At 37.2% G+C, this 115343-nt stretch carries 97 protein-coding genes and 1 rRNA gene (1 of these 98 running past the window's edge); 52 read left to right on the top strand and 46 right to left on the bottom strand.

Annotation, left to right across the window (positions count from 1 at the left end):
• The 3 genes in view from NDQ75_RS12310 to NDQ75_RS12300 are tightly spaced (at most 54 nt apart) and all read right to left on the bottom strand, a layout consistent with a single transcriptional unit that may run on beyond the window.
• On the bottom strand, window positions 1–1139 hold the 5' portion of the coding sequence (locus tag NDQ75_RS12310) for a (Fe-S)-binding protein (protein WP_202029565.1). It extends 193 nt beyond the left edge of the window; the window shows 1139 of its 1332 coding nt (coding positions 1–1139); its start codon is at window positions 1137–1139; its stop codon lies off the left edge, out of view.
• 2 nt (window positions 1140–1141) lie between these two features.
• On the bottom strand, window positions 1142–2104 hold the full coding sequence (locus NDQ75_RS12305; RefSeq protein ID WP_202029566.1) for an MlaD family protein: 963 nt from the start codon (window positions 2102–2104) through the stop codon (window positions 1142–1144).
• 54 nt (window positions 2105–2158) lie between these two features.
• Window positions 2159–3286 carry an N-acetylmuramoyl-L-alanine amidase gene (locus NDQ75_RS12300; protein ID WP_202029567.1) on the bottom strand — a complete coding sequence of 376 codons (1128 nt, stop codon included), beginning with the start codon at window positions 3284–3286 and terminating at the stop codon, window positions 2159–2161.
• Between the two features lie 42 nt (window positions 3287–3328).
• On the opposite strand from NDQ75_RS12300, the gene NDQ75_RS12295 reads away from it, so the two are divergent.
• Together NDQ75_RS12295 and NDQ75_RS12290 are read left to right on the top strand one after the other, a co-directional pair.
• Window positions 3329–6127, top strand: a complete 2799-nt coding sequence (locus NDQ75_RS12295) for a putative LPS assembly protein LptD (protein ID WP_202029568.1) — start codon at window positions 3329–3331, stop codon at window positions 6125–6127.
• 21 nt (window positions 6128–6148) lie between these two features.
• Window positions 6149–6529 (top strand): Rid family detoxifying hydrolase, encoded by a 381-nt coding sequence (locus tag NDQ75_RS12290; protein WP_202029569.1) that lies wholly within the window; start codon window positions 6149–6151, stop codon window positions 6527–6529.
• Between the two features lie 30 nt (window positions 6530–6559).
• Here NDQ75_RS12290 and NDQ75_RS12285 read toward each other — a convergent pair whose 3' ends face one another.
• Window positions 6560–7309: a DeoR/GlpR family DNA-binding transcription regulator gene (locus tag NDQ75_RS12285; protein ID WP_202029570.1), complete on the bottom strand. Its 750-nt coding sequence runs from the start codon at window positions 7307–7309 to the stop codon at window positions 6560–6562.
• A gap of 233 nt (window positions 7310–7542) precedes the next feature.
• Here NDQ75_RS12285 and NDQ75_RS12280 point away from each other — a divergent pair, with 233 nt between their 5' ends.
• The 4 genes from NDQ75_RS12280 to NDQ75_RS12265 all read left to right on the top strand — a co-directional run bounded on the left by NDQ75_RS12280 (window position 7543) and on the right by NDQ75_RS12265 (window position 15163).
• The gene (locus NDQ75_RS12280) at window positions 7543–10770 is read left to right on the top strand and encodes a SusC/RagA family TonB-linked outer membrane protein (RefSeq protein WP_202029571.1); all 3228 of its coding nucleotides are present in this window, start codon (window positions 7543–7545) and stop codon (window positions 10768–10770) included.
• A 15-nt stretch (window positions 10771–10785) separates the two neighbouring features.
• On the top strand, window positions 10786–12498 hold the full coding sequence (locus tag NDQ75_RS12275) for a RagB/SusD family nutrient uptake outer membrane protein (RefSeq protein ID WP_242513722.1): 1713 nt from the start codon (window positions 10786–10788) through the stop codon (window positions 12496–12498).
• An 84-nt stretch (window positions 12499–12582) separates the two neighbouring features.
• Entirely contained in the window at window positions 12583–14127 is a 1545-nt protein-coding gene (locus NDQ75_RS12270) for a glycoside hydrolase family 10 protein (RefSeq protein WP_202029572.1), read from the top strand.
• Window positions 14128–14155: 28 nt separating this feature from the next.
• Window positions 14156–15163, top strand: coding sequence for a TlpA disulfide reductase family protein (locus NDQ75_RS12265; RefSeq protein ID WP_202029573.1), 1008 nt, complete (start codon window positions 14156–14158; stop codon window positions 15161–15163).
• Window positions 15164–15251: 88 nt separating this feature from the next.
• Here NDQ75_RS12265 and NDQ75_RS12260 read toward each other — a convergent pair whose 3' ends face one another.
• The 4 genes from NDQ75_RS12260 to NDQ75_RS12245 form a co-directional block, all read right to left on the bottom strand.
• A complete protein-coding gene (locus tag NDQ75_RS12260; protein ID WP_202029574.1) occupies window positions 15252–16109 on the bottom strand; it encodes an N-acetylglucosamine kinase in 858 nt (285 codons plus the stop codon).
• A gap of 174 nt (window positions 16110–16283) precedes the next feature.
• Entirely contained in the window at window positions 16284–17285 is a 1002-nt protein-coding gene (gap, locus tag NDQ75_RS12255; RefSeq protein ID WP_202029575.1) for a type I glyceraldehyde-3-phosphate dehydrogenase, read from the bottom strand.
• Between the two features lie 92 nt (window positions 17286–17377).
• Complete coding sequence (pfkA, locus tag NDQ75_RS12250) at window positions 17378–18364, bottom strand: 6-phosphofructokinase (RefSeq protein ID WP_202029576.1); 987 nt, start codon at window positions 18362–18364, stop codon at window positions 17378–17380.
• A gap of 279 nt (window positions 18365–18643) precedes the next feature.
• Window positions 18644–23056, bottom strand: a complete 4413-nt coding sequence (locus NDQ75_RS12245; RefSeq protein WP_251762027.1) for a translocation/assembly module TamB domain-containing protein — start codon at window positions 23054–23056, stop codon at window positions 18644–18646.
• Between the two features lie 106 nt (window positions 23057–23162).
• Between NDQ75_RS12245 and tsaD the strand changes: the two genes are divergently transcribed.
• The 4 genes from tsaD to cobC all read left to right on the top strand — a co-directional run bounded on the left by tsaD (window position 23163) and on the right by cobC (window position 26596).
• Complete coding sequence (tsaD, locus tag NDQ75_RS12240) at window positions 23163–24185, top strand: tRNA (adenosine(37)-N6)-threonylcarbamoyltransferase complex transferase subunit TsaD (RefSeq protein WP_202029662.1); 1023 nt, start codon at window positions 23163–23165, stop codon at window positions 24183–24185.
• Between the two features lie 61 nt (window positions 24186–24246).
• A complete protein-coding gene (cobT, locus tag NDQ75_RS12235) occupies window positions 24247–25269 on the top strand; it encodes a nicotinate-nucleotide--dimethylbenzimidazole phosphoribosyltransferase (RefSeq protein ID WP_202029577.1) in 1023 nt (340 codons plus the stop codon).
• Window positions 25266–26048: an adenosylcobinamide-GDP ribazoletransferase gene (locus NDQ75_RS12230; RefSeq protein ID WP_202029578.1), complete on the top strand. Its 783-nt coding sequence runs from the start codon at window positions 25266–25268 to the stop codon at window positions 26046–26048. The genes cobT and NDQ75_RS12230 overlap by 4 nt, the downstream gene beginning before the upstream one ends.
• Window positions 26033–26596, top strand: a complete 564-nt coding sequence (cobC, locus tag NDQ75_RS12225) for an alpha-ribazole phosphatase (protein ID WP_202029579.1) — start codon at window positions 26033–26035, stop codon at window positions 26594–26596. The genes NDQ75_RS12230 and cobC overlap by 16 nt, the downstream gene beginning before the upstream one ends.
• Window positions 26597–26798: 202 nt before the next feature.
• Here the strand turns inward: cobC and NDQ75_RS12220 are convergent, their stop codons facing one another.
• The gene (locus NDQ75_RS12220) at window positions 26799–27341 is read right to left on the bottom strand and encodes a pyridoxamine 5'-phosphate oxidase family protein (RefSeq protein ID WP_202029580.1); all 543 of its coding nucleotides are present in this window, start codon (window positions 27339–27341) and stop codon (window positions 26799–26801) included.
• 303 nt (window positions 27342–27644) lie between these two features.
• Here NDQ75_RS12220 and NDQ75_RS12215 point away from each other — a divergent pair, with 303 nt between their 5' ends.
• The 4 genes from NDQ75_RS12215 to NDQ75_RS12200 all read left to right on the top strand — a co-directional run bounded on the left by NDQ75_RS12215 (window position 27645) and on the right by NDQ75_RS12200 (window position 31171).
• Window positions 27645–28280 carry a phosphoribosyl-AMP cyclohydrolase gene (locus tag NDQ75_RS12215; RefSeq protein WP_202029581.1) on the top strand — a complete coding sequence of 212 codons (636 nt, stop codon included), beginning with the start codon at window positions 27645–27647 and terminating at the stop codon, window positions 28278–28280.
• Window positions 28281–28394: 114 nt separating this feature from the next.
• The gene (locus tag NDQ75_RS12210; RefSeq protein ID WP_202029582.1) at window positions 28395–29090 is read left to right on the top strand and encodes a DUF2490 domain-containing protein; all 696 of its coding nucleotides are present in this window, start codon (window positions 28395–28397) and stop codon (window positions 29088–29090) included.
• A 571-nt stretch (window positions 29091–29661) separates the two neighbouring features.
• Window positions 29662–30246 (top strand): hypothetical protein, encoded by a 585-nt coding sequence (locus NDQ75_RS12205; protein WP_202029583.1) that lies wholly within the window; start codon window positions 29662–29664, stop codon window positions 30244–30246.
• Window positions 30247–30466: 220 nt separating this feature from the next.
• A complete protein-coding gene (locus NDQ75_RS12200) occupies window positions 30467–31171 on the top strand; it encodes a 16S rRNA (uracil(1498)-N(3))-methyltransferase (RefSeq protein WP_202029584.1) in 705 nt (234 codons plus the stop codon).
• A gap of 323 nt (window positions 31172–31494) precedes the next feature.
• Here the strand turns inward: NDQ75_RS12200 and NDQ75_RS12195 are convergent, their stop codons facing one another.
• The 5 genes from NDQ75_RS12195 to NDQ75_RS12175 all read right to left on the bottom strand — a co-directional run bounded on the left by NDQ75_RS12195 (window position 31495) and on the right by NDQ75_RS12175 (window position 39082).
• Entirely contained in the window at window positions 31495–32229 is a 735-nt protein-coding gene (locus tag NDQ75_RS12195) for a M15 family metallopeptidase (RefSeq protein ID WP_202029585.1), read from the bottom strand.
• Between the two features lie 34 nt (window positions 32230–32263).
• Window positions 32264–32869 carry a hypothetical protein gene (locus tag NDQ75_RS12190; protein ID WP_202029586.1) on the bottom strand — a complete coding sequence of 202 codons (606 nt, stop codon included), beginning with the start codon at window positions 32867–32869 and terminating at the stop codon, window positions 32264–32266.
• A 6-nt stretch (window positions 32870–32875) separates the two neighbouring features.
• Window positions 32876–34513 (bottom strand): amidohydrolase, encoded by a 1638-nt coding sequence (locus NDQ75_RS12185; RefSeq protein ID WP_202029587.1) that lies wholly within the window; start codon window positions 34511–34513, stop codon window positions 32876–32878.
• A 172-nt stretch (window positions 34514–34685) separates the two neighbouring features.
• Complete coding sequence (locus tag NDQ75_RS12180; protein WP_242513723.1) at window positions 34686–36401, bottom strand: serine hydrolase domain-containing protein; 1716 nt, start codon at window positions 36399–36401, stop codon at window positions 34686–34688.
• A gap of 488 nt (window positions 36402–36889) precedes the next feature.
• A complete protein-coding gene (locus NDQ75_RS12175) occupies window positions 36890–39082 on the bottom strand; it encodes an ATP-dependent DNA helicase RecQ (protein WP_251762026.1) in 2193 nt (730 codons plus the stop codon).
• Window positions 39083–39168: 86 nt separating this feature from the next.
• Between NDQ75_RS12175 and NDQ75_RS12170 the strand changes: the two genes are divergently transcribed.
• The 5 genes from NDQ75_RS12170 (at window position 39169) to NDQ75_RS12150 (ending at window position 42985) form a co-directional block, all read left to right on the top strand.
• On the top strand, window positions 39169–40134 hold the full coding sequence (locus NDQ75_RS12170; RefSeq protein ID WP_202029590.1) for a KpsF/GutQ family sugar-phosphate isomerase: 966 nt from the start codon (window positions 39169–39171) through the stop codon (window positions 40132–40134).
• Complete coding sequence (gene tatC, locus NDQ75_RS12165) at window positions 40134–40979, top strand: twin-arginine translocase subunit TatC (RefSeq protein ID WP_202029591.1); 846 nt, start codon at window positions 40134–40136, stop codon at window positions 40977–40979. The genes NDQ75_RS12170 and tatC overlap by 1 nt, the downstream gene beginning before the upstream one ends.
• Window positions 40972–41322 carry a carboxymuconolactone decarboxylase family protein gene (locus NDQ75_RS12160; RefSeq protein WP_202029592.1) on the top strand — a complete coding sequence of 117 codons (351 nt, stop codon included), beginning with the start codon at window positions 40972–40974 and terminating at the stop codon, window positions 41320–41322. The genes tatC and NDQ75_RS12160 overlap by 8 nt, the downstream gene beginning before the upstream one ends.
• Before the next feature lie 88 nt (window positions 41323–41410).
• Window positions 41411–42157 (top strand): LPS export ABC transporter ATP-binding protein, encoded by a 747-nt coding sequence (gene lptB, locus NDQ75_RS12155; RefSeq protein ID WP_202029593.1) that lies wholly within the window; start codon window positions 41411–41413, stop codon window positions 42155–42157.
• A gap of 12 nt (window positions 42158–42169) precedes the next feature.
• Window positions 42170–42985: a copper resistance protein NlpE N-terminal domain-containing protein gene (locus NDQ75_RS12150; protein WP_202029594.1), complete on the top strand. Its 816-nt coding sequence runs from the start codon at window positions 42170–42172 to the stop codon at window positions 42983–42985.
• A 97-nt stretch (window positions 42986–43082) separates the two neighbouring features.
• Here NDQ75_RS12150 and NDQ75_RS12145 read toward each other — a convergent pair whose 3' ends face one another.
• Window positions 43083–43829: a CDP-alcohol phosphatidyltransferase family protein gene (locus tag NDQ75_RS12145; RefSeq protein ID WP_202029595.1), complete on the bottom strand. Its 747-nt coding sequence runs from the start codon at window positions 43827–43829 to the stop codon at window positions 43083–43085.
• 101 nt (window positions 43830–43930) lie between these two features.
• On the opposite strand from NDQ75_RS12145, the gene NDQ75_RS12140 reads away from it, so the two are divergent.
• On the top strand, window positions 43931–44083 hold the full coding sequence (locus tag NDQ75_RS12140) for an SsrA-binding protein (protein ID WP_202029596.1): 153 nt from the start codon (window positions 43931–43933) through the stop codon (window positions 44081–44083).
• Here the strand turns inward: NDQ75_RS12140 and NDQ75_RS12135 are convergent.
• Entirely contained in the window at window positions 44080–44592 is a 513-nt protein-coding gene (locus NDQ75_RS12135; RefSeq protein ID WP_202029597.1) for an adenine phosphoribosyltransferase, read from the bottom strand. The genes NDQ75_RS12140 and NDQ75_RS12135 overlap by 4 nt on opposite strands.
• 301 nt (window positions 44593–44893) lie before the next feature.
• On the opposite strand from NDQ75_RS12135, the gene aqpZ reads away from it, so the two are divergent.
• The 4 genes from aqpZ to NDQ75_RS12115 all read left to right on the top strand — a co-directional run bounded on the left by aqpZ (window position 44894) and on the right by NDQ75_RS12115 (window position 48211).
• Complete coding sequence (aqpZ, locus tag NDQ75_RS12130) at window positions 44894–45604, top strand: aquaporin Z (RefSeq protein WP_202029598.1); 711 nt, start codon at window positions 44894–44896, stop codon at window positions 45602–45604.
• Between the two features lie 281 nt (window positions 45605–45885).
• Window positions 45886–46608, top strand: a complete 723-nt coding sequence (locus tag NDQ75_RS12125) for a DUF2092 domain-containing protein (protein ID WP_202029599.1) — start codon at window positions 45886–45888, stop codon at window positions 46606–46608.
• A 32-nt stretch (window positions 46609–46640) separates the two neighbouring features.
• A complete protein-coding gene (locus NDQ75_RS12120) occupies window positions 46641–47660 on the top strand; it encodes a DUF6515 family protein (RefSeq protein ID WP_202029600.1) in 1020 nt (339 codons plus the stop codon).
• A 260-nt stretch (window positions 47661–47920) separates the two neighbouring features.
• A complete protein-coding gene (locus NDQ75_RS12115) occupies window positions 47921–48211 on the top strand; it encodes a Dabb family protein (RefSeq protein ID WP_242513724.1) in 291 nt (96 codons plus the stop codon).
• Window positions 48212–48352: 141 nt separating this feature from the next.
• Here NDQ75_RS12115 and rimO read toward each other — a convergent pair whose 3' ends face one another.
• The 15 genes from rimO to NDQ75_RS12040 form a co-directional block, all read right to left on the bottom strand.
• Window positions 48353–49657, bottom strand: coding sequence for a 30S ribosomal protein S12 methylthiotransferase RimO (gene rimO / locus NDQ75_RS12110; RefSeq protein ID WP_202029602.1), 1305 nt, complete (start codon window positions 49655–49657; stop codon window positions 48353–48355).
• A gap of 126 nt (window positions 49658–49783) precedes the next feature.
• Entirely contained in the window at window positions 49784–50068 is a 285-nt protein-coding gene (locus NDQ75_RS12105; protein WP_202029603.1) for an SRPBCC family protein, read from the bottom strand.
• Window positions 50061–51716, bottom strand: coding sequence for an amidase family protein (locus NDQ75_RS12100; protein WP_202029604.1), 1656 nt, complete (start codon window positions 51714–51716; stop codon window positions 50061–50063). The genes NDQ75_RS12105 and NDQ75_RS12100 overlap by 8 nt, the downstream gene beginning before the upstream one ends.
• 99 nt (window positions 51717–51815) lie before the next feature.
• A complete protein-coding gene (gene ftsY, locus NDQ75_RS12095; protein ID WP_202029605.1) occupies window positions 51816–52769 on the bottom strand; it encodes a signal recognition particle-docking protein FtsY in 954 nt (317 codons plus the stop codon).
• Window positions 52770–52910: 141 nt separating this feature from the next.
• Window positions 52911–53063: a DUF4295 domain-containing protein gene (locus tag NDQ75_RS12090; protein ID WP_202029606.1), complete on the bottom strand. Its 153-nt coding sequence runs from the start codon at window positions 53061–53063 to the stop codon at window positions 52911–52913.
• A gap of 6 nt (window positions 53064–53069) precedes the next feature.
• On the bottom strand, window positions 53070–53252 hold the full coding sequence (gene rpmG / locus NDQ75_RS12085; RefSeq protein WP_202029607.1) for a 50S ribosomal protein L33: 183 nt from the start codon (window positions 53250–53252) through the stop codon (window positions 53070–53072).
• 29 nt (window positions 53253–53281) lie between these two features.
• On the bottom strand, window positions 53282–53518 hold the full coding sequence (gene rpmB, locus NDQ75_RS12080; protein WP_202029608.1) for a 50S ribosomal protein L28: 237 nt from the start codon (window positions 53516–53518) through the stop codon (window positions 53282–53284).
• A 76-nt stretch (window positions 53519–53594) separates the two neighbouring features.
• A complete protein-coding gene (locus NDQ75_RS12075) occupies window positions 53595–54842 on the bottom strand; it encodes a competence/damage-inducible protein A (RefSeq protein ID WP_202029609.1) in 1248 nt (415 codons plus the stop codon).
• A 1-nt stretch (window position 54843) separates the two neighbouring features.
• Window positions 54844–55179: an Hpt domain-containing protein gene (locus NDQ75_RS12070; protein WP_202029610.1), complete on the bottom strand. Its 336-nt coding sequence runs from the start codon at window positions 55177–55179 to the stop codon at window positions 54844–54846.
• A gap of 89 nt (window positions 55180–55268) precedes the next feature.
• Window positions 55269–55880, bottom strand: coding sequence for a fumarylacetoacetate hydrolase family protein (locus NDQ75_RS12065; protein WP_202029611.1), 612 nt, complete (start codon window positions 55878–55880; stop codon window positions 55269–55271).
• 12 nt (window positions 55881–55892) lie between these two features.
• Window positions 55893–56669, bottom strand: coding sequence for a 3'-5' exonuclease (locus NDQ75_RS12060; RefSeq protein WP_202029612.1), 777 nt, complete (start codon window positions 56667–56669; stop codon window positions 55893–55895).
• A gap of 91 nt (window positions 56670–56760) precedes the next feature.
• A complete protein-coding gene (locus NDQ75_RS12055; RefSeq protein WP_202029613.1) occupies window positions 56761–58143 on the bottom strand; it encodes a dihydrolipoamide acetyltransferase family protein in 1383 nt (460 codons plus the stop codon).
• Window positions 58144–58242: 99 nt separating this feature from the next.
• A complete protein-coding gene (gene recR, locus NDQ75_RS12050) occupies window positions 58243–58863 on the bottom strand; it encodes a recombination mediator RecR (RefSeq protein ID WP_202029614.1) in 621 nt (206 codons plus the stop codon).
• A 150-nt stretch (window positions 58864–59013) separates the two neighbouring features.
• The gene (locus NDQ75_RS12045) at window positions 59014–61197 is read right to left on the bottom strand and encodes a TonB-dependent receptor (RefSeq protein ID WP_202029615.1); all 2184 of its coding nucleotides are present in this window, start codon (window positions 61195–61197) and stop codon (window positions 59014–59016) included.
• A gap of 45 nt (window positions 61198–61242) precedes the next feature.
• Window positions 61243–61560 (bottom strand): DUF6660 family protein, encoded by a 318-nt coding sequence (locus NDQ75_RS12040; RefSeq protein ID WP_202029616.1) that lies wholly within the window; start codon window positions 61558–61560, stop codon window positions 61243–61245.
• 124 nt (window positions 61561–61684) lie between these two features.
• Here NDQ75_RS12040 and NDQ75_RS12035 point away from each other — a divergent pair, with 124 nt between their 5' ends.
• Complete coding sequence (locus NDQ75_RS12035; RefSeq protein WP_202029617.1) at window positions 61685–63163, top strand: sodium:solute symporter; 1479 nt, start codon at window positions 61685–61687, stop codon at window positions 63161–63163.
• Window positions 63164–63214: 51 nt separating this feature from the next.
• Here the strand turns inward: NDQ75_RS12035 and NDQ75_RS12030 are convergent, their stop codons facing one another.
• The gene (locus NDQ75_RS12030; protein ID WP_202029618.1) at window positions 63215–63574 is read right to left on the bottom strand and encodes a CoA-binding protein; all 360 of its coding nucleotides are present in this window, start codon (window positions 63572–63574) and stop codon (window positions 63215–63217) included.
• Window positions 63575–63694: 120 nt separating this feature from the next.
• On the opposite strand from NDQ75_RS12030, the gene NDQ75_RS12025 reads away from it, so the two are divergent.
• Window positions 63695–66160: a TonB-dependent receptor domain-containing protein gene (locus NDQ75_RS12025; protein WP_202029619.1), complete on the top strand. Its 2466-nt coding sequence runs from the start codon at window positions 63695–63697 to the stop codon at window positions 66158–66160.
• Between the two features lie 650 nt (window positions 66161–66810).
• On the opposite strand, the gene NDQ75_RS12020 is transcribed toward NDQ75_RS12025, so the two are convergent.
• A complete protein-coding gene (locus NDQ75_RS12020) occupies window positions 66811–67725 on the bottom strand; it encodes an FKBP-type peptidyl-prolyl cis-trans isomerase (protein WP_202029620.1) in 915 nt (304 codons plus the stop codon).
• 110 nt (window positions 67726–67835) lie between these two features.
• Between NDQ75_RS12020 and NDQ75_RS12015 the strand changes: the two genes are divergently transcribed.
• The gene (locus tag NDQ75_RS12015) at window positions 67836–68201 is read left to right on the top strand and encodes an RNA-binding S4 domain-containing protein (RefSeq protein WP_202029621.1); all 366 of its coding nucleotides are present in this window, start codon (window positions 67836–67838) and stop codon (window positions 68199–68201) included.
• Window positions 68202–68240: 39 nt separating this feature from the next.
• On the opposite strand, the gene NDQ75_RS12010 is transcribed toward NDQ75_RS12015, so the two are convergent.
• Window positions 68241–70991, bottom strand: a complete 2751-nt coding sequence (locus NDQ75_RS12010) for an outer membrane beta-barrel protein (RefSeq protein WP_202029622.1) — start codon at window positions 70989–70991, stop codon at window positions 68241–68243.
• A gap of 83 nt (window positions 70992–71074) precedes the next feature.
• Window positions 71075–72379 carry a ribosome biogenesis GTPase Der gene (gene der, locus NDQ75_RS12005; protein ID WP_202029623.1) on the bottom strand — a complete coding sequence of 435 codons (1305 nt, stop codon included), beginning with the start codon at window positions 72377–72379 and terminating at the stop codon, window positions 71075–71077.
• Window positions 72380–72997: 618 nt separating this feature from the next.
• On the opposite strand from der, the gene NDQ75_RS12000 reads away from it, so the two are divergent.
• The 16 genes from NDQ75_RS12000 to NDQ75_RS11925 all read left to right on the top strand — a co-directional run bounded on the left by NDQ75_RS12000 (window position 72998) and on the right by NDQ75_RS11925 (window position 100229).
• Window positions 72998–74203, top strand: coding sequence for an LETM1-related biofilm-associated protein (locus tag NDQ75_RS12000; RefSeq protein ID WP_202029624.1), 1206 nt, complete (start codon window positions 72998–73000; stop codon window positions 74201–74203).
• Between the two features lie 299 nt (window positions 74204–74502).
• On the top strand, window positions 74503–76326 hold the full coding sequence (locus tag NDQ75_RS11995) for a sodium:solute symporter family protein (protein ID WP_202029625.1): 1824 nt from the start codon (window positions 74503–74505) through the stop codon (window positions 76324–76326).
• A 61-nt stretch (window positions 76327–76387) separates the two neighbouring features.
• Complete coding sequence (locus tag NDQ75_RS11990; RefSeq protein WP_202029626.1) at window positions 76388–77527, top strand: glycoside hydrolase family 130 protein; 1140 nt, start codon at window positions 76388–76390, stop codon at window positions 77525–77527.
• Between the two features lie 393 nt (window positions 77528–77920).
• Complete coding sequence (locus tag NDQ75_RS11985; protein ID WP_202029627.1) at window positions 77921–78799, top strand: helix-turn-helix transcriptional regulator; 879 nt, start codon at window positions 77921–77923, stop codon at window positions 78797–78799.
• 299 nt (window positions 78800–79098) lie between these two features.
• Window positions 79099–82179, top strand: a complete 3081-nt coding sequence (locus NDQ75_RS11980) for a SusC/RagA family TonB-linked outer membrane protein (RefSeq protein WP_202029628.1) — start codon at window positions 79099–79101, stop codon at window positions 82177–82179.
• 22 nt (window positions 82180–82201) lie between these two features.
• The gene (locus tag NDQ75_RS11975; protein WP_202029629.1) at window positions 82202–83740 is read left to right on the top strand and encodes a RagB/SusD family nutrient uptake outer membrane protein; all 1539 of its coding nucleotides are present in this window, start codon (window positions 82202–82204) and stop codon (window positions 83738–83740) included.
• A gap of 355 nt (window positions 83741–84095) precedes the next feature.
• A complete protein-coding gene (locus NDQ75_RS11970; RefSeq protein WP_202029630.1) occupies window positions 84096–84689 on the top strand; it encodes a porin family protein in 594 nt (197 codons plus the stop codon).
• A 238-nt stretch (window positions 84690–84927) separates the two neighbouring features.
• Window positions 84928–87438: a nitrite reductase large subunit NirB gene (gene nirB, locus NDQ75_RS11965; RefSeq protein WP_202029631.1), complete on the top strand. Its 2511-nt coding sequence runs from the start codon at window positions 84928–84930 to the stop codon at window positions 87436–87438.
• Window positions 87439–87622: 184 nt separating this feature from the next.
• Complete coding sequence (gene nirD / locus NDQ75_RS11960) at window positions 87623–88000, top strand: nitrite reductase small subunit NirD (protein ID WP_202029632.1); 378 nt, start codon at window positions 87623–87625, stop codon at window positions 87998–88000.
• A gap of 12 nt (window positions 88001–88012) precedes the next feature.
• Window positions 88013–88597 carry a DUF4202 domain-containing protein gene (locus NDQ75_RS11955; protein ID WP_202029633.1) on the top strand — a complete coding sequence of 195 codons (585 nt, stop codon included), beginning with the start codon at window positions 88013–88015 and terminating at the stop codon, window positions 88595–88597.
• A gap of 7 nt (window positions 88598–88604) precedes the next feature.
• Window positions 88605–90410: a sensor histidine kinase gene (locus tag NDQ75_RS11950; protein ID WP_202029634.1), complete on the top strand. Its 1806-nt coding sequence runs from the start codon at window positions 88605–88607 to the stop codon at window positions 90408–90410.
• A gap of 60 nt (window positions 90411–90470) precedes the next feature.
• On the top strand, window positions 90471–92516 hold the full coding sequence (locus NDQ75_RS11945; protein ID WP_202029635.1) for a lipocalin family protein: 2046 nt from the start codon (window positions 90471–90473) through the stop codon (window positions 92514–92516).
• A gap of 76 nt (window positions 92517–92592) precedes the next feature.
• Window positions 92593–93252, top strand: coding sequence for a response regulator (locus NDQ75_RS11940; protein WP_202029636.1), 660 nt, complete (start codon window positions 92593–92595; stop codon window positions 93250–93252).
• Between the two features lie 413 nt (window positions 93253–93665).
• Window positions 93666–95090 carry an MFS transporter gene (locus NDQ75_RS11935; protein ID WP_202029637.1) on the top strand — a complete coding sequence of 475 codons (1425 nt, stop codon included), beginning with the start codon at window positions 93666–93668 and terminating at the stop codon, window positions 95088–95090.
• Window positions 95091–95250: 160 nt separating this feature from the next.
• The gene (locus NDQ75_RS11930) at window positions 95251–98772 is read left to right on the top strand and encodes a nitrate reductase (RefSeq protein WP_202029638.1); all 3522 of its coding nucleotides are present in this window, start codon (window positions 95251–95253) and stop codon (window positions 98770–98772) included.
• Between the two features lie 11 nt (window positions 98773–98783).
• Window positions 98784–100229, top strand: a complete 1446-nt coding sequence (locus NDQ75_RS11925; RefSeq protein ID WP_202029639.1) for a rubredoxin — start codon at window positions 98784–98786, stop codon at window positions 100227–100229.
• A 137-nt stretch (window positions 100230–100366) separates the two neighbouring features.
• Here the strand turns inward: NDQ75_RS11925 and NDQ75_RS11920 are convergent, their stop codons facing one another.
• Together NDQ75_RS11920 and kynU are read right to left on the bottom strand one after the other, a co-directional pair.
• Window positions 100367–101155, bottom strand: coding sequence for a hypothetical protein (locus NDQ75_RS11920; protein WP_202029640.1), 789 nt, complete (start codon window positions 101153–101155; stop codon window positions 100367–100369).
• Between the two features lie 68 nt (window positions 101156–101223).
• Window positions 101224–102501: a kynureninase gene (kynU, locus tag NDQ75_RS11915; protein WP_202029641.1), complete on the bottom strand. Its 1278-nt coding sequence runs from the start codon at window positions 102499–102501 to the stop codon at window positions 101224–101226.
• A gap of 149 nt (window positions 102502–102650) precedes the next feature.
• On the opposite strand from kynU, the gene NDQ75_RS11910 reads away from it, so the two are divergent.
• Both NDQ75_RS11910 and NDQ75_RS11905 read left to right on the top strand, forming a co-directional pair.
• Complete coding sequence (locus tag NDQ75_RS11910) at window positions 102651–103376, top strand: M15 family metallopeptidase (RefSeq protein WP_202029642.1); 726 nt, start codon at window positions 102651–102653, stop codon at window positions 103374–103376.
• Window positions 103377–103577: 201 nt separating this feature from the next.
• The gene (locus NDQ75_RS11905) at window positions 103578–103745 is read left to right on the top strand and encodes a DUF6747 family protein (RefSeq protein ID WP_202029643.1); all 168 of its coding nucleotides are present in this window, start codon (window positions 103578–103580) and stop codon (window positions 103743–103745) included.
• Window positions 103746–103849: 104 nt separating this feature from the next.
• Here NDQ75_RS11905 and NDQ75_RS11900 read toward each other — a convergent pair whose 3' ends face one another.
• The gene (locus tag NDQ75_RS11900; RefSeq protein WP_202029644.1) at window positions 103850–104242 is read right to left on the bottom strand and encodes an ankyrin repeat domain-containing protein; all 393 of its coding nucleotides are present in this window, start codon (window positions 104240–104242) and stop codon (window positions 103850–103852) included.
• 305 nt (window positions 104243–104547) lie between these two features.
• Here NDQ75_RS11900 and gpmI point away from each other — a divergent pair, with 305 nt between their 5' ends.
• The 4 genes from gpmI to NDQ75_RS11880 all read left to right on the top strand — a co-directional run bounded on the left by gpmI (window position 104548) and on the right by NDQ75_RS11880 (window position 107688).
• Window positions 104548–106065 (top strand): 2,3-bisphosphoglycerate-independent phosphoglycerate mutase, encoded by a 1518-nt coding sequence (gene gpmI / locus NDQ75_RS11895; protein WP_202029645.1) that lies wholly within the window; start codon window positions 104548–104550, stop codon window positions 106063–106065.
• Between the two features lie 84 nt (window positions 106066–106149).
• The gene (locus NDQ75_RS11890) at window positions 106150–106734 is read left to right on the top strand and encodes a TlpA family protein disulfide reductase (RefSeq protein ID WP_202029646.1); all 585 of its coding nucleotides are present in this window, start codon (window positions 106150–106152) and stop codon (window positions 106732–106734) included.
• 97 nt (window positions 106735–106831) lie between these two features.
• A complete protein-coding gene (locus tag NDQ75_RS11885) occupies window positions 106832–107104 on the top strand; it encodes a Sec-independent protein translocase subunit TatA/TatB (protein ID WP_178949387.1) in 273 nt (90 codons plus the stop codon).
• Window positions 107104–107688: a phosphatase PAP2 family protein gene (locus NDQ75_RS11880; RefSeq protein WP_202029647.1), complete on the top strand. Its 585-nt coding sequence runs from the start codon at window positions 107104–107106 to the stop codon at window positions 107686–107688. The genes NDQ75_RS11885 and NDQ75_RS11880 overlap by 1 nt, the downstream gene beginning before the upstream one ends.
• Here NDQ75_RS11880 and NDQ75_RS11875 read toward each other — a convergent pair.
• From NDQ75_RS11875 to NDQ75_RS11845, 7 genes are all read right to left on the bottom strand, one after another.
• Window positions 107647–108288: an O-methyltransferase gene (locus NDQ75_RS11875; protein ID WP_202029648.1), complete on the bottom strand. Its 642-nt coding sequence runs from the start codon at window positions 108286–108288 to the stop codon at window positions 107647–107649. The genes NDQ75_RS11880 and NDQ75_RS11875 overlap by 42 nt on opposite strands.
• 624 nt (window positions 108289–108912) lie before the next feature.
• Window positions 108913–109140 (bottom strand): hypothetical protein, encoded by a 228-nt coding sequence (locus NDQ75_RS11870; protein ID WP_202029649.1) that lies wholly within the window; start codon window positions 109138–109140, stop codon window positions 108913–108915.
• A gap of 39 nt (window positions 109141–109179) precedes the next feature.
• Complete coding sequence (locus tag NDQ75_RS11865) at window positions 109180–109638, bottom strand: hypothetical protein (RefSeq protein ID WP_202029650.1); 459 nt, start codon at window positions 109636–109638, stop codon at window positions 109180–109182.
• Window positions 109639–109758: 120 nt separating this feature from the next.
• Entirely contained in the window at window positions 109759–110514 is a 756-nt protein-coding gene (locus NDQ75_RS11860; protein WP_202029651.1) for a LytR/AlgR family response regulator transcription factor, read from the bottom strand.
• 6 nt (window positions 110515–110520) lie between these two features.
• Complete coding sequence (locus NDQ75_RS11855; protein ID WP_202029652.1) at window positions 110521–110841, bottom strand: 2TM domain-containing protein; 321 nt, start codon at window positions 110839–110841, stop codon at window positions 110521–110523.
• A gap of 11 nt (window positions 110842–110852) precedes the next feature.
• Entirely contained in the window at window positions 110853–111164 is a 312-nt protein-coding gene (locus NDQ75_RS11850) for a 2TM domain-containing protein (protein WP_202029653.1), read from the bottom strand.
• 11 nt (window positions 111165–111175) lie between these two features.
• On the bottom strand, window positions 111176–112504 hold the full coding sequence (locus NDQ75_RS11845) for a 2TM domain-containing protein (RefSeq protein WP_202029654.1): 1329 nt from the start codon (window positions 112502–112504) through the stop codon (window positions 111176–111178).
• A gap of 405 nt (window positions 112505–112909) precedes the next feature.
• Between NDQ75_RS11845 and NDQ75_RS11840 the strand changes: the two genes are divergently transcribed.
• The 3 genes from NDQ75_RS11840 to NDQ75_RS11830 are packed head-to-tail and all read left to right on the top strand — an operon-like array spanning window position 112910 to window position 114913.
• Complete coding sequence (locus NDQ75_RS11840) at window positions 112910–113968, top strand: S66 peptidase family protein (RefSeq protein ID WP_202029656.1); 1059 nt, start codon at window positions 112910–112912, stop codon at window positions 113966–113968.
• A 37-nt stretch (window positions 113969–114005) separates the two neighbouring features.
• Window positions 114006–114506, top strand: a complete 501-nt coding sequence (locus NDQ75_RS11835) for a GNAT family N-acetyltransferase (protein WP_202029657.1) — start codon at window positions 114006–114008, stop codon at window positions 114504–114506.
• Window positions 114507–114514: 8 nt separating this feature from the next.
• On the top strand, window positions 114515–114913 hold the full coding sequence (locus tag NDQ75_RS11830) for a gamma-glutamylcyclotransferase family protein (RefSeq protein ID WP_202029658.1): 399 nt from the start codon (window positions 114515–114517) through the stop codon (window positions 114911–114913).
• 308 nt (window positions 114914–115221) lie between these two features.
• Here NDQ75_RS11830 and rrf read toward each other — a convergent pair.
• A 5S ribosomal RNA gene (gene rrf, locus NDQ75_RS11825) occupies window positions 115222–115331 on the bottom strand.
• Window positions 115332–115343: the final 12 nt, after the last annotated feature.

Below are 115343 nucleotides of genomic sequence, written 5' to 3'. Positions count from 1 at the left end.
GTAGTACACGCCCAAAGCTCTTCTCGGGTGATATAATCGTCTAGCAATTGCTTACCGTCGTCTTCGAATTTCCCGTTTTTATCAATGTTTTTACCTACTTCCTCCAAACGATCTCTGGTATCCATCATAATTTTACGCGGAGAAAGCTTTTTACCAGTCTGGCTAGCGGGACACTCACTGGTGCAACGGCCACATTCGGTACAAGTGTATGCATTCAATAACTGAACTTGATTTAGATCCATTACATCAGAAGCACCAAATTTCTCTGGTTCTTCTTCCATTTCCCCTTCCGCAGGAGCGGCAAAAGGATCGGCATCGGGATCCATCATCAATTTAACTTCTTTCGTTACCGATTCTAAATTTTCAAACTGTCCTTTTGGTTCCAAATTGGCAAACCAAGTATTTGGGAAAGCCAATAAAATATGAAGGTGCTTGGAAAAATATAAATAATTCAAAAACACTAAAATTCCGATAATATGAAGCCACCAAGCTGTTCGCTCGATAATTATAAGTGTTCCTTCGTTTAATCCTTCAAACAATGGCACCAAGAACTGGCTTACAGGAAAAGCTCCAGCTTGTACATAGTGGTCTGCTCCCATTTGTTGCAACGTAAAATCGGCACCGTTCATGGTTAAAAACAAAATCATCAATACCATTTCGAAGTAAAGGATAATGTTACCATCATTTTTTGGCCATCCTTTCATTTCAGGATAGAAAAAGCGCTTCAGCTTAATAATATTTCTACGTAACCAAAATACAATTACTGAAACCAGCACTAAAAATGCTAAAATTTCGAATGAACCGATTAAAATATCGTAAGCAGCACCAAGACCTAGCGTTGCAAAAACGCGGTGCGTACCAAAAAGACCGTCTATTATTATTTCCAATACTTCAATATTGATAATAATAAACCCAACATAAACTATGATGTGCAGGAAACCGGCGATAGGCCTTACCACCATTTTTTGCTGACCTAAAGCAATGCGCGCCATATTTGCCCATCGTTCTCCCTTTTTATCGGTACGGTCTACTTTTTTCCCAAGTTTAATATTACGGACAAGTTTATTGATGTTTTTTGCGAAATAACCAATCCCCAGTAGTAGGACTATCGCAAAAAGTATTTGAGGTATATAATTCATTGCTATTCGTTCGTTTCTTCTGTTTCTTCTTCGGGAGCCTCATAAGGTTTTGCCTTTTTTCCGAAAAGGGAAAAATGCACATACCGTTTGGGATTCAATCTTAAATCTTCCAAAAGTAATTCCAGTTCCAAGGATGACTGCGTTAAATTGGCGTATAATTCCTCATCATTAAGCAATTTCCCTACAGAACCATCTCCAGATTCAATCTTGGTCATAATATTATCAAGCTTCGCCATACTACTTTGCAAATCTGCCAATGCAGCGCCAATATCGGCTTTTGCCAAGCTATCACTAACGTTGGATAAGTTAGCTGATAAATTATCGATATTTGTAAATGACCTATCTAGTTTCTCCTGATTATCTTGAAGAAGCTCCTTAAGCGTTCCCGAAGCTCCTGCGAAATTTGCAATTACTTTATCCAAATTCTCTATACTGGACTTGATATTTTTTCGGCTTTCATCGTCTAAAATATCATCTACCCCCACCATCACCGAATCGGCATTCTTCAGAAGGTTATCTATTCCTTTTTGCAGCGGATTTAGTTTTTCTGTAACCAAATCGGTCAAACCAGGTTCAACATGGCTCCTTAGTGTATCGCCAGATTGGGATTGCGGACTTCCATCATAAACAGGAACTACCCGTAAACTCTTTCCACCGATAATTCCAGTATCAAATATTTCAGCTACGCTATTTTTAGAGAACTGAAACTCACTATCTACCGTAAAAGTAATGAGCAAATTACCCTTGCCATTTATAAATTGAATATCGTTAACATTACCTACCTGCAAACCATTGATGCTCACACCAGTTCCAGTAGAAATTCCGTCTACACTATCGTACACTGCATAGTAGGTACGGCTTTCATTGAAAAGGTCGTTTCCCTTTAGAAAAGTAAAGCCCAGAATAAACAAGACAATACCGCCTATTACAATGATTCCTGTTTTAAGTTCTTTGGATAATTTCAAATGTTCTGTGTTTTGGTAAGCAACAAAATTAGAAATAATTTCTTAAGATTGGTTCTAATTTGACGCGGAATTGACTACTGAACTCACTTTTACTTTTTCACCATTTTTAAAGGCTACAACGAAACTGCTTGAATACCCCTTGGCGATGGCCTTTTTCTGCATCTCTTTCACTGCTTCGTAACTGGAAGTTTCTCCATAGTAATATCTATAAACAGCACCCTCTTTTTCTCTACTGATTGGCGAAAGCCCTTTAAAATTATATGATTTAGTTTCAATCGCATTGGATCCTGCAGCTATCTGCACTCTAAAAGTAACCCCTGCTGAAGTTTCAACGGAAGAATTTTCATTTGCAGTTGAAGGCAACGAATGATCTTTTACTTCATAAGAAAAATCGCCGCCCACATTCTCATCAACCTGCGCCTTATACTTTAAGATTGCACTAGCGATAGATGTTGCCATATCTGATTTTCCCTTGCTTGAATTTAAATAGGCTCCCTCTGGCTTGTATGTTAGAAACCCCGTTTCCACAAGCACACTAGGCATAAAAGTTTGGTGCAAAACGATAAATCCAGCTTGCTTTACCCCTCGATTCACTCTTTTTAATTGTCCAGTAAATTGATCTTGGATGGATTTTGCCAATGAAATACTTTGATCTAAAAACTCCTCCTGCATGATAGTCAACCCAATAAAAGATTCTGGAGAATTGATATCGTACCCGGCATAATTCACTTCGTAATCATCTTCTAAATAAATTACGGAGTTCTCTTTTTTGGCTACATCAAAATTACGCTCGTTAGCATGCAGCCCTAAAACAAACGTCTCTGTTCCATGAGCACTGGAACTATGTGAATTACAATGCACGGAAACAAACAGGTCTGCTTTTGCTTCGTTTGCTATTTTTCCCCGAACATAAAGATCTACAAAACTATCGTCCTTTCTAGTATAGATTACATTGATGTCTGAATTTTTTTCTAATATCCGGCCGACTTGGAGCACTATTTGAAGTGCTATGTCCTTCTCTTTATATCCATTACCCATGTTTCCGGGATCGTGCCCACCATGACCAGCATCCAAAACAACCGTAAACTTATCATTTTTGGACTGATCTTTGTGGAACGAAAACACACAGTGCGTTGCCCCCAGGCTAACCAATAAAATAAATGCACTAAAAAATCTATTCATAAAATAATAACGGTTTATAGCTGTTATTTATTTGGTTAAAATTTGATATTCTATAACAAACAGACCAAAAAATATACGTATGTTTGGCACGTCAAAAACCGAGCCATTCTTTTTACAAAAATAGGATTAAAAGCTTTGCAAGCAAAGAAACAACACATACTTTTAACGCTGTTTTCCCTGTTTATCAGTGGGCTTTTTTATGCCCAAGAAAGACCCAAAGTTGAAACGATAAACATTCCCGCTACCGAAGAGGTTCCAATTCAAGATACGCTTAATATTTCGGCAATGGATATTTTAACCAACACTGCTGAAATTGACACCACCGCAACGGATTCCATCGCTCAAGATACTACCAAACAACAAGGTTTTCTAAAAGGAAAAATAAAATACAAGGCAAAAGATTATATGAAGATGAGTCGTAGGGAAAAGAAAATCTACCTCTACAATGAAGCCGAAGTATATTACCAGGATTATGAGTTAAAATCGGGGATTATAGTTATTGATTATACCACCAACGAAGTATATGCCGGTAGGATCAAGGACTCTACCGGAGCACTTATTCAGCCCCCCTATTTCAAACAAGGAAATAGCGTTATTGAACCTGATTCCATCCGCTTTAATTTTGACACCAAAAAAGCATTGATTTTCAATTCCCGTACAGAACAATCCATGGGAGAATCCATGAATGTTTTTGCTGAAATTGTAAAAAAAGAAAACGATTCTGTTTATTTCTTGAAGGAAGGAAAACTAACCACTTCTGACGACATAGACGATCCCGATTACTACATCCGTGTGCGAAAAGGGAAATTTGTACCTAACAAGAAAATCATTGCCGGGTTTAGTAACATGTACATTGCTGATGTACCCACGCCCATCGCTATACCGTTTGCTTATTTTCCAATGTCTCGGGAAAGTCGGAATTCAGGAATTATAATGCCTACGCCCGGGCAAACCAATCAAAGAGGGTATTCGTTGCAAAACGGGGGGTACTATTTTGCCATTAGTGATTATTTCGATCTTGCTTTGCTAGGAGATTATTACACCAATGGTAGTTACGGATTTAGAACGGAAACCAATTACGCAAAAAGATATAAATTTAGGGGCGCTTTGCGTTTTCGATATGAGAACAATATTAACAGTCAACGTGGTTTCCCCGATTATTCCCGTAGCACGATTTACAACATCCAATGGAACCATAGTCAAGACGCAAAGGCGAGTCCGAATTCCAGACTTTCTGCGTCTGTGAACTTTGGTAGTAGTCAGTATTACCAGGACTCGTTTAATCAGTTAAACACACCCAACTTTCTTAATAACACTTTACAATCATCGGTTTCGTATAACAAAACCTTTCCAGGTTCACCGATGGTTAACCTAAATGCCACGACTTCCATTCAGCAAAATACAAGGGACCAATCAGTAAATATGACGCTTCCAACATTGCAGGCCAGTATGGAGCGTATTTTTCCGTTTGCATCCAAAGATGGCGCAAAACGTGGGATTATTCAGAATATAAACTTTCAATATAATTTTAGGGCCGAGAATCAAATTCGAACCATTGACACCCTTCTTTTTAAATCGGAGATGTTTGATGATGCTAGGGTCGGATTCCAACACACTATCCCGATCAGCACCAACTTTAAAATTTTTAAATTCTTTAGTACTTCTGTAGGAGCCAACTACAATGAGGTTTGGCAGTTGAAAACATTACGCTATAACGACTACGACCCTATTCTGGATGACACTCCGATAGATACGCTTAGCGGCTTTGATCGCTTCGGAACATACAATTTTAACGCTAGTATTGGTACTACCGTATACGGTACTTTTAATTTTGGCCAAGATAAAAAAATACAAGCGATACGACATACGGTTAGGCCTTCGGTAAGTTATGGCTACACCCCCGCTTTTGATCAGTATTATGACCAATACCTCGATGAGAACGGTGAAATGCAAAATTACACCCCATTTGAAAATGGTCTTTACGGGACACCAAGCTTGAACAATTCCAATAATATTGGGATGTCGCTTAGTAACGTTGTAGAGGCCAAAGTGAGGGACAAAGACACTACAGCCACAGAACCCAAAAAAATAATGCTGCTGAACAACTTAAACTTCAGTACTTCCTATAACATTGTGGCCGACTCATTGCCTTGGAGTCCGGTGAGAATAAGTGGAGGAACACAGTTCTTTGAAAATAAAATGAACGTTAACTTTGGCGCTACTTTAGATCCTTACGCAATTGACAACAGCGGAACGAGGATAGATGTCTTCAATTACGAAAATGGCGGAAGTTTGTTTAGAATGACCAGTGCCAACATGAACGTGAGTTACTCCATTAATAGTAAGTTTTTTGAAGGCGAAGATGACAAAGGGCAAACCGACAACACCCAAAGTGGTGGCCGGGATGATGATTTATTCGGGCGATCACAGGACTTTAGTGACAGCCGGACTTTCGCCAATGATGACAACGAGCCAAAAGAGGACACCCCTACGGAAGCCTATCGCGCTAAGCTACCATGGGATTTACGATTGGCATATTCTCTGACCTACTCCAACTCCAATAGGCAAAATGAGATCACCAATAATTCGGTTATGTTTTCTGGAAACATCGATTTAACACCCCAATGGAAAGTAGGTGTATCTTCGGGATACGATTTTAAACAAAGAGGATTCACCTATACTCAGTTACGTTTTGCGAGGGACCTAAAAAGTTTTAGGCTTAATTTTAACTGGGTACCTTTTAGCAGTCGCGCTTCTTGGTTTTTCTTTATCGGAATTAAATCTTCTATGTTGAGCGATCTTAAATGGGAGAAAAGAAGTGAACCGGACAGACAACTTTAATTTAAAACCAACTTTTTTATCATGAAAAAAATTATCAACACCAACGACGCACCAGCACCTTTAGGCCCATATAATCAAGCTGTTTTAGCTAATGGCACTTTATATATTTCAGGGCAAATCGCCATAGATCCAACCACCAATGAATTAATCACTTCTGGCGTAGAAGACGAGGCCAAACAAGTAATGAAAAACCTAGAAGCTGTTCTAAAAGCAGCTGGTTTCACTTTCGAAAATGTGGTAAAAAGCTCAATTTTTCTAAGCGACATGGATAATTTTGCTAAAATCAATACTATCTACGGCGCACATTTCAATGAAGAAACCGCCCCAGCAAGAGAAACCGTTGCTGTAAAAACACTTCCAAAAAACGTAAACGTAGAGATATCTATGATTGCAGTGGGGTAGGTAAAAAAAATCATCCTTCTTACACTATAATCATAAAATTAAAATGCTCTTTTCTTGAAAAGCTAGCAGTTTACTATTGTTAGGAGATAATTCGGTTATTAAAATATCTACCTCTTCCATTTGGCATATTTTGTAACGTTGAACCGTATTTAATTTTTCAGAAATAACTGGAGCTACCACCTTTTTGGAAGCTTTTATCATGGCTTTTTTCAGTTGAACAATATCCCAATCAAATTCAGTCAAACCATCATCTGGGTCTATTGAATTGGTTCCAAGGAAACAAATATCAGCCTTAATATCTGCTAAAAGATTTAAGGCCTCTCCTCCTGTTGTTATTTGAGAACTTTTGGAGATTTTACCACCGATGAAAATGATTTCAACATTATGTTTATTAAGCAATAAATTGGCCACTGGCAAACTTGGTGTAAAACAAGTGATGTTCAACTCAGGAGGCAAAAGCCTAGCCAACTCCATATTTGTTGTACCCCCTGTAAGTAAAATTACTTGACCGTTTTTCACTAAACTAAGTGCTTTTTGCGCTATATGGGATTTTTGTTCCAAAGAATAGATATCATCTCTCTTGATACTATAATTATCAAAACCAAGCGAAATAGCACCTCCGTGAACCTTTTTCAATTTGTTCTCTTTATGAAGTTCCGTGACATCCCTTCTTACAGTATCAATAGAGACCTTTAAAATCTCTGCTATATCAGTTAACAAAATTCTGTTGTGAATTCGAACTTCATTTAAAATAATCTGTTTTCGCTCCGCTTTTAACATATCCTTAATAAAAATTACAAAAACAATAAATATGGTATTTATCTACCAATCCTGCAAGTTTAATCACAAAAAACAGCAATAAAAAGACTAAAACAGCAAAATATTGCAGTTTTTTATTTTTTATGCTTACATTTATAGCACCTTTAAATTCAATTTAATTAGAATCTTAACTTGATTCTAACATTTAAATGCAAAATGAATAAGTGTTAAACTAACTTAAAAGCATTCCAACTATGAGTAAAAAACTGAAAAACTTATTACTGTTTTCTGCTTTCATCTCCACCCTAGCGCTGTGGGGACAAAGCAAAGAAATAACAGGTACTGTTTATGATCCTGACGGTGTTCCTATTCCTGGTGTAAGTGTTGTGGAAAAAGGCACTCAAAACGGGGTAAGTACTGATTTTGATGGTAATTATACGATACAACTGTCTACGGATAATAATCCAGTGCTCGTATTTTCATCTATTGGATACGTTACGAATGAAATGCCCGTAAAAAACCAGACCGTTATTAGCGTAGAGTTAAAACTAGACGTAACTGGATTAGACGAAGTCGTAGTAGTAGGTTATGGAACCCAGAAAAAGAAAAATCTTACTGGGGCCGTTGCAACTATAGACAGTGAAGTGCTGGACTCCCGCCCAATAACGGATGTCGCTCGAGGACTTCAAGGTATATCACCTGGTTTAACCATTACAACTCCCAGTGGTCAGATCGGACAAGATCCTGTAATTAGATTGAGAGGTTCAGTAGGTTCACTCGGCACCGGCGGTGGTGCTCAACCACTTATTTTGGTAGATAATGTGGAAGTACCAAGCCTACAAGCTGTAAATCCAGAGGACGTAAAAGATATTTCAGTATTAAAAGATGCAGCTTCTACCTCAATCTACGGAGCTAGAGGAGCTTGGGGTGTGATTTTAATAACCACTAAAAACGGTAATCGTGAAAGAGCTCCGACAATAAGCTACTCCAATAACTTCTCATGGGCCACACCAACAAATACACCCACGGTTGCACCTGCTGCAGATGGAGCCGAGATGGCTTTCGCAGCTGTTAACAGAAGGATCCCTTCTCTTGATGCCTTTGGTTTAGTAGGAATGTACATAGATCAAGAAGCCATTCAAAAAATGAGAGAATGGGAAAATCTATATAGTGGTCAGGATTTAGGAATGGAAATGGTAGAAGGACGAGATTATGAAATAAGGGATGGACGATTGTTTTTTTATAGACCTTGGGACCCTCAAGAATTATTTGTTAAGGAGTGGGCTTTACAGCAGAAACACGATATCAATGTATCTGGAGGAAGTGAGCACACCAATTACTATTTAGGTCTTGGATACTTAAACCAGGGTGGAGTTTACAAAACCAATCCTGACAAATACGAACGCTACAACATCAACCTGAGTATCAACACCAGCGTTACCGATTGGATGGACATAAATGCCAAGGTTTTAAATACAAATTCTTTAACTACTGAACCTTTTAATTTTGGTTCCTCCACTTACGATGCCTGGTATTATACCACTAGATGGCCTGCCTATTACCCTTATGGAACTGTGGACGGAAAGCCTTTTAGAAATCATATTTCCGAAGTAGAGCAGGCTAAAATGAATGAAAACACTTATTCACTATCTCGTTTCAATGTTGGAACCGTAATTAAACCCGCAAAAGATTTATCTATCAATTTTAATTATACTCACGATAGAGAAGAAGAACATGAACATCAGACGGGAGGTACGTTGTACGCCTACAATTTCTGGGCGCAGGGAGCCGATTTTTCGTACGTACCCTACAGCAGCCCCGCCTTCGACCGCGCTCAGTATAATTCCGAGTGGAGCCGAAGAAACACGGCGAAACTCTTTGCTAACTACAAAACTTCCTTTAATGAAGTGCATGAATTCAATTTCACCGCTGGAGGAGATTTGGAAGAATATGAAGATTGGTTTCACGCTTCGCAAAGAAGAGGACTCTTAAATCCGGATCAAGGAGAACTTAATTTGGCAACAGGAGATCAATTTGTGGCAGGAGATCGAGATAAATGGACAACACTAGGTTTCTTTGCCAGAGCGAACTATAGCTATAAAAACAAAATTTTACTTGAGGTGAATGCACGATATGATGGTTCTTCACGACTCTCTAGCGACAAAAAGTGGGGGTATTTTCCATCGTTTTCTGCTGGATACGTAATTACAGAAGAAAAATTCATGGAAAGCCTAAAGCCTACTTTATCCTTCTTTAAATTTAGAGGTTCATACGGTTCTGTTGGTAATCAAAACACCTATCTTTCTAACATATACCGAATTATGTCTTCTTACAATTCAGGATGGCTCATTGGCGAACAAAACCAAGTAGCTGTGGGCACTCCAGGCTCGATTCCATCCTCCTTAACTTGGGAAACGGTTACGACCTTGGATTTCGGTTTTGATGCCAAATTGTTTAATGATAAACTAGGAATTATATTCGACTGGTATGAGCGAAAAGTAACCGATATGCACAGCCCTGGGGTTACACTACCAAACACCTTTGGAACCTTTTCACCCACTAGAAATTATGGAGAAATGAAAACAACTGGATGGGAACTCGCAATAAATTTCAGACATCAATTCAGAAATGGTTTAAGTATTAATGCTACGGCTACTGTAAGTGATTTTAAAGAAGAAATCACTAGGTATGCTAATACTACTCAAGGAATCTATACCAACTATGAAGGCAAACAACTTGGAGAAATATGGGGTTATGAAACCGACAGATTTTTTACAGAAGCCGATTTTAATGCTGACGGAAGTTATGCAGATGGCGTTCCAAGTCAAGAACGATATGAAACCAATGGCTGGTTTCAATATGGCCCAGGAGATATAAAATATAAAGATTTAAATGGAGATGGTGTTATTGACTTCGGTTCTGCTACGGTAGGTGACAGCGGCGACATGAAAGTTATTGGTAACTCCACGCCTCGCTACCAGTACGGTTTTCAATTTGGAGCTGACTGGAAAGGATTCGACCTTAGCTTTTTCATGCAAGGGGTCGGAAAACGCGATTTTTGGGCAAACGGACCTGTTTTTATCCCAGGATATCGTTACGGCGAAGCTTGGTACGAACACCAATTGGATTATTGGACGCCTGAAAATCCAAACGCCTATTATCCAAGACCTAATGACCAACAACAATCAAATGGTTCTATGAACTTTTTGCCACAGACCAAATATTTATTGGATTTGTCATATTTAAGAATGAAAAACCTAACATTTGGTTACACCTTGCCTCAAACATGGTCTTCTAAAATTGGTCTTGAAAGGTTTAGAGCTTATTTTAGTGGAGAAAATCTATTTGAATTCACTGGAGCACAAATCCCAGTAGATCCTGAAGTAGACTACACAGATACTGGTATAAATGACACTTCTACTTACGGAAGGGTTTACCCCTACCGAAGATCGTTATCATTCGGACTTCAACTAACATTCTAATTTAAAAGACGAAAAATGATGAAAAAACAATATATAAAAACAATATTATTTATCTGTATTATAAGTCTTGTAGGGTGCGAAGAATACTTAGACCAACCACCGCAAGATCAACTTACAGACGAGACCTATTGGACCAATGAAGGTAATGTAAGAACGTTCGCATTTGGTTTCTATACTCCATATTTTAGAGGTTATGGTTCTGGGTTCAGCTTTGGGAGCTATTTTACAGGGCAATCATTAAATGATGATTTCGCCCCTTCAAACCCGCCACAATTTCAACAACAGGTACCGCCTTCTGGAGGAGGCTGGTCTTTTGGTTATGTTCGTAAGGCTAATATTTTTATTGATCGCGTACAAACTGTCCCTATGGAACAAGAAGCCATTGATCATTGGACAGGTATTGGACGATTTTTTAGAGCTTTGGAATACCACGATCTTGTAAGCAGATTTGGAGATGTACCTTATTATGACCAAGAACTCTCTGAAGAAGATACAGAGTTACTGTACAAGGAAAGGGACGACCGCACCTTTGTAATGGATAAGGTATTGGAAGATTTTCAGTTTGCAGCTTCCGTTGTGAGAAGTGAAGTAGAAAATCCCGGACAAGAAGTAAACCGAGACGTTGTACTAGCATATATGTCTCGTATTTTTCTATTTGAAGGTACATGGCAAAAATACCATGAAGGCAACAGCTCTAAAGCCGCCCAGTATTTAGAAGCAGCAAAATGGGCAGCGGAACAAATTATTGATGGAGGAAACTACTCTTTAGGAAACTATAGAAGTGTATTTAATTCGCTAGATTTAGGAGGAAATCCTGAAGTTATACTTTTTAGGGAATATGCTGCTGGTCAGGTAACCCATTCCTTAAATAGTTACAATAATAAAGAACCTCAAACTGGAGCTTCCAAAGACGCTATTGAGACCTATTTAGCTAGCGACGGACTCCCAATAGAATTGTCTCCAAACTATCAGGGAGACAAAGGCGTAGAAAACGTTATGGCAAATAGAGATCCTCGTATGTACGAAACTTTCGTGCCAGACACCCTACGCATTAACGGAATAAATTTCAACTTCTCTACAACTGGTTATGCAGTACATAAATTCCTAAATGAAGAAATCAAAGATGACCCAGAGGGAAGTTCAAACTTAAACCCAACAGACGCACCTATTATACGATATGGTGAGGTATTAATTAATTATGCTGAAGCCGCAGCGGAATTGGCAACAGTCGGCGGACCTTCTTTATCTCAACAGGATATTGATAAGTCTATAAACGTATTGCGTGACCGCCCTGGAGTTATGCTTCCTCATTTAGAAGTTTCCGGTTCTTCCGTTTCCGTAAATGGCACTGCATACGACGATCCGAATAGAGACCCAAGTGTACCTTCCATAATTTGGGAGATACGCAGGGAGCGACGCACGGAATTAATGATGGAGGGTTTCAGACTGGACGATTTAAGACGTTGGAAAAAACTGGAATACACTGATATGCTGGACAATGAAGATATAAATCGTGGCGCATGGGTTGTTAAATCCGATTATCCCGATAGTGATTTAAGCAGCTTGGCCTTAACTGAAGGAGATCAAGGGTATCTTATCCCAGCTTCAGCTTCTGAATCTGCTCGAACATTTGACAACCCAAGAGTTTATTTGAGTCCGATTCCATTGGATCAAATAAAATTATACAGTGATCAAGGCGTAACGCTTGAACAAAACCCTGGATGGTAATATATTTGAATTTTGGTCTCTAAAAAAGTTCCTTGACTTTATGTTGAGGAACTTTTTACTTTAAAATCTTAGACAACTATAACAATGAAACAATTAAGATCATTACTTTCTCTTTTTCTATTATTGTTTGTTTTGCACTCTTGTGGAACAGCAGAAGCTACTTATTTCAATAAAAAAAACGGAATAAATTCCCTTAAAAAAAACAAATGGAACCCAAAAACCCCGCTATACATAGAAGAATTTAGAGCGGCATGGATTGCTACGGTGGCCAATATCAACTGGCCAAGCAAACCGGAGCTATCTTCCGTAGAGCAAAAAAAGGAAGCCATTGCTTTACTGGATTTCCTTGAAAAACATAATTATAACGCTGCTATTTTTCAAGTGAGACCACAAGCAGACGCCCTTTATAAAAGTGACTTGGAACCATGGTCGTATTACTTAACAGGAAAGCAAGGAGACGCTCCAATGCCATATTACGATCCGCTTGAATTTTGGGTGGAAGAAGCCCATAAAAGAGGATTGGAATTGCACGTCTGGTTAAATCCTTACCGTGCGCACCATACACAAGGCAAAGAAATCTCGGAAAAATCGATTGTAAAAACACATCCCGAACTCGTTGTGAAATTAGAAAACGGAATGTATTGGATGGATCCTGCTATGGAAGGAACTAAAAAGCATTCATTGGCAGTGGTTAAAGATATTGTTTCGCGCTATGACATCGACGGAGTTCACTTTGATGATTATTTCTACCCGTACGATTCCTATAACAACGGCAAAGATTTCCCTGATGAAAAAAGCTGGGGAGCTTATCTTAAAAATGGCGGTAAATTAAGTCGAAACGACTGGAGAAGGGACCATGTAAACGATTTTATAAAAAGAGTTTATCAAACTATCAAAGAAGAAAAGCCTTATGTGAAATTTGGATTGAGTCCGTTTGGAATTTGGCGACCTGGCTATCCCGCCTCTGTAGTTGGCTACGATCAGTACGACAAATTATTTGCTGATGCAAAACTTTGGCTTAACAAAGGCTGGATTGACTATTTCACTCCGCAACTGTATTGGAAGATAAACAAAGAAGGTCAAAGCTTTCCTGAGCTTTTAGGTTGGTGGGAACGTGAAAACACTCAAAAAAGACATTTGTGGCCCGGCATAAAAATGGACCACGGTGGAGATAAACAAAATGTCGATGAAGTTATTAATCAAATAATGATTACCCGCGGAATGTTACCCAACAGCAAAGGAACCGTTCATTGGAGTATTGGTCCGGTAGTTAAATACGACACCCTTTCCAAGGCACTTTTAGAGCAACCCTATGCAAAGAAATCGTTAGTTCCTGCTAGTCCGTGGCTAGATAACCAACCCCCTGTTCAACCGCTTGTAAACCTCAAAACAAAAGATAATACGGTAAACATTATCTGGAGTCATTCTGGTAAGAAAGACGCTTTTAAATTCGTATTGTATTACAAATACGCTAATGGCAAATGGAATTATAAGATTTTCAGTAGAGATGAAGTTTCTTCTACCCTTCCATTGTTAACCGAAAAGGGAGTCCGTTTAGAAAAAATTGGTGTAACAGCTGTTGACAGAACCGGCAATCAAAGTCTTTTTAAGGAGAAAAAAATTATGTAACTTTAATACGTTTCTTAATCCGAAATAATTGCACGTAATAAAGTATTTTCAAACTCTTTTTCTATTAGTATTACTTTCCTGTAATAGTAACAATAATCATTTTTCGTTACGTGGAAAAACCAATAACATCAAAAATGGAACTAAGCTTTATATTAGAGATTTAACCAACGGAGTGAATCTTGATTCGGCGATTGTAACTAATAATCGCTTCGAATTTAAAACGGAACTTCCCGAACCTGCCTTATTTACAATGTTGTTCAGCGAAGACAAAAAAGAATTTACTGAATTATGGCTGGAAGATACGGCCATGATTTTTGATGCTTCTCAATCTAGCTTTAAGAAGGCAGTTATAACTGGATCAAAAAATCAAGTTTTATTTGATAGCCTTAAAACCAAAGTTTATTCAGATGAAATTAGCGGTAACGACTCTTTTGTTAAAAAAAGAGAGAAAAACTTTGTTCTGAACCACCACAATTCATTGGTTAGTCTTTATGTCTTGTACGGAAATCACCTATGGTCGCCCCAGGAAACAAAAGCGATGTTTTCAAAATTAAGTGTTACGGTTCAGTCTTCGTCGCTGGGACAAAAGATTCAAAATGAAATAATAAGCAAGGATATTCCAGAAATAGGAGAAAAATATATCGATTTCACTGGAATCAATAAAGAAGGTGATTTAGTGAAGGTTTCTTCATTGAGGGAAAAACTAACATTAATCCTTTTTTGGACTTCCAGTTGCGACTTCAGTAAAAAAATGAATCAAGAACTCAAGGAGGTTTATGAAAATTATCATTCCAATGGATTTGAAATTATTGGAGTTTCCTCTGATAAAAGCAAAGAAATTTGGCTTAATGCAATTAATAATGATAAATTAAATTGGCCGCAACTTGGTGACAATCTGAAAGGATCAAAAAAAGAAGGCTTCAAAACTTATGGAATACAAACTACCCCTTCGAACATTATGATTGACGGGAAAGGAATTATAATCGGACGCAATTGTAACCTCCAGCAGATAGAAGAATTTGTAAGTTCAATGTAATACCATTTTTCACATTTTAAATTATGGGTAAAACAAAAAAGGTTGTCCTTTTCAGAACAACCTTTTCTATTATTTTGTATAAAAATTCTTATCCGAAAATAATGGATTTATGATAGTCAACCAAGCCGTCGATTGGCCTTCTAAGCACTTTGCCAAGAGTAAGACCATTTTCTTTAAGCTGTTGGTTTAATTCGTCTTGTAAGTAGTAAGCGATACTTCCTATAAAATGAATTGGCACTTCCTTAGCTTGCTCAAATTGATTGATGGAATTTTCAATGAAAAGTCCCATTCCTTTTTTAATCAACGCTTGACAATACGCTTCATCCTTATTTTGAATTAAGAAACGTGCAAAGGTTGCCAAATAGGTATTTGGATTGGGTTGTTTGTACAAATGGTTTTTTATACTGTCTTCTTCCAAGTCGTATTCGCTAGCAAACTTAACAGCTAGTTTTTCAGGAATTTTATGATAATAATAATCCCTCAACAACTGTCTTCCGAAGTAATTACCACTACAATCGTCCATTAATATATAGCCCAAAGAGGTGACTTTTTGGAATAGTTCCTTCCCATCCCAATAACTACAGTTTGAACCGGTTCCCAAAATACACACAATAGCATGTTGTTCTGGTTCTACAGTTGCATAGATAGCTGCGTATGTATCTTCTTTAACTGATATTTTTGCATTTTGAAAATACTCCTTGAAAATACCTTTTAAAAATTTACGCATTCTCTCGGTACCGCACCCCGCTCCATAAAAATAAAGTTGGGTAACTTCTTTTCGATGTTTATACAGCTCAAAATTGTTTGTTAAGCGTTCGTTTATTATTTCACTAGTTAATACCTCTGGGCTCAGACCCAAGGTTTTTGTTACAAACAATTTGTTGCCTTCTTCATCCAATGCAATCCAATCAGCTTTTGTTGCACCACTATCTACAATTAAAATCATGCTTTCCGTTTAAGTTAATAGTCTATTGAAAAAAAGTAAGACTGCTTGGCTAAATTATTGAACAGATACAGGCATAAAAACCTGTACCTGCAAAATAATTTTGAGTTTAGTTAGTTTGATTAGCAGCTCTTTGCCACCCCAGTAAGGGTGTTATTTTTCAGAAGCTGTAATTTATTATAATGCAGTAATGTATTCTGCTAAGTCAACCAATTTATTAGAGTATCCTGTTTCGTTATCGTACCAAGAAACTACTTTAAAGAACTTAGAGTTCAATTCTATACCGGCATCAGCATCGAAAACACTTGTACAAGTTTCCCCAACAAAATCTTGAGAAACTACTAATTCATCTGTATATCCTAAAATACCTTTCAATTCATTTTCAGAAGCAGCCTTCATTACTTTTTTGATTTCTTCGTAAGAAGTCTCTTTCTCTAACTTCACGGTTAAATCTACTACAGAAACGTCTGCTGTTGGCACTCTAAAAGCCATACCAGTAAGTCTTCCGTCCATTGCTGGAATTACTTTTGCTACCGCTTTAGCAGCTCCTGTTGAAGCAGGAATGATATTTAATAATGCACTTCTACCTCCTCTGTAATCTTTTCTTGAAGGCCCATCTACAGTAAGCTGAGTAGCTGTTGTAGCGTGAACTGTAGTCATTAATCCTTCTTCTATTCCGAAGTTATCATGTAATACTTTTGTAATTGGAGCTAAACAGTTTGTAGTACAAGATGCGTTAGAAACAATTTTATCTGAAGCTTTAGCGTCTTTATGGTTAACACCCATTACAAACATAGGCGCATCTTTAGAAGGCGCAGAGATAACCACTTTTTTAGCTCCAGCGTCTAAGTGATATTGAGCTGTATCCAACGTTGTGAAAATACCAGTACATTCAGCAACTACGTCTGCTCCAATAGCATCCCACTTAAGGTTTTTTGGGTCTTTTTCAGCAGTAATTCTAATGGTTTTACCATCTACTACTAAGTTTCCGTCTTTTACTTCAATTTTACCATCGAATCTTCCGTGAACAGAATCATACTCCAATAAGTAAGCCAAGTGCTCTACATCCAATAAATCGTTGATTCCTACAATTTCTACATTTGGTCTTTTAACCGTAGCTCTAAAAACCAATCTACCGATTCTTCCAAATCCGTTTATCCCAATCTTAACTGTTGACATGTTATTCTAATTTTTAATAATTAATAAAAGTTTATTCCACTTAGTGGCTATAAAATTTCGGTTTTACACCGAAAGGTTGATGTAATGATTTTTTATGTTGACATTATTTCGCAAACCCTCATAAGTTCGGCGTCGATACTGGATTTTCCTTTAATGGCGTCTTCAATAGGCGTTAAAACAATTTCGTCTTTTATAATACCCACCATTAAATTCGATTTTCCTTCCATAAGGGATTCTACCGCACGCACTCCCATTCGGCTTGCCAATACACGGTCGAAACAAGATGGTGAACCACCTCGCTGCATGTGCCCAAGTACAGACACACGTATATCATAATTTGGTAAGTTTTCTTCCACATATTCTGCTAGTTCAAAAACATTTTTCCCTGTTTTATCCCCTTCAGCAACAACAACAATGCTGGAAGTCTTACCACTTTTTCTACTTCTTTCCAATGAATGCAATAAGCGCTCAAGACCTAAATTCGCTTCTGGAATCAAGATTTCTTCCGCTCCTGCACCTACTCCGGAATTCAATGCTAATTGTCCGCAATCACGTCCCATGACTTCAATAAAAAATAAACGGTCGTGTGAACTTGCGGTATCTCGAATTCTATCAATGGCATCTACAACTGTGTTTAAAGCGGTATCGTAACCCAAAGTAAAAGTAGTTCCATCGATATCATTATCAATCGTTCCTGGAATACCAATTACTGGATAGCCAAATTCTTCATTGAAAATAACTCCTCCGGTAAAGGTTCCATCTCCACCGATAAGCACTAAAGCGTCTATTTCGTTATCTACAAGTCGTTGGTGTGCCTTCTTTCTACCTTCCTTTGTTTTAAACTCCATGGAACGAGCAGATTTCAGCACAGTACCTCCCCTGTTAATGATGTTTCTTACACTCCTAGCATCCAAAAGTTCCATTTCCCCTTCAATTAGGCCTTGGTAACCTCTGTAAATACCAACACATTCTATATTATGATAAGCACATGTTCTTACTACTGCACGAATGGCAGCGTTCATTCCCGGAGCATCTCCTCCAGACGTCAAAACTCCAATTTTTCTGATATTCGTAGACATTTAGTTTTAATATTTGGAACGTAAAACTACCAAAGAATTTTCAATTTCTTCATATTGTTTTCATTAAAAATATAATAATGGAAGTTTCAATCGTTTTCGTTGATAAATTCTTAACAAAAGCGTTATTTTATTTTACGGGTTCGCTTCCGAAATAGGCAAAATCCCACGTAAAAAGACGCTAATATGATAGTTTATTGTAAGATTATTCCGAAAGTAAAAATTGATTCAATCGAAAAATAAGATTTTACGAAAATCGCAATACAGAATTTATGTCGAAATCTAACTGGATTCCTTACGTTTTACGGTTTTAAAATTCACCAAACCATTACCCATGGAATCATCATCTTCCGCATCGGTATCTGTTGGTATTTTATTCGTTTCTTTATTAGGGTCGCCTTCTATAATTTTTTTCATCAATTCCCTGAAGGTATCAAATTCTACTTGATAGGAAATTCCCACTCCTTGTGTATAACCCTGTTGTTGCGCAAAGAATTGTTGTATTTCGTTTTCCCGATTAAAAATCCTTGCGGTTAAACTCCCTTCTTCATTTAGCAAAACTTGAATTTCCACATCTCCAGCAACTACCGTTTCTGAGACCCCACCTACCGGCACCCCAACTTTACCATTTATAAGAATACGGTCGCTAATTTGGGTTGAAACGGTAACCCCTAAGCGGTCTTCCGTGATAAAATCCAAATCGGGGTTTCGTTCCCCAATTTCATAAGATACTCCCACATCAAACTTACCATCTCCCGCATTTAACACTTGATTGAACAAACTGGAAGCTGTCTGCGCCAAATTCCCAGTAACCGCGGTTTGACTAATACTTAACTGATTTAAGAACACTCCTTGAGAAAGCAAAGAAAAGGCCTGCAATTCCCTTTTTGCATTATCATCTAGGTGATATTGCAATTCTTGATTTATTACCGCATTGGCAGACGGGAACTTTATCTCATACTCCAAAGAAGGTTTTAACAACTGACCTTGCAAGGTTATAATTACATCGGTTTCTATTTTTCTGGTAAGCTGTGCATTATCCAAAAGAACAGCCGGATTAGCATAAAGCGAGTATTTCGCGGCGATGTTCATATCCACATCTTCAAGGGGGTCTCCTTCCCAAACAATGGTTCCACCGGGTTCCACTACAAATCGCTTGTTTATAAAACCACCATATTTAAATAGGTATTCCCCAGTGTATGTGATAAAGTCACCATACATTTTAAATTTCCCATTGGTATTAATCTCAATAAGAAGGTTTCCTGCTCCAGTCCCACGCAGCGTACTACGCGTCTTTTGGTCCACCACAATCTCAATTTGCGCATCGGGAGTTACATCGAGGTCAAATTGCATCTCCACACCTTTTACCTCAGCCAGCTCTTTGCGAGCTATATCTTCTTCCGACTCATTTTTATCAATGAAATTAATAAAGGAAATGTCGCCTACTTCGGTAATATCACTTACGGGTATTACAAAATTGGTTCCTTTTTCTGTCTTGGCATCCACATCTATGTTTATCATCTCGTTGGTAAGGCCGTAAATTTGAGCCTGCCCGCTAATGAATCCCGTACCATAATACAAAGACTCCTCTTCTCCTTTTGTGTTGAGCACCAAAAACTTTTCTCCTTTGGTATCTAAATATAAATCCAAGTACCAATCTTCAAAATGGTCATAGGTAATGGAACCATTTAGGTTTGCCCTGGTTTTAAAACTGGTATCTGTAAGTCCTATTTCATTGAATTTAAACGAGCGTCCTTCTAGCGTTACATCTGCTATTTTATCAAAAGCCACATCAATATTCAAATAAGGAATTTTCAATCCGCCATCAGTAATTTGTAAATTTCCGGCCATTTCCGGATTATCGGCATTCCCAGTAATCTTGAAACCTCCTGAAGCATAGCCTCGCATGTTGGAAATCACGTCGCCCCCGAGCGGACTTAAAGCCGAGAGATTTAAATTCTCCAATGTAGCCCTTAGGTCTAGTTTAGCCTCTTCTTCCGCGGCATTAATATTTCCTAGAATATTTAACGACTCTACATCGTTGTTTACAATTTTAGCATTCACCCCAAATTGGGTAAGATTATCATTCCCCAAAATGGAAAGGAATAAATTTCCTAACGGAAGGTCATTCACGGTAAAGTTGGAGATTTTAACATTTGAGGAAGGTGTGTAATTGCTATTCCGCTGAAGAATATTAAGGTATCCATCCACTTTTCCGTCTAACTGTAAACTATCAATATGCGGTAATATTTTGTTGAGTGTAACTTTTTCAAACTCCAAGTCAACATCTTTGTACGTGCTATCAATCAACGTTCCTTCCAAGCGTATCTGCTCCTCGTTGTAATTCATAACCACTTGACTGATGTTTATGGTATCGAGGGTCTTGCTGAAACTAACCTTATTATTGGCGTTATTGGCTTCATTTATTACCCAATCCCTTCCCTTAAAACCAAACTGCGAACGTTTTAAACCAATTACAGATTCTTGTGCATTGTTGAAAGTGTGATAGAAATTCAGGTTGTAAACGTCATTAAACTCTTTTCCTCCTTTAAATTCCGTTCTAAAGAAAAGTGTATCGTTTATTTTAGTGTTTATTAAGCTGAAATCGTTAACATCGTATATCTTGGATTCTATGTTTTTAACTTCAACATAAGTATTGTAAAGCGGATTCTTATTATCGATTTGTATTTGAATGTTATCAAAAATATTACCGTTGGCATTTATTTTAGGAGAATTAAATGCCAATTTAAAGTCGCCTTCATCGGCAACAATGCTTCCCCTTATGCTGGTATTGCTACCAAATTCTATCTTCGGATAAAATACCTCAACAATCTTATTGTATATCTTAAAATTGAAATCAACGTTTTGACCAGGTGTTATTTCTTCCGGTTGATAATTGGTGTAAATGCTTCCTACGGAATTTTTAACTAATTTGGGCAACTCCTGAAGCTTGTATTTCCCTTCCAGCGACCCTGTTATAATATCGGGTGAATTGACCGTTATAATACGGTCTTCGTCTTTAAATTCAGAAGTGATATTAAAATCATCGAAATAATAACTGTCGTTTTGGTTTACGTAATTGGTTTTGTAAAAACTTACATCCCCTTCCAAATCATAAAGGGAGTTCCCCGACATATCGGCCACAATATTCCCCTTAAAAACCGAAATACTATCCCGTTCTACAAAATTCAACCTGTTTAGGTCGATTTTATTCACGGAAGCAACAAATTTAAAGGTGTTTGTATCTCCTGAAAGGTCCGCCAGCCCTTTAAAGGTAACATCAAAATTTTCATCTTTGGAAGTTACAGAACCGTCAAAAAGCTGGTCTTTAAGAATCCCTGATACTTTTAGATTTTTATACTCGTAACCATTATAATTAACACTAAAAATCTCACCTATAATTTCTGTATTAAGTGATTCCTGCTTGAAACCCTGTCCGTCTACATTTAAATCAAGACTGGTTTGACCAAGCGTTTCGTCTTCCAGAAAAGTTCCAATATTAAAATCCTGTAAGGAAAGTACCCCTTGATAGTTTGCGTTATCAATGTTATCAATATCCGTTAGGGTAAGGTCGGAAAAACCTTTTCCTATATCAGAAATTAAATTCACCTTGGCGTACACCGATTTTTCCGTAATTCGCATATTTCCGAAAACAGAAAGTTGCCCTAATTTGTTAAAAGCAGAAGGCAGTGCGTTACCTAAAATTCCAGGCAGTAAACCCGTTAATTGATAGTAATTTGAAGAAACGTTGCGAAGGTGGGCGTCTATACTGAAAGGTTTGTCCTTTTCAAACATATTATTAAAAACAAAATCGCCGTCTATTGAAGTATACTGCGAATTCATTTTAAGATTATCTGTATTTAGCTCATTGAGAACACCTTCAAAATCGGAAGACAATTCAACTTTTCTGCCTTGCCCAAATTCATTAAAATAGAGGTTAATCTCATCTAAGGCTACGGTAGATTCTTTAAAATTTCCGCTGACTTTTACCTTATTCAAAAAGTCCTTGAAATCTTCCACTTCATAATCAAAAATAATGGCTCCTTTAATAAAAGATTCTGGAGTCTCTATGGAAAGACTATCCAGTCGCATTTGGGTTTTAGTGTATGAAAAATCTGTTTGCAGTCTGTTTACCACCACCCCTTTTTTCGAAGTAAAATCCAGTTCATCTACCCCTACATCGACTTTCGGACCAAGAATTTTAAAGTAATCGGCTTCAATATGAAGTTCTTCCAACCCTAAAATTAATGGGGTTTCTTTGTTTTCATCTACAAGCCTAAACTCACTTTTGTTAACGGATATTTGAGAAGCCGTCATTAAAAACGGATTATTGGGGTCGCCTTCGCCTTTGTCTAATTTATCTACAAATACATTCAAGTTTGTATTATCTTCCCCTTTATGTATTTTTAGGTTCAGCAATAATTCATCGGCGCGAATTTCCCCAAATTCCAAATCGCCTTTAATTACATTTCGCAAACTAAGCAACGAAGTATTCAACTTATTTATATAAGCAAGCGTATCTTGCTTGTAATCTTCAATATACACCCCTTTTATGCTAACATCTCCCAAAAGCGGCATAAAGTGAACTTCATCTATAAAAATATGGGTATTAAATGTTTCGTTTAGGTAGTTAGTGGCGCGCTTGGCAATGTTGGTTTGCACAAATGGTAAAGAAAGAAAAATACTAGTCAGCACTATTAATAGCACCAATACCAAAAGGATTCTTGTTAATATTTTTCTTAGTTTTTTGATAGTCTTTAATGTTATACCTTTGTGCTACAAATTTCAGTCCAAAGATAGTATGAATACCCAAGATGTTTACATCCTCGCCATAGAATCTTCGTGCGATGATACTTCGGCCGCTGTACTACACAACGACAAAGTGCTTAGCAATGTTGTAGCCAGCCAAAAAATCCATGAAGAATATGGAGGTGTGGTGCCCGAACTTGCTTCTAGGGCACATCAACAAAATATTGTTCCCGTAGTTAACCAAGCATTGAGCAGGGCAAATATCGATAAAAAACAGTTATCTGCCATAGCTTTTACCCGCGGCCCTGGATTGATGGGTTCTTTGTTGGTAGGAACGTCTTTTGCCAAGTCTTTGGCAATCGGTTTGAATATTCCTTTAATTGAAGTTAACCATATGCAAGCGCACATTCTAGCGCATTTTATTAAAGAACCTGATACCCCAATGCCGAGTTTTCCATTTCTGGCATTGACCATAAGTGGCGGGCATACACAAATTGTTAAAGTTTCTGATTATTTTAAAATGGAAGTCATTGGTGAAACCATAGATGATGCTGTGGGTGAAGCTTTTGACAAATCAGCGAAAATCCTAGGCTTCCCTTATCCTGGCGGTCCGCTAATTGATAAATATGCAAAAGAAGGAAATCCAAAAGCCTTTTCTTTTCCAAAGCCAAAAGTAGACGGACTCAATTTCAGTTTTAGCGGATTTAAAACAGCTGTGCTGTATTTTATTCAGAAGGAAACAAAAGATAATCCGAATTTTATAACCGAAAACAGAAACGATATTTGTGCGTCCATTCAACAAGGAATTATCAATATTTTAATGGCTAAACTGAAAAAGGCTACCAAGGAAACTGGAATTAAACAAATTGCTATTGGTGGAGGTGTTTCGGCGAATTCTGGTATTCGAACTACTTTAAAAGATGCTGAAAAGCGCTTCGGTTGGACTACCTATATTCCTAAATTTGAATATACTACCGATAACGCAGCTATGATTGGCATTGTGGGATATTATAAATTTTTGAATCAAGATTTCACTAACGAACGCATTACCGCAAAAGCGAGATTTGCTATTTAAAAGAATTAGCCCTTAAAAAAACACGTTTAATACTTACCCCAATCCATTTCAGCTGACTAAAATGAATATTGAAAACCAACTTCAACAAAAAATTGATACAAAAACCAAACCAATTGGAGCGTTGGGAATGCTGGAAAAACTGGCGTTTAAAATTGGAACAATACAAAGCTCCCTATCGCCAAAATTAACGGCTCCTACAATGATTGTTTTTGCAGGCGATCATGGCATTGCGAATCATGGCGTAAGTGCCTACCCACAGGAAGTCACCCATCAAATGGTGCTCAATTTCTTAAACGGAGGTGCCGCCATCAATGTTTTTAGCAAGCAACATGATATTGAATTAAAGATTGTGGATGCTGGAGTGAACTTCGATTTTCCTTCAAACGACACACTTATTTCAGCAAAAATTGCCAACGGCACTCAGAGTTTTTTAGAAGAAAAAGCAATGACCGCCGCACAATTTCAAGATAGCATTGAAAAAGGTGCTTCCATCGTTAAAGAAATTGCGCAATCGGGTACGAATATTATAGGCTTTGGAGAAATGGGAATTGGCAATACCTCGTCTTCAGCCATTATTATGAGTTACCTCTGCAACATACCAATAGAAGATTGCGTTGGTAAAGGGACTGGTGTTGAGGGCGACCAACTTTCCAATAAAATAAACATATTAAAAAAAACAAAAGATTTTCACGGCACTATAACGAGCCCCGAAGAAGTTTTAACAACATTTGGCGGCTTTGAAATGGTTCAAATGTACGGCGCCATGCTAGAAGCCCAACGACAGGGGATGATTATCTTGGTGGACGGTTTTATTGCCTCAACTGTATTTTTAGCGGCTTATAAAACCAATCCTTCTATTCAAAAAAATGCTATTTTCTGCCATTTGAGTGATGAAAGTGGTCATTTACGGCTGCTAAATTACTTAAATGCAGAACCAATACTTAAATTGAATATGCGCCTAGGGGAAGGAACCGGCTGTGCGCTTGCATATCCTTTAATAAAAAGTGCCGTAGCGTTTCTAAACGAAATGGCAAGTTTTGAAAGTGCTTCGGTTAGTGAAAAATCCCAAACGGAAGCATCATGAAAAACGAAATAAGGATATTTTTCACCGCATTAATGTTCTACACACGCATTCCATGTCCCAAAAACATAGACCATCATCCCGATAATATTAACAAAGCAACACGCTATTTCCCACTAATTGGCTGGATTGTGGGCGGTATTTCTTTTGCCGCATATTGGATTAGTTCATTGGTTTTTAGTGATTCCATAAGTGTTGTTTTTTCTTTGATAGCTGGAGTTTTAACTACTGGAGCTTTTCACGAAGACGGCTTAGCAGATGTTGTTGATGGTTTTGGCGGTGGCTGGACAAAAGAAAAAATATTGGATATAATGAAGGACAGCCGAGTGGGCGCATACGGCGTCATCGCTTTAATCTTTCTTTTTCTACTGAAGTTTTTAGCCTTAAAAGAACTTCTAACTTTGGTAAAAAGTCCGTTTATAATTGCCGTCCTATTTATCTCCTATCATTCTTTGGCCAGAGGTACAGCCATAAATATTGTTTTCGCATCGCAGTATTCCCGTGATGATGAAACGAGCAAGGCCAAGCCCATTGCTAAAACTCATGGAAAAATAGAAATCGCGGGCGCTTATTTTTTTGGACTACTTCCAATTGCTGCGCTTTGTTTTATTAGTTTGAAGTTAATTGCCGTACTACTTCCCTTACTTGCTGTTTTCTATTTTTCTAAACGTTATTTTGAAAAGTGGATTCATGGATATACAGGGGATTGCTTGGGCGCCGTCGAGCAAATAGCAGAGTGTGTTACCATTTTAAGTTTTTTAGCACTATGGAAGTTTATGTAATTCGCCACACAAAATTAAATATTGAAAAGGATGTTTGCTACGGAAGGCTAAACGTGTCGCTATCCGAAAGTTTTCAAGAGGATGCCAAATACTACAAAAAAAAGCTTCCTGATACTTTTGATGCCGTTTTTAGTAGTCCTTCTGAACGATGTATGTCTTTGGCAGAAAAGCTAAGTTTACAACAAATATTGAACGATAATCGATTATTGGAAATTGACTTCGGCGATTGGGAAGGAAAGAAATGGAACGATATCGATAAACAACAACTGGATAAATGGATGAATGACTTCGTAAACCAAAAACCCGAAAATGGGGAGTCTCTTATAGAAATGTACGAACGTGTGACTCAGTTTATGGAAAATTTAAAAAAACAAGACCATAAAAGGGTTTTGCTAGTAACGCACGCTGGAGTTATTCGCTGTCTTTGGTCTTATTTATTAAAAATCCCATTAAATAATATTTTTAAAATTCCTGTGGGATTTCAAGAAGTATTTGTTTTTGAGGTAAACGCCAACGAATCCTATAACCGTATTATAAAAACAAAATAACTTGGTGCAATTCCATCTTCCCCTTGTTTTATTATTCCAGTGAAGAGCACATTGAACGTTGCCTGCTGAATACTGGTTTATTTTGATTTAAAGATTTAAAAATTGAAAGAGTCAAGGATTCAAACAGTTAAAGATTAGAGCTCGCTGATTAAATCTCTCCCTTCGGTCGAGATGACTGACAACTCAACATTGCCTACTGCAGTTAATCCAGAATTTTAGTTTCAAATCCGTCCAAGCTTTCTGTATTTTTAGCTTTCCAATAGTCTTCAATTCCCTCTTTTCCTTTCTCTTCTGCCCAAGTGGTTAGCGTAGAACGTTCCTCTTTAAAGTCCATTAGTGGCACTCCAAAACCGCAAGATGTTTGTACTAAGTCCACTTCCATTTCTATTATTTGTCTTGTACCGATATTCGGTGGAAACAGCGATTCATACTTTTGAAATTCATCATCCCTTGGATGATAAATGCTAGCATTACCGTACAATCTTAGAATTAGCGGATTCCCTTCAAAAGCACAAAACATGATGGTCATTCTATTATTTTTCAATAAATGAGCAGCGGTTTCATTACCGCTTCCTGTTAGGTTCAACCAAACGATTTTATTTTCATCAATCACTCGGAAAGAATCGGTTCCTTTCGGAGATACGTTGATACGACCTTCAGCAGCAGCTGTACCCACAAAGAAAACTTTTTGTGCCTCAATAAAAGTCTTTATCCTTGAGGAGATTTTGGTCATTTTTTTTCCCATAACCTATTATTTTAATCCAAGACCTAAAGTTATATATTTTTTTAACTACTCTGTTTTCAAAAAATGTATTGGTGCATCAAAACAGTTCATCCCTATAATTTTCTTTTCTAATTCGTACGGACAGCTTCTATTCTTCTCCTATTTATTAATCCTTTTTTCACCAAGCTTTTTTAGATATATTCCAACACAAAGTAATACTATTACTATTGATAGTAATACTATTAATTATTTGTTAATTATCTATGGCTGTATGCTTTAAATATTTATGTTTGTTTAAACAATTTTAAAAAATGTTAAACAGTTATGAGAAAGTCATTTTTATTTCAATCTTTATTTTTAGGGGTAGCAGCATTGCTTTTTACAGCTTGCAACCCTAACGAAAACCAGTCGACCAACACCTCATCTGAGATGAAAGCCACCGAGGTTAGCGAAGATGCCAATCACGCTCCTCTATTGTATTCCGATGAGTGTATAACGGAACGGGAAGTTGTGGATGCCCAAAAATTATGGGGTGACGGAATTGTAAGAATTGGAAATGTATTCACGGAAGGTGGGGACTACTCCAAAGAGGCAGCCGATTTTATTCAAGATATGTACGGTTACGATTTAAGTAGCGTTCTTTTTAAGCCAACATTGGCATCTGATGATCAATTTAGATCAAGCTTCGATGCAGCATTATCTTACTTCGTGGGTGGCAATGAAGCGTATCCTGAGGACAAAGGGTTTGCAATAAAGCCTTACACAAAAGTAACTTTTGACAACACGGGTATTATAAATAACAGCTGTAGAATGGCCGTGGCAATGGGTAACTATTACTTCACCGGAACTGACGGTAGCGAGACAAAAGTGGAATATACTTTTGCTTATGTTAAAGATAAAACTGGGAAATTGAGAATTGTAACTCATCAGTCGTCTTTACCGTACACTCCAGCCCAATAATTTGAAAATGTAAACTGCTGCCCGTCTAATGTATAAATGGCAGTAAGAAAGACAATACTACAAACCCAACTTCATCTGTTGAGTTGGGTTTTTTAATTTTTTGAAATTAACCTTATGAAAAATTATATTTTAATCGCAATTTTTAGTTTGTTGATTTTTAGCGGTATAAACGCTCAGGCCCCAGATGAAGATCAACTTGGCGCTTGGTATATGTATTTTTACAACACCAATTTTAAAAATTCCAATTGGGGAATTCAGGGGGATTTCCAATATCGGGATTGGCGCGGATTAGGAGACCGAGAGCAATTGTTACTTCGTTCGGGACTTACCTATACTCCAGAAAATTCCGGAGTGAAATTCACTTTAGGATATGCCAATATTTCTACGGGACAATTCGGTGAAATGGACGACCCCATTTTAGAAAACAGGATTTATCAAGAAGCACTGTTTTCAAATACTTTATGGACAAGGGTGCTTCTTACCCATCGCTTTCGATATGAGCAACGTTTTGTGGAATCACAGGATTTTAGAACTCGATACCGCTATAACATCTTTATGAATATCCCTATAAACAATACAGCATTGGTTAAAAACACGTATTATCTCGCTTTTTACAATGAATTGTTTATTAATGGAGAAAGGGATATTGGCGATGGTAGAACTGTGGAATATTTTGATAGAAACCGAACCTATTTAGGCGCAGGATTTGCAATAAGCGATTCCATACGTTTTCAATTGGGTTGGATGAAACAAATTACCAACAACTGGGGAAAGGGCCAACTACAATTTAGCATGCATCACAGTTTCTAAATGAAGTTGTCGTCTAACAACTAACCCTTCGGAAGAAGCGGATCTAAAGTTCTTCTATCGGTACGTAAATCATAATAAAAACAACACTAATTGCATTTTAATTAGTGTTGTTTTGTTTATGTTAATTCCTAATTGAAATCCCTAAAACACCTATTCACAGTAGTAAACTCTAAAACCAATGCAAAACGTGTTTTGATGAAAAATTTAACAGTTTATGCTATAGAGTAAGGGGCATAGCTTTACCCGAAGTGGCTCATGCTACACAAAAAGTAGGCATTGCTAAACAACAAGCGGACATTGCTTTAGCCTAAATGGGTCATGCTGCGCGTTAAATGGGTATTGCTACACACACAGTGGTCCATGCTACACATACAGCGCTCGATGTTCCATTTAAACCGGAGCATGCTTTACCAAAAGCAGTCTATGCTATACGTTTATCGATTAATATTGTATTTAAACTGGGGGTTATTTTTGTAGTAGATAACATTGCGTAATCTTACATAACATACTGAAAATAAAATACATACATTTAAAACATATAGTAGTTGGCATTCATTTTAAACAAAATATTATGAAACTTGGAAAATTGTTGTGGACGTCTGGCTCTATATTGATAAATATAACCATAGGAATATATATCTATTTATCAAGTAAAGCCCCACTCAATCCAATTGAAAGGCATAATTATGTGAATGAAAACTGGGATATATATGGTATGCATTGGAAGGTGGAATTTCTATTTATGACTTTCATAGCAATTGGCGCATTATATTTTGCTTTTAACCTTAAGAAAATAAGCTGGACTATAATTACTGTTGGACAGTTGATTCTACTTTCGACTTATCCGATAATGCTTGGCGGATATGAAAATACATCTTTTGCGTTGTCCCAAATGGCAAATCAAATTGCAACAGTAGTTTTTGTATTTGGAAACTTAATTTTTCTAGGTGGACTACTAAAATTATACTTATCAGATAACTATTTAAAAAAATGGTTGAAATGGACAGCAGTGATGCTATCAGGAATTACTTTTTTCACCTTCTTAATTACCTATATCGGAATTATTGATTGGAAACAAGCATTGATGGTTGGACCTTTAATCAATGTGCTATATTTCATAAATGCCTATTATGGAATGAAAATAAAGGTAGGATAAAATTCTGCGTGCAATAATCTGCCTATAAAAACCAATACCCCAATTACGAACGCGTAGATTTTTGTTTAACCGCTTGTTCTTTACAATAAAACACACTTTACATTAAAGAATCGACCTACCTTAACATTTCCTTACCAAAAAGCCCAGTAAAATAAATTAACTTTACTCAAGCGCACTTTCTAAATATTAAAATCATAGAAAACTAAACTTGTAGTAAAACATGCAACTATTTTACGCTCCTGAATTGGCAAATGATGCTGCTGAATATACTTTTGATAAAGAAGAAAGCAGGCACATAAGCAAAGTACTCCGCAAGAAAGAAGGCGACACACTTTACATTACCAATGGAAAAGGATGGTTGTTTGATGCCGAAATCACCAATGCCGACATTAAAAATTGTGTGGTATCTATTAAAAAAGCACAGCAGAAACGCAGAAAACAATACCGATTACACATGGCTGTAGCTCCAACAAAAATGAACGACCGCTATGAATGGTTTCTAGAAAAGGCTACGGAAATTGGTATAGATGAAATTACCCCCATTATTTGTGATCATTCTGAACGTAAAAAAATAAAACCGGAACGCTACGAGAAGATTCTTCAGGCGGCAATGAAACAATCGCTTACATGCTATCTCCCAAAACTAAACGAGGCTATTAACTATGCCGACTTTATGAAAGAAAAGCAAGAAGGACAGTTATTTATTGCGCATTGTGAAAATCAGGAGAAATACGACTTAAAACGAAAAATAATGGCCGATAACGAAGTGGTTATTTTAATTGGTCCCGAAGGTGATTTCTCGCTAAACGAAATAAAAATAGCAGAAGAAAATGGGTATTTCCCCGTTTCTTTAAGTGATAATCGCCTACGAACAGAGACCGCCGCAATTGTTGCCTGTCATATTGTTTCGCTTATGAATTCTTAGTTACCATCCTGTTAAATTTGTCGATCTGAAGAAAATCCCTTATCCTCAGAATAGTGATTAAAAGCTCCGAGAACAGGAGCGTAGGCACGGAGCGACGCGGAGTTTTGATTACGGTTTTTCGACTTTATAGTCGAAAAAATTCCTTGGATAAGGCGCCTTTTTCTTTGTTTCGTTTCTTTTGAGCGAGCAAAAGAAATGAAAAAGTATTATTAGAATCGACAAATACAATATTTACCAACAGAACATAATAGATAAAGGTTTTGCGGTAAGAAATAATAACCTTTAGGTTGTCCGAAAAGTCAAAATCCTTACATAAAAAAAAGCTATTTACAATCCCAAGTAAAATTGGCTACAGAATAATTTAAAGTTGGTTTGTAATTATAATGCCACCACTCAGAGGTAATCGCTCCAAACCCGAATGATTCCATGGTGGTTTTTAATAATTTTCGATTCTCCAACACCTGATTCGGTAAATCTTGATAGGCATGTCTTGCTTTTCTTCCGAAGAAATCAAAACCGGTACCCATATCCAATTCTTCTCCTTCCAAAGTGGTCAACGTTATATCTACAGCGCCTCCTTTATTATGAATAGACCCCTTCGCTGGATTGGCAACATAGGTGGGATTAGGAACGATTTTCCACATTTTTTTCTGTACGTCGTGCGGCCGATAACAATCAAAAAACTTAATACGGTAGCCTTTTTCCATAAAAGCTGCATTTGCTTTTAGCAATCCTCTTGCCGTCACTGCACGAACATAGCATTCGGCACATTCATAAACTTGCGCTTTTAAGAAGTTGTCTTCCGTGGCATATTTCATATCATATACAAAATCATCACTATAATCTGCCAAGCGCACAAAAGTAGTATCAGGGATTTCATCTAAAGGAACGACATCCTTTTTTTTAACTTCAGTCGTTTTTACAGAATCAACCTTTTCTTCAGCAACCAACGTATCTTCCGACTTAGCAATATTTCTATTTTCAGTTTTTTCCCCTGCTTGGGTTCCTTGTTTGCAAGCGATAATAAATATTAATAGTAATGCGCAAAAAAATCTCATAACCAGTTATTTGAATTCAATAAAAATCATTCAGCTATTTACAAATGCAATTCTTCTTTAAAATTTTAATATTCTTCTTTGTTGCTTTGTTTAGAATATTGACAGAAGAAGGTCCAAATACAAAATCACCATCATCATCATCCATGCTTTTGGAAACCGACAGGGTTCCCCGCGTGTTGACAAAGTGAATTTGTGTTTGTGTTTTTAAATCGTAAAAAGCGATTGAGCTTGCTGAAATATTTTCATAATCTGCATTGTCTTGGTCAGGCTCATAACCAAAAGCAGCAAACTCATCCTTAATTACTTCTCCTTTTAGGGTAATTAAATAGGCGGCATTGGTTCCCTCTGCCATCGCTTTTAATTCTGATTTGGAAGGCTCGAAGGGAATTACATCTTTAATTAAACTCATCTTTCGCTCTTCATCCAAAAGCACCAAAGAATCTTTTATACATTCTTTAAAGAAGTCAAACATCTTTGCTTCCAAACTGGTTTTATCACAGTTTTCACAAACTGCATTATTTAAAATCCACTTCCCCTCGGTAAAATCCAAAACACCTTTTGAACCTGAATTGGAGGTATATTTAGCGGAATGGCAAGAACTAAAAATAATAGTCAAACACAGAATAATTAGATACTTCATAGGTTTTTATCTCACTTGTTTCCCGCCCAAGAATGTCTTTTCAACATTTAGCTGTGGGATTTCATTTTCAGGAACCGTCATAATATCTTTATCCAAAACGATAAAATCGGCCCATTTCCCTACTTCAATACTTCCTTTTTCCTTTTCTTCAAAATTAGAATGTGCAGCCCAGATGGTCATTCCTTTTAACGCTTCTTCCCTGCTCAGTGCATCTTTCTTCTGAAATCCGCCTTCTGGATACCCAGCAGTATCTTTTCTCGCCACTGCCGCATAAAAGGTTAGAAAAGGTGATACCTGCTCTACTGGGAAATCCGTTCCCAATGCCACGATTCCAGCCTTGTCCAACAAGGTTTTGTAGGCATAAGCTCCTTTAATACGTTCTGCTCCTACCCTATCTTCTGCCCAATACATATCGCTGGTGGCATGCGTTGGCTGTACCGATGGGGTAATGTTGCTTGAAAAATAATCGAAATCCTGTGGAGCCACAATCTGTGCGTGTTCCACCTTCCAACGTCTATCCTTCTTTCCTTCCAGTGCTTTTTTATAGGCTTTTAAAACCACTACATTGGCAGAATCACCAATAGCGTGAGTGTTTAATTGGTAATCGGTTGCGGCTATTCTTTCGGCAATTTTATAGATTTCATCCACAGGGGTTACCATCGCCCCAAAATGATGATGTTTGTCACTATAAGGTTCTTTTAAAACAGCGCCACGAGAACCCAATGCGCCGTCACCATAAACTTTTACGGAGCGAACATCGAGTTTATCGGTTTTTAAGACACCACGCTCTAAAAAGTAATCCAAATTGCTCGGGGTATTGCTCACCATGGCATAGATGCGCATATCCAGTTTTTCTGCTTGTTGCAAGCTATCAATCAATAAAATAATATCCTTGTCCAATCCGGCATCATTCACCGTGGTTAAACCATAATCAAAACAAATACGCTCTGCATCTCTTAGCGCTTTGGCAGCCACTTCCGAAGTAATTTCAGGAAATATTTTATCCACCAATCCCATAGGATTATCAATTAAAACGCCTGTAATCTTTCCGTTTTCCTTTACAATTTCGCCTCCGTCCACATTAGTTTCTTCAGTAATTCCAGCTAAATCCAATGCCTTTTGGTTCACCAAATATGCGTGTCCGTCTATTCTTGTTAGCACAACAGGCGTTTCGGGGAACAAAGAATCCAGCGCATCCTTGGTAGGGAACTCTTTTTCTTCCCAATCGTTTTGGTCCCAGCCACGACCAATAATAAAGTTTGATTTTCTTTCTCTTTGAAATGCCGTTACGCGTTCCAATACTTCTTCATAGCTTTTGGTTCCCACCAAATCTACATTTTGCTCCTGCAAGCCTAATTGATAGAAATGGCAATGCGCATCAATAAACCCCGGATAAATAGGTTTCCCTTCTAAATCTAGAACTTTTGTTGCTTCATATTGTTCTCTTATTTCTTCGGAAGAGCCCACGGCAACAAACTTTTCATCCTTGATAGCAAAAGCAGTTGCTTTGGACATGGTTGAATCTACTGTGTAAACATTAGCATTTACGATGAGCAAATCAACCGTTTCTTTCTTATCGCAAGAAAAGAGGCTCATAGCAAGCCATACTATAAATAAATGCTTTATATTCTTGATATCTATCATTAGTTCACGGATTTAATTATTTTTATTTATGATTGTCCGTAATCTCTCATAACGTTATGTCACCTCGAGCGCAGTCGAGAAATCATTTGGCTTAGCAGCTTTAAATAAGGTCTCGACTGCGCTCGACCAGACAAACATATCCTTTATGTGTATGGATTACGAATATTCAATTTTATTTTCTTTCTTTTTCAGCCAAATAAAAAACCTGCTGTAAGGAAGGTCTTATATTCAACCGATACAAATTACGGTGTTCGCGAGTAGGGTACACCCTATTCGACAAAAATATGAATAGTAAATCATTTATTGGATCTGCCCAAACATATGTTCCAGTAAAGCCTCCATGTCCAAAACTTTTTGGACTTACCTCTGGCGCTGGGGAGGCATGTGCCAAATCCAAGGACGCATTGTTCAATAATGGCTTATCAAAACCCAATCCCCTTTTATTTCCGTTCTCGGGATATTGAACTTTTGTAAATTCCTGTAAAGTAGCTTCGGAAATATACCTTTTTCCGCCATATTCACCCATATTTTGGTACATTTTCATCAACTTTGCCACATCATTGGCCGTGCCAAACAAGCCGGCATTACCAGATACGCCGCCCAGAAGACTTGCATTTTCATCATGCACCCAGCCCTTTACCATATTTTTTCGGTAAATCTCATCCATTTCGGTAGGTACAATTAAACTATCGGGATATTTCCCAGACGGATTGAACATCAGCGTATTGGCTCCCAATGGTTTGTAAATGCTATCACGCACATAATCCTCGTAAGGAATGCCCGTTAATTGCTCTATAAGCTCGGGGTAGATAAGAAAACTCAAACCCGAATATTTATATTTTTTTTCTGAAGAAACTTCGCTTCTATTGATAATCCGATATACCTTTATTATAAATTTTTTATTGAGGTATAAACCTTCATAAATTTTCACAGGAAACCGTTTGCTGGGCTCATTTCTTACGTATTTTCTTCGGAATTCACCATCTTTCATAATTTCTTGAAGAAAAACATAATAGGGTTCCAGTCCAGCCTGATGTGCCAAAATTTCACGAAGGGTTAAATCTTTTTTATCCTTTCTGCGCTTCCAGGGCTTCCAGTATTCACTAAAAGGCATATCCAAATCCAATTTACCTTCATCCACCAATTGCATCAATGCGGGCAGCGGACCCGTAATTTTTGTTACGGACGCCAAGTCGTATAAATCGTTTTTACCAACGGGAACCAAACTATCAAAAGTATGATAGCCAAAAGCTTCGTGAAAAATCACTGAATTATTTTTTGCCACCAATAATTGTGCTCCAGGAAAAGCTTTCTCAGTAATTCCCGCCGTCATAATGGAATCAATTTTTTCAGCAATGAACAAACTGTCCAAACCTACCTCAGCTGGGCTTCCGTAGCCCATTCTTATCTGATTTGTTACTGAAATTCCAGTCCCTTTTCTAAATCGACCCTCAACATCTTCCAAAAGCTTTCCTGTACAACTGGTTCCCCCAAAAATTAGAGAAGCGGCATGCATTTGCCACTTTTCATGTCGATTTTCCAATTGAAGAAGTGCGTCGGCATTAAAGAGATAATTGTTGAACTTTAGACCTTTTAATGGTATAAATGAAACACCGATTGTTTTGGTCTTCGGAAGTAATTCCGTAATCCGATAAAGCACATCCCAATTGATTTGATTACTTGCTATTGAAAAAATCACCAAATCGTACGCTTGTAATTTATCAACCGTTTCTTCTGAAGACAATCCGTTAAAAACATCTACCGAAGTATACTTAGTAAGAGTTGTATTGAACGTTTCCTGAGATGCCTCTTCACCAAGATTTACACTCGCAATTTTGGTATTCACTAAATCTTTTACGGGCAGTACTTCATTCGTGTTTTTTAGCAAAATGCAGTTTGTTGCCGATGACTGTGAGAATAAAAAAGAAACAAAAAGAAAAATTGTAAGTTGGAGTAAGGACTTCATCAATAAAAATTAGCATTGAGTCTGCAATTTAGTAAATAAATGACAACCTGTAGCCCTTTATGAGCCTGTAAAAACAGGGTGAAAAAGTTTAAGTTTAGGCTTGCGTTTATAAATTTTGCATTTATCACATTAAATATTATCCTTTCATTTCTTTTGCTCGCCCAAAAGAAACGAAACAAAGAAAACGGCGCCTTATCCAAGGAATTTTTTCGACCATGAAGTCGAAAAACCGAAATCAAAACTCCGCGTCGCTTCGTACCTACACTCCTGCCCTCGGAGCTTTTGATTACTATTCTGAGGATAAGGAGTTTAAAAAATTATGATTTCAAAGCTATTCCAAACTGGAGCGTAAAAAAAGGCCTTTCATAAAATAAAGGCCTACTCTTGATATTTTTTATTGAATGGTTATTTTAATTAGCAACGTCACTAATGAATTTTATACGGTACAAACGGATTTCGTCATCTTCGTAATCGCCGTCAAATTCTTCCATGGCATTAGATATTTTGTCGGTATCGGCTTCCAAAAAATAATCATGAAGCTCTTCTTGTTGGTCTTCATCTAAAATCTCATCCAACCAATAGTCCAAGTTCAACTTCGTACCCATGTAAACAATCTGTTCCATTTCTTTAATGAGGTCGTCCATGGAAAGTCCTTTAGCTGCAGCGATATCATCCAACGGCAATTTTCTGTCGACGTTTTGAATAACATACAGTTTCAAGGCAGAATTAGCTCCGGTAGATTTAACCACCATATCATCCGGACGAACAATGTCGTTTTCATCCACATATTTCTTGATGAAAGCAACGAAAGGTTTTCCATATTTCTTCGCTTTCCCGTCTCCTACTCCGTGAATGTTAGACATTTCCTCTAAACTCAGAGGATACTTAAGTGCCATATCTTCTAAAGAAGGGTCTTGAAAGATAACGAATGGTGGCACTTCTAATTTTTTAGATTGCTGTTTTCGTAAATCCTTCAGCATTTTTAGCAGTTGTTCATCTGCCACGGCCCCGCCACTTTTTCCTACGGTAACAATATTATCATCGTTTGCATCTTCATAGGTGTGGTCTTCTGTCATCATAAAGGAAACTGAATTCTTAAGATAATCCTTTCCATTATTGGTTAAATGCAAAACACCGTACTGCTCAATTTCCTTATGTATTAAGCCACTCACCAAAACTTGACGTATTAGCGCCATCCAATAAGCTGCTTCCTTTTCATTTCCAATTCCGAAGAAAGAGCGCTCATCTGTTTTATGCGACTTAATCAGGGCATTTACTTTCCCGACTAGTGTATTAACAACCTCTTTGGCTTTGTATTTTTCCTTTGTATCTTTTATTACTTTCAGCAGTTTAACAACATCGTCCTTAGCTTCATGCTTCTTTTTAGGATGACGAATGTTATCATCCATATCGGCACCTTCGCCATTTACTTCATCAAATTCTTCTCCGAAATAGTGAAGGATGTATTTTCTTCGAGACATGGAAGTTTCTGCATAAGCCACCATATCCTGCAACAAAGCATGACCTATTTCCTGTTCAGCAACAGGCTTACCGCTCATGAATTTCTCCAATTTTTCGATGTCTTTATATGAATAGAAAGCGAGGCAATGACCTTCACCACCATCACGACCGGTTTCTTGATAGTAACTTTCTATACTTTTTGGAATATCATGATGGATTACAAAGCGCACATCGGGTTTATCGATTCCCATCCCAAAAGCTATGGTAGCAACAACAACATCTACATCTTCCATAAGGAACATATCCTGATGTTTTGCTCTCGTTTTAGCGTCCAATCCGGCATGGTAAGGCACCGCCTTTACACCATTTACTTGAAGGGTTTGCGCAAGTTCTTCTACCCGTTTTCTGCTCAAACAATAAATAATTCCCGATTTGCCATCGTTTTGTTTTACAAACCGAATTATATCTGCATCTACATTTTTTGTTTTCGGGCGAACTTCATAATATAAATTTGGTCTGTTGAATGAAGCTTTAAACACCTCCGCATTGCTCATTCCCAAATTTTTAAGAATATCTTCCTGTACTTTGGGCGTCGCAGTCGCTGTAAGTCCGATAATTGGAATATCGTCTCCCAAACGTTGAATAATGGTACGTATATTTCGGTATTCGGGCCTAAAGTCATGCCCCCATTCAGAAATACAGTGTGCCTCATCTACGGCTACAAAAGAAATTTTTACAGTTCTAAAAAATTCTATGTATTCTTCTTTCGTTAAAGATTCTGGGGCCACATAAAGAAGTTTGGTAACCCCGTTTGTAATATCATCTTTTACCTGTCGAACTTCCGTCTTATTGAGCGAAGAATTTAAAACGTGGGCAATCCCTTTGTTGGAAGAAATTCCACGAATGGCATCCACTTGATTTTTCATTAAAGCAATTAAGGGGGAAATTACAATAGCTGTGCCTTCTTTTACCAAGGCTGGCAATTGATAGCAGAGGGATTTACCTCCACCCGTAGGCATTATTACAAACGTATTGCGGTCATTAATTATATTACCTATAACCGCCTCCTGCAAACCTTTAAACTGACTAAAACCAAAATACTGTTTAAGTGCTCCTTGTAAGTCAATTTCAGCTGAACTCATCCTTTCGTTTTACTATTTTATATACATTTGCACTACTAAAGATACTATTAATCTTTAGTTATAACAAATTCTAAAAAAATTAAAATTTGAATACTAAAAGTGCCATAATAGCCAATGCTATCAAGGCAATTGATAATGAAAGTAATGCAATCAAAAACCTTGCCTCTTTTATAGATGACGAATTTGCAGACGCAGTTTCTTTCATCTATGAGTCCAAAGGTAGGGTAATTGTTACTGGTGTTGGCAAAAGTGCCATAATTGCCACTAAAATTGTAGCTACTTTAAATTCTACTGGAACCCCAGCGGTGTTTATGCACGCTGCCGACGCTATTCATGGCGACTTGGGGACCATACTTAAAGATGATGTGGTAATTTGCATCTCTAAAAGTGGGAATACCGCTGAAATAAAAGTTTTGGTTCCTTTCATAAAAGAAGGTCCCAACAAACTAATTGCCATTACTTCCAATAAAAATTCTTATTTAGCACAACAATCAGATTTTGTTATTAATGCTTACGTGGAAAAAGAGGCTTGCCCGCATAACCTAGCACCTACCACCAGTACCACCGCACAAATGGTGATTGGAGATGCAATGGCTATTTGTCTTTTGGAATTACGTGGTTTTAGCAGTCAAGATTTTGCTAAATATCATCCGGGTGGCTCCCTTGGCAAAAAACTTTATCTTCGGGTAAGAGATGTTGCCATGGCAAACCTAAAACCCCAAGTTACCGTAGATACAGATGTACGAAAGGTGATTGTGGAGATTTCAGAAAAATTAATGGGGGTTACCGCTGTAGTAGAGAACAATAAAATTTTAGGAATTGTTACTGATGGTGATATTCGTAGAATGCTTAGTAAATATGAAAATATTAGCAATTTAACGGCTAAGGACATAATGTCAGAAAATCCTAAAACCGTTAATTGCGACGTCTTGGCAGTAGACGCCTTAGACATTATGGAGAAATTTGGAATTTCTCAATTATTGGTAGAAAAAGAAAACAAATACTTTGGAGTAATCCATCTTCATGACTTAATCAAAGAAGGAATTATATAATGACAAAACAAATTGGTACAGGAGAAGAGCAAGAGATGTCTTTTCTAGACCACCTTGAAGAATTAAGGTGGCATTTAATTAGAGCTACGCTTGGTGTTATCATTATCGGAATTGTAGCTTTTATTGCTAAAGATTTTATTTTCGATACCATTTTATTTGGGCCCAAGAAAGCCGATTTCCCTACGTATCGCTTCTTTTGTAATATCTCCAAAGCGTTAGGCTTAGATGAATCTTTTTGCGAAGGTCCGCAATTTAGAATTCAAAGTAGGCAAATGGCAGGACAGTTTTCTGCGCATATCTGGACATCCATTTGGGCTGGTTTTATAATCGGATTTCCTTACATTTTATGGGAATTATGGCGGTTTATTAGTCCGGGATTACATGACAATGAACGAAATAATTCTCGTGGTTTTATTGTAATCGCCTCCTTTTTATTTTTTACCGGTGTACTTTTTGGATACTACGTTATTTCTCCGCTATCCATCAACTTTTTGGCAAATTATCATGTGAGTCAAGAGGTTTTTAATGATATTGACCTTTCCTCGTACATTTCTACGATAAGAGCTTCAGTAATTTCTTGCGGATTAATTTTCGAACTGCCAATTATCATGTATTTCCTTACAAAAATAGGCTTGGTAACTCCAGAAGTTTTAAGAAAATACCGAAAAATAGCCATTGTAGTAGTGCTTATTCTTTCCGCAGTAATTACACCACCAGATGTTGCCAGTCAAATTGTGGTGGCTATCCCGATTGTTATTTTATACGAAGTGAGTATTTACATCTCTAAATTCGTTATTAAAAGAGAAGAGCGTAAACTAAAAAAACAGAAAGCAAAAAATGGCTGATATTGTAGACGATTTTAACGCCTATCGTTCTAAAATGAACGACCGTATTTTAGCAGATAACAATAAGTTGATTAAAAGAATTTTCAATTTAGATACCAATGCTTACATGGCGGGCGCTTTGGATGTAAAAACCAAAGAACTTCTTGGTTTAGTGGCTTCTGCCGTATTGCGTTGCGACGATTGTATAAAATACCATTTGGAGACCTGTTACAAAGAAGGACTCAAAAAAGAAGAAGTTGTTGAAGCTTTGGGTATTGCTACCTTAGTTGGTGGCACCATTGTTGTTCCACATCTTAGAAAAGCCTATGAATTCTGGGATGCCTTAGAAGCGAAAAAATCCTAAACCTTTGCAAAATACCACGAGGTTAGTGTTGAAAAAACCTATTTTTGGTGATAAACTTTCAACATAAGCGCTCCAAAAAATATAACTTATGAAGCTAAGAGCTGAAAACATCATGAAGTCCTACAAAGGGCGAAAAGTAGTTAAAGGTATTTCCTTGGAAGTTAACAAAGGCGAAATTGTTGGGCTTCTTGGACCAAACGGTGCTGGAAAAACCACTTCTTTTTATATGATTGTTGGTTTGATTAAGCCTAACGGCGGAAAAATTTTTCTCGATAGCCAAGAAATTACCAATTACCCAATGTACAAACGTGCACAAAATGGTATCGGCTATTTGGCGCAGGAAGCTTCTGTTTTTAGAAAATTAAGTATAGAAGACAATATTATGAGCGTGCTTCAGCTAACAAAACTCTCTAAAAAAGAGCAACAAATGAAAATGGAAGCGCTTATTGATGAATTCAGCCTCGGGCATATTCGAAAAAACCGCGGCGATTTACTTTCCGGAGGGGAAAGAAGAAGAACCGAAATCGCGCGCGCATTGGCTACTGACCCAAGTTTTATTCTTTTGGATGAGCCTTTTGCGGGAGTTGACCCCGTCGCGGTAGAAGACATTCAACGTATTGTAGCCCAATTGAAAAATAAAAATATTGGCATTTTAATAACCGACCATAATGTTCAAGAAACACTAGCCATAACAGAGCGGTCGTACCTTATGTTTGAAGGAAGTATTTTAAAAGCAGGAATTCCAGAAGAATTGGCTGCCGATGAAATGGTACGTAAAGTGTATCTAGGACAAAACTTTGAATTAAGAAAGAAAAAATTAGATTTTAATTCTTAAACAATTTTTAAAATGAAAAAATTATCAATCAACATTTTGGTAGCATTGGCTACCGTAGCTTCGTTTGTAAGCTGTAATGAAAAAGCAAAGAAACAGGAAGATGAAGCCACTACCCTAACGGAAGAAAAGGTAACCGGCAACGACGAACATACCAGTGAAAATTCATTGGATTGGAACGGAAAATACAAAGGAACATTGCCCTGTGCAGACTGTGCTGGTATTGAGACTTCTCTTGAACTTAAAAAAGATGAAACCTACGTTTTAACAAGTAAATACATAGGAAAAGAAGATGACCCTATTGAGAAAACAGGAACGTTTGAGTGGAATCAAGAAGGAAATCAAGTTACTTTAGAAGGTGATGCCCAACAACAATATTTTGTAGGGGAAAACACTCTTACTAAATTGGATAATGAAGGGAAAAAAGTGGAAGGCGATTTAGCTGAAAAATATGTTTTGAAAAAAGAATCCATGGTAACAGACACTACTTTAACCGACAAAAAATGGAAGCTTGTAACCCTAATGGGTAAACCAATATCTGAAATTGAAGAAACTGCCACAGAACCTTTTATAGAGTTTTCTTCTGAAGAAAATAGAGTTGGTGGAAATGCTGGATGCAATAATTTCTCTGGAAGTTACACGCTTAAAGAAGGAAACCGTTTTGAAACTTCTCCGCTGGCAACTACGATGAAAGCGTGCATGAAAATGCAAGTAGAAGGCCAATTAATGAAAGTTTTGGAGAAAGTGGACACTTACACCATCAAAGACGGAAAACTTTCCCTTACAAAAGGAAAAATGGCACCTTTAGCCGTTTTCGAAGAAGCTAAATAAGCCAGAACTAAAGATTAAAACACGAATGTCAGCCTGAGCACTTTTACTCACGCTGACATTTTTTATTTTTTGACTAGCCAGCAAACTTCCCCAAATACTAAGCTGCCGGTTTACTTTTCTTTTGGTAGCTAACAACAATTGAAAACAAAACGTACAGAAATATAATTACAGGTATTGCAGCGTATTTCAATAAGCCAATTAAAATAGCTGAAAGAACTAAAAACACATACCGAATACTGTTCTCTTTAAAACCCCATGTTTTAAATTTTAAAGCAAATAAGGTTATTCTGGCATTCATCATGTACGTACTTATAATTGTAACAATTATCAAAAACCACTTGTTAAGAATCAAGTTGCTTAAAAAAGCATTTTCCTGAAATTCCAAAATCAATGGCAATGATAAAATTAGCAGTGCATTTGCCGGAGTTGGAAGTCCGATAAAAGAATCGGATTGGTCTTCGTCTATATTAAATTTTGCCAATCGATAGGCGGCACCCAGCGTAATGATTATTCCGAATAAAGACAGTGCAGAAAAGTTGAACCCTGATTCCATTTCTGGAGCAGCCCACGAATAATTACTGGAACTCATATTAAACAATTGAAACATAACGATGCCTGGAACAACACCGGAGGTAACTACATCCGCCAAGGAATCCAATTGCAAACCCAATTCGCTTTGTACTTTTAGGAGTCGCGCTGCGAGTCCGTCGAAAAAATCGAAAAAGATTCCCGCAAACATAAAGTAGGCAGCAAAGATTAAGTGCCCTTGTACGGCCAAAATAGTAGCGATAACACCGCAAAAAAGGTTTAATAAGGTAAGTATATTTGGAATATGCTTCTTCATAAATATAAAAATTTCATTACCGTAAAATTACAATTTTTAGATTACCAAATTTCCCTATTTGTAGTGAATTCATTTTTATTAACTTTACAGAAAGCAACTATATGAAAAAGAAGTTTTTTAAACTGCTAGCCAAAATCAACAAAGCGATACTACCCTCCTATTCCAAAAAGGAATTGAACTTAGCAAAGGCCAATAAATTTCAAATGGCTATTATTGGTTGGCGCACTTATGTTACCAAACGGGCATTAGATTAGTAGGTAATTACCGATTTCACCTCTTTATTCTGTAATTTTTTACGTCCTTCCAAAAAGGACAATTCCATTAAAAAATTACACTGCACCACTTTTCCTCCCAGCTTTTCGACTAATTTACAGACTGCCTGCGCTGTTCCTCCCGTAGCTAAAACATCGTCGTGGATAATCACTTTGTCCCCTTTTTTAATTGCATCGGTATGGATTTCCAAAGTATCTTTACCATATTCCAGTGCGTACGTTTCCGAAGTTGTTTCCGCAGGTAATTTATTTGGCTTTCTAACAGGCACAAAAGCACAATTTAGTTCTTTCGCTAAAAGAGTCCCGAAGAAAAAGCCCCTACTTTCAATTCCCACAACCACATCAATAGATTGATTGCCTATTAAAGCTCTCAATTCTTTGGTTGCATATTCCATCGCTTTTACATTAGCCAGTAAGGGTGTGATGTCTTTAAAAACAACTCCCTCTTTTGGAAAATCTTTTATATCTCTTATGTAGTTCGTTAAATCCATACGTAGCTTTTTAAAAAGTAAACAACCTTGGTGCAAGCCTGCCTTAGCATTTCGGGCAGGCCCTTCTGCCTTTGCCGGGCAGACAAGCGTCGGAGCAACTTGCCTAACGGCCTTAGTTTATAAATCTCACTTTGTGAGTAAAATTACAAACTATTGCAGGAATTCCGATAAGCCTCAAATCTTTTTTAAAATTATTTACGAAAAAAAGATTAAATTTAAGGAGCGTTTTCGCATTGAATTACCTTTTTTCCCACCTCACCATTCCTACAATCTATTTTCAACTAACTTAATTATTACGATTATGAAAAAATTTATTGCAGAGTTTATTGGCACCCTTTGGCTGGTGCTTGGCGGGTGCGGTAGCGCTGTGCTCGCAGCTGGATATCCAGACTTGGGTATTGGCTTTGTGGGTGTTTCCCTCGCCTTTGGATTAACTGTTTTAACCATGGTCTATGCCATCGGTCATATTTCGGGCTGCCATTTAAATCCAGCCGTATCCATTGGTCTTTGGGTCGGCGGAAGATTTCCAGGCAAGGAGTTACCCATTTACATTATATCCCAAGTGCTCGGCGGTATTGCCGGAGCCGGAATTTTATATTTAATTGTTACCGGAAAAGAGGGAGCATCCATCGGTAGTTTTGCTGCTAACGGCTATGGAGAACACTCCCCTGACGGCTATGGAATGACCGCCGCATTGATTACGGAGGTGGTTATGACTTTTATGTTCCTCATCATCATTTTGGGTGCTACCCATAAAAATACTCCTTTTGGGTTTGCGGGTATAGCCATTGGATTAGGACTTACCCTTATTCACCTCATTAGCATTCCGGTAACAAACACCTCGGTAAATCCCGCCAGAAGTACCAGCCAAGCCCTGTTTGTTAGTGATTGGGCGTTGGGACAACTTTGGTTGTTTTGGTTGGCACCCATAATTGGCGCGGTCCTTGCAGGAATCGTTTATAATTATCTCGGTCCAAACAAACCCGATTTAACAGATGAAACCACCGCCTAAAAAAATTTCAACACGCAACTTAATCACTTAAAAGAATACTCAACTAAAGCGTTTTTTATACGATAAATTTTAGCTTGAATAATTTCACTTAGTACGTGAATTTATAATACCGTAAATTATTTTTTTGTAATTTAAACCCTCGATGAGGGTTTATTTTTTTATTTCAATTTCTGAAATGACTCACTAAATCCTTAAATAAGCCTTAGCTTGTAGTATTTCCAGGGCTTGTATTACAAATTCCCCCACATAATTACTTTTTTCAATTCATTAAAAAAACTAAAATGAAGAAATGCCTTTTAGCACTGTTCTTACCCTTTCTATTTTTGGGGTACGGTCAAGAAATTTCGGTGGTAGATTCTGCTGCCGTGAAAAAACTGGACGAAATGGGAGAATACATGGGTACGCTCCAATCTTGTAAATTCACCTTAGAGCGTTCCATTGATGAAATGGACCTCTACGGACTCCAAAAACATTTTTACACAGATGAAATCAGCATGGTTGGTCCAGATAAAATGATGGTAAAAAGCAGGGGCACACACCACGATAAAGATTATTACTACAACGGCTCCCGATTTGTTTATTACTCGGCTAGCGAAAATAACTTTTGTGTACTTCCCGCTCCCGATAATATTATAAAAATGATTGACAGTCTTCATGAAAATTTTGGCATACGGTTTCCTGCCGCCGATGTTTTTTATCCCAGCGTAACAGACGATTTATTGGCTGAATTCCCCGTGATTCTCTACCTAGGGGAAGACATGATAGATGGAAAGGAATGCTCGCAAATATTAGCATCCAATAATAAAATGAATGTGCAATTATGGATTGAAAACAAAGAAGAACCATTACCTATAAAATTGGTTATTATCCATAAAGACGGAAATCAAGACCACTACGAAGCAACTTTTACCAATTGGCAAGTAAACACAAAAATAGCGGATTCAGTTTTTAATTTTTTACCGCCTGAAGATGCCCGATTGATAAATATTATGGCGAAAAAATAACGGTTAATTATTCAATTAAAAGATTTTCAAAAATGAATTCATTTACTAAAAATAGTATCACTTATGCTAAGCTTTTGCTCTTGGTTGGGCTGCTTAGCTTTCCATTAAGTTCTTTAGAAGCTCAACGATTTGGACATGGAGCCAGTCGTGGCGGGAAAAATATGTCAAGACCATCCGGTGGGCGTTCGGTTAACGGTGGCTTTCAAAGACAGCCCAACCGAAATTTCTCTTCATCTAGACCTTCTAACATGCCGAGTGCCAGACCGGCTACGCGTCCGTCGCATAACACCAACACTAGGGATATTTCGCGCCCAAGCAATAGCAAGCCTAAAATAGATAGGGGTAATGCCAACATCAAAAATAACAACAATCGTGATTTTTCCAATTCTAAGGTGGTTAACAAGCCACGCACAAAGAATAATGTGAACATCAACAATAATAGAAACAACATTAATATTAACAACCGCACCAACATAAACATTAATAACAGACATACCGTTGTGGTTGCCAACCCTAGGCCTTATAGAAGACCGCCTTACAGATACGGCGGATTCGGGTTCTATTGCTATCACCCGTATTATTATCATCCATTTAGACCATTTTATTGGGGACCTATTTGGCATCCTTGGGGCTTCTTTGTGGCCTCTTTAGCAACAACAGCCATTATTGTCAGTATAGAAAACGACGCAAATGAATACTATTACGACCAAGGGAACTACTATAACAAAGTGGAAGATGGTTATACGGTAATTCAAGCACCGGTTGGCGCTACCATTAAAGTATTGCCCGACGGGTATGAAGTGGTAGAACAAGGTGGCTCGGGAAGTACCACCAATAATTACTATTACGGCGGTGCTTATTACGAGAAAACCGGTGATGGTTACACCGTTGTGCCTCCCACAGCGGGAACTATTGTAGAAAACCTACCGGAAGGTGCCGAAGAAGTTAGAGTTGGAGACCAGACATACGTAAAGTATGGCGAAACATACTATCAACCAGTACAAGTGGATGGTAAAAATATGTATGAAGTTGCAGAAGTAAAAGAAGAATAATTTTTTCCTGCGAATTGAATATTAGCAATCAAAGCCGACCTTAAAAGGTCGGCTTTGTTATATTTATGACAAACCAAAGCTTTATTCCGCCACAACCTTACCAAAATTTAAATATCTTGACTTAGCGATTAATTCCCATTTTAGTATCTTCGGAAATGAATTTAAACAACCATTCAACCATGAAGTCTAAATTATTATTTGTAAGTACCCTCTTATTTTTATCACTCGTAATAAGCTGCCAGGAAAATACTTCAACTGAAATGATAACACATACCGTTTTTTTTAAACTGAAGCATCCAAAAGGTTCTGATGCTGAAAAGGTTTTTATTGAAAAAGCAACCGCACTAAAAGCTATCCCTACCGTAAAAAACATGAAAGCCGTGAAGGAAGTAGGCAAAAAAAATAATTTCGATTGGGGACTCACCATGCAATTTGCCAATCAGGAAGATTATGACACCTACAATAACCACCCCGACCATGTAAACTTCGTTGAGAATGTTTGGAAAAAAGAAGTCGTGGAATTTATGGAGATTGATTATATCGAGAATTGATTTTCTTTTGCTGAAAAGAATACGTAAAACCTATTAAAAACATATCCAGCGAGGTCTTGAGCGTCTCCCGATACGTTATAGGACGTGTTCGACGAGGTTTTTTAATGCGCTCGCCCGGTTAAAAAACCTATAAAATTGGATTTAAGCTACGGGTTTTCCGTATAAATCGAAATCGCCAGCTTCTTCTACAATGATGTTGGCAAACTCTCCTGTTTTTAGGTAGTATTGAGAAGCATCGATAAGCACTTCGTTATCAACATCAGGAGAATCGAACTCGGTTCTTCCCACAAAATAATTCCCTTCTTTTCTATCAATCACACATCGGAAGGTTTTCCCTACTTTTTCCTGATTCAATTCCCATGAAATCTGCGATTGGATGTCCATTATTTCAGAAGCACGCTGCTGTTTTACTTCTTCAGGAACATCATCCTCTAAGTTATAGGCATGTGTATTTTCTTCGTGGCTATAGGTAAAGCATCCTAAACGCTCAAAACGCATTTCTTTAACCCACTCTTTCAAAATTTGGAAATCTTCTTCAGTTTCTCCAGGGTAACCTACAATTAGGGTAGTACGTATGGCCATTTCTGGTACAGCTTCCCTAAATTCTTTCAGTAATTTAGTCGTTTTTGCCTGTGTTGTACCTCGACGCATCGACTTTAAAATAGCATCTGAAATATGCTGTAACGGAATATCTATATAATTACAAACCTTAGGCTCGTTCTTCATCACTTCCAATACATCCATCGGAAAACCAGTTGGGAAAGCGTAATGCAAACGAATCCATTCTATTCCTTCCACTTTCACCAATTCTTTCAGCAAATCGGCTAAAGCACGTTTTTTGTACAAGTCCAAACCGTAATAAGTGAGGTCTTGCGCTATAAGAACTAATTCTTTTACACCGCTGGCAGCCAATTTTTTAGCTTCCGTTACCAACGCTTCAATGGGCGTACTTTTGTGTTTTCCACGCATTAAAGGGATGGCACAAAAGCTACAAGGTCGGTCACATCCTTCAGCAATTTTTAAATAAGCATAGTTTTTTGGTGTTGTTGTAAGTCGCTCCCCTATCAATTCATGCTTATAATTGGCACCAAGGGCCTTTAATAAACTAGGTAATTCTGTAGTCCCAAAATATTGATCAACATCGGGAATTTCTTTTTCCAAGTCTGGCTTGTAACGCTCGCTCAAACATCCGGTTACAAAAACCTTATCTACTTCCCCTTGCTCTTTCTTCTGCAGAAACTCCAAAATAGTATTTACACTTTCTTCCTTGGCGTTGTTTATAAAACCACAAGTGTTTATTACCACGACATTTCCTTCTTCTTCATGAACAACTTCTTTTCCTCCAGCCTTGAGTTGCCCCATGAGTACTTCACTATCATACACATTTTTAGAACATCCAAGGGTAACTACATTTATCTTATTCTTCTTTAAAGACTTTGTTCTCATACAACCTATAATTATGCGGAATAATGATTTATTCAAAAACCAAAAAAGCGCTTATTTTAAAACAGTGGGCAAAATTACGATTTGAAAAGGTATAAAACGAAGATATTTAGGTTAAATCTTTTAGTTCTATTGAAAAACTTGCTGTAAATAAGGAACTAACTGCGATTCGTAATAGCGCAGGGCAGAAACCAAGATAATACAGACCACGATAAAATACCAGTTGTACTTTTCTTTTTTCACTATGTAAAATCCAACAGCCGCCATAATCCCCAAGAAAACAGCTATCAACAGATTGGGCCAAAACCACAACCCTTGAAAAATGGCATACACTTTTACGGCCGCATAAAACAGTCCGTAATAGGCAATAATTTTGGTGATGGTAATTTGGTATCGGTCTTGTAGGTTACTCATAATTTTGTGGTAGTTTACGAACGGGAAGTTCTTGCTCAAAAATATATCCCAATTGCAAAAGTAATTGTTCCTGAAATGGCAAAGCGATAAAAGTAAGACTTATAGGCTCTCCCGATTTTTTATAGCCCATGGGCATTGCCAAAGCTGGATATTTGGCCACCGCAGCATAGGCAGCATGATAGTTATTGATAGACAAAACAGCATCTACCTTATATTTTGAAAATGTAGGTTCAAAAAATTGACGTCCGTTGAACTGAAGACTGTCTTTAACTACTTCCAATTGCTCAATGGTAGTCGTATCGGATACGATTCCGTCAAACAATGCCTGTTTATATGGCTCTCGAATAACCGAATCCTTTAAATTGAAATCGATTATTTCTTGAATATTCTTTACCGTTACTTCTTTACTGGCGTAGGCATCGAGATACGCTGGTAAGTCGTTCTTCATATCGATATTCAACAACGTTAAAAATCCGTTTAATTCTACATTTGGCGCTTCGATTTCTACAATTTGGAATCCGATTTCTTTTAATTTCTGAATCGTTTTTAGATAAATTGTATCACCTTCCATCAAACTCTTTAAGGCTCCAAGCTTAATAGTATCTGCTGAAATATTCTTCAATTCTTTGAAAAAGTTAACATCCATTTCAACCGAAGCTACATCCAACTGATCTTTTCCCAACATGGCGTCGAGAAGTATGGCATTATCCGTAACATTCTTGGTCATTGGTCCAGGCGTATCTAGCGTACTGGAGATGGGCACAATTCCCGAGCGACTTAACAAACCTACGGTAGGCTTTAAACCTACCACCGAATTCTGACTGGAAGGCGATAATATGGATCCTGCAGTTTCTGTGCCTACAGCAGCAACAGCATAATTTACCGCGGTTACGGCGCCACTTCCCGAACTGGAACCACCTGATTCAAAAATCTTTCTTCCGTATGGATTTAAGGTTTGTCCGCCAATGGCAGAGTAGCCTAGCGGACAGCCATCACAGAAATAATAGGCCCACTCGCTTAGATTTGCTTTTCCTAAAATTAGCGCACCTTTTTCTTTTAATCGTTTAGTAATAAAAGCATCATCAGTGTAATTCTCCAGTAACGCAACTGCACCCGCCGTAGTGGGCATTCCAATTGTACCAATATTGTCTTTCAGCAATATCGGCATTCCAAAAATTTGATTCGGTATATTTTTGTTCTGCTGAAATAAACGGTCTTTTTCTTCCGCTTCTTCCACCACATTTTTGTTAAGACTTATAATTGAGTACAGAGAAATATTGGGGTTACTTTCGTATTTATGTATGCGATAGAGATAAAAAAGAACCAACTCTTTATAAGTAAGTTTTCCCTCTTTTATTTGTTGCTGAATGGCAAGAATATCTTTTTCAATAATTTGTGGCTTCAAAGTATTGTATGCCTCCTCTCCGAAATTTTGTAAATCCTTTTGAAACGGTTTCCACATATCACCGCGATCTACTTTTGACTGAATTAATTTAAACCGCATACGCTCATTTTCATGTGCCTGCTGTTTTTCAATTTCTGAAGCTTCATTGTAAGCCGTATTTCCAGCTTCTATCTTTTCGGAATCTTTTTCAGATTTACACCCAAAAAAACAACTTATGATTAGAAGGAATAGGAGTTTTTTCATCTACGCAATTTTCTTTAAAGATAATCCCTTTCTTTCAATCAAAAAAACCTTGCTGAAATGCATCAACAAGGTCTTTTTTATGTTACTCATGAAATAAGGTTACTTGAAAAAAGAATCTACAAATTCGTATTTATTAAAGACTTGCAAATCTTCTATCCCCTCACCTACGCCAATATATTTTACGGGAATTTGGAATTCATCTGATATTCCGATAACCACTCCACCTTTAGCCGTTCCGTCAAGTTTGGTCACCGCCAAGGATGTTACTTCGGTAGCTTTTGTAAATTGTTTGGCTTGTTCAAAGGCATTTTGACCGGTAGAACCATCGAGTACCAAAAGCACGTCGTGAGGCGCATCGTCCACCACTTTTTGCATTACACGTTTCACTTTGGTAAGCTCATTCATTAAATTAACCTTGTTGTGCAATCTTCCAGCGGTGTCTATAATCACTACATCTGCATCCTGGCTAACCGCTGATTTCAACGTATCAAAAGCAACCGACGCTGGGTCACTGCCCATGCTTTGTTTTACAATTGGAACCTCAACACGGTCTGCCCATATCTGTAATTGGTCTATTGCCGCAGCACGGAAAGTATCTGCAGCACCTAAAACAACTTTTTTTCCTTGTTTTTTAAACTGATAAGCCAACTTTCCAATTGTTGTTGTTTTTCCAACACCGTTTACCCCAACAACCATGAGCACGTAAGGCTTTTTATCTTCTGGAATTGTAAACTCTTTTTCTTCGCCAGAGTTCGTTTCCGAAAGCAGTCCTGCAATTTCCTCTCTAAGAATAAGATTGAGTTCATCCGTGCCTAAATATTTATCTTTAGAAACACGCTCTTCGATACGCTCAATAACCTTTAGCGTAGTATTTACACCCACATCACTGGTCACCAAAACTTCTTCCAGATTATCCAATACCTCATCATCTACTTTGGATTTTCCGGCAACCGCTTTACCCAGCTTCGATAAAAAACTGGTTTTAGACTTTTCAAGTCCCTTGTCTAAAGTCTCTTTCTTTTCCGAAGAAAATATTTTTTTGAAAAAACTCATCCGTTGTTCGTTGTTAGTTGATCATTTTTAGCAAAAAATAGTGTTTTTTGCTTCCAAAACTTTTTCAACATCAAATATATAAAAACAAAAAGCTACTTTCCCTAGAAAGTAGCTTCATATATATAATAAGTTGTGAACTTCTTATTTTTGGTTTAACCAGTCGTTTACTTCTTCTGGAGCCATTACTGACTCAACAAAAGTATACGCTCCACTCTTTGGAGACTTAACCATTTTGATAGCTTTGGTTAATCTCTTTGAACTTGTTTGTAAAGTTGCTACTGTCTTCTTTGCCATGGCTTATTATTTTATTTCTTTGTGAACAGTCATTTTTTTAAGGATAGGATTAAATTTCTTAATCTCTAATCTATCCGGCGTATTCTTCTTGTTTTTTGTAGTAATGTAACGAGAAGTTCCTGGCTGACCAGAAGCTTTGTGCTCGGTACATTCTAAAATAACCTGTATTCTATTACCTTTCTTTGCCATTTTTTATATCGTTTTAACGGATGAATTAATTACTTAATAAATCCTTTTTCTTTTGCTTCTTTTAAAACCGCTGTAATCCCTTTTTTGTTGATGTTCTTCAACGCAGAAGTAGATATTTTAAGGGTAACCCAACGATCCTCTTCTGGTAAGAAAAAACGCTTTTTAATAAGGTTAGCATTAAATTTACGCTTGGTTTTGTTCATCGCGTGAGAAACGTTGTTCCCCACCATTGCTTTCTTTCCTGTAAGTTCACAAACTCTTGACATTCTTCTAAAACTTTAGTGTTATTTTAAAACAGGGTGCAAATTAACGAATTTTTGACTTGTAAGACAAGTAAATAAGCTATTTTTTTAAAATTTCTTTTAAAAGCATTTCCAAAGCCTTGTTAACCGCTTTATTTATCACTTTCTCCCGGTGGTTACCAAAATTAAATTCTTCTGAAAAAACCTTGTCTGGGGTGGCCAATGCTATATAAACGGTACCTACTTCTGCATCAGAATCTCCTTTTTCTGGTCCGGCATTGCCGGTTGTAGCAATTGCATAGGTGGATTTTAATAGTTTTTGCGCATTTTTAGCCATCGATTCGGCAACTGGGCCGCTCACTACGGAATGCTCTTCTATTAAAGATTCACTTACTCCTAATACATCTATTTTAGTTTCCGTGGCATAACTTACCACACTTCCCCGAAAATGAGACGAAGCACCAGGCACAGAAGTAATAGTTTCCGCAATTTTTCCTCCCGTACAACTTTCCGCCGTTGCCAAAGTAGCGTTGTTCTCTTGTAAGAGCTTACCGAGAATCATTTCCATGGTGCTATCCTCTTCCATTCCGAAGAAAATATCATTGATAAGCGGATTTAAACTATCCAGTTGCTTTTTAACTTCAGCGTCCAATAAATCCTTATCATCTCCTTTGGCCGTTAACCGCAGCCGCACTTTCCCCAAGTTGGGTAAATAAGCCAATTTTATAAACGACGGTAAATTATCTTCCCACTCTTCCAACCTTTGCGCAATGGCACTCTCCCCTAATCCGTAAGTGATAAGCGTTTTGTGCAGTATAAAAGGTCTTTTATATTTTTCCTGTATTTTAGGCAATACTGCATCTTCCATCAACGCTTTCATTTCATAAGGTACTCCAGGAAGCGAGACAAAGGTTTTAGACCCTTTCTCCAACCACATACCGGGAGCCGTTCCATATTTATTCTGCAAAACGGTTGCTTTGGAAGGTACCAACGCCTGTCTTCTATTTAAATCTGAAATAGGGGTACTGATGTATTTTTTGAAAAGGTCTTCTACATTTTGAAGAACACTTTGGTTCTCTATCAACTCATCATTAAAATATTCACATATTGTATGCTTGGTAATATCGTCTTTGGTTGGGCCAAGTCCGCCAGTTACAATAATAACATCTGCCCTTTCTTCCGCTTCAGTAAATGCTTGAATGATATGTTGTCTATCATCCTGAACAGAGGTTATTTGGTAAACCGAAACCCCGATTAAGTTTAATTTCTTGGCAATGTAGGCAGAATTGGTATCAACAATCTGACCAATAAGAATTTCATCCCCAATAGTTATTATTTCTGCAAACATACTAACTGATGTGTGCTTTGAAAAGTTTAAAAGATTCCTGAAGTTCCTTTTCCGCGCTATCTAAAAGATTTTTTATAGCATCCATGTCTTGGTCACCACGAGCATGACCTTCTATTGTTAACATTTCATCCCTCACACTATCTATTCCTAACAAATCGGCATTGGGCTTTATTTTATGCGCAAACTGATATATGTGCGTAAACTCTTGGTTACTCACTGCATTTTTTAAGTTTGATAAATCTTCGGGGGTTTCCAGCAAAAAAGTTTCTATGACAGAAGTGTTGAATTCTTCATCTCCTCCTGATAGTTCATTCAATTTGCTTAAGTCGTATTTCATGTGTTAGTGTTTATAGAACTCATCTTAACTTTTTCTATTTCCTAAAAAATCAAGATGCGTTCATAGTTATTTAGCGGCGTATTTTAATATTATTTTACGAGTACGGAAAACATTTCGTCTTCCTCCAAAAATCCTGTCAATTGGTCGTTTTCATACACTTTCCCAACACCAGCAGGCGTTCCCGTAAAAATAATATCTCCTGTTTTCAGTGTAAAATAAGTGGAAATATACGAAATTAACTCATCGATTTTCCAGAGCATTAACGAAGTATTAGCATTTTGAACCACCTCGCCATTTCTTTCCAACCTAAAGTTGAGATTGTCTACATCACCTAATTTTTCCTTTGGAATCCATTTTCCCACAACGGCAGCGTCATCAAATCCTTTCGCTTTTTCCCAAGGAAGTCCTTTTTCTTTAAGCTTGCTTTGAAGGTCGCGAGCTGTAAAATCTATTCCCAGTCCAATTTCTTTGTAATACTTCGGAGCGAATTTAGGGTCGATATGCTTCCCGACTTTACTTATTTTTACCAACACCTCAACTTCGTAATGAACGTCATCGGAAAAATCTGGAATGTAAAAATCGTGTTGGTTTTTTAAAACCGCAGAATCCGGTTTGATAAAAATTACCGGGTCTGTTGGTTTTTCATTCTGAAGTTCTGCAATATGCTCGGTATAATTCCTACCAATACAAACAATTTTCATTTAATTCTTAAGTTAATTCAACTTGGTGTTCAGCTTTCTCAATTTAATAGCGGTAAGCACTTTTTTAGTGTACAAAGGGAAATCGGCATTAAGCAACCACCCAAAATAACCCGGCTCCTGCTCCATAACATCTTCCACTTTTTTTCCTTTGTGTTTCCCGAAGGAGAAAACCTCATCGCCATCATCATTATACACAATAAAACCAGCAAAATCTGCTGTTTGTTTGCGTGTGGTAAAATCACCTAGAAACTTCATGTTATTTTGCAATTCTTCGTACCTATCCAATTGAGACTTTAGGATTTCGTAAGTGGCATTCGTATCTGCTTCCGCAGAATGGGCATCTTCCAATTTTTTTCCACAGTAAAATTTATAAGCGGCAGAAAGGGTTCTTTGCTCCATTTTAAAAAAGATAGTCTGCACATCTACCGATACACGGTTCCCCATATCAAAGTCAATATCGGCGCGCAACATCTCTTCGGCCAGAACAGGAATATCAAAGCGGTCTGAATTATACCCAGCCAAATCACTGTCTTTAATCATATTATAAATGGTTTTGGACAGTTCTTTAAAAGTAGGTTCGTTGGCTACCTTCTCATCTGTAATCCCATGTATTGCCGATGACTGTGGAGGTATGGGCATTTCGGGATTTACCAGCCAAGTTCTACTTTCTTTATTTCCGTTGGGAAAAATCTTGAGTATTGATATCTCTACAACCCTGTCTTTAGCAACATCGATTCCAGTGGTTTCAAGATCGAAAAAACAGATAGGCTTTGAAAGGTTTAATTCCATGCTATTAATTTAAAACCATAAAATTAGGCATTGAAAAAATAAAACCCCGAAAAATTCAGGGTTTATTTTGTGTTATACGTGTTAAAATGGACTATATCTCTTTGTCGGCATCCCAAGCTTCCAAATATTCTGCTACCCGTTGTACGAATTGTCCGCCCAAAGCTCCGTTTACCACGCGGTGGTCGTAGCTATGCGACAAGAACATTTTATGACGGATACCAATAAAGTCACCTTCTGGGGTTTCAATTACTGCCGGTACTTTACGAATCGCTCCCAACGCTAAAATAGCAACTTGCGGCTGATTGATGATAGGCGTGCCCATAACACTGCCAAAAGTTCCTACGTTGGTAACAGTGTAAGTACCTCCTTGAATTTCTTCAGGCTTCAATTTGTTTTCACGTGCTCTATTGGCCAAATCGTTTACGCGTTTCGCCATGCCTACCAAATTTAGTTGGTCTGCATTCTTAATCACGGGAACAATTAAATTTCCATCGGGAAGCGCAGCAGCCATTCCTAAATTGATATTCTTCTTTTTGATTATTTTATCGCCATCAACCGAAATATTAATCATTGGAAAATCCTTAATGGCTTTTGCCACGGCTTGCATGAAAATAGGAGTAAAAGTAAGTTTTTCTCCTTCCCTTTTCTGAAACTCATTTTTCACCTTATTTCTCCAATTCCAAATATTGGTAACATCTACTTCTATGAAACTTTGTACATGTGCGGATGTTTGCACACTTTCCACCATATGATGTGAAATGAGTTTCCCCATTCGCGACATTTCAATAATTTCATCTTGCCCATTAACCGAAACAGGTGTTGCTTGCGCAGCTTTCGCCATAGACTTTGCTGGTTCTTTTGCTAGCGCAGTCTGTTTTGGTGTTTCCCTAGCAGGTTCTTGAGGTTTTACGGTCTCTTGGCTTTTTGTTTCAGGAGCTTTTGCAGAGCCTCTGTTTTCAAGGTAATTCAACATGTCATATTTGGTAACGCGACCGTCTTTACCTGTACCTTTAATGGTTTCTAACTCACTTAAACTTACATTCTCCTCCTTGGCAATATTTTTCACCAATGGAGAATAGAACCTTTCTGAGTCGCTAAAATCCTGAGAAGATGTCGATACATTTTCTTTAACAGTTTCTATATTTTCTTCGATGGAAGCGGCTACTTGCTGTGTCTCTTCTTCTACTTCATCATCTGTGTCATTTACTTCCGAAACTTGTTCCTCAGCATCCCCATCTGTTTCAATAATGGCCAATACATCACCTACTTTAGCCACATCATCTACTTCAAAAAACTTTTCAACCAACACGCCATCCACTTCACTGGGCACTTCAGAATCCACTTTATCGGTAGCAATTTCCAAAACGGCTTCATCAGCCTCGATGGTATCGCCCACTTCTTTTAACCATGAAGTAACCGTTGCTTCTGCGACACTTTCTCCCATTTGGGGAAGTTTTAATTCAATTCTTGCCATATCAATAATTTGTAGCTGTTTTCTGATGTTTGTTTTGCGAAAATACTAAAAAATATGCTTTTGTATTATTAAATTTTCTAATCTTAGTTTACAATACCTTTATTCATTTTTTAAGGAATTCTCAAAAGGAACTCTATGTAAAATACTTCTTCCCAAGGTTACTTCATCTGCATACTCCAATTCGTCGCCAACTGCTATTCCCCTAGCAATGGTGGATGTAACTACTTTATAAGGTTGCAATTGCTTAAATATATAAAAATTGGTGGTATCCCCTTCCATAGTAGAACTTAAGGCAAAAATAATTTCGTCTACTGTGCCCTCTTTCACTTTCTCAACCAGCGAGGCAACATTTAAATCCATTGGGCCTACGCCGTCCATTGGCGATATTTTTCCTCCCAACACATGATAAATTCCTCGAAACTGACCTGTATTTTCAATAGCCATCACATCACGAACGTCTTCGACTACACACACCAAAGCTTTTTCCCGCTTCGGATTGGCACAAATTTCACAAATTTCGAAATCGGAAATATTATGGCAGCTTTTGCAAAATTTAACTTCCTGTCGAAGGTTCAACAAAGCAGAAGTCAAATTCTTCGTCTGACTCTCGGGCTGGCGCAATAAATGCAGTACTAAACGCAACGCTGTACGCTTTCCTATGCCCGGCAGTTGAGAAACTTCGTACACGGCATTCTCCAATAATTTTGATGAAAACTCCATTGCTGCGAAATTATGCCATTTCCCTTACAAAATGAAATTTATACCATTTACTTTTTTCAATTGAAAAGCCATCATAATATCCAAAAATCGCCTTCACCAACCTACAGAATTCATCATAAAAACTGATTAATTTTATTAGACAAAAAGTTTTTAGTGGCTTTCATTCCCGAAGGGTTTAATAATACATCCTATACTAAAAATAAATCCTTCGGTTGGCGCATAGATTTCGGGGAATTCTGGATTATCGTGCGGCGGAAGCACTAAAGGAGAAAACCTACTTTGCCTTCTATCGGTAAAATTCTCAAAATTCACAAAGGCACTTAAAAATTTAAAATTTCGGACTACAAGCAATCCCATTAAAACATAATCTGTGGTCTTTGTTCCATTTGACAAAAACTGTCTGCCAGTGTAAAATGTTTCATAGCCTATTCGCCATTTATCAGTTTCATACATCAGTACGCTCCCCGCATTATGTTTAGCAGTAAGGGGCTTTTGAGGATTCCCTGGTAAATAATGCAACTTTGCATCAATGAAAGCGTAGTTTAAAAACCACCTAAAATCCTTGTATGTAAATTTAATGTTTGTTTCGGCACCTTTACTAAATATTATATCGGGTGCATTTTCATACTCATAAAAATCGTTGTTAGTATTGTTCAAGAGCAAAGCATCCTTTATAGAAGTAGCATAAAACAATTGATTAATACTGAAACCAATATTATCAAACAACCGTGTTTGGTAATTAAAATCTAAATTAACCCCATACGAACGCTCTGCATTCAAGGAAGATTTATCAATTGGAAGAACATTTTCAAAGTTTACCCTTTCAGCTTCTTCAGTAAAAATATCGGGTATTTTGTAACCTAGTCCTCCACCTATTCTACTTGAAAAACCTTTTTCAGTTTTATAAAGCAAGGAAACTCGTGGTAATGGGAAAAAACCAAAATCAGTATTATAATCGACTCGCAATCCCGTTTCCAACACCCAATTACGGGATAAGTCGTAAATATTCTTTCCAAAAAATCCGTACGTTAAATCCTCTTGGTCTCTTTGCAACGGTGCGGTATCGATTTCATCAAAATTGGAAGAATATATATTAGCTCCCAAAATCCAATCGGCTCTATCTGTGAATTTTTGATAATTAATTTCTGAAAAAGTATTGATTTGATTGCCCTCGAAAGTAAAGTCTGGCACGCTCAATTTTCTATCAAAAAATGAAACACTATTCTTGATGTCCAAAGAACTGCTCTCATTTAATTGCTTTGTAAACACTGCCTGACTGCTCCATCGTCTAGAAAGATTTTCTTCGGAATATTGATGAATTCCACTTTCACCATTTTCTATGGCAGACATGTCCCCACCAATTCGCTTGTCGTACGTTCCATTTACACCCACCCAAACGGTAGTTTTTTCCGAAGGGTAATAAAATAACTTTGGATTGAAAGAAACGGAAGTAGTCCTTGGCAAGTTGCTAAAATCATCATTCTCTGGGTCATATTCCTTTTGGTAATTCCCAGAACCGTAAAGTGTAAAACCAAATTTCTCATTTCGCTTGCTGTAAAAAACATTAGCTGTACTCCCTAAAGCCTGTGTTTGAGTAAACATTATGTCCAAATCGGGCTCTTCGTCCGGTGTTTTTGATACCAAGTTCACTAAACCTGCAATTGCACCACCACCATATACGGTGGAAGAACTTCCTTTAATAATTTCGAATTGTTGTAAATCCAAAGGAGGAATCTGCAAAATACTCAATCCACTTGAAAAACCACCATACAATGGGAATCCGTCCCGTAAAAGTTGAGTATAGCGACCATCAAGCCCTTGTATTCTAATATTGGTATTTGCACTACTCAAGGAGGTTTGCTGCATTTGTATCCCAGTACTTTCACGTAGTACCATAGATATGTTTGTAGGGTTCATAAATGCTTTTTCCATCAATTCTTCGCCTCCAATCAATTCAATACGCGTAGGGATTTTTTGAATGGTACGTGTACTTCTTGAAGATTGAATCACCACTTCATCGAGTTCACTTTCGTCAGCAGTGAGCTCAAAAGACAAGTTGCCGTTATTAGGTATTCCAATAGTTGCATTGAGGGTTTTAAAACCTATATATGAAATTGAGACTTGGTATTCTCCATTTGGAATATCCGAAAATACAGCAATACCGTTATAATTGGTCACCCCTCCTCTATCGAGGTCTGAAAAATAAATCGTAGCTCCTGTAAGCGGCTCACCTTCCAATGCTGTGGTTACTTTTATCTCAATATCGGAAGTTTGTGCCATAATTGTGAAGCACGGGAATATGATGAGCATAAAACTCAAAAAAAATTGTTTCATTGTGAAATGTATAATTGATTAACTAAAAGTGATTTTGATTCTATTTCAGTTAATCAATTGCGGCGGTTGCCAAATATTGGAAAAGTAATTAAAAATGTAATTCGATGTGTAAGACCCTATAAGCGAAGTAGGGATTTCTATGTTCCAATCCAAATGAAAAGCTTTAATTGGCTCATACGCAATTGTCATTCCACAGCAATTACAAATACAGGTAATCGGGCAAGCATCATCACTGTCTTTTTGATGGTCGCGATTCAATCCAATTTCTTTCCCACATTTATCTTCTACATCAAACCCATCGGAACAAGGTATCGTAGACAAAAAGAGAAATAGAAAAGACACTATGAATGCCCAGTTTTTCATCGCTTCAAAGATAAAAATTATTGAAATAGAAAGTAATTCTTTTGAATATTAAATTCTTAAAGTTCTATTTCCCCAATCAATTTTCTAACATAGTTTTGTATTTTTCGAGCTCGAAAATTAATTTATGAAGCCATTATATATCCTACTCATTATAGCTGCCTATTTTGGCATCCTAATTTTAGTATCCTTTTTAACCAGCAAAGACGAAGAAAGTAATGATAGTTTCTTTAAAGCAAACCGGCAATCGCCTTGGTACGTGGTTGCTTTTGGAATGATTGGCGCATCACTTAGCGGAGTCACTTTTATCTCGGTTCCCGGCTGGGTAGAAGAATCGAAATTTGGCTATATGCAAGTGGTACTGGGCTATATTTTGGGATATTTTATCATTGGCAGTGTGTTACTGCCACTTTATTACAGACTCAACCTCACTTCTATTTACACCTATCTTGAAAAAAGATTTGGCAACAATAGCTACAAAACGGGAGCTTCATTTTTTTTACTTTCTAGAATTATAGGGGCTAGTTTCCGTTTGTTTCTCGTGGCAAATGTGCTGCAAGTAATAATTTTTAATCAAATAGGTGTTCCCTTTTGGGCAACAGTAACGCTTACCATCGTTTTAATCTGGCTCTATACATTTAAAAGTGGGATTAAAACTATTGTTTGGACAGACACATTGCAAACTCTTTTTATGCTAATTGCTTTGGGAGTGGCCATAGTTACGGTTTACAACGATTTAAATATTGATGACACCAATTTAGTAGGCTTTATTTCTTCTAGTGAATTGTCTCAAATCTTCTTTTTTGATGATATTAAAAGTGCTAATTATTTTTGGAAACAGTTTATTTCTGGAGCATTTATTGCTGTGGTGATGACAGGTCTTGACCAAGATATGATGCAAAAAAACCTAACGTGCAGAACTTTAAAAGATGCTCAAAAAAACATGTTCTGGTTTACCATTGTTCTTACCATTGTAAACTTTATTTTCTTGTGTTTAGGACTATTAATGACCATTTATGCTCAACAAAACGGCATAGACGCTCATAAAGATGACCTTTTTGCCGTGCTTGCCAAAGACTATTTGGGTGTTGCTGTTTTTATTTTCTTTTTAATCGGACTCATAGCCGCGGCCTACAGCAGTGCAGATAGCGCGCTTACCTCTTTAACAACTTCCTTTAGCGTCGACATTTTAAATATTGAACAGTACGAAGAAAAGCAGCAAATAAAAATTAGAAAACGTATTCACGTCGCATTTTCATTGCTGCTCATTTTTGTGATCATCGCTTTTAAATATATTATTCAAAACGAAAGTGTAATTGCCAAACTTTTCGTGTTCACCGGGTACACTTATGGTCCGTTGCTCGGACTTTATAGCTTCGGACTTTTCACTAAATTAAAAGCTAACGATGCCTATATTCCTTTAATCGCTATTCTCGCTCCAGTTTTATCGTATTTTATCAGTTATTTAAGCAAAGCCAAATTTGAGTTCGATTTTGGCTTTTTTGTCTTGATTTTAAATGGTGCGCTAACCTTTATCGGACTATTACTCATTTCCAAAAAGCCAACTTCCGAAGAAAGAGAAGCTTTGTTAAGTATTGGAAGATAGCCCTTAAAACCCTATAAAAAGGATTAATTCAACTTACGAACGTTATTTTTACTAATACTGCCCAGTGGAGAGCAGCACTAAAGTACACGCTACTTCCACCTCTATATTGTTATCACGGAGTTTTGCATAGAAGTCGGGATTCTCGGTTCCGGGATTGAAAATCACTCTTTTTGGGCGCAACCCTATGATGAAATCGTAATACGACTCTTGATTCTTTGCATTTAAATACAATGTTACCGTATGTACATCCTTATATTTTTTTAAATCGGTATCAATGGCAATGCCAGCCACTTCACCTTCTCTCAATCCAAAAGCAACCACTTCTTTACCAGTACTTACCAGTCTATTTATCGCAATATTACTATATCTCGAAGGCTTCAAAGACGCCCCCATTACCAATGTTTTCTCCATTTGTTAAAGTATGTTAAAGATTCTTTTCTGATGTAACAGCATTTGACTTTGGTCGTCTTTTATGTAACAACCCAATTTAAAGATAATCATTAATCATCAATCAGAAAATCAATCTAATCAATGAAATCATTTTTAGTAGGATGCTTTGCATTCCTAACATCCATCGCATTCGCACAAAACAGTGTACCGAATACCAATTTTGCCAAAATTGGAACTATTTCCGGAGTAATTATTGACCAAAACACACAACAACCCATTCCCTACGCCACCGTTATGATTAAACAGGAAGGCACAACCGTACTGGGTGGAATAACCGAAGATAACGGGGCTTTTCAGCTATCAGATGTTGAAGAAGGTTCTTATCAGTTTGAAGTTCAATTTATCGGCTATCAATCGTTCTCTAAATCAATTTCCATTTCAAAGAGCAACCGTAAAGTGAATTTGGGAACTATTGCCTTGGAAGAAAATATTACCGAACTCGAAGGCGTGGACGTCGTTGCAGAACGTTCCAGTATTGAGCAAAAAATAGACCGAAAAGTGGTAAACGTAGGAAAAGACCTTACCACACAAGGGCCTACGGCAAGTGATATTATGAATAACATACCGTCGCTAAATGTAGACCAGCAAACCGGCGAACTTTCCATGCGCGGTAATTCCAACGTACGGGTAATGGTAGATGGCAAACTCTCCAATGTTCCCGTGGCACAATTACTGAAACAAATCCCTTCTACATCTATAAAAAAGATTGAATTAATCACCAATCCGTCTGCTAAATACAATCCAGAAGGAATGAGCGGACTAATAAATATTGTGTTATATAAAGATGCCAACATTGGTTTCAATGGTAACGTAAATGTTGGAGTATCGCACGAAATAGAAGCTAAATTCAATAGCTCTTTAGACTTAAACTATAGACGTGGAAAGTTTAATTTCTACGGAAATGTGGGTACCAATATTGGAAAATATGTTAATAACGGAGAAGTAGAACGACTCGATGACCCAAGTACCAATTTTAATGAAAACCAAATACAGGACTTTTATTTCTTCAACAACAACAAATCGTATCTGTATAAATTGGGAGTGGATTATTTCTTAAATGAAAAAAATACCATTTCCCTATTTACCAATCAGAACCTATTTGATGGTAAAGGGTTTGGGGATACTGAAATCATCAACTTCGACCCTTCCGTAGGAAATTCAGACCAGCTATTTAATAATGAAAATGCTAACCGAAATGAACAATATAACTTCGATTACAAAAGAGATTTCGAAAAAGAAGGCCACAATATTGAACTGGAAGTAGATTACAGCTCCTTCCAAAACGATGAAGATGCCAATTTTGATTTCGATGGGGAAACCAATCAACCCGATTATATGGATTTTGTTGACACTTACAGAAAGCAAACCATTGCCAATTTGGACTATGTAAACCCGATTAACGAGAAAGGGAAATTGGAATTGGGCCTAGAGGCACGTCTTTTTGAAACAGATGTGGATTATTCTTCTACCGGCTTTACTTTTGATGGTGGCGGACAACTTATTCCCATCCCCGATACCGAATTCGTTTACGGAATGGACATCTATTCAGCTTACGCTACCTACGGACAAAGTTTTGAGAAATGGAGCTACCAAGTGGGCGCCCGTTTTGAAGACGTAAGCGTAAAAGCAGACACTAACAGTGCGCGTAGTTTCACCGATGATTACAAACAACTCTATCCATCGGCTTATGTAACCTACACGCCTTCAGAAAAAAACCAATTTCAAGTAAGTTTTAGTCGCCGAGTGGACAGGCCAGGACTTACACAAGTAAATCCGATTCGGGAATGGAGCACCCCGCAAATTTCATCCTTCGGAAATCCGAGTTTGCTTCCACAGTTTACCAACTCCTATGAAACAAACTACACCCGCCGGTTGGAACATGGTAGTCTTACTTTTGGCTTATACTACCGTACCATTAAAGATGAAATTAACCGCGCCCTATATGTAGACCGATTGGATTTGAGCAAGCAAATACTTACATACGACAATTTTGATGACACCGAAGCCTATGGTATAGAAGTTTCCACCAATTACAAACCTTTGGAATGGTGGAGCATAAACGGAAGTTTCGACCTGTACGCACAAACCCAACGCGGACTTACAGAAATTCTAGCGCCGGACGACACTCCTACAGTAGATGATATTATTGAGCAGGAAGTAGAAGTAGATAACGTAGCTTACAATTTTAGACTGAACAATAATTTTAATGTTACCAAAAAAATAAGCTTGTCATTGTTTGGTTTTTACAGAGGCGAAAACCGAGGCATACAAATGAATGCAAAGCCCATGTATTTTGTAAATACGGGTGGGCGATACAGTTTTGCTGATGGAAAGGGAACGTTTAGCTTAAACTTCAACGACATTTTTAACACCATGCAATTCCAGTTTGATGGCGAACGCCCCTACGAACAACGAGGAGCATTCAATTGGGAAAGTAGAACCATTTACGCCGGACTTTCTTATCGCTTCGGAAGTGGTAAAAACCGAAAAGCTTCCCGTAAAAACCGTGATAGCAACACCAAAGAAGGCGGCGGTGGAATTATGTAAACTGAAAGAATAATAGCGCATTAACACCAACTACATTTAAAAAACAACCATAAACAACCAACCAAAACACCCAATAGAGGCAGCGACATACAGTTGATGGTTAGTGTAATAAAGTTGCTGCTGAAAGGAAGTCCGAAAACATCTACGTTTTCGGACTTTTTTATTAGTCACTCCAGGAGTCTTTCCGAACACTTGAAATTATTTTTTTATTCTATTTAGCCGATAAGGCGTTAAGCTGGTAAGTTGTAAAGTTCACGCTCCCGAACCATCTCAGCGACTACAAACTACTTTTTAACAACTACGACTTGCATTCTTCCAACTGAGATTTACTTTGTCACTACTTTAGTTTACTTCCTTTTAACTGAAATCTACTTTTTTGCTACTTAGCTTTACTTTACAGCAACTACAACTTACATTCTAACAACTGAGCGTTACTTTTTATTAACTTCATTTTACTTTTTTGGTACTTAAAACTACTTTTTAAAAACTGTGCTTTACTTTTCCCGCACTTGAAATCAGGTTATGGCATTTCAAATTAATTCAACAAAAAAACCTACGAGATTTTTAAAGCCTCGTAGGTTGTAGGTTTTTATTTTGAGCCTAAAGTAACAAACTGAAGTAGTCTAGACTCGGGTAATAAATTTTAAATATTAACCAATTTGGTTATCGGGATCGAGGTAATCTGGAATACCGTCATTATCATGATCGTCTGGAATACCGTCACCATCTGTGTCGTACTCAAATTCCGTTAGAATTCCGTCACCATCATCATCCGCATCCAAATAATCTGGAAGTCCGTCACCATCCGTATCATCGTTTCGTGGATCACCATCACCATCTACATCCTCTATATGGGAAGGAATCCCGTCTGGGGAAGCTACATTTCCTGAGGAGGTTTGGATGATATCTTGGTCTTGATCATTGAACTGAAGCATGTCAATTTTAAAAATTAAAGTACGGTAATCTCCCCCAGAGTAAAAAGCTAAACCCGATGGAACAAAAGAAACACCAATCCCATAATCATTATTCCATTGCAAGGTGCCATCTCCATTTTCAACAAAGCCAGTTCCCTTTGCTATTTTTATAGCTAATTGTTTAAATCCCTCGGAAAGATTTGGAGCAACTGTATTAAATGGAGTTTCAACTACAGATTCATCGATTACATCCCCATTGATTTCATCTGTTTGATACCTAACTAATATTTGGTGCCCTAGTTTAGGTTTTTCGGAAACCCCTTGTCGAGCAACTAAATAATACATTTTTTGAGGAACATCCTGAACGTCTATTGTAGTATCTTTCACTTGTTCAATTAACGGTGTTTTATCTGCATTTTCACCGGCAATAGTGTCCAATACAATTTTATAATCAAAATCTGCCGATGGGTTGGCAAATTCTTCATAATTATAAAAATGTGTATTCAGATAGTCTTGCAATTCAGCCTCGTTTTCAGCTGTAACTTCTGCCAAATCTCTCAACACCGGACCATTATTTCCATCGTCATCATTGTTACAGGCGGTAAACAGGTAAAGCCCTAAGAACACAGGCAATAAATAGGTAATCTTCATCAATCTTGCTTTTTCAGTATATATTATTATATTCCTCGAATTCAGGTGCGCAAGATACTATTTTCTAGTATTTTTGCTTTACCCATTAACGAAATTTTTTATTTAGTGTTATGCGTATTGATAAGTATTTATGGTGTATAAGATATTACAAAACCAGAAATATGGCTACGGAAGCCTGTAAAAAAGGACATGTTACCTTAAACGGACAGAAGGCAAAGCCCTCACGCGATGTTTTTCCAACCGACAGCATAGAGCTACGTAAAAATCAAATTAATTACCAAATTAAGGTTCTCGACATTCCCGATAACCGAGTTGGTGCTAAATTAGTGGACATCTACCGGAAAGATGTTACTCCCAAGGAAGCCTTTGAGCATGTGGAATTGCTTAAATACTCAAAAGAATACTACCGAAAAAAGGGAACAGGACGACCCACAAAAAAAGACCGCCGTGATATTGATGATTATCTGGATGAATAAATTCCGTTATTTATAGGAAGAAAAGTTTCCGTACAAGCATTAATAACGTCCCCTTCTCCCATTTGGCTTTTTCCCACCAAATTGATCGAACTTAAAACTCAAACTCGCCATAAAATACTGGGTAAGCACCGTACTTTGGCTATCCTGTATAAAATCGGCTCCTGTTGTTCTTCGAGCATTGTTGTTTTGATTAAGCAAATCGTACGCTAGCACCTTAAATGTAGCATTCTTTTTCAAGAATTGATAGCCCAAACTCATATTCCAAAACAGCGCATCTTTATCAAAATTTGCCGAAACATTACCGTTGTAATTATAATTTATATCATTACCCCAAACTACATTTTCCGGCCAATAAGTAGTTGTTCTTAACGAAGCTGTATGCGAGACAAACTCAACATCTTCAAAACTTTCAATATTGTACTTCGTGTTATTATAGCTAATCCTGTAAGCAGGCTCTATTTCAACAATTTCACTGAAGTTAAGCGTAGTGCTTAAGTACGGGTTTACGGTAAAACTTTTAGCAACCAGTTCTTGTCCGTTGTTAAAACTTACATCGTTATTATAGCGCAAAAAAGGTCTAAAATTAACTTTCGCGGTAAACGTACTGTCTTTTTTTAACTGTTTAGAGTACCCAAAACCAAAATACATATTGTAATTTCCATCTACATTGGTGAAAGTTGTCGTTCTAAGAAAGTCTTCATCGGTAGTGGTTACCGAAACCACTTTATCCTCTTCAATTTCACCTCCAGAATATAGATACACACCCGTACGCTCTCGCCAATTAAAATTATTATAATTGATATTCAGTCTATGCGTTTTAGTTAAGTTTAAATCGGGATTACCTTGTATAATGTTAAGCGGATTGGAAATATTGGGCACCGGTTGCAATTGCCCTACGGAAGGAACATTCAGGTTTGTACGATAATTCAATCGAAGACGTTTGTTATTGCTGAAAGCATAGCTGGAAGATGCATTGAACAATAGATTATTATAATTTCTCTTGAAAGAGCCCGTCTGCAGAAAATCGCTGTTTTTAATATCTGTAAATGCATATTCAGCATTAACGCGCCAGCGCCATTTTTCACCGTCCCTTCTTATTCCAAAAGAAGGTATTTGTTGAATATTTCTGAAGGTAAAGTCGGTGCTTAAAACAGCATTGAAATTATCATATTCATTGGTAGTGTTATCAAAATCGAAAACATCTTTTTTATTCTGATTAGTTTGCGTTCGCCATTGATATTCAAAATCAAGAAAAACTTTGGCGGCAATAGGTTGTCGGTAAGCAGCTTCAAAACGATAATCATCCCTTTTGGTATCATCAAAATTCATTTGATCCACCGATTCCTCATTCGCATTGTTACCAAAAACTTCACGTGTAGACATAAAATTCGATTCATTATCGTTAACCACATTTGTGTTTGAGAACGAAACCCTAACAAACTTTCCAACGGTATCCAGTTTTTTGTAAATATTCACTTCATTATTGAAATTTCGTTGCATTCCATCAGTAATGGTTTGTCGCTGATTGCTGTTGGTTAAATTACCATCTGTATCTGAAGAAGTAGTTTCACTAATATTGACCGAGTTTGTTCGGTTAACACTTAAGGTTGGCTGAATGGAAATCCGCATTGTTTTGTCTATGTCAAACTCCAAATTTGCCGCTCCCCTGTTAGAATTGGTCGATCCGTCAAAACGGGATTCACTATTGGTGAAAAAACTCCCTTCTGGCAAGATATTTTCCCGGGCAGTTTTTTGATCATCAAATGAATCACTGTATGCAAAGAAATAGTTGGCATCAATTTCATAAGCGTCTTTTTCCGCATTGGCGTAACTCGCTCCGAGGGAAGACGACGTCGTAATACCTCTTCCGAAGTTATTTATGAGTCCGTTATCGTTAGCAAAAGAATAACCTCCATTAGTATTCCCCACCATGTCATAAATTTCATCGAATGAAAAGCCAGCGTTGTTAATATTATTTGAGGTCGCCAAAATACTTACACGCTCTTTATCCCGAAAATAATTAAGAATTCCGTTAGCTTGATAACGTTCATCGGTACCGTATCCTGCGGCGGCACGGCCCATATACCCTTTATTTTTATCCTTCTTTATAGTTAAATTGATGGTCTTGTTTTCGCCATCACCATCATCTCCTGTAAATTCTTGGGTTTTGGACTTTGTATCGGAAATTTGAATTTTATCTATAATTTCTTTCGGAAGACTTTTTGTAGCTACTTTAGGATCGGAACTAAAAAAAACTTGTCCGTTCACCAACACCTTATTTACCTCTTTTCCGTTTACGGTAATTTTTCCATCGCTATCAATTTCAACTCCCGGCAGTTTTTTCAGCACATCTTCCACACTAGCATCGGGACGCGTTTTAAAAGAGTCGGCGTTAAACTCCAGCGTATCCTTTTTTATGGTTATAGGCACGCGCTCGCCAACTACACTTACCCCTTCCAGCTGCTCTGCTTGTAACGCCAAAGGAATTTCACCAAAATCGATCGTATTTTTAGAAAGTGTTACCACCTTTTTAACAGGCTGATAACCATTGTAAGTAATAAAAAGGTGGACTTTTTTTTCAGGAGTGTCCATTTCCAATATAAAATCACCATTTTGGTTAGACACTGTATAAGAAACCATAGTGCTGTCCTGTATAGTTTCTGCGTAAACGGTAGAAGCTTCTAAAGGTTCGCGAGTAGTTTCGTCTATTACTTTTCCAGTTAGTTCATAGTCTTGCGCATAGGAAAATACGCTAACTACGAAGAAGAATAGTAGGGATATTTTCTTCATCGGTATTAGTTTCCTCGAAAATAGAATAAAACCGCAACCGATAAAGGTGAAATTTACTTTTTAGTATTTTTTTAACAGCCTTATTATTTTTTCCTGAAGTAAACCTGCACAGGAACCCCATGAAAATCAAAATTTTCACGTAGTTGATTTTCAATAAAACGGCGATAAGGCTCCCTAACATATTGCGGTAAATTAGCAAAAAATGCAAACTGAGGTGTAGGCGTTGGTAATTGTGTACAGAACTTCACCTTAACATATTTACCTTTATGTGATGGCGGTGGAGTGTTTTCTATGATAGGCAGCATGGTTTCATTAAGCTTAGAAGTACTTATACGCTTGGTTTTATTTTCGTACACCTCTACTGCTTTTTCAATGGCCTTAAATATTCTTTGTTTGTTCAATACGGAAATGAACACAATTGGCACATCTGTAAAAGGTTCAATCTCTTTTCTTATAAAGGCTTCAAATTTCTTAACAGTATTGGTATCCTTTTCAATTAAATCCCACTTATTTACCAAAATCACAATCCCTTTACGGTTTCGTTCTGCCAACCAGAAAATGTTTAAATCCTGACCTTCAAATCCGCGTGTGGCATCTAGAACCAGTAAACAAACATCACAGTGCTCAATAGCTCTTACGGAGCGCATCACGGTGTAAAATTCCAAATCTTCCTTTACTTTCGCTTTTCTTCGGATACCGGCTGTATCAACCAAATTAAATTCAAATCCAAAACGGTTATATTTGGTATCCATACTATCCCTCGTAGTCCCCGCGATATCAGTAACGATGTAACGGTCCTCCCCCAAAAGGGCATTAATGAAAGACGATTTTCCTGCATTTGGTCTACCTACCACGGCGAATCTAGGCAATTCCTCTTCCTCAACGCCAGTGTCTTCAGGCAAAAGCTCGACAACAGCATCCAATAATTCACCCGTACCGCTACCGTTAATGCTGGAAATGGTATAATATTCTCCCAATCCTAAGGAATAAAACTCTACGGCATCTGCCTCTCGAACAGCGCTATCAACCTTATTCACAGCCATTACCACAGGTTTATTCACTTGCCGTAATAATTGCGCCACTTCTTCATCCATTCCTGTAACTCCAGTAGCGACATCTACCACAAAAATGATAACATCTGCCTCTTCAATAGCCAACTCAACTTGCTTATCTATTTCTTTTTCAAAAATATCATCGCTCCCTACAACATAACCGCCTGTATCAATCAAAGAAAATTCCCGACCGTTCCAATCTGATTTCCCATAGTGACGGTCGCGGGTAACTCCGCTAATTTCATCAACAATAGCTTCCCTTCTTTTAATCATTCTGTTAAAAAGGGTCGATTTTCCAACATTTGGTCTTCCAACGATGGCTACAATGGCACTCATACTTTTAATTTTAAGGTGCAAAGGTACTTCTATTTTTTCAGTTTTAAAGATTTCATTTTCTGAAAAGGGAATCTAACGTAAAGTACTTTAATGCAAATATTTACAATGCTAAAATCACAAAATTGAAAGACATTTACCAAATGTCAAAATGGATTTTTTTGTAAAGCTAATAGTTAAAGACAGGTACAGTCAACAAAACTCGCTGGGTCTAGGGCTTTTGAGGTTTGGGGAAAGAAATTCGGACAAAAAAACAGGAGACCCCGACGCTAACGGTCGGGGTTAGCTCAACCTGCAAACCCCAATGCGCCTTCGGCTTTTGGGGTTTGGGGAAAGAAATCGGACAAAAAAACAGGAGACCCCGACGCTAACGGTCGGGGTTAGCTCAACCAGCAAACCCCAATGCACCTTCGGCTTTTGGGGTTTGGGTTTCGCAAAAAAGAAAAAGGCGCATTAAAATAATGCGCCTCTTCCACCTAACAAAAAACCTAAATATTAACCAAAAAAACTTATTTTTACCTATACTTACGAAGAAACTGCTAGGTGGGTTTTATATTTTTTGAAATTTTAATAAAATAGATTAAAATCTATTGTATTTTTACCATCAGAAATTAATGTAGAATGAACCCTTCTGCCCAAGGCTGGATAGATAAATTTGCTTCCCTGATAAAAATTACAGAACTGCTTTGTTCCAATTCTGAAGCACTTCATAAAGAACTACGCAAATATGGCTTTATCTATGGAGCCAATGTTATGATTCCAAAGGAAATTAGCTCACCTTCCCTGCTTTCAGAAGATGAAATGGCGAAAGTAAATCTCTTATACGCCCATTATTGCATCTACCTCCTTAATCAGCAAAAAAAAGTATCTTTTTCAGATTTTGTTGATAGCCTTTTAGAGTTTTATGAAGAACTGGAGTCTGAAAAAATATCATTCTTTGATACGCTCTTACAAGGAAAGAAAAAAACAAGCCGCCTAGAAAAAGTAATACACAACCGTGTTTATATCCTTGAGAACATTTTTACTAAGAATTTTCATAAGGTGCTTACGAATTCACTGGTTTACATTGATGTAATTGTCTACCAAAAATATTTGAATGGTGAAAAGGATATTAAATCTGCTGCCCACCTATTAGAGCATATTTTGGTGAATCTAGCCTATCACGCGATCACCATGAAGCAAGAAAAATCCGAAAACGATATTCAGTTACTGAAATTGTTAAATGCATCTTTGGTTTATCATGCTGCTTCGGAGAAAGAATTTGATGGAAATTATAGGATATTACTAACAAAAGACTTTAACCTTATTGAAAAAATGTATTTTTTAGATATGGTTTGTCTCTCTGCATGGGAAGATCATTCTTTAAACTATAAGGAATCTGAGTTTATTTTTGGTACTGCCATAGACCTTCAGCTTCCTAAAGACTATGCACAAGAAGCTATTCAACATGTTAGTATTTTCTTTGATAAACACAAAGATGAAGTGTCTTTATTTAAAAATGCCAATCCCGTAAAACAGTTCTTCGACAATTCCCACGCCCTTGTTAAAAAATTAATTACACGTAATAGTAAGCGTTTAAAAAAAGAATTGGAAGGAAGCAAAGAGCTTGTGTATTTGCTGGGTAAATCAACCACAAAAGAACTTACTGTTGAAGAACGTAAAAAAATTCGTGAGCAATTGCTGGATATTTTCAAAACGGTACCTTCTCTAGCCATATTTGCACTTCCCGGAGGCGCCATCTTATTACCTATATTTATTAAAATGATTCCCAATCTGTTACCATCTGCATTCGATGACAATAGAGTTGAAGAAGACATTGAGGAGTAAAATAGTGTAAATCTATTCTTCTGAATAAGACATACTACTTATAAAGTCAGACTTTCTTTTAAATAAAATGGCTTGCAAATCTGATAATTTTACTGAAACAATATCTATTGGTAGCTTTCTTAACATGAAATGAAATTATACGTTAATGAATTGACGATATAATATCATTTAAAAATCAAGGCTTCCATTAAATTTGCTTCATACAAACAACAAAATTTCACTATAAATTCAAAAAAACATACTTTTCATTTACAATTTAACAAAGAAAACCACCTTTAACTAAAACGTACTCAACATCCATGCTTGAAATCACAGACATCATTATAATACTGTGTTACTTAATCGCCACCGTTATTCTAGGCCTTGTAGCCCAAAAAAGAGCAAAGAGAAGTAAAGACGACTACCTTCTTGGTGGAAAATCTATTCCTTGGTACATGCTAGGCCTCTCCAACGCATCTGGAATGTTTGACATTTCTGGTACCATGTGGCTGGTTACCATAACATTTGTTTACGGACTAAAAAGTATTTGGATTCCATGGCTTTGGCCAGTTTTTAACCAAGTTTTTTTAATGATTTATCTTTCTGCTTGGTTACGAAGATCTAACGTTACTACAGGTGCCGAATGGATTTGGTTTCGTTTTGGAAAAGGAAAAGGAGGTAAAAGATCGCATACCATAGTGGTTATCTTTGCTATTATAAGTTGTCTCGGTTTTTTAGCCTACGGATTTATAGGTCTCGGGAAATTTGTAGAAATTTTTATCCCTTGGGAAACGGTAAGTGCCTACGTGCCATTCGACATCCCCTTGAAGTATGTACCACATTTTTACGGAACTATTTTTACGCTGTTCGCCGTTTTCTATGCGGTTATCGGCGGAATGTCTGGGATTGTTTTTGCAGACCTGCTTCAGTTCTCCATAATGACCGTGTCTTCAATCGCGATTGCTTATTTTGCTTGGGAAGCCATGGGTAATGAAAATTTAAATGCTCCCGAAGAATGGTTTACCCCATTCTTTGGCTGGACCTTGGAAATGGATTGGACTGGTATTATTTCAGAAGTAAATGAAAAAATACAGTCAGACGGATATTCCCTTTTTGGAATTTTCTTTATGCTTTTGATCTTTAAAGGTATTTTATGTAGCATCGCAGGTCCTGCTCCTAATTATGACATGCAAAAAATACTATCGACGAAATCTCCAAAAGAAGCTGCGAAAATGAGCGGTTTTGTATCGCTCGCCTTGATGCCAACAAGATATTTAATGATAGGCGGTTTTGCAGTTTTAGGTATTTTGTTTTACGATCAACTGAATTTGGAAAGAGCTGGAACTATTGATTTTGAAAACATACTACCATCTGCCATCAATCAATTTGTGCCGGTTGGACTTACCGGACTTTTACTGGCCGGACTTTTGGCAGCGTTTATGTCAACTTTCGCCGGAACGCTAAATGCTGCACAAGCATACATTGTAAACGACATTTATTTGAGTAAAAACCCCACTGCTAATCCTCGGCAGATAAAAACCATGAACTATTCCAGCGGAATAATTGTAGTGATTATCAGTATTACGCTTGGATTTTTCATTACCGACGTTAACTCAATTACGCAATGGATTGTTTCTGCACTGTGGGGCGGCTATATCGTTTCCAATATTCTAAAATGGCATTGGTGGAGATTTAATGGCGAAGGTTATTTTTGGGGAATGTTATCTGGATTGGTACCCGCCGTACTTTTCCCAATTATTTTCCCAGACACATTAGAGCTATATCTATTTCCCCTACTTTTTATAATAACATTAGCCGGCTGTATCATTGGAACTTACACCGCTAAACCTACCGATGAAGCCGATTTAAAAGAATTTTACAAGAAAACCCGACCATGGGGATTTTGGAAACCTATACATGATAAAGTCGTGGAAGAAGATCCACAATTCAAGAAAAACTCTTTATTCAAAAGAGATATGTTTAACATAATGGTCGGTACAACCGCTCAAACATTATTGGTTATCATCCCATTGTATTTAATACTGAGAGAATATCAATCACTACTGATATGCATGAGCATTTTGCTGGTGTGCGGTATTTTATTGAAGAAATTTTGGTGGGACAAACTTGATGACGAATTATAATTTTTTTTGGAATATGATACATAAAAGTGCTGTTAGAAAAATAAAAAATTACGATTCCTTAATGCAGAACTATAAAGAGCTGATAAACAGGAAAAATACTCCATTACCTGAAGAGAACAATATTTACACAAGGTATAAGTATCCTATAATTACTGCAAAACATATTCCAATTCATTGGCGTTTTGATTTAAACGCTGAAAGCAACCCTATGGGACTTGAACGCATTGGAGTTAATGCCGCTTTTAATGCTGGTGCCATAAAATGGAAAGACAAATACGTCTTAGCCGTAAGAATTGAGGGCAACGACAGAAAATCGTTTTTTGGCTTCGCTGAAAGTCCTAATGGCATAGATAATTTTACATTTTGGGATACTCCCCTGCTCATGCCAGAAAACGAAGACCAAGACGTAAATGTGTATGACATCCGCCTGACTGTTCACGAAGACGGATATGTTTATGGCGTGTTCTGCACGGAAAGAAAAGACCCATCAGCACCGGATGGCGATACATCTTCGGCCCTTGCAAATGCTGGCATCATACGATCTAAAGATTTAAAGAACTGGGAACGCCTTCCTAATCTTAAAACAGCATCCAATCAGCAAAGAAATGTGGTTTTACATTCCGAGTTTATAAACGGAAAGTATGCTTTTTACACCAGACCTCAAGATGGGTTTATAGAAACAGGAGCCGGCGGAGGAATTGGAGTTGGTTTTGTGAAGAATATAGAAGTCCCGGAAATAGAAGAAGAAACAATTTTAAACAACAAAGAGTATCATACGGTTTACGAATTGAAAAATGGATTAGGTCCGGCACCAATTAAAACCGAAAAGGGATGGCTGCACCTTGCTCATGGCGTAAGAAACACAGCATCTGGACTTCGTTACGTACTATATCTTTTTATTACGGATTTAAACAATATTAGCAAGATTACTCATATTCCAGGAGGCTATTTTATGGCGCCAAACAGTCAAGAAATTGTAGGAGATGTTTCCAATGTTTTGTTCTGTAACGGTTGGATAGCCGATAATGATGGAACGGTTTATATTTATTACGCCTCTTCAGATACTAGAATGCATGTGGCAACCACCACTGTAGATGTTTTACTAGATTATTGTATTAACACCCCCCCAGACGGATTTGAAAGCAATAAATCCGTTAACAACATTTTACAATTAATTGAAAAAAACAAAGAAGTATTATAAACAGGAGCAATCAAAAGCGGTTAAAAAAACTAACTTTTACAGGCCAATTTTATACTTTTCTATCAAAAAAATAAATCTTTATTCCGTTTTAGCATTGTGTATTTCCATTGATAGGATTACTATAATTGATACTTAAAATCATTTTATAGATAATTCTATTTGAAAACCAGTAAGTAGAAATATACATTGAGCAAGTATTTTCTATAATGTTTATTTGTCAGAAATCGACCTGATGCCCTAATATTATATACTAAATAACCACAGTCTCACTACAGAAATAGTCACCTTCCCTCATAAATTTAATTTTATTTTATGAATAATCATTCATTTACACTACCTTTATAGTCAAAATAACTTTAAGCAACCACAACCAAACGCTAACGCCAATAAATTATGGATCTCCATAAAAAATTTCATCGGGAAATAACACCTTTGTCGGATCACGACTGTTTTCTGATTTTCGATAGAGTCAAAAGCCATTTTGACTTCCCTATTCATTATCATCCCGAGTACGAATTGAATTTTATCAGCAACGGTAAAGGCGTACGCAGAATTGTAGGAGACAGCATTGAAGAAATTGATGATATTGAATTGGTTTTGGTTGGTCCAAATTTATACCACGGTTGGGAAACACATAATTGCAAGAACCAAGACATTCACGAAATCACCATACAATTCCAAGAAAACTTATTCAATAGTGATTTTATGGGGAGAAGTATCATGAAACCCATAAAGGATTTATTTTGGCGTGCTGCGCATGGCGTTTGCTTTTCTCGTGAAACCGCATTGGCAATTGCTCCCGATGTAACGGCAGCTTCCAAACTGGATGGAATGGATTATTTTTTAAAAATGATGTCCATTTTTCATGACCTTGCCAACTCCAGAAACCAAAGACTCCTATCTACAAACACATTTTTAAAAATGGATTTCCAAAGCAATGAGGATATCCAAAAAGTGTATAATTACATACATAATAATTACGCTTCAAAAATAACCTTGAGCCAAATGGCAAAACTCATCAACATGAGCAATGTTTCTTTCAACAGGTTTATGAAGCGTCACACTGGAAAGACCCTCATAGAATACCTCAACGATGTAAGGATTGGTTACGCATCACAATGGCTTATTGAAAAAGACTATAGCATTTCCGAAATTGCCTATATGTGCGGTTTTAACAGTATTGCAAACTTCAATAGAGTTTTTAAAAATAGTAAAGGCCGTACACCTACCCAATACCGTGACGATTTCTCCGGTATTAGGAGAGTTTTGTAAACACCCACCTATCCCCTTCTAATACAATTTTAGAACTTAGATTTGGATATTTCCATCAATGTTATCTTTTTTTAACTATTTGCCCTCAAACGGTTTGCAAAATTAAATATCTCACTTTTCACCCGCTTACAATATTAATTTGACAATTTTCTTATCGATATTATAAGTTATTGATAATATATAGTAAACTAAAAATGTTAAAGAGCGTTAACTTTACCTAAAGCAAACAGCTAACTCAACGTAAATGCATTTTGTAACAACCAAGCAAGTTGCATTTATTAAAAAACATTTAAATTAACATGAAAAAAAACTTCTTAATTAACTATTCATTCATCCTGATTTTACTATTGTGTGGTAGTTTTGGCTACGCGCAGTCGGTAACAGGGAAAGTGACAGACGCAAACGGTACTCCTCTACCTGGAGCTTCCGTAATTGTGAAAGGGACCTCAAATGGTACCCAAACTGATTTTGACGGTAATTATTCCATAAATGCTGGAGGCAACAGTACGTTAGTTTTTAGCTACGTTGGTTTTTCATCAAAGGAAGAGAACGTTGGAGGAAGATCAATTGTAAACATAACCCTGCAAGAATCGGCCAGCGCACTGGACGAAGTTGTAGTAATTGGTTATGGTAGCCAAAAGAAGGAAGCGGTAACCGGAGCGGTTTCTACTATCTCAAGTGAAGAAATTACCACAATTCCTGCTCCCAGTTTCACGGAGGCTATGCAAGGTAGAATGCCTGGGGTACAAGTTACCAACAATGGAGCCCCTGGAACCAGCCCTATTGTAAGAATTCGTGGTATTGGTTCTATTAGTTTTGCCTCTAGTCCATTATATGTAGTAGATGGCTATCCAGTTGGAGGATTAAGAGATTTTGACAATAATGATATTGCCTCTATTTCTGTATTGAAAGATGCAAGTGCCGCAGCCATTTATGGTTCGCGTGCTGCAAACGGAGTTGTACTGATTACTACGAAAAAGGGTAGGAATTCTGAAAAACTTGATGTTGAACTTAGCTCATATACTGGTTTCGGACAAGCATCGAACAAACTCGATTTATTAAATCGCGAACAATACCTTGAATATGGTAGAGAATTGTTAGGTAATGCTGGAGATCCTTTCCCTAGTAGATGGAGCAATTTAAACGAACCAATTTATCCAGGTGCTAATCAAACTTATGCTCAAACAGATGTTGATTATCAAGATGCAGTTTTTCAAAGTGGATTTACAACAAACCATTACCTAAGCTTAACCGGAGGAAGTGAGATGTCTAAATTCTTTACATCTTTTGGATATTTCAAACAGGAAGGTATTATGGTAGGAACAGGGTATGAAAGGTACAATGTCCGTATAAACTCAGATCATGATATCCATAAGAAAGTTCACATCGGTCAGACCTTGACTATTGCTACCGGTGAAACTGAAAATGAAGCGAATTCCGGTGGAAGAACGCAAATCCAACATATCATTAGAAGTATTCCATACATTCCTATATACGATCCAACACTTCCAGGAGGATATAGAGCTCCAGATGCAGCCGACGGATCTGACCCAGAAAACCCAGTTAGGACTGCCCTTCTAGATCGCAGCTTCAACAATAACGTTAGAATACTTGGTACTGGTTATGTAGGAGTTGATTTATTTGAAGGCTTAAGCTATAAATTCATTGCCGGTGTAGATTGGTCTTATAACAGAGCTCAAACCATCTTACCTATTTATTTTGACGGATTCAAAGGAAGAGAACGTAAAGAAATAAGAGACAATCGCTCTACTTTCTTCGGGACATACTTCTCTAATCAATTAACATATGCCCGCTCGTTCGGAGATCATAATATTGATTTCATAGGAATTGCAGAACGTCAAGATGGAACTGGAAACAATTTAAACGCTTACGCTCAAAGAGATTCGAATGACCTTGATGTACTCGGCGGTGCCGATCCAGATAGTTTCGATATTCAAGGAGGATATGGTGAAACTACCATTTATTCTTACGCTGGAAGGCTAAACTATGATTTCGCTGGAAAATATCTAATTAGCGCTTCTCTAAGAAGAGATGGAAATTCAAAATTTGCAGACGGTAAAAAATGGCAAACATTCCCAGGAGTTTCAGCGGGTTGGAATATCGCTAAGGAAAATTGGTTTAAAGATTCTTCGCTGTCTGAACTAAAAGTAAGAGGTAGTTGGGGACAAGTAGGTTTTGAAGGTATTGGTACTTATGAAAGTCAAGCCGGTATTAACCAAAGTGTAACTGGAATTTTTAACAATCAACAGTTTCAGGGTGCTTATTTCGACAAACTACCAAATGAAAACCTAGAATGGGAGGTTACCACGATGGTTAACGTTGGTTTAGATGTAGGTTTATATAACAACAGACTTCAATTCTCTGGAGAATGGTACCAAAGAGAGACAGACAACCTTATATTGAATATCCCTTTAGCCAACTCTCTTGGATATAGTGGATCGACTTTAGGGAATATTGGAGGAATGGAAAACTGGGGTCTAGAATTCCAAGGTTCTTACTTCTCAAACCCAAACAATGATTTTAAATGGGATGTTTCTTTAAACATGAGTTTATACCGAAACGAAGTATTAAGCTTAGCCAACGACACTGGCGCGATTTTTGCGGGTGCTAATGGAGACACAGGAGGTGAAGATATCACCAGAACTGCTGTAGGGGATCCAATTCAGCAGTTTTATGGATGGAAGGTAGAAGGTATTTTCCAAAGTCAGGCAGAAATAGATGATTACAACTCCAGAAACCCAAATGGAAACTATCAAGATAACGCCGCTCCTGGAGATCTAATTTTTGAAGATTTAAATGGAGATGGAACTATTACTGCTGACGATAGAACAATTATCGGTAATTTCATTCCAGACTTTACCTACGGATTTAATTTCAGTGCTGAATACAAGAACTTCTACATGAGCATGTTCTGGAACGGGGTACAAGGAAATGATGTGTACAATGCCGCTCGTGTATATATGGAAGGTGGACTTCGTCTGTTTAATGCTGGAACACAAGTATTGGATGCGTGGACTCCACAAAATACCAATACGGACATTCCAAGAATGGTAAATGGAGACCCTAATGCAAACACAAGAACTTCTGATAGATTCATTGAAGATGGATCCTACCTACGTTTGAGAAACCTACGTTTTGGGTATAGAATTCCGTCAGATTGGCTAAACAGCTCTGGGGACGGTTTCATAGAAGCAATTGACCTTTATGTTTCGGGAACGAATTTACTTACGTTTACGGATTATGAAGGGTACGATCCTGAGATTGGATCTAGAAACAACAACACATTGACGCAAGGAATTGATTACGGTCAATACCCACAGCCAAGAACTATCTTGTTTGGATTTAAAGCGAAATTTTAAACATCGATAAATTTATCATACAATGAAAAAAATAATCACAATACTATCACTTTTGGTTTTGATATTTATCATCGATGCCTGTAGTTACGATGACTTGAATAAAACCAATCCGAACGTACTTGTAGTGGACACCTACTACAAAAATGCGGATGAACTAAATAAAGGCTTAAATGCTATTTATGGTGCAATGACCTCCACCAACCTTTTCTCACGCTATTATTGGTTTTTAAACGATATGAGAAGTGACGAAAACGGTTCAGGAGGAGGACAATTAGGAACTGAATTCAATCAGGTTTTATTAGGAACCCATAACCCCTCCAACCCCGTTGTTGGATCTGTTTGGAATGGCCTTTACATTACTATACACAGGGCTAACTCAATAATTACAAATGCCCCAGAAGCTGCCGATGCCGATGAGGCCACTAAAAACAGAGCGGTTGCTGAAGCCTTGGCCGCCAGAGGTTGGGCCTACTATGAATTAGGAACTTTATGGGGAAATGCTCCTATATACCTATCATTCGCTACCAGTCCAGACAATTCGGCTCCATTAAGCAGCCAGGATGAGGTTCTAGCACAAGCTATTGAAGACTTACAAGCTGCCGCAAATGGTCTTACATTTCAACCAAGAGAACCCGGAACACTAACTAAAGGTGCCGCGTTGGCACTACTGGGCCGTGTATATATGTTCCAAGGAGACTATACAAATGCTAAAACTGCTTTCGATCAAATTGTGGCGTCAGGAAGCTACAGCTTAGTTGACGAATATGACGACAACTTTCAAGAAGAAAACGAATACAATAGTGAATCTATTTGGGAAATTGGTTATGCAAAAATTGGTAACTTCAATTGGGATCCTGTAGGTAACGGTCTCTCTAACGAGGCAAGTATCCATTCTCAAGAATACTCAGGGTACGGGTGGAGAAACGTAATCCCTTCACAAGCCATGTTAGATGAATTTGAAACCCCTGAAAATGGTGCTGCAAAAAGAGATCCGAGATTAGATAAAAGTTTTTATTTTGAAGGAGACACTTTTGGAGATCCTGAAGATCCAAGAATCGTTGAAGGCGATGAGGTAAATGGTAATTCTTTATTGTATCAAGGCGCTCCAAACAAAATAAGCTGGCGTAAACCTTCTATCATGTACAAATTAGATCCAGGAGGGTACTACGAAACAGGTCTTAACCATCGTGTTATTCGTTATGCTGAAGTATTATTAAACTTAGCTGAATGTGAAATTGAAGTTGGATCTATTTCACAAGCAGTAAACTATATGAACATGGTTCGCCAAAGACCTTCTGTAAACATGCCGCCCTACCCTACTGCACAATATCCTGTAGGCTCTAAACAACAAGCTTTTGAAGCTTTAATGCATGAGAAAATGGTTGAGTTAGGTGGAGAGCAAATAAGAAACAGAGATTTGCTAAGATGGAGAGCACAAGGAAAACTTACTGTTGATCCAATCACATATTACACTCCAAAACACCAATTGCTACCTATTCCTTTATCAGAAATAGACAATAATGCAAATATTGAAGATAGTGACCAAAACCCAGGTTATTAATCATATTTTTTAGTAGAATGTTTAAGTTCGAATTTTTTAGTTAGCTTTAATTAATTTGAGAAAAGCCGTCCAATTGCAATAAGGGCGGCTTTTTTTTTGGTCTCTTCCGATGCTTTCTAAATTTTTCTTAAAATTAAAAACCCGCACAATAATCTTCGTTTGCGAATGCTTCAACAAGCAAACACTTCACAATAAAAAAGTTAGCAGACACTTCCTTTAGAAATAAAGATTAGCGCCGTTTTATACCTCAAAATCATTTAAGAGAACCTTATTAAATACTTATAAAGGAGTTAACGATTTTGCTTTGTTCCACTTTCTAATTTTGGCTCAACTAATAACATTAAAAAATTCAATTATGAAAAAACAAGTTTTAATCGCAGTAGCCATTTTAGCAAGCGCATTTACGTATGCACAAACCGATGATAACTGGCATCAACTGCAAATAGGGGCGCGAGCTGGGGTTAATTTTTCTAGTGTAACAGGAGATGATATAGACAGTCCTGACTCCAGAACAAACTTTTATGGAGGTTTGGTGGCAGAAGCACCTATCTCCAGAAATTTCTCCATACAGCCAGAGGTTTTCTATTCTGGTCAAGGGTTTGATATTACAGAAGAAGAAAACCAAGTAGATGCAGAATTTCAGGTAGACTACATTCAAGTTCCTCTTTTAGCTAAAGTTTATCTTACGGAAGGTTTAAACCTTCATGCAGGTCCACAGTTAGGTTTTAAAGTAAACGAAGAAGTAGATTTTGAACCTTTTGAAGATGAAGGAGATTTTGATACAGATGAAATTAACGCTATCGATTTTCAATTAACCGGGGGTGCAGAATACAAATTCAATAACGGTTTCTTCCTTCAAGCTAGATACTCTTACGGTCTATCTGAAGTAATAGAAGATAGTGACATCCATAATTCTGTTTTCTCAGCAGGACTTGGATATATGTTCTAAAATTGAATAAAAACAGATAGGATAGTTTTTAGACATCCCTCAAACCTATCGTTTTAATCCGCATTTGGTTAACAAATGCGGATTTTTTGTTTTTAGATAGCAGCAATTACATATCTTAAAATTTAGCCCAAGAAAAAATAAAATATCTTCAAAAATAAGACATCCACGACAACACAAGTTAAACTACGTATATTTAATTAAGTATTTTTACTTATATTTGAAAACAAATTACGTAGTCATGAAAAAAATTATAGTTATCGGAAACGGAATGGTTGGTTATAAGTTTTGTGAAAAACTAGTTAGCAAACCAAATAGAAATGATTATGAAATAGAAGTATTTGGAGAAGAGCCAAGACCAGCATATGACAGGGTTCATCTAAGCGAGTACTTTGGAGAAAAGTCGGCAGAAGAGCTTTTAATGGCTCCCGCCAATTGGTACCAAGAAAATAATATAAAACTACATACTTCTTCCCTGATTTCTAAAATTGATACTCAGAAAAAAGAAATAACTACGTATAGGAATGAAACATACACCTACAACTACTTAGTAATCGCGACAGGTTCCTCCCCCTTCATTCCGCCCATTAAAGGTTCTGAAAAAGCTGGAGTGTTCGTTTATCGCACGCTTGAAGACCTCGATGCAATGAAAAGCTATGCCTCAAAAATTAAAAAAGAAGGCAAAGCAAAGGCTGCCATACTTGGTGGCGGACTGCTAGGACTAGAAGCTGCGAACGCAGCAAAGGAATTAGGGATGGAAACCCATGTTGTTGAGTTTGCACCGCGCCTAATGCCGAGACAGCTAGACCTTCCCGCAAGTAACCTTTTAAAAAGTAAAATTGAATCGATGGACATTAAAGTCCATTTGGAAAAAGCAACCTCTGAAATTGTTGGAAACGGCGCTATTGAAGCTATGCAATTTAACGACGACACCAACTTAAAAGTGGACATGCTTATTATATCCGCTGGAATTCGTCCTCGCGACGAACTCGCAAGGGAAGCGGGCATAAAGGTAGGTGAACGTGGTGGTATTTGGGTAAACAACCAAATGAAAACCTCAGCAGAAGATGTCTACGCAATTGGTGAAGTTGCTCTTTATAACAATGGAATCTACGGCTTGGTTGCACCTGGATACGATATGGCCCACGTAGCCGTAGAGCAGATTACGGGCGGCGATGTTACCATGGTTTCAAGTATAGACATGTCTACCCAGTTGAAACTTATCGGCACGGAAGTAGCTAGTTTTGGAGATCCATTTATTGAAAATGATGATGTTTCAGTAATTGCTTTTGAAAACAAACACAAAGGAATTTACAAACGCATAAACGTTACAAAAGATGGTAAAAAACTACTGGGAGGTATTTTAGTTGGAGATGCATCAGATTATAATACGCTTTTTCAATTGTACATCAACGAAATGAAATTGCCTGAAAACCCTGAAGATCTCATTCTAGGTGCTCGGGGTGGCGAGAGTTCTTCCGTAGGAAGTGTAATGGATTTTCCCGATTCTGCACAAATTTGTTCCTGTGAAAGCGTGACCAAAGGAAGCATCTGCGGAATGATCAAAGACGAAACTTGTACTTCACTTTCCGATGTTGTTAAAAGCACTAAGGCCACAACTGGCTGTGGAGGCTGTAAACCTATGGTGGTTGATTTAGTAAATGAAACCCTAAAATCTTTAGGAAAAGAAGTTAAAGAAACCATTTGCGAACATTTCCATTACAACCGACAGGAACTTTACGACCTCATTAAAATAAATAAAGTACAAACTTATGACGAAGCATTAAATCTTTTTGGAAAAGGCGATGGTTGTGAAACCTGTAAACCGCTACTCGCTTCACTCTTTGCCAGCATTTATATGGAAACCGCCAACAAGCAGGTAACCATTCAAGATTCCAACGATCGGTTTTTGGCAAACATTCAACGAAACGGAACGTATTCTATAGTACCTCGTGTTCCGGGCGGCGAGATTTCTCCGGAAAAATTAATGGTACTTGGAAAAGTTGCACAAAAATATGACCTCTATACCAAAATTACGGGCGGACAACGTATCGATCTTTTTGGTGCCGAACTACACCAACTTCCCCTTATCTGGAAAGAATTGATAGATGCCGGATTTGAAAGCGGCCATGCTTACGGAAAATCGCTTCGAACCGTTAAAAGTTGCGTGGGATCTACTTGGTGTCGCTATGGAATGCACGAAAGTGTTTCTTTCGCCATTGAAATTGAAAACAGATACCGCGGACTGCGTTCCCCACACAAACTAAAAGGTGGCGTATCGGGGTGTATCCGTGAGTGCGCTGAGGCGAGAGGAAAGGATTTCGGACTCATAGCCGTGGAAGGCGGCTGGAACTTATATGTATGTGGTAACGGAGGTGCTACGCCGAAACATGCTATCTTATTGGCGGAACAGCTGGATGATGAAACATGTATTAAATATCTCGATCGGTTCTTAATGTTTTACATCCGAACAGCTGCACCTCTCACCCGTACTGCTCCATGGTTGGAAAAACTCGATGGCGGGATAGAATACCTTAAAAAGGTGGTTATTGAAGATTCATTAGGAATTGCCGAAGATTTGGAAAAAGAAATGCAAGGCTTAGTTGATAAATACGAATGTGAATGGAAACAGGCAATTGAAGACCCAGAAATGATGAAACGATTCAAGCATTTTGTCAACACCGATGACAGCGACGACAACATTGAATACGTATCACTCAGGGATCAAAAAATGCCAAAGGCTTGGGTTTAATAAATTACAGTGTTTAGTGTATCGGTTGGCAGCGGGACTTATTAAGTCAGTTGTGTAAACGCTGCCAACTGAAAAGCTAAATCCTTTGTAGCACGCCCAAGTAGCTTATAAAAAGCTGTATTTAATTCTATAAAAAACACACTGTAATAAAAACCTCAATTCAAGGTTCAAAACACGATAAAAAATGGAACAACTACTTCAACAATATCAATCGGTTACTCAAAACAAAGTTATGCATTGGTTCAACGCTGGAAATATAAACGACTTCCCAGAGAATGGGGGCGCTTGCGTTAAGTATAAATCCAAGCAAATTGCGGTTTACAACTTCACCCGCAAATCCGCTTGGTATGCCTGCCAAAACCTTTGTCCGCATAAAATGGAAATGGTACTTTCCAGAGGAATGATTGGCGACGCAAGCGGCATTCCAAAAGTAGCTTGTCCCTTGCACAAAAAGACGTTTTCTTTAGAAAATGGAGAAAACCTAAACGGCGAAGACTACAAAATTGCCACCTACCCTGTAAAAATTGAAAATGAAAATGTGTATATTGGCTTCACAGATTAATTACACGAAGACATGAATACACCTAATTTCAATAAAGCAATTGAAAAAATAGACCGTTTAAACGCGCAAGACCCAAATACAGAAAATTACCAAGGAAAAGAACATCCAAAAGAACTTTTATATTCGCAGCGAATGACAGAAACGCTGTTGTCTTTTGAACCGGAAGCCAGCGAAGAACTACAAATAGCCGCTCGTGCACAGCACATTGCACGTTGGAAAATTGATAGGGATTCATACCCAATGGACCGTGTAGGCTATTTAAAATGGCGTGAAGAATTAAAAAAGATGCATGCCCAGCTTACTTCTGAAATTTTAACTGAAGTTGGCTATGATACAGATTTCATTGAAAGAGTTTCTTTTTTAATACGTAAGAAAATGCTGAAAAAAGATGAAGACTCCCAAACCTTGGAAGATGTGGTTTGTTTGGTTTTCCTTCAGTATTATTTTGAAGATTTTGCCGCCAAACACCCAGATGAAAAAATAGTGGATATTTTACAAAAAACATGGGGTAAGATGTCTGAAAAAGGTCACCAAGCTGCTCTCAAACTTCCTTTAGACCAGAAAAGCTTGACACTTATACAAAAAGCTTTAGCCTAATTATAATATGAGCACCAAGGTCACATCGTTGGACCAAAACACATTCAATCGGCTAAGAAAACTATACATTATTGCCCTTAGCGCAATAGCTGTGTCTGTAATCGTTAGCCAGATTTTGGTGCGCATTTACATCCGCGATCAGCAAGACGATGCCAGAACCATCAATATTGCTGGTCGCCAACGAATGCTGAGTCAGCAATTAACCAAACAGGTATTGTTGCTCAATACCAATACCTCTTCAGAAGAAAAGTATCTTCAAAGAAAAAACATTCAAGAAACTTTACAGACTTGGACGGTTTCCCATTACGCACTTCAAGAAGGTAGCGACAGCCTTCAACTAAATAACCACAACTCAGAAACAATAGAAAAAATGTTTCTGGAAATTCAACCATATTTTGAAGAGATTCAAACTTCAGTAAAAAAAATACTGGAAAAAACCGCTAAAAACCAACCAGAAGTCAATATCCAGGCAGAAGTTAACGACATTCTTGCCAATGAAACTTTCTTTTTAAAGAAGATGGATAGCATTGTAAACCAATACGATGAAGAGGCTACCCGAAAAGTTGAAAAACTAGAACGACTGGAGGTTATTCTTCTGATAATTACATTGACAATACTTTTAGCTGAGTTTCTATTCATTTTTTGGCCTGCCGCCAAGCGTACCAAACAAACCATCAAGCGCTTATTGGATTCTGAAGAAAATGCCAGAAAAATGGCTTTTAACGCTGATAAACTGAGCCAAGAAAAAGAAAGGTCGGTTAAGCAGCTAAAGGCTTTGAGTTTGGTAATGGAACAAACACTTTTATTTGCGCGCATTACTCCTGAAGGCTTTTTGGTTCACCTAGGAAATAAATTTTCCAGCAAAGTAAATTACCGAAGTTTCAGTGCCAATACGAAATTTTCTGAAGTGATATCTTCCCGTGAAAAAGAGCAGGAGATTATTGAAAATGTAATCATCAATCATCAAAATACGGGGTGGCAAGGAGAAATAAAAGGCACACTCCCCAATGAAGAGCCTATTTGGCTGGAAATGTCTTTAATTCCTTATCATCCGGGAGAACAGAAAGAAGAACTACTCCTTATCTGCTTTGATATAACAGAACGTAAACTGGCCAAACTTCAAATAGAAAAACTTAACAAGGAACGTTTTGAAGCGCAAATAGATCAACAGAAAACATTATCGGCAAAAATTATTGAAAACCAAGAAAAGGAACAGAATAGGATTGCCAAAGATATTCATGACGGTATCGGACAAATGTTAACAGGATTAAAATTTAATATTGAAAGTATTAATCCCGAAAATATTGAAAAAACAACCGAAAAAGTATCGCATCTTAAGGAACTAACCGCCAATATTATTAAAGGAGTTCGCACTGCAACCTTCAATTTAGCTCCGCCAGAATTAACTGATCATGGAATTGCACCTGCACTCACCAAATTATGTATCGAGCTCGCTAAATTCACAGGTGAAAATATTGTATTTGTAAACAAAACCGATTTTAGCGAACGTCTTGATTCATTAACCGAAATAAATATCTATCGAATAACACAGGAAGCCGTTAACAACGCTATTAAATATGCATCTGCATCCCATATTATCGTCACGGTTTCACATAGCAAAGATTTATTGAGCATTACTATTGATGATAATGGAAAGGGGTTTGAGCCCGAAAAGATAACCCCCAGAAAAAACGGGGAAGGCGGCATGGGGCTTACCTTTATGAAAGAGCGCATAAATTATATCAACGGTAGATTATTTATGACTTCCACACCTGGAAAAGGTACGCGGATTACCATTAATGTTCCTTTGTAAAATTTTTCATTCTCGTATTTAAATATTTATTACTTTCGGCGAAATTACTAACCGACTGATATGAAGAACCTTAAACCCTTTTTAGCCATAGCAATTTGCTTTATTTTTTTAGGATGTTCTGAAGATGACAATCAAGACAGCGAAGACATTTTTTATATAAATGCTTTAACATCAGCCAAAGAAGAAGACTTAATTGGTGCATGGGCAATAACATCCATTGAGCATGATGGGGAAATTATTATTATAGAGCCATCTGTTTCCGAGTGTGGATCTGATTTTACACTTATTACTGCCGATGGCAAATATCGTGAATATATTTTCAAGGATAGTTTTACTTGCGGAGCAGATATTCATTTATCTCAATGGAAGTTAAACGATGGTGTTCTTACGGTAACCGATTCGAATGGAAAACGACAAGAACTTGTTATAACAAAACTTAGCGGCACTAGTTTTATTTTTAAAATTAAACTAGATGTAAGTGCTAGTTTGACAGATCAAATATTCAATGTTACTGCGCATTCCTACAACCCTCCAAATGACAAGGATATTTATTCGGATTCCTTTTTTATAAGGCAAGACCACTACAAAACTGATAAAATAGAACTTGTATGGAATTCTTACATAGGAACAAATAAGTTTAACAGGTATGAAATATATAGATCAAGAAGTTATTCCAAAAGTGATAGCCAATTGTTGGCTTCCATATCAGAGGTAAGTCAAACATCATATATTGATTCAAATCCTCCTGTGGAAGAAGAACTGTACTATTTTTTTAAAATTTATAATGATAAAGGTCTCATTGGAGAAAGCAATATTCATTCTATCCGCACACAGGATCTTATCATTCCAGGCGTTGAACTTTCTGAACCCATACCGAACAACACAAGTGTTACACTAAATTGGACACCATCGGCCTCCATTTATTTCTCCCATTATTTAATAACGACCAACGGTTCAAATTCGTCCATAAGTCTTTCCGAAGGATATTTTGAAGAGGTTGCACAGATTCAGGATGTTAATACAACATCATTTACAGATACAAATCCGCCTTATGTAGTAAATCCATTTTATCAAATATATGCTATTGATATTTTTGGCAACAAGAGTGAAATAAAGCAAAACATTAATGATAAACAAGTTAATTTCACAAGGCCTGGAACACTTGATTTCAATAAAATATACTTTTTTACCTATTCAGAAACTAAACCAATAATTTATATTTACGGCAATAGGGAAGGTGGAAATCTTCAACTTGTTAAATATAATTACGAGACTATGAAAGTAGAGGCCACAGCCTCAAAAACACCAAACATTTCTACTGATGAGGAGATGAGATTATTTAATTCTGAAAATGGAAACGAGCTCTTTTTTTCGCAACATGGGCAACTTTACACTTTCGACGCAGAAAACTTAAATTTTAAATATGCAATAAAACTCGACAATTACATATATGAAGATGATTTTATCAATATCAAAGGTGATATTTGGTGTGTAACAGACCACGATTACGTATATACCTTAAGAAGAAATAACGACATTTTAAATTTACTTGATAAACAACCCCACTTTTCAGAACATCAAGCTTTTTTTAATTACAAAATATTAAAAATCACTGACAATGAGTTTTTAGTTGGACATAATTATGAAGGCAAGAGTTACCGTTACACTCTTGACGACAATGGAACAATTATAAATAGTACTTCTGTAGACATACCAATGTATAACGATATACTAAGAACTTTTTTCAACCCCATTTCCAAAGAGATTTTTAATTGCTTTAGAAAAGAAATTTACTCTACTAACTCTTATTCACTAAAAAATACCTTAACATATCCCGAAACGACCTATGGTATAAGTGAGGACGGAAATTTACTTTATGGAACCAGCAATAATCCGTCTTCCTTGGGAGAAGACTTTACAAAAAATGTACTTATCCATGATAGAAAGAACCAAACCACAAGGACCATTGCCTCAAAAGGTTTTCCACATTTACTATTTCAAAACTACAAAGGACAACTAGTTAGTATTTCAAGCTATTTTAAGAGAGAAAATCTTAAAAGTCATTCCTTCGTAAATCCAGACTTTTTTGTGGAAATCATAGAATAATCAGTCATTGATGCAGAATAAGTATTTTTCCGTACTTTAGTACTTAGTTTAGAAATTCTAACACTTAGAACGGGAAATGAACACTATAAATATAGTTTTGGCAGACGACCATGTGCTGGTAAGGGACGGCATTAAATCCATTTTAGAAGATGATCAATCCATAAAAGTAATTGATGAAGCTTCCAATGGGAAGGAGGCACTGGAAATTATTGCCAACCACAAACCCGATTTGCTGGTCGTTGATATCCGTATGCCGGAAATGAACGGAATCGAAGTGGTAAAGCATCTTAAAAAGTCTTCTCCTGAAGTGAAAGCTTTGGTACTTTCCATGCACGATTCCGAAGAATATGTTGTTCAATCTATTCAAGCTGGAGCCGATGGTTATTTATTGAAAGGTTCTAGCAAAGAAGAATTCCTAAAAGCCTTACACACGGTTGCAGACGGCGGAAAGTATTTTACTGGAGATGTATCTTCCATTATCATCAACAATTTTGTGGATGGAAAACCTATCGAAAAAACGGATACAGCAACCATAGAAGCCGATTTTAACCTTACGAAGCGTGAAAAACAAATTCTTACACACGTTTTAAAAGGACTAAGCAACAAAGAAATTGCCGAAGAATTAAAAATCAGCAAGCGCACTGCCGAAGTCCACAGATTTAATTTGATGAAAAAACTGGATGTTAAAAATCAGATTGAACTTGCTAACAAAGCGCGCATGTATGGTTTTGCGTGAAAAATCCTGCTCCAAACCATCTCAAATCTAAAATCAAAATACGTAAACATTTCAGCAGTTAAAAAGGAAAAGGCTCCAAATCCAGCCTCCGGCTTTCGACCTCTGTCTGCAGACTTCCAGCATCTAGCATCCAGCATCTAGCATCTAGCATCTAGCATCTAGCATCTAGCAAAAAAATCATTTTTATAGTTTTCTTCAACCATTTTTCAAAATACCTCATTTTAAATACTTAAAAATCCTTTTTCATTAAAAATCAAATAAATACGTATTTATATTTTATTTATTAAGTATTAATACTTAATTTTATCATTGAAATTTAAGTATTGGAATACGTATTTTAAAAATATTAATCCAATTACTGTTATCGCCGATTATTTCGGTTAACCAATTGAAAATCAAAAATCTCAAAACAGATGAAGACAACAGTAACCACCAAAGCAACGAAACTAAACCTTACCGACCTGAAAAGTGTTCCTATTAGAACATTTTGGATTTCCTCTTTTGCATTCTTTCTATGTTTTTTCTCTTGGTTCGGGATTGTTCCGTTTATGCCAGACGTAGTAAAAGAACTGGGATTAACACCCGACCAAAAATGGAATTCAGTTATTTTAGCAGTTACGGGAACCGTTTTCGCCCGATTGCTAATAGGCAAACTCTGCGACAAGTACGGGCCGAGATTATGCTATACTTGGCTATTGGTATTAGGCTCCATTCCTGTAATTTTAAGCGGATTGGCCGTAACACCCTTTCAATTTTTAGTATGCCGATTCCTTATTGGTTTTATTGGCGCATCCTTTGTAATTACACAAGTGCACACTTCCCTGATGTTCGCTTCTAATATAGTTGGGACGGCCAACGCAACTTCTGCCGGTTGGGGAAATCTAGGTGGTGGTGCCAATCGTTTGGGGATGCCATTAATTGCAGCAGCGGTTATAAGTTTTGGAGTAGCAGAATCGGAAGCTTGGCGATATGCAATGGTAATCGCTGGTTCTTCTTGCTTTTTGATGGGATTGGTGTATTATTTTTTTACCCAAGATACTCCGGAAGGAAATGTTAAAGAGCTAAAAGAGGAAGGGAAAAAACTTCCAAATGCAAAAAAAGATGAAGTTGGCTTTTTAGAAGCTGTTAAAGATTATAGGGTTTGGATTTTATTTGTGGTGTACGCCGCTTGCTTCGGAATCGAACTAACCGTTTATGGAACCATGGACGATTATCTTCAAAATACTTTTCAATTAGACAGACTTACCGCTGGAAATATCGTTTTATCCTTCGCCTTAATGAACATTTTTGCACGAACATTAGGTGGTTTCTTTGGCGATCGCTTCGGAAAATTAAAAGGTTTGAGAGGTAGAGTGCTATTTTTAGTGGCCATTTTAACCGTTGAAGGTATTATGCTGACGGTTTTTTCCACAATGACCAGCCTAATTGCCGGAATCATATTCTTGATAGCTTTTAGTCTTTCCACGCAAATGGCGGAAGGAGCTACTTTTTCTGTGGTGCCTTTTATAAATAAAAAAGCTATCGGATCTATTTCCGGAATTGTAGGCGCTGGTGGAAATGTGGGTGCATTCCTAGCAGCATTATTGCTAAAATCTAAATCGGCAGTAGCAGAAAAAGCAGCTATTGCAGAGAATCAAGGGCTGGGAGAAGCTATTATAAAAGCGGCCCAATCGGAGGCAGCTGCAAATGCGGTTTCCAGTGGTTATTTAATGATTGGAATGCTGGTGGTAGTAACAGGAATAAGTGCATTGGCTATTCGTTTCTCTTCCCAAGATGAAAAAATAGCGCAAGAAGAAATGCAGGCCACTTCTGGTAAACTTGTTACCGCAAATGGTTAATGTTTTTAAGGGATAAATGAGAATATAGAAATCTAACCCTTAGAAAATTATATCATCAGCAATAATTAATGCCCCCTGTTTCATTTCAGGATAAAAAAACGGAATTTAGAGAGAACTCAGTAAGAAAATTAACGTTTTCTGAGTTAAAATAGAGATATCAATGTTGAAAGAAGAAGTAAAAACCACCTGTTCTTATTGTGGTGTTGGCTGCGGAATAATTGTTAAAAAGGATGCACAAAATAGAGTCACCGTAGAAGGGGACAAAGACCATCCTGTTAACAAAGGTATGTTGTGTTCTAAAGGCATGAACCTTCATTACGTTGCCAACGATACTTCAGATAGAATTTTATACCCAGAAATGCGATGGAGCAAATCGCACCCAAGAGAACGCGTTTCATGGAATGATGCCATGGAAAGAGCGGCTTCAGTTTTCAAATCCATCATTAAAAAGCACGGCCCGGATAGTGTGGGTTTCTACGTATCTGGGCAGTGTTTAACGGAAGAATATTACATTGCCAATAAACTCAGCAAAGGTTTTTTAGGCACTAATAATATCGATACCAATTCTAGGCTTTGTATGAGTTCTGCAGTGGTTGGTTATAAAAAAACGTTTGGGGAAGATTCTGTGCCTATTTGTTATGACGATATTGAATTAGCAGATTGTTTTTTAATAGCTGGTGCGAATCCTGCTTTTTGTCATCCAATCCTATTCCGAAGAATTGAAAAGCACAAAGAAGAAAATCCGAACGTCAAAATAATAGTAGTAGATCCCCGTAAAACGGACTCTGCCAATTTTGCTGATCTTCACCTACAAATTATCCCCGGAACAGATATTACTTTGTACAATGCCATTGGCAGAAGACTGTTGGAACGTGGGTTAATTGACTATGATTTTATTAAAAACCACTCCGAGAATTTTCAGAAATACAAACAGCAAATTTTAGAAACGTCCCTTAAAAAAGCGGCAACTATTTGCGGGGTTTCGGTAAACGATATAAAAAAAGCGGCCGACATGATAGGTCTTTCTAAAGGATTTATTAGCATGTGGGCCATGGGACTTAACCAAAGTGTGGTGGGCACCGACAAAAACTTTTCTTTACTGAATCTATCGCTAATTACCGGACAAATTGGAAAGCCCGGTTCTGGTCCTTTTTCGCTTACTGGACAACCAAACGCCATGGGCGGTCGAGAGGTAGGTGGAATGGCCAATTTATTGGCGGCCCATAAAAATTTGTTGAACGAAGACCACCGAAAGGAAGTGGCTCAATTTTGGGGTGTAAATAGTATTTCGGGGAAACCTGGTTACACGGCAACCGAAATGTTTGATGCGCTTGAAAAAGGAAAATTGAAAGCTGTATGGATTGTTTGTACCAATCCGCTTGTGAGTATGCCCAATGCAAGAAAGGTTGAAAAAGCATTGAAAAATGCCAAATTTGTGGTTGTACAGGATATCTCCCATAAATCCGACACTACTAAACTGGCTGATTTGTTGCTTCCAGCCGCGGCTTGGTTGGAAAAAGAGGGTACGATGACCAATTCCGAAAGAAGGATTTCCTATCTCCCAAAATCATTGAACGCACCCGGCGAAGCCAGACCCGATGTGGAAATCTTATGCGATTTTGCCAATAAAATGGGCTTTCGTGGATTTAATTACAATGCTACCGAAGAAATCTACAGGGAATATTGCGATATGACAAAAGGAACGAATATCGATATTTCCTTTTTGAATTACGATCGACTAAAGAAAGAAGGGACTATCCAATGGCCTGTTCCAGAATACAGACATCCCGGAACAAAACGACTTTTTGAGGATAGGAAGTTTTACACCCCTTCGCAAAAAGCTATCTTCAACGTTCCCTACAGTACGGAAAATGCCTCCATAAAACCCGATAGCAATTACCCGCTAATTCTCACTACCGGGCGAGTAAGGGACCAATGGCACACGATGACAAAAACAGGAAAAGTATCCCGTTTGCATACGCACTACCCTACTCCACTTTTGGAAATAAATCCTGTGGACGCATATCTGTATCAACTAAAAAATGGGGATATTGCCGAAATTAAAAGTAAAAATGGTGTTGTTCGTCTTCGTACTAAAGTAACCGATGCGGTACGGGAAGGCGTGGTTTTTATCCCCATGCATTGGGGTAAAATTTTAAAGAGCGACCTCAACAGAGCGAATAACCTTACCAATAATATCGTAGATCCACAATCTAAAGAACCTGACTTTAAATTCACGGCGGTATCGGTTACGAAATATAAAAAAGCGAAAGAAAAAATAATTGTCGTGGGTGCGGGAGCAGCGGCATTCAGGTTTGTACAGAACTATCGTGAGCATAATTCTTCTGATGAAATTCATGTTTTCTCCCAAGAGCAACATCCATTTTACAATCGTGTTTTATTACCGGAATACGTTACTGAAGAACTTTCTTGGGAGCAACTTCAGAAAATAAAAAACAAGGAATTAAGTAAACTTCAAATACACTTGCACGGGAATACTTCCGTAGAACAAATAAGCAAAGAAGAAAAAACCATTACCGACTCTTACGGTGAAACACATCACTACGACAAGCTTATTTTGGCTACGGGAAGTAGAGCTTTTGTACCCAATGATGTGCAACTGGATTTGCCCGGTCGTTTTACGCTGCGCAGCAAAACAGATGCTGATGAATTTAAATCGCATTTAGAAAAAACCAATCTTCCAGTGGAAGAACAACATGTGGTTATTGTTGGGGGCGGATTATTAGGATTGGAGTTGGCTGCAGCTTTAAAGCATCAAGGAGTTAGAATTACCATTGTACAGCGTTCTTCCAGATTAATGGAACGACAATTGGACAAAATTTCCAGCAAACTTTTAGCGTTGGACGTACAGGAAAGAGGTGTTCAAATTTATTTTGATAATGAAGTTAGCACCGTTTTTGATGATGATGAAAGCGGAGAGCTGTCCATTACTTTAAAAAGTGGAAAAACCTTCAATGCACATGCCATTGTTTACGCCATTGGAACGCGGCCAAACATTGAAATTGCCAAACAAGCAGGAATTGAATGTGGTAGGGGAATCAAGATAAACCAACACCTACAAACTTCCGACACTTCTATTTTTGCCATTGGCGAAATAGCACAGTTTAATAATAATTTATTCGGAATTACTTCCGCAGCAGAAGAGCAAGCAAATATTCTTTCCAATTTTATTGCAGGCGACGTAAGCAGTAATTACAAAGGTTCTGTATTGATGAATATTTTAAAGTTCAACGACTTGAATCTGTGCAGTATAGGCGACATTAATATTCCTGAAAATGATACCAGTTACGAAGAAATAATTTTTACGGATGTTAGCAAGCGATACTATAAAAAATGCATTGTAAAAGACGATTTACTTATTGGCGCTATTTTAATGGGCGATAAAAATGAGTTTGCTGAATTTAAAGAAATGATTGAAGGGAAAGTGGAATTGTCGGATAAAAGAAATACTCTACTTCGCGGTTCCAACAATACAAAGCCCGTTATAGGAAAATTAATATGTTCCTGTAGCCAAGTGGGTGCCGGGAATATTGAAGAAGCCATTAATCAAGGATGTGAAGACTTTACAACGCTTTGCAAACAAACTGGTGCCGGGTTGGGCTGTGGAAGTTGCAAAACGGAAGTGAGGGAAATTCTAAAGAACAGCAGCGTGTTAGCTTAAAATTTAATGCAATGAAAAAGGAACTCAACAGACTCATCATAAAAGGAGGCGTTTTATCGCCTGGCGAATTAAAGACTATTGCCGTCGCAGCAGAAAATGCCGGACTAAAAAGTATTTCTTTTGGTTCAAGGCAAGACATTCTATTTTCCAAACAGATTACTGAAGAAAATCTATCCAATTTCAATGCCATGGAATGGATTGCCCCCGACGAAAGCGGCTCCGAAAATATTGTTTGTTCGTATGTTTCTGCTGATATTTTCCCGAAAACTCCTTGGCTTACTGGCGATCGCTACCTTTATATTTTAGAGCAATTTAGGCATCATCCAACACTGAAAATCAACATTGTTGATCCAAAACAGCGCTTAGTCCCTCTTTTTACAGGTCACTTAAATTTTGTAGCCTCCAACCACGAAGATTACTGGTTTTTAAACATACGCCTCCCTCATTGGGAAAAAGTAGTTTCTTACCCTGCATTAATTTATAGTTGGGATATTGCAAAAGTTTCTTTGGCTATTGAAAACGTATTACAGGAAGAACCGGAAACAGTTGAAATGATTTTTGACTTGGTAAACGACGCAATCGACACCAATAACAGAACCATAGATACTCCATTGCATGTACCATTTCACCCCTTCCCTTATTACGAAGGCATGAACAAAATGGGAACGGACAAATATTGGCTTGGCTTGTATTGGAGAAATAACAAATACGATCTAAGTTTCTTAAAAGACATGTGCGACCTGTGTGCGGAGTGCAAAATTGGAAAAATTTGTATCACCCCGTGGAAGTCGTTTATTATAAAAGGAATACAATCAGAATTTAAACTGAAGTGGGAAAAATTCCTTGGAAAAAGAGGAATTAACGTTCGCCATTCTTTGTTGGAGCTTAATTGGCATCTACCGGTAGCCAATAAAGAAGCTTTAAAACTGAAAAAATACTTAGTCTCCAATTTCGACCAAAACGACATCAGTACGTACGGACTCACCTTTGGAATTACTTATTACACCAAAAAAGCGTATTATTTTACTTCCATTGTAGTTGAAAAAAACAAGCAGCCTAAAATTCCCGGTAATTTTACCATTCGGGACACTTATAATTTGCTGTATGCAAAAAACTTCGACCCAAATACTTTGGAGTATATTACCCATGTGCAAGACATTGATAAAGTAGAGCTGCCCGGTTTATTGATGGAGCTCAGTAAAATGTATTTTGAACAGTTGGGAGAAGAACAAAGCAGTCCGAAAGAGGAGACAACAGAGATTAAAAAGGAAATGATCTCAGAAGCTCATCAATGTCAAGATTGCTTAACAATTTACGATGCTAAATACGGTGACCACACCCAAGCAATTCCACCAAACACAGCCTTTGAAAAATTACCTGAAAATTACACTTGTTCTATGTGTGACGCTCCGAAAACAAACTTTAAAAAAATTAAATTGGAAAAACAGATTGGGTAATCAAAAAGGGAAAATTGATTGTAATAACCCATTTTCCCCTCTTTAATTCAATTATATTTTCAAGAATTTCTTCTTAAGTTAAAAATCCCTACTAGATCTTAGAAAGACCGCACAGGGATTTATAAGTTATTGTATTTTTAATGGTGGGAATGACCGCCATTACCATGCCCTCCTCCATGGTCGTGACCGTACATTTGGTTCCAAACATCTTCCGAATTGTCTAGATACACATAAGCATGTGTCATCCAACCAAAAACTACAGGTAAAAATGTTCCGTCGAATTTCTCACACTCCGATCTAGAAGCAATACTACTTGTGGGGCCGTAAACAGGTGAACCGTCTGGGAATGTTTTTTTCCACTCCTCTTCATCCCAAATAGGTTTAGGTACACATACTTTTTGGTGTAAATGCCATTGCGCTATGGAAAGCGGTGCTCGAGCATCCAATTCTTCTCGAGAGGCATCAACTGGAGCGGTAATCATGGCTCCTATCAATTTCCAACCATTGCCATCCCTTTCATATAAAATAGAACCAGGCTTATTGGAGTCGAAACCTTTTTTAATTTCTTTATCCGAGTATTTCCTGTGTACTAAATGCACAATATTCATATCAGCTGGCGGCTCTGGTGGAAAGAACTCATAACCTTCTTCTTTGGCTACTTCAATATCTTTAAACCTGATGATATTTTTTTCAATAACCCTTACTAAACTATCCGCCCTTCTTTGATCGCCACTTTTTTCCGGCAATTTTTTTGTCATCGCCATGTGTGGGTCGTTGCCCATGGGCATCATAATGTCATGAACTTTAATATCAGACAACGGCGATGAAATAGCATTCACCACCACATTATTTACTGTTGATGCACATCCAACAAGAAATAAAATTGCTATAAGAGCAAAAGTTAAATTATAAGTTTGTTTTTTCATATATGGTTGTTTTTAGTCTTCAATTAAACATAAATGATGCCATTTTTATTGGAAGGCATAAATATGCTTTAGTGCAAATGCAAAATTCCTCTCTTCAATATTTGTCCGAATTCGTACATTTCTTCAAAAGAATTATAAAACGGTGTTGGTGCAAGTCTTATTACATTTGGCTCCCGCCAATCGGTAATAACTCCATTTTTCATTAGGTAATCGAACAGATCCTTTCCCTGTCCGTGCAAAAATACCGATAATTGACATCCACGGTCTTGAGGCGTTATAATTTCAAACGTGTTAGCAGCTCCCAATTCATCGTCAATAGCATTTAAGATAAACTCCAAATACGCGGTCAAAACCTTACTTTTTTCAATTAAATCATCCATTTTAATCTCATCAAACAACGACAACGATGCTAAGTAAGGCGCCATAGCCATCACAGGAGCGTTGCTTATCTGCCAAGCTTCGGCATTTGGCATCGGTTTAAATTCTGGCTCCATTAAAAAACGGGTTTCTTTTTCGTTGCCCCACCACCCCTCAAAACGAGGTATATCTTTTCGGTTTAAATACTGTTCGTTTACATAAACTCCGGAAGCATTCCCCGGACCGCTATTCATATATTTGTAACTGCACCAAGCCGCGAAATCTACATTCCATTTGTTTAATTCCAGTTTTACGTTCCCAGCAGCATGTGCTAAATCCCAACCTACAAAAGCCCCTGCTTTTTTACCTGCTTTGGTAATAGCTTCGATATCAAAAACCTGACCGTTATAATAATTAACACCGCCAATGAGTACCAGCGCTAACTCATCTCCCACTTCCTCTATCTTTTTTATAATATCCTCGGTATGCCAAGCGTGCTCACCCTCACGTTTTTTAACTTCCACAATTGCTTCGGAAGGATCGAAACCATGAAATTTGACCTGACTCGCCAGCATATATTGATCAGAAGGAAACGCTTTTTCTTCACAAATGATTTTAAACCTGTTTTTGGTTGGTCTATAAAAAGAAACCATTAACAAATGAAGGTTTACCGTTAAAGTATTCATCACCGTAACTTCTTCAATCTTGGCACCAACCACTTTTGCAAGTGGAGCTGCAAGTCGCTCGTGATAATCCCACCAAGCTTTTTCTGCTTTAAAATGACCCTCTACCGCTAAAGCGCCCCAATCGTTCATAATTTCATTTATGTAAGATTGTGCTCTTTTTGGTTGAAGTCCAAGAGAATTCCCGGTAAAATAAATAGCTTTTCTTCCATTTAGCACTGGAAAAATAAACTCATCCTTATAAGCTGCTAATTGATCTTCCGCATCCAACTGTTGGGCAAACTCCCTTGTATTCTTAAAATTCATGAAGTACTTGTTTTCAACAAAAATAAGTAGTTAAATTGGAAGCATGAAGTTTTAACCTTCATCCATTTGTTCAGATAAGGAAATTTCTAAAAATCCGAACCTCTCAATTCATTAGAAAGAATTACATTTATAATTAATTCTATTCTAAAATGAAGTTATTGAAATTTTTTAAATCCGCTTGTCTACTTGTTTTATTGGTATCGGCTAAAACTACGTTCGCACAAAATAATTATTCCGAAGAAATTTTAATAGGTAAAGGAAATCCTACTTTGTTTGGAGAAGGAATCGGGTTACAAAAGGAAGCGTATGATGCCTACCTCGAAATGCAGAAAGCGGCTAAAAAGGAAGGGATAGATATTAAAGTGGTTTCCGGTTATCGCAATTTCGACCGACAAAAAGCTATTTTCGAGCGTAAATACAAAGCTTATACAAAAGACGGTTTGTCGCCTACGGAAGCTATTAATAAAATTATTGAATATTCTACCATCCCTGGTACTTCTAGACATCACTGGGGTACGGATATGGATATTGTGGACGGTTCTAAAAATGTTTCCGGAAGTGTTTTAGATCCTGATAAATTCCACGGAAACGGACCTTACTGCAAACTCAAGGAATGGTTAGATAAACACGCCAATGATTATGGTTTCTACTTGGTTTATACCGATAATCCCAAGCGGAAAGGATTTAAATACGAGCCTTGGCACTTTAGCTATTTGCCTATTTCCAAACCTATGTTAAAAGCCTATAAAAAACTGGACATAATTACTATTCTAAAGGACGACAAGCTGTTGGGAAGCGAATACCTAACCGAGGATTTTATGGAAGAATACATAAAAAACAATATACTGGATATAAATCCCGCTTTACAACCTTAATTGGTACTGCAATTAAATTTTCATCTTGCATTTTAACAAAAATCGGTGCAGATAATCGCAAATACAACTTAGTCATTTTAAATACTTTAAAAAATGATTTAGTTTTATAATGTAATTACAACACCCCATAAAATTCTATACTTTGTAAATAATCTATTTAAAGCTAAAAAATTCATTATTAATTAGTTTTAAATATTTTGTATGACAACATTTTTACACCTTAAAGAGCTTTATTCAAGTTCTTTTTCCGATTTAAAAAACAATTATGCGGCCACCATTCTTAAAGTGATGATGTGGTTTACACTTGCTTGCTTTCTAATAGCAGTTTACGCATTTTTTTACCGTCTAATTACCGGATTTCCAATTTAAAAAAGGATACTACGGAGAACATGAAAACGCAAAAAATCCCGCTCTCGGCGGGATTTTTAGTTGGTTGCTAATTCCAAATTAATTAAACACTGTAATGTAAGCGTTTAATGTTTTTCCAGAATGGCGATGGCATCCACCGCATTCGATTGTTTCGCGTATTCCATGGCGGTCAATCCTTTTCCAGAACATTTTGCTTTTAAATCGGCATCGTGCGCAATTAATAGTTCCAAAATCTCAGCTCTGTTGTAGCGAGCCGCATACATTGCTGGCGTACGACCAACTGATTTTTCATTTACGTTTGCCCCAAGACTAAGTAACTTTTGTACAGTCGCCAAATCTCCTTTAACGATAGACATGCAAAACGGCGAAAGTTTAGGAGCCGGCCTGGTTGCCAAAACGGTAACTTCGTCATTTAATACTTTTTCGTTTTTTGATGTGTTTGCAAAAGTAATTCCTGCTGTTAGGAATACGGCGGTTAAAAGTGCTAACTTTTTCATAATAGTGTGTTTTACTGGTTATATCTAAAAGACGCCTGGATGACAGGATTGTTTCAGTAAAAAATTAGCTTTAACGTATGTTTAACTTCTTTATGTTAATTTTAACCAATTGTGTATCTGAATGTTATAGAATCATTATCCCAGCGTTATTACCGACATTCTATTTAGGGTACTTTTTTATCTAATTCATCAATAAATTGCTCAAAAAAGTCAAAATCTGTTGCAAAAAGCCCAAATTTTGACTTGAAACATAAAAGTTTAAATGAGTTCAGTATCTTTGAAATTCGTTTAAATAAAGATTGAAAATGAACAAAAAAGTTATCCTTATGATTTTGGATGGTTGGGGAAAATCTCCTGATCCAAAAATATCTGCCATAGAGAATGCAAACACACCATTTATAGATTCATTATATAAAAAATATCCCAATGCCAATCTCCTCACGGATGGAATGAATGTTGGCCTTCCGGAAGGGCAAATGGGAAACAGTGAAGTAGGCCACATGAATTTGGGTGCAGGAAGAGTGGTTTACCAAGATTTGGCGAAAATCAACATGGCTGTCGAGGATAAAACACTTGCAAAAGAGGAAGAGCTTAAAAAAGCTTTTCAATACGCTAAAGAAAATAATAAAAAAGTACATTTTTTAGGCCTTTTAAGTGATGGCGGAGTACACTCCCACATTAATCATTTAAAAGGACTTTTGGATGCTACCAACGCTTTTGGTTTAAAAGATGTTTTTGTTCATGCCTTTACAGATGGACGTGATGTGGATCCTAAAAGTGGAAAAGGATTTATTGAAGATATTCAAAAACACTGCGCTAAAACCAATGCCAGATTAGCTTCTATCATAGGGCGTTACTACGCTATGGATCGTGACAAACGATGGGAAAGAGTGAAGTTGGCTTACGACTTAATTGTTAACGGACAAGGAGCTCCTTACAAAAACGGTTTAGAAGCCATTCAAGAAAGTTATGATAACGACATTACTGATGAATTTATAAAACCCATCGTTCTGCAAGATGCTAACAACAACGCCATTGCGAAAGTAGAAGAAGGAGATGTGGTTATCTTTTTCAACTTTAGAACCGACCGTGGAAGACAACTTACCCAAGCACTTTCACAAGAAGATTTCCATGAACAAAATATGCACAAGTTAGATCTGTATTTTGTAACCATGACAAATTACGATGAAACGTTCAAAAACATCCATGTTGTTTATAACAAAGAAAACATTGTAGATACCCTTGGGGAAACTATTTCTAAAGCAGGAAAGAACCAAATTAGGATTGCCGAAACGGAGAAATATCCTCACGTAACCTTTTTCTTTAACGGTGGGCGCGAAGAGCCTTTTGCTAATGAAAAACGCTTGCTTTGTCCATCTCCAAAAGTGGCTACATACGACTTACAACCAGAGATGAGTGCTTATGAAATTAAAGACAGCATCGTTCCTGAACTTAAAAAAGGAGATGTGGACTTTGTTTGCCTTAATTTTGCCAATCCAGATATGGTAGGTCACACTGGCGTTATGGAAGCAGCTATAAAAGCTTGTGAGTCAGTTGATGAATGTGCGAAAGAGGTAATTACAACAGCCTCAGAAAACGGCTACACCACCATTGTAATTGCTGATCACGGTAATTGCGACACTATGGTGAACCCAGATGGCAGCCCTAATACAGCGCACACCACCAATCCTGTTCCTTTAATTTTAGTCGATGAAGATATTAAAGAGATTAAAGACGGGGTGCTGGGTGATATTGCTCCAACCATTTTAAAACTAATGGGAATAGAGCAGCCTAAAGCAATGACCAGACATTCATTGGTTTAAGAATCAAATAATTATATATTTTTTTATAAAAGTAATCTTTAATCCGTTTTAAAGATTACTTTTATGTTTTAGAACAACAATACTATGAAGCATCTTATAATTATCAGCGTAGTCGCGCTTTTATTTTCATGTAATACGAAAGCAAAAAAGGAAACTTCGGAAGCATCAAATGAAAATGATATTGCACAGGAATCTACTTCCTCTTCCGAAGAAAAATTAGAAGAACAGGAAGAAATTTTAGTAGGTAAATACTCTAGGGAAGATTTGGAAAAAGCGCCATTCAAAGAATGGTTTGAAGCGGGATATAACGATTATGAAACCAAGGAAGATGTAGCTACTGCCATAGACCCGCTACTGGATGGTGTTGAAATAAAGGTATTTATGGGTACGTGGTGCAGTGATAGCCAACGGGAAGTGCCTCATTTCTTTAAAATTATGGATGAAGCCAATTATGGCTATAAAAACTTCTCCTTAATAATGATGACAAGGGATAAAACGACTCCTGAAAACTTTGAAAAAGATTTGAACATCACCAATGTTCCTACTTTTATTTTTTACAAAGATGGCAAAGAAGTAAACAGGATTGTAGAATATTCCATAAACACTTTAGAAGAAGACATTCTGGCGATTCTAAAAGGCGAAGGTTACAAAAATGCCTATGCTGAATAATTTTTATTGAAAGCCATTGCGTTAAATGTTTTCTTTTTTGGCTATAAACTTCATTATATTTGTATAGGCGAAAGCGCCAATAAAAAGGAAGAAATATATGTTTTTATTTATTAGTGGAGCAGAGATTGTATTCGTACTATTTTTAGTGGTGATGATTTTTGGGGCAGATAAGCTTCCTGAAATTGCCCGTGGATTGGGTAAAGGCATGCGTCAACTTAAAGATGCAACGAATGAAGTGAAATCTGAAATTCAAAAAAGTGCCGATAAAAACGGTATCAACACCGATTTTACCAAAGACATAAAAAAAGAAATTGGAGAAGTTCGTGACGATATTGAAGAATTTTCCGGTTCAGTTAAACGTAAGCTTTAATGCTGGAAAAACTTGTTGAATACGATAGGGATATTCTTATTTTCCTAAACAATCTTGGAGTTGAAAACTACGATATGTTTTGGGGAACCATTACCCAACCCATTACTTGGATTCCACTCTACCTCCTAGCTATTTACCTAATCTTTCAAACGTATAAAAATCGTGGCTTTTTAAAAGTTTTATTGTTGGTTATTGCGGTTTTGCTTACCACCAGTGGCTTAACACATCTTGTTAAGGTTTGGGTTGCCCGCATTAGACCGAGTGGAAACGAAGATTTTACCGAAGTTCTGCGTATACTTTTAGAACCTACCTCTTTTAGCTTTTTCTCTGGCCATGCAGCCACTTCGTTTGCTATGACCACCATCTTTGTTTTAATCTTAAGAGATAAGTATAAATGGATTAACGTTTTCTATATTTGGCCATTACTGTTTTCTTTCAGTCGGATTTATGTTGGCGTACACTACCCCTCTGATATTTTAATTGGAGCCATGGTGGGGACTTTAATAGCTTTCGGTTATTACCAAATACACAAAAGGTGGGTGTTACAGAACCCTACTCATGGTGAGACCATCGCGAATAGGTAACAACACCGTTTCTACTCTAGCATCCTCTTTCAATTTTTTATTATACGCCAGTAAAGCTTCAGTGTTAAAATCTTTATCGTCTAATTCTTCTACCACTTTTCCACTCCAAAGTACGTTGTCTGAAAGTATGAGTCCACCACTATTCATTTTATCAATCACCAAATCGAAATAAGCTCCATAATTTGGTTTATCTGCATCGATAAAAACTAGGTCGAAGGTGGTATCTATCTTTGGAATTATCTCCAATGCATCACCTACATATTGTTTAATCTGATTGGCATAGCCACTTTTCTCGAAATATTTCTTCTGAAAATCATACAACTCCTCATTGATATCGATAGTATGAAGCATACCTTCCTTTTGAAGTCCTTCTGCCAAACAAATAGCAGAATACCCAGTATAAGTACCTATTTCTAAAATGTTTTTGGGGGAAGTTAATTTAGACAACATACTTAATACCCTTCCTTGAAAATGCCCACTTAACATTCTGGGACGCAAAACCTTCAAATTGGTTTCCCTATCGAGTTCTTTTAGCAATTCCGGTTCATTTTCCGAATGTTCTGAAACATACTTCTCTAAAGCGTCTGATAAAAAATGCATCTCTCTATTTTTTGTAAAAATACAGCTTTTAATACAGGATGCATAAAATGTTTTGTTCTCATCATTATGCTGAAGTAAGTTGCTTCCTATTTATAACAAGACTTCAAAACGTTTACAGTTATCCCCAAAAAAACGGTCTATTATAAGAGTACCGAAAATCATTTCAGCAGCTATATAAATTATATCGGTAGAACAGTAAATGACAGCGTTCTAATAATAAATGACATCACCAGTATAATACATTACAGCACTCGAATAATAAATTACATCCCTAAAATAATACTTGACAGCGCTCGAATAATAAACGACATAACCAGTATAATACTTGACAGCGTTCTAATAATAAACGACATCATCAATATAATACTTGACAATGCTATAATAATAAACGACATCAATAGTATAATACTTGACATCACCATAATAATAAACAACATCAATAGTATAATACTTGACGGCGTTCTAATAATAAATGACGCTAGCTAAATAATTCTTCTGCATAGTAAAAAAATGAAAAAGGGGATTTACAGAAGAAATGGTTTAGTTGTAGTTAATTTTAAGATATGTAAAGAATAAAAGAAAGTGAGTTCTTTAAACCAAGGAGGTGTTTATAAACACAGCTATTTAATGGGTAATACGCCTAAACTCGATACTCCTTAAATGCTTATATTCTGGAGCTTTAGCACCGTAAACGCTTTTTACGTAATTCTTCACATCTTTTGCGGTAGCGTGTAAACCTGTTTCTTCTGTATACAAAATTTCATTACGCTCTAAAAGAAGTTTGTTAAAGTTGGCTTCGGTCTGGTTTACCACTTGAGTGGCTTTAATTAACTGATTTCTATAGTGCTCCAAACGTTCCGTTTTTAAACTTTCAGTATTAGGCCGGTAGCTTTATATACCTTTTACCAATTGCACTAAAATTGAAAAATTCTGGGCAAGCTGTGCGTAAGATTGCATGGAAGTAGAAATGGCATCTGGAGTTTCAAGGTTGGAAGGTTCATTTTTATTTTTCAAAAAACCACCTCCAATAATTCGGTTGCGTAAATTTTGTGCTTGCTTTAGGGTTCCTTCATTTAAGGGCAAAATGGCCAGATGATTTATGATGCGCGTGGTAAGAGACCTTAATCCTTTGTATTGTTCTTGCCGGTGATGTATAGCACGCTTGTTGGCATTTCTAGCATTCTCTACATTGTTAATTGCTTCTTTAGCTCGATTATGGAGTTCCTGGAGCTTTGTAATCGTTAAATTTTCTACGGGAGGATTATAATTATGAAGTGCCGAAATGTGTTGAATTAATAGCTGCAAATGGGCTACATTAACGGCGTGCCCTGTTTCGTACGTGCTTATCAAAATTCCACTATTTAATGATTATATTCGTTAAATATAGTAAAATCATTACTTTATAGCATACTTTACATCCAATCAATTAATGCTCTAGGTGATGGTGATGACAGTTAAATCACGAAAAACCTACCCCAACCAATCTTTAAAATCCTTTACGCGTTCACGGCTTACAATAACTTCTTGGTCGGAAAAGTTATATAGTTTTAGTTGCAAACGGGCATTTGTGTAGCTTACTATATCTTTTACCGCATCGACATTTATACAAAACTTTCGGCTTACCCTAAAGAATTTCTCTGGATCTAGGTCTTCTTGCACGGTTTCCAAACTATTGTCAAGTAGATAGCTCCTCCCTTCATTAGTGTGTAAGTAAGTACCCTTGTTTTCACTATAAAAGCATACCACATCGTTTGATGGAATTAACTTAATGTGCTGCCCTACTTTTACCGTAAAACGCTTTTTGTAATCTCTCTCCAACGGATCTACAAGTAGTTTTTTAATATCTTCAAAATTTAGTTGAACATCTTTATCCACGGGTTTAAAATGTTCATACTTTTTTACCGCTTGCGATAATTCTTCTTCGTCTATGGGCTTCAATAGATAGTCTATACTGTTAAGTTTAAATGCTTGCAACGCATACTCATCGTAAGCGGTAGTGAAGATTACCGCACTTTTAATAGGCATTGTCTCAAAGATTTCAAAAGAGAGTCCGTCAGAAAGTTGAATATCTAAAAATATAAGGTCGGGATGTTTGTTTTCGCCAAACCAAACTATCGATTCTTCTACGGAATGCAATACGTGGGAAACTTCTACCTGTAAGCCCTCCAACATACGTTGTAACCTTCTAGCGGATGGCGCTTCGTCTTCAATAATTAGTACATTCATTCTGTGCTATTTTAAAAATTGCTCGCGTTTTTCCTCTTCTGCCATATACTTTTCTATCTGTCTATTTTCCCATTCTTTGGAGAAAAACCTGCCCCAGCCAAAGGTATGTAAGGCATGGAAAAGCAAGCCTATACCCCAAAACACGGCGGTTAAAAAGTTAGTCCATTGCCAAAAACTTTCTCCCGTGCGCAAAGTGGACATAAAGAAATGCACAAAAATAAATCCGTTTACGGCCACATAAATTGCCAAATGCCAATAAAATCCTTTGAGCTCTTCTACGCGCTTTTTTGCCGCCAAATATTTAAAATTCCCTTCTTGATTTTCCATAATACTATTTTTTATTCCCAACGGGAGGAAGTGTAATTCTCGTCTTCTTTTTCCATGTATTCTTTAATCTTTCGTTCTTCCCAATCTTTGGAAAACGCCGGATTCCATCCATATACTTTGGCTGCGTGAAATAAAAGCCCGATGCCCCAAGGGCCCGCCGCCCAAAGAAACCAAGGGTAATTCCACTGGTCTACATAATAATTTATCCCCGCTAAAACAGTTATAACTAACACATAAGAGGTTAGGCTGTTATAAAATTTCTTCAACTCTTCTACTCGCTCCTTGGCTCTGTAGTATTTATTTTGCTTCTCTGAATTTTGCATCGCTGTACGGTTTAAATATCTTTTTCCATGTATTCTTTAATCTTTCGCTCTTCCCAATCTTTTCCCCAAAGTGGATTGTAGCCGTAGGCCTGCATCCCATGCGTGAGCAAACCTATTCCCCAGCCCAATGTTGGAAATATTACCCATGGAAAATCGGTAGTTTTATAGTTTAGCCATGCCAAGCACGGTATCACTATTAAATAAGCGGTTAGATTTCCATAAAATCCTTTTATAGCATCTACGCGCTCTTTGGCTCTTTTATAGCGTTTATCTTGTATGTAATTTTCTTGTGTTGTCATTGTTGAAATCTGTTTGGTTAAAATGGGTATCTTCACTTGAAAAGTTTGCGTGTTCTTTTCAATAATTACTTCCCTGCTGGTTAATAAATGGTAGCGTTGTTTAATATTTATCAACCCTACGCCACTGCTTTTTTTTAATACTGATTTTTGCTGAAGATTGTTTTTTACGATTAAATAATTATCCTTTGCTTCAATACTTATTTTTAACGGTTGCTGCGGACTAACCCTGTTGTGTTTTACTGCATTTTCTAGCAAAAGCTGAAGCGATAGCGGCACTACTTTGGCTTCATTTTCCAATAAATCATCCGTTATATCAAAAACAATACTATCCTCAAAACGCATCCGCAGCAAGCTGATATAGGTTTTTGCAAACTCTATTTCTTCTTTAACCGTAATGAGTTCTTTATTTTTTTGCTCTAAAACATACCTGTACACCTTAGATAAAGAAGTAGTGAACTTTTGTGCTGCGGAAGGATTTTCATCTATTAAACTCGTAAGCACGTTTAAACTGTTAAACAAAAAATGCGGGTCTAATTGATTTTTAAGAGATTCAAACTGAGCCGTCGCCCTTCCAGCAATGACCTTTTGTTCTTTAAACTTAGTTTCCTGCTTGTTTTTATAGTAGTAAAAAGCTACAAACGATAAGGATATAATCACGGTAATCACCAATGTGGCAATAAAATCGGCTGGTCGTTGTTCACTAAATGCTTCTTCAAGGGATATTCCATACCGTACCATTAAACCAAAACCATTCAAGAAAAAAGTAAGAAATAAGGTTATTAGAATAGACGCAAATAAAAAAATGGGTAAAATGGAAGCACTAAAGATTTTTCTCCCGTATTTCTTTATAAAATATCTTATAAATGTAGCATGTGCAAAATAAAGCGTTATGGTATATACCTGATTGATTAAGAACCTGGTTATAAAACTTTGGTTGAATGCCATTGAATGTCCATTCATAAAATTGATAAGCCAAATAAGGATAAAAATTAATACCCCTAAAAAAAATGCTCTTCCCAATTCCCTAACAAAGTTTATCATATATTTTGAATTTCTTTTAAAGTTAAAAAATAAAAAAACAGTTTGCATCTGTTGTTAAATTCAACTTCCAAGTTTGAATCTTTGAAGCGGTAGTAAGCTCATATTCGCTTTTCGGTTTTTCTGAAAGTCCGCCTCCACTAATTAGACTAAAAAGGAAGAGCACCAAAAAATAAACAAGTCGTATCATAATTTTAATTGGTTTTGATTTACAGTATCAAAATTGCTTTATTTTAATCCGTTTTAAAAAAAGAAACTACCGAACTGTAGTATTTGAAGGATGAATTGTAGAAATCGCTTCGGAAATAAAAAAATTAAGTAGTTTTAAGCCTCATTAAGATTTTTTATTGGCCTGTCGGAAATACCATGCCAGGATTTCCATGAGATAATTAATTAAATGTAATTATAATGAACAGAAGAAAATTTATCACCCGTAGCATACAAGCCTCTGCACTTACTGCCGTGCCTTTTCAAAGCAATTTTGCGCAAACTAGTCCGAATTTAGTTTCAGAAAACACCAAAGTTCTTCCGAAGAAACTAAAAAAAGGGGATACAGTGGGATTAATAGCACCGGGCTACGCATTGTCTGCCAAAGCCTTGGAAAATGCCATTACCAATGTAAAAGCGATGGGGTTTGTGCCGTATCACACCCCAAGAATCGTTGGTAACTTTGGTTATTTCAGCAATACGGACAAAGCACGGGTAGAAGATTTACATGAAATGTTCCTTAATCCAGATATCGATGCTATTTTTTGTGCGCGGGGTGGTTATGGCTGTACGCGCATATTAAAAGACATCAATTTTGATTACATTCAGCAAAATCCAAAAATATTACTTGGATTTAGCGACATCACTGCTTTGGTAAACAGTATTTATCAAAAAACCAATATAATTACTTTTCACGGGCCAGTTGGGACAACCCTGAACAATGATTTTAATAGGACACAATTGGAAAAAATAATTTGCAACACGCAAAATAGTATTCCGTTGGAAACAGAGACTTTTACAGCCAGTCAAACCATAGCCGATTCTACTTTTGAACAATATGTTATTTCTGATGGTATTGCAACAGGAAAATTAGCTGGAGGAAATCTCTCATTGCTGGCGGCCATGACCGGCACCGACTTTGAAGTTGATTATACCGATAAGATTGCATTTATCGAAGAAATTGATGAAGACCCTTATCGCGTTGATAGAATGCTAACACAGCTCCTCGATTCAAAAACTTTTAAACATGCAAAAGGAGTGGTTTTTGGTGTATTTAAAGGTTGCGACGACCCCGAAAGAAGAAATTCCTTTAGCCTTAAAGAAGTCATTCTGGATAGAATCAAACCAATGAATATACCTGCAATTTACGGATACTCAATTGGACATATAGACAACAACATTACGCTTCCAGTGGGAATCAATGCCAAACTTAACACTAATAATTTCAGTTTAGAGTTGCTGGAAAATAGTGTTTCCTAAGTTGTTCAATCCTTAGTTTTTATCATACCTTTACAGTATGATATTCCAAACCAAGAGATTAACCGTTCGAAAGCTAACCATGCAAGACCTCGATCTGTTTCATGCAATGCAGAACGATCAAGATGTTATGCGCTACGTTGGTGGGAAAACGTACACCTTGGAAGAAAATAAAAAAGATCTCGAAAATATTTTAAAATTCTATGAAAACCCAAAAAACGACTTTTGGGTTTGGGCTATTACCGCCAGGGAAACCAGCGTTTTTATGGGGACAATTGCGTTAGTGAAAAATGAAAAAGAGGAATATGAAATCGGCTATCGCCTACTGAAGGAATTCTGGAGGCAAGGCTTCGGTAAAGAAGTTACCAACGGACTCATAAAATATGCTTTTGAAGTTAAAAAAATAAAAGAAATCGTGGCTTACGTAGATAAAAACAATGTCACTTCCGTACGGATATTAGATTCCACATTTAATTTTATCAAAGAATTTTATAACGAACAGGACAACTGTATTGATCGTTATTACAAACTATCCAATTAGCTTTTTCCATGTATGTCTTCGTTTATGGCACTCTAATGCAGGGCTTTGACAATCCCGTTGCCCAATTTTTAAGAAAACACAGTGATTTTATAGGTAATGGAAGTACTCCCGGCGTACTTTACGACTTGGGCAGTTTTCCAGGCGCCATCTTCGACACTTCTTCACCGAAGAAAATTCAAGGGGAAGTATATAAAATTACGAAAAACACAGAAGCCGTTTTAGCAGCTTTAGACCAATATGAAGGAATAGATGATCCTAGTTTCAATTATTATCAAAAAAATGAGGCGCACATTAAAACCGATATTGGAGAAATAAATGCGATGGTATATAATTTCATAAATCCTATTCAAACTTATTACCATTTAATAGCATCCGGCGATTACCGTAATCACTTAGAAAACCAATAAATATTGTAAACCATTTATAGGTTCATTTTTATAATGGCGTGTCCCTTTGGGCCGGGCTATACGCTATATCTTTGCTGCGTACCTCGCAAAGGATGCCGCTACTATCCCTCACGCAAAAAATGCATGAATTCAACAAAGTTGATTCCCTTTTTAAAAAGACTAAAGGACATAAAAGAAGTATTTACAAAACATTTTAGCGAACATCATACCTATTAACTCATTCACTCTTTAACTTTTTAACCCTCTAACTTATTTCAAAAAAAAGCAAAAAAAAATCCCGACGTTCCAATGGAAGTCGGGATTTTGTAAGAAGGCGGCGACCTACTCTCCCACAAGGATGTAGTACCATCGGCGCTGGCGGGCTTAACTGCTCTGTTCGGAATGGGAAGAGGTGAGCCCCGTCGCTATAACCACCTTAAGTCTTGGCCAT

It is taken from the genome of Galbibacter mesophilus (genome assembly GCF_023721415.1).
Classification (GTDB): Bacteria; Bacteroidota; Bacteroidia; order Flavobacteriales; family Flavobacteriaceae; genus Galbibacter; species Galbibacter mesophilus.
The sequence above is the reverse complement of the archived record's forward strand: the minus strand, read 5'-3'. Positions and strand labels throughout refer to the sequence as shown.

Coding starts and splice junctions, on each gene's coding strand:
- NDQ75_RS12040 (WP_202029616.1), bottom strand. CDS start 61,560: ATGAAAAACTGGGCATTCATAGTGTCTTTTCTATTTCTCTTTTTGTCT.
- NDQ75_RS12030 (WP_202029618.1), bottom strand. CDS start 63,574: ATGGAGAAAACATTGGTAATGGGGGCGTCTTTGAAGCCTTCGAGATAT.
- NDQ75_RS11890 (WP_202029646.1), top strand. CDS start 106,150: ATGAAGCATCTTATAATTATCAGCGTAGTCGCGCTTTTATTTTCATGT.
- NDQ75_RS12260 (WP_202029574.1), bottom strand. CDS start 16,109: ATGATTTTAATTGTAGATAGTGGTGCAACAAAAGCTGATTGGATTGCA.
- cobC (WP_202029579.1), top strand. CDS start 26,033: ATGGAAGTTTATGTAATTCGCCACACAAAATTAAATATTGAAAAGGAT.
- NDQ75_RS12205 (WP_202029583.1), top strand. CDS start 29,662: ATGAAACTTGGAAAATTGTTGTGGACGTCTGGCTCTATATTGATAAAT.
- NDQ75_RS12145 (WP_202029595.1), bottom strand. CDS start 43,829: ATGAAGAAGCATATTCCAAATATACTTACCTTATTAAACCTTTTTTGC.
- NDQ75_RS12280 (WP_202029571.1), top strand. CDS start 7,543: ATGAGTAAAAAACTGAAAAACTTATTACTGTTTTCTGCTTTCATCTCC.
- NDQ75_RS12215 (WP_202029581.1), top strand. CDS start 27,645: ATGAGAAAGTCATTTTTATTTCAATCTTTATTTTTAGGGGTAGCAGCA.
- NDQ75_RS12115 (WP_242513724.1), top strand. CDS start 47,921: ATGATAACACATACCGTTTTTTTTAAACTGAAGCATCCAAAAGGTTCT.
- recR (WP_202029614.1), bottom strand. CDS start 58,863: ATGGAGTTTTCATCAAAATTATTGGAGAATGCCGTGTACGAAGTTTCT.
- NDQ75_RS11950 (WP_202029634.1), top strand. CDS start 88,605: ATGAGCACCAAGGTCACATCGTTGGACCAAAACACATTCAATCGGCTA.
- nirB (WP_202029631.1), top strand. CDS start 84,928: ATGAAAAAAATTATAGTTATCGGAAACGGAATGGTTGGTTATAAGTTT.
- NDQ75_RS12010 (WP_202029622.1), bottom strand. CDS start 70,991: ATGAAGAAAATATCCCTACTATTCTTCTTCGTAGTTAGCGTATTTTCC.
- rpmG (WP_202029607.1), bottom strand. CDS start 53,252: ATGGCAAAGAAAGGTAATAGAATACAGGTTATTTTAGAATGTACCGAG.
- NDQ75_RS12035 (WP_202029617.1), top strand. CDS start 61,685: ATGAAGCCATTATATATCCTACTCATTATAGCTGCCTATTTTGGCATC.
- NDQ75_RS12000 (WP_202029624.1), top strand. CDS start 72,998: ATGAACCCTTCTGCCCAAGGCTGGATAGATAAATTTGCTTCCCTGATA.
- NDQ75_RS11880 (WP_202029647.1), top strand. CDS start 107,104: ATGCTGGAAAAACTTGTTGAATACGATAGGGATATTCTTATTTTCCTA.
- NDQ75_RS11940 (WP_202029636.1), top strand. CDS start 92,593: ATGAACACTATAAATATAGTTTTGGCAGACGACCATGTGCTGGTAAGG.
- ftsY (WP_202029605.1), bottom strand. CDS start 52,769: ATGAGTTTTTTCAAAAAAATATTTTCTTCGGAAAAGAAAGAGACTTTA.
- cobT (WP_202029577.1), top strand. CDS start 24,247: ATGAATATTGAAAACCAACTTCAACAAAAAATTGATACAAAAACCAAA.
- NDQ75_RS12045 (WP_202029615.1), bottom strand. CDS start 61,197: ATGAAACAATTTTTTTTGAGTTTTATGCTCATCATATTCCCGTGCTTC.
- NDQ75_RS12200 (WP_202029584.1), top strand. CDS start 30,467: ATGCAACTATTTTACGCTCCTGAATTGGCAAATGATGCTGCTGAATAT.
- NDQ75_RS12100 (WP_202029604.1), bottom strand. CDS start 51,716: ATGAAAAAACTCCTATTCCTTCTAATCATAAGTTGTTTTTTTGGGTGT.
- NDQ75_RS11980 (WP_202029628.1), top strand. CDS start 79,099: ATGAAAAAAAACTTCTTAATTAACTATTCATTCATCCTGATTTTACTA.
- NDQ75_RS11990 (WP_202029626.1), top strand. CDS start 76,388: ATGCAGAACTATAAAGAGCTGATAAACAGGAAAAATACTCCATTACCT.
- NDQ75_RS12070 (WP_202029610.1), bottom strand. CDS start 55,179: ATGAAATACGACTTAAGCAAATTGAATGAACTATCAGGAGGAGATGAA.
- NDQ75_RS11900 (WP_202029644.1), bottom strand. CDS start 104,242: ATGAAAAAGTTAGCACTTTTAACCGCCGTATTCCTAACAGCAGGAATT.
- NDQ75_RS12300 (WP_202029567.1), bottom strand. CDS start 3,286: ATGAATAGATTTTTTAGTGCATTTATTTTATTGGTTAGCCTGGGGGCA.
- NDQ75_RS12290 (WP_202029569.1), top strand. CDS start 6,149: ATGAAAAAAATTATCAACACCAACGACGCACCAGCACCTTTAGGCCCA.
- NDQ75_RS12160 (WP_202029592.1), top strand. CDS start 40,972: ATGGCTGATATTGTAGACGATTTTAACGCCTATCGTTCTAAAATGAAC.
- NDQ75_RS11875 (WP_202029648.1), bottom strand. CDS start 108,288: ATGCATTTTTTATCAGACGCTTTAGAGAAGTATGTTTCAGAACATTCG.
- NDQ75_RS11975 (WP_202029629.1), top strand. CDS start 82,202: ATGAAAAAAATAATCACAATACTATCACTTTTGGTTTTGATATTTATC.
- NDQ75_RS11840 (WP_202029656.1), top strand. CDS start 112,910: ATGAACAGAAGAAAATTTATCACCCGTAGCATACAAGCCTCTGCACTT.
- NDQ75_RS11835 (WP_202029657.1), top strand. CDS start 114,006: ATGATATTCCAAACCAAGAGATTAACCGTTCGAAAGCTAACCATGCAA.
- NDQ75_RS11910 (WP_202029642.1), top strand. CDS start 102,651: ATGAAGTTATTGAAATTTTTTAAATCCGCTTGTCTACTTGTTTTATTG.
- NDQ75_RS12120 (WP_202029600.1), top strand. CDS start 46,641: ATGAATTCATTTACTAAAAATAGTATCACTTATGCTAAGCTTTTGCTC.
- NDQ75_RS11920 (WP_202029640.1), bottom strand. CDS start 101,155: ATGAAAAAACAAACTTATAATTTAACTTTTGCTCTTATAGCAATTTTA.
- NDQ75_RS11930 (WP_202029638.1), top strand. CDS start 95,251: ATGTTGAAAGAAGAAGTAAAAACCACCTGTTCTTATTGTGGTGTTGGC.
- NDQ75_RS12105 (WP_202029603.1), bottom strand. CDS start 50,068: ATGAGTAACCTACAAGACCGATACCAAATTACCATCACCAAAATTATT.
- NDQ75_RS11860 (WP_202029651.1), bottom strand. CDS start 110,514: ATGAATGTACTAATTATTGAAGACGAAGCGCCATCCGCTAGAAGGTTA.
- NDQ75_RS12275 (WP_242513722.1), top strand. CDS start 10,786: ATGATGAAAAAACAATATATAAAAACAATATTATTTATCTGTATTATA.
- NDQ75_RS11935 (WP_202029637.1), top strand. CDS start 93,666: ATGAAGACAACAGTAACCACCAAAGCAACGAAACTAAACCTTACCGAC.
- NDQ75_RS12060 (WP_202029612.1), bottom strand. CDS start 56,669: ATGGAATTAAACCTTTCAAAGCCTATCTGTTTTTTCGATCTTGAAACC.
- NDQ75_RS12270 (WP_202029572.1), top strand. CDS start 12,583: ATGAAACAATTAAGATCATTACTTTCTCTTTTTCTATTATTGTTTGTT.
- lptB (WP_202029593.1), top strand. CDS start 41,411: ATGAAGCTAAGAGCTGAAAACATCATGAAGTCCTACAAAGGGCGAAAA.
- rimO (WP_202029602.1), bottom strand. CDS start 49,657: ATGAGAACAAAGTCTTTAAAGAAGAATAAGATAAATGTAGTTACCCTT.
- NDQ75_RS12190 (WP_202029586.1), bottom strand. CDS start 32,869: ATGAAGTATCTAATTATTCTGTGTTTGACTATTATTTTTAGTTCTTGC.
- tsaD (WP_202029662.1), top strand. CDS start 23,163: ATGAATACCCAAGATGTTTACATCCTCGCCATAGAATCTTCGTGCGAT.
- NDQ75_RS12020 (WP_202029620.1), bottom strand. CDS start 67,725: ATGAAGATTACCTATTTATTGCCTGTGTTCTTAGGGCTTTACCTGTTT.
- NDQ75_RS12090 (WP_202029606.1), bottom strand. CDS start 53,063: ATGGCAAAGAAGACAGTAGCAACTTTACAAACAAGTTCAAAGAGATTA.
- der (WP_202029623.1), bottom strand. CDS start 72,379: ATGAGTGCCATTGTAGCCATCGTTGGAAGACCAAATGTTGGAAAATCG.
- rpmB (WP_202029608.1), bottom strand. CDS start 53,518: ATGTCAAGAGTTTGTGAACTTACAGGAAAGAAAGCAATGGTGGGGAAC.
- NDQ75_RS12210 (WP_202029582.1), top strand. CDS start 28,395: ATGAAAAATTATATTTTAATCGCAATTTTTAGTTTGTTGATTTTTAGC.
- NDQ75_RS12195 (WP_202029585.1), bottom strand. CDS start 32,229: ATGAGATTTTTTTGCGCATTACTATTAATATTTATTATCGCTTGCAAA.
- NDQ75_RS12025 (WP_202029619.1), top strand. CDS start 63,695: ATGAAATCATTTTTAGTAGGATGCTTTGCATTCCTAACATCCATCGCA.
- aqpZ (WP_202029598.1), top strand. CDS start 44,894: ATGAAAAAATTTATTGCAGAGTTTATTGGCACCCTTTGGCTGGTGCTT.
- gpmI (WP_202029645.1), top strand. CDS start 104,548: ATGAACAAAAAAGTTATCCTTATGATTTTGGATGGTTGGGGAAAATCT.
- tatC (WP_202029591.1), top strand. CDS start 40,134: ATGACAAAACAAATTGGTACAGGAGAAGAGCAAGAGATGTCTTTTCTA.
- NDQ75_RS11955 (WP_202029633.1), top strand. CDS start 88,013: ATGAATACACCTAATTTCAATAAAGCAATTGAAAAAATAGACCGTTTA.
- NDQ75_RS12075 (WP_202029609.1), bottom strand. CDS start 54,842: ATGTTTGCAGAAATAATAACTATTGGGGATGAAATTCTTATTGGTCAG.
- NDQ75_RS12175 (WP_251762026.1), bottom strand. CDS start 39,082: ATGAGTTCAGCTGAAATTGACTTACAAGGAGCACTTAAACAGTATTTT.
- NDQ75_RS11995 (WP_202029625.1), top strand. CDS start 74,503: ATGCTTGAAATCACAGACATCATTATAATACTGTGTTACTTAATCGCC.
- gap (WP_202029575.1), bottom strand. CDS start 17,285: ATGTCAACAGTTAAGATTGGGATAAACGGATTTGGAAGAATCGGTAGA.
- NDQ75_RS11845 (WP_202029654.1), bottom strand. CDS start 112,504: ATGATAAACTTTGTTAGGGAATTGGGAAGAGCATTTTTTTTAGGGGTA.
- NDQ75_RS12015 (WP_202029621.1), top strand. CDS start 67,836: ATGCGTATTGATAAGTATTTATGGTGTATAAGATATTACAAAACCAGA.
- NDQ75_RS11830 (WP_202029658.1), top strand. CDS start 114,515: ATGTATGTCTTCGTTTATGGCACTCTAATGCAGGGCTTTGACAATCCC.
- NDQ75_RS11905 (WP_202029643.1), top strand. CDS start 103,578: ATGACAACATTTTTACACCTTAAAGAGCTTTATTCAAGTTCTTTTTCC.
- NDQ75_RS12065 (WP_202029611.1), bottom strand. CDS start 55,880: ATGAAAATTGTTTGTATTGGTAGGAATTATACCGAGCATATTGCAGAA.
- NDQ75_RS11970 (WP_202029630.1), top strand. CDS start 84,096: ATGAAAAAACAAGTTTTAATCGCAGTAGCCATTTTAGCAAGCGCATTT.
- kynU (WP_202029641.1), bottom strand. CDS start 102,501: ATGAATTTTAAGAATACAAGGGAGTTTGCCCAACAGTTGGATGCGGAA.
- NDQ75_RS12150 (WP_202029594.1), top strand. CDS start 42,170: ATGAAAAAATTATCAATCAACATTTTGGTAGCATTGGCTACCGTAGCT.
- NDQ75_RS12140 (WP_202029596.1), top strand. CDS start 43,931: ATGAAAAAGAAGTTTTTTAAACTGCTAGCCAAAATCAACAAAGCGATA.
- NDQ75_RS11925 (WP_202029639.1), top strand. CDS start 98,784: ATGAAAAAGGAACTCAACAGACTCATCATAAAAGGAGGCGTTTTATCG.
- nirD (WP_202029632.1), top strand. CDS start 87,623: ATGGAACAACTACTTCAACAATATCAATCGGTTACTCAAAACAAAGTT.
- NDQ75_RS11945 (WP_202029635.1), top strand. CDS start 90,471: ATGAAGAACCTTAAACCCTTTTTAGCCATAGCAATTTGCTTTATTTTT.
- NDQ75_RS12055 (WP_202029613.1), bottom strand. CDS start 58,143: ATGGCAAGAATTGAATTAAAACTTCCCCAAATGGGAGAAAGTGTCGCA.
- NDQ75_RS11850 (WP_202029653.1), bottom strand. CDS start 111,164: ATGCAAAATTCAGAGAAGCAAAATAAATACTACAGAGCCAAGGAGCGA.
- pfkA (WP_202029576.1), bottom strand. CDS start 18,364: ATGTCTACGAATATCAGAAAAATTGGAGTTTTGACGTCTGGAGGAGAT.
- NDQ75_RS11985 (WP_202029627.1), top strand. CDS start 77,921: ATGGATCTCCATAAAAAATTTCATCGGGAAATAACACCTTTGTCGGAT.
- NDQ75_RS12125 (WP_202029599.1), top strand. CDS start 45,886: ATGAAGAAATGCCTTTTAGCACTGTTCTTACCCTTTCTATTTTTGGGG.
- NDQ75_RS12220 (WP_202029580.1), bottom strand. CDS start 27,341: ATGGGAAAAAAAATGACCAAAATCTCCTCAAGGATAAAGACTTTTATT.
- NDQ75_RS12185 (WP_202029587.1), bottom strand. CDS start 34,513: ATGATAGATATCAAGAATATAAAGCATTTATTTATAGTATGGCTTGCT.
- NDQ75_RS12285 (WP_202029570.1), bottom strand. CDS start 7,309: ATGTTAAAAGCGGAGCGAAAACAGATTATTTTAAATGAAGTTCGAATT.
- NDQ75_RS12135 (WP_202029597.1), bottom strand. CDS start 44,592: ATGGATTTAACGAACTACATAAGAGATATAAAAGATTTTCCAAAAGAG.
- NDQ75_RS11855 (WP_202029652.1), bottom strand. CDS start 110,841: ATGGAAAATCAAGAAGGGAATTTTAAATATTTGGCGGCAAAAAAGCGC.
- NDQ75_RS11885 (WP_178949387.1), top strand. CDS start 106,832: ATGTTTTTATTTATTAGTGGAGCAGAGATTGTATTCGTACTATTTTTA.
- NDQ75_RS12230 (WP_202029578.1), top strand. CDS start 25,266: ATGAAAAACGAAATAAGGATATTTTTCACCGCATTAATGTTCTACACA.